The following is a 115,343-nucleotide window of genomic DNA, read 5'->3' as shown; positions in this document are numbered from 1 at the left end:
GAAGATCTCCCACTCGTTGCCGAAGCCCCACGACCCGATGCGCTTGCCCTCGAAGTCGGCGACCGACTCGATGCCGTCGCCCTTCCACGAGACCTGCAGGGTGCCGGACTCCTGGAAGACCTGCGCGATGTCGGTCAGCTCGACCCCCGATGCCTCGAGGGTGCCGAGCACCTTGGGGACCCACGCGATCGCGAAGTCGGCGTCTCCGGCGACAAGAGCGTCTTGCGGCACGATGTCGCCGCCGGACGGCACGATCTCGACCTCGTCGAAACCCTCCTCCTCGAAGTAGCCCTGATCGAGGGCGACGTAGTAGCCCGCGAACTGCGCCTGAGGCAGCCACTGAAGCTGCAGCGTGATCGAGGAGAGCGGCTCGAAGTCCTCGCCGCCGCCGTCGGAGGTGTCGGGATCAGCCGATCCGGAGCATCCTGCGAGCGCGAGGGCCGCAACGGTGGCGACGGAGGCCGCGGCCAGGCCGCGTCTGGTGCTGTGTCTCATTGGCGTTCCTTTCGTGTGGTGCGTCGGGTACTGCGAGTGCCGGTCAGACCGGCCGCCGCCTCGTCGCCAGCCGCTCGAGCAGCGAGGTCGCGAGGAAGAACACGAGGCCGATCAGGATGCCGCCCACCACGTACGCCCAGGCGAGCGCGGCGCGGCCGGACTTGGCGTAGGTCGCGATCGCGGTGCCGATCCCGTCGGCGGGACCGCCGAAGTACTCTGCGACGAGCGCGGCGATGACGGCGAGCGAGCTGGCGATGCGCAGGCCCGTGAGCAGGTGGGGGAGCGCGGTCGGCATCGTCAGGATGCGGAAGGTCTGCATGCTGGACGCGCCGGATGCCCGCATCAGGTCGCGATGCACCGGCCGGGTCTGGCGCAGCCCCCGCAGCACGTTGACGAACACCGGGATGAACGCGGCGATGGTGGCGACCGCCTGCCGGCCGAACTGGCTCGATGCGCCGAACATCGTGTTGAGGATGGGGGTGATCGCCACGATCGGGATCACCGCCAGCGCTGAGATCAGGGGAGCCAGCATCCCGTCGATCGGCCGGGCGGCCGCAGCGAGTCCGGCGAACAGCACCGCCAGGATCGAGCCGGCGACGAGCCCGACGAGCGCGTTGGTCGCCGTGATCGCCATGTCCTCGGCGATGATCGGCCACCGCAGCACGAATTCCTCGGCGATCGCGACAGGGCTGGGCAGCATGCGGGGAGCGGTGCCGAGCACGTCGACCCAGAAGATCCACGCCGCGATGATCAGCACGCCGACCACGACCGGGGCGACGAAGCGCAGCCAGCCGGGCAGCTCCTTCTCGGCGCCGGCCGGCGGCGCGCTGCCGGCCGCGCCGGGCGGCGGCAGGATCGTCGTGACGGAGTCGGTCATCTCTCGTTCGCCCTCTCGATGCGCGTGCCGTGGAGGGCTTCGCGGACGGCGGTCACCCGGTCGAAGTACTCGGGCGACTCGCGCAGCGCGTCGTCGCGCGCATCGGGAAGACCGGTGACGATCACGTCGGTGATGCGACCGGGGCGCGGGCTCATCACCACGACCCGGTCCGAGAGGAACACCGCCTCGGGGATCGAGTGCGTGACGAACACGACGGCCGCGCCCGTCTCGGCGGCGATGCGGGTCAGCTCGGACTGCAGGTACTCTCGGGTCATCTCATCCAGCGCGCCGAACGGCTCGTCCATCAGCAGCAGCCGGGGGCGGGCAGCGAGCGCCCGGGCGATCGCGACGCGCTGCTGCATGCCTCCCGACAGCTGATCGGGATAGCGATCGATGAAGTCGGTCAGGCCGACGAGTTCGGCAAGCTCCGCGACGCGGGCGGTGCGCGCGGCCTTGCCCGTGCCGTGCAGCTCGAGCGGCAGGCCGATGTTCGCGGCGACCGTGCGCCAGGGGAGCAGGCCCGCCTGCTGGAACGCGATGCCGTAGTCCTGGTCGATGCGGGCGCGCTTGGCGGGCTTTCCGAAGATCTCGAGTGTGCCGGTCGTCGCCGGGTCGAGGTCGGCGATGAGGCGCAGCAGCGTCGACTTGCCGCAGCCCGAGGGCCCGATGAGCGACACGAATTCTCCGGCGGCCACCTCGAGTTCGACATCGGTGAGCGCGACGACCTCGCCGGTGTTCGTGGGGAAGACTTTCCCGACTCCGGATGCGTGGACGGCAAGGTCCGTCATGCGGCGGCCTCTCCTCTGCGGTAGTTGGCGAGACCGAGGCCGATGAGAGCGACGGAGCCTGCGGCGATGAGCCCGAGGGCGATCGAGCCGAACGTGGGACCCCACGGTGCGGCGGGGTCGCTCGACGCCTGGCCGGCGAGCTGGATGAGCATGCGGCCGATTCCGCCGCGCATGCCGATCGAGACTTCGGCGACCACGGCGCCGAGGACCGCATTCGCCGCGGCCAGTCGCAGCGCGGGCAGCAGATGCGGCACGGCGGCCGGCAGGCGCAGTCGCAGCAGCGTCGGCCAGTAGCCCGCCGCGTAGCTGTGCATGAGGTCGAGGTGGATGCGGTCGGGTGACGCCAGCCCGCGCAGGACTCCGATGGCGACCGGGAAGAACGCGAGATAGGAGGCGATGACGGCGACGGACAGCCACTGCGGCCACGTGCCGCCGCCGCGGTCGATCTGGTTGCCGATCGCGTTGACGACCGGTGCGAACGCGATGAGCGGCACGATCTGACTCACCACGATCCAGGGGAGCAGGCCCCACTCGACCAGGCGCCATCGCTGCATCGCGAGGCCCAGCAACGCTCCGACCGCGACGCCGATGAGCCAGCCGACGGCCGCGATGCCGAGGGTGACGAGTGCGGCGCTCGCGACCGCGACCCACAGCGGCGGGGTGCTGCCGCCGCTCGTGGGCTCGAACAGACGCGCCACCATGTCCCAGATGTGCGGCATGGCCCGGTCGTGCGTGCGGGGAAGGATCATGACGCCCGACCCGGACTCGCCCGCGACCGCGCCGATGACGAAGCCCTCGGCGGGGCCGAGGAACTTGTACAGCTCCCAGAGCACCAGCACCGCGAGCACGCCGATCGCACCCCAGCCTGCCGCGATCCAGCCTCGCAGCTCGCTCTGTCGCCGCGCCGACCAGCGCGCGGGCCTCATGTCCGCCCCGTCATCTGCATGCCGTCATGTCTTGGCCGCCACGTGGGCCGAGAGCGCCGGGATCACCGTCTCGCCGTAGACCCGCATCGTCTCTTCCTTGTTGTCGTGCTGGAGGTAGCCGGCGAACTGCGTCACCCCGAGCGCACGGAGCTGTTCGAGCTTCGCGATGTGCTCGTCGGCGGTGCCGAGGATGCAGAAGCGGTCGACGATCTCGTCGGGCACGAAGTCGACGTGGTCGTTGTCGGATTTGCCGTGCGTGTTGTAGTCGTATCCCGTGCGCCCGGCGATGTACTCCGTGAGCGCGTCGGGGACCGGACCGTGCACCCCGTACTTCGCGACGATGTCGGCGACGTGGTTTCCCACCATCCCGCCGAACCAGCGGCACTGCTCGCGCATGTGCTCCCAGTCGTCCCCGATGTACATCGGGGCGGCGACGCAGAACGCGATCGATTCGGGGTCGCGTCCGGCCGCCGCCGCGGCATCCTTCACCGTCTTGATCATCCACGCGGCGATGTCGACGTCGGCGAGCTGCAGGATGAAGCCGTCGCCCACCTCGCCGGTGAGCTTCAGGGCGAGCGGACCGTATGCGGCCACCCACACCTCGAGTTCGGAGCCGCGACTCCACGGGAACTGCAGCGTCGCGCCCTTGTACTCGACGGGGCGCGAGTTCGCGAGCTCGCGGATGACGTGGATCGACTCGCGCAGCTCGCCCATCGAGACCGGCTTGCCGTTGGTGACCCGCACCGCCGAGTCGCCGCGGCCGATGCCGCAGATCGTGCGGTTGCCGTACATCTCGTTGAGGGTGGCGAAGACGGATGCCGTGACCGTCCAGTCCCGTGTCGCGGGGTTGGTGACGAACGGCCCGACGGTGATGCGCTTGGTCTCGGCCAGGATCGCCGAGTGGATGACGTAGGGCTCCTGCCAGAGCAGGTGCGAGTCGAAGGTCCACACGTGGCTGAAGCCGTGCGCCTCGGCGAGCTTCGCGAGCTGCACGGTGCGCGCCGCCGGTGGATTGGTCTGGAGGACGACTCCGAAGTCCATGATCTGATCCCTTTCGGTCCTGAGCCTGTCGAAGGGTCAGATGAGGTACTGCGAGAGGCCGCGCTTGAGGTAGTGGCCGTCGCCCTTGGAGCCGAGGTACTTCCCCCCGTCGACGACGACCTTGCCCCGCGAGATCACGGTGTCGACGTGCCCGTCGATCTCGTACCCCTCCCAGGCGGAGTGATCCATGTTCATGTGGTGCGTCGCCGCCGAGATGCTGGTGTGACCGTGCGGGTCGTAGACGACGACGTCGCCGTCGGCGCCGGGCTGGATCACGCCCTTGCGGCCGTAGAGGCCGAACATCCGCGCCGGGGTGGTCGAGGTGAGCTCCACCCACCGCTCGAGGGTGATCTTGCCCGTCACGACGCCCTGGTACATGAGGTCCATGCGGTGCTCGACCGAGCCGATGCCGTTCGGAATGGCTCGGAAGTCGTCGAGGCCGAGGTCCTTCTGCCCCTTCATGCAGAACGGGCAGTGGTCGGTCGAGACCATCTGGATGTCGTTGGTGCGAAGCGCCTGCCACATGTGGTGCTGATGGCCGTCCTTCGAGCTGCGCAACGGCGTCGAGCACACCCACTTGGCGCCCTCGAACTGGCCCCACTCCTCGCTGAATCCGCCGAGCTGCTCCTCGAGCGACAGGTAGAGGTACTGCGGGCACGTCTCGCCGAAGACGTTCCAGCCCTGGTCGCGCGCCCAGGCGATCTGGTCCACCGCCTGCTTGGCGCTCACGTGCACCGTGTACAGCGGTGCGCCGGTGAGGTTGGCGAGCATGATCGCGCGATGCGTCGCCTCCTCCTCCATCTGCCAGGCGCGCGCGATGCCGTGGTAGTACGGCGCCTTCTTGCCGGCCTCGGCGAGCTGCGCGGCGAGCACGTCGATCGCGGGCCCGTTCTCGGCGTGCATCATCGTGAGCAGGCCGGTCTCGGCCGACACCTGCATGGCCTTCAGCACCTGCGCGTCGTCGGAGTAGAAGACGCCCGGGTAGGCCATGAAGAGCTTGAAGCTGGAGATCCCCTCGTCGAGGAGTCCCCGCATCGCGGCGAGCGAGTCGTCATCGACGCCGCCGACGATCTGGTGGAAGCCGTAGTCGATCGCGCAGTTGCCGCGCGCCTTCTCGTGCCAGGCGGCGAGGCCATCCTGCACGCGCTCGCCGTACCGCTGCACGGCGAAGTCGATGATCGAGGTCGTGCCGCCCCAGGCGGCGGCGCGGGTTCCGGTCTCGAACGTGTCGGACGCACTGGTGCCCCCGAAGGGCAGCTCCATGTGGGTGTGCGCGTCGATGCCGCCCGGGATGACGTACTTGCCGGTGGCGTCGATGACGGTATCGACGGATGCCGCGACATCCGTCCCGAGAAGCTCGGAGCCCGGCGCCAGCACGGCGACGATCCGCTCGCCGTCGATGAGGACGTCCGCGTCGCCGCGGCCGGTCGCCGAGACGACGGTGCCGCCCGTGATCAGTGTGGTGCTCATGGCAGGGCGATCTCCCGGTAGGTGTCGGGGCGACGGTCGCGGTAGAACTGCCAGTCGTCGCGCATCTGCTGGACCATGTCCATGTCGAGGTCGCGCACGAGCAGTTCCTCGTGTTCGCCCGATCCGCGTTCGCCGACGAAGTTGCCGCGCGGATCGATCACGTTGCTGGTGCCGTAGAAGTTCACCGCTTCGTCGCCGTACTCGTTGTCCTCGCGCCCGACGCGGTTGGGCTGGAGCACGAAATAGCCATTGGCGACGGCGGCCGCCGGGCCCTCGACCTCCCAGAGCCGGTTGGAGAGCCCGGGCTTGGTCGCGTTCGGGTTGAACACGATGTGCGCACCGTTCAGGCCGTACTCGCGCCATCCCTCGGGGAAGTGCCGGTCGTAGCAGATGTACATCCCGACCTTGCCGACGGCGGAGTCGAAGACGGGATAGCCGAGGTTGCCCGGGCGGAAGTAGAACTTCTCCCAGAACTTCTCCACGTGGGGGATGTGGTTCTTGCGGTACTTGCCGAGCACCGTGCCATCGGCATCCACCAGCACCGCGGTGTTGTAGTAGACGCCGGTCTGATCCTCTTCGTAGATCGGCAGCACCATGACGATGCCGAGCTCCTTCGCGACCGACCGGAACCGCTGCACGATCGGGCCGTCCGCGGGCTCCGCATAGCGGTAGTACTTCTTGTCCTGCGTGATCCCGAAGTAGGGCCCGTAGAAGAGCTCCTGGAAGCACATCACCTGCGCCCCGTCCGCTGCGGCATCTCGTGCGAAGCCCTCGTGCTTGTCGAGCATCGAGGCCTTGTCTCCCGTCCAGGTCGTCTGCGAGATCGCTGCGCGTACGGTCGTCATCGTGTCTCCATCCATCTGTCGGATCGTCCCTCGGGCGGGACCGACGGGGTGGGATCGAAGGAGCAGCCCCGCTCCCTGATCCTGTCGATACGACGTTTCCCGTCGGTTTCGGCCTGTGACGCGACAGTAAAGCCTGGCGACGGTGCGGGGCAATGGCCGCTCCCGCACGCCGGAGGGCAGAGGCGGCGAATACACCGCAGGACGGATGCCGCAGCGCAGGGTTACATCGCAGGACGGATGCCGCCTTCCGCGGTCTCGCGTACCGTGAAACGGTGTTCCGCCGGCTCAGACTCCACCAGATCGTCATCGACGTGGTGCTCGCCGGCGCGTTCTTCCTCGTCGCCGCCCCCGTCGAGCTGATCACGATCGCGGGCACGACATCCGAGGCGGCGGTCGGCGTTTCGGGTACACAGCTCGCCTCCGTCGTCATCGTGGTGCTGTTCAGCGGCGCGCTCGCGGTGCGCCGGCTCTCGCCCGCGCTGGCGCTCGGGCTCGCCTGGGCGGCGGCGCTGCTGCAGGTCGGGCTCGGCAGGCCGCCGAGTCTTGCCGACGTCGCGATCTTCGCCGTGCTGTACGCCACCGCCGCCTACGGCTCGGCGCGGGTCTACTGGGCCGGGTTCGGCTCGGCGCTGGGGGGTGCGCTCGTCATCACGGTCTACCTCATGGCCGGTCCGGTGTTCGCCGGCGGCGGGCTCTCGTGGCAGACCCTTCCTCTCGCGCTCGTCATGCTCGTCGCCGCGGTGTTCGCGCTCGGGCTGTCGTGGACGGTCGGCGCTCTCGTGCGCAGCGCGGTTCGGGCGAGGGAGAACCGCGCGGCCCAGGAGCGCGCCGAATCCGAGGCGGCGGCCGAGCAGGAGCGGGTGCGGATCGCGCGGGACATGCACGATGTCGTGGCGCACTCGCTCGCGGTCGTGATCGCGCAGGCCGACGGCGCGCGCTATGCGCTGGCAGCCGCGCAGACCGCAGGCCCGGCGTCCCCCGCCGATCCCGCGCTCGCCGCGACGGCGCTCGGGACGATCTCGACCACGGCGCGTTCGGCGCTCGCCGACGTGCGTCTGCTGCTGACGCAGTTGCGCCATAGTCAGGCTGCCGGTCCGCAGCCGACGATCGCCGATCTCGAAGGGCTGTACGCGCAGGTGCGCGCCGCCGGTGTGCAGCTGCGGGTCGACGTCGACCCGGTGCCGCCGGGCGAGCCGCCGGCAGCCGTGCAGCTCGCCGTCTACCGGATCCTCCAGGAGGCCCTCACCAACGCCCTGCGCCACGGCGAGGCGGGCCGCCCGGTCGATGTGCGCCTGTCGTGGCACCCCGACCGCGTCGACGTGTCGGTGCGCAACCCGCTCCCCGTCGCTGGCCCGCGGCACCCTGCGGGCGCGGTACAGCCCGAGCCGCGCATCACCACGGGTGAGCAGAGCGGGCAGTCGCAGGGCGGGCATCCGCAGGGCGGGGCCCCGCAGAGGGGGCACGGGCTCATCGGGATGCGCGAGCGCGCGCAGCTCGTCGGCGGCCGGCTCGAGGCGGGCGCCGAGCCGGACGCCGGCACCGGCGGCTCGTTCATCGTCCGGGCCACCCTCCCCATCGGAGGCCTGCGGTGACGGCTGAGCGGAGAGAATCGGTCAGAGCGTCGAGCATTCAGGAGAGACGACGATGAACAGAGCTGTGCGGCCCCATGGCGCGGCGTTCTTCCTGAATCCTCGAAACCGATCGGAGGAGACCCCGTGATCCGCGTCGCGCTCGTCGACGACCAGGCGCTGTTTCGCGCCGGCATCCGCATGCTCGTCGACTCGCAGCCCGATCTCGAGGTCGTGGCCGAGGCATCCGATGGTCTCGAGGCGCTCGCCGTCGTGCGCGCGACCCGGCCCGACGTGGTGCTCATGGACATCCGCATGCCCGTCATGGACGGCCTCGCCGCGACCGCGGAGCTGCTCACCGATGCCCAGCCGCCGCGCATCGTGATGCTCACCACCTTCGATCTCGACGAAGCCGCCGCCCGCGCGATCCGGCAGGGCGCCAGCGGATTCCTGCTCAAGGACGCCGACCCCGAGTTCCTGCTCGCCGCGATCCGCACCGTGCACGCGGGGTCGGCCGTGATCGCGGCATCCGCCACCCGTGAGCTGTTCGAGAGATTCGCGGATGCCGCGCCTCGGCCCGTCCCGCCGGCCTACGACGCTCTGACCGAGCGCGAGCGGGAGATCTTCGCGCTCGCCGCGCGGGGGCTCTCCAACGCCGAGATCGCAGCGCGCGAGTTCCTGTCGGAGGCGACGGTGAAGACGCACATCAGCCGCATTCTCGCGAAGCTGGGCCTGCGCGACCGCGTGCAGCTCGTCGTCTTCGCCTTCGAGCATGGGCTGGCGTAGGCGCCGTTCGCATCGAACCAGGGGATTCTGCTCGAACCCGAGGACGATGCCCCAGGGTTCGGCGAGAATCCCCGGTCTCACCAGGCGACGTGCGCCGCGGTGGCGCGCGCGGCGCTCAGCCGCCTTCGAGCGCAGCGCGGTGGCGGGCGTACGTGCGTCGTCCGACGAACCGCCATGCCAGCCGTGCCGGGGCGGGCATGTGCTTGTGGAGCCACTCGTCTCCGCCATCGGGCTGCGAGGCCAGGATCTCGCCCAGCTGCTGCCAGGTCTGCCCCTTCGGGATCGAGCGGCGCCCGTGCTCGGCGTACCACTTCACCTCGGCCTCGGTGATCGTGTACTCCATCACCGGGACGATGTTCGTCTCCTCGTCGGGCAGATGCACCGCGATCGCCGCGTTCACCCCGTCGAGCGCGGCCAGGACGGGTGCGGCATCCGTCGCCTTCGCCGTCGCCCGCCAGGCGGGCAGTGCGAGATCCAAGGCGGTCAGGTGCACGAGCAGCTCGGCGTGCTGGGCCTTCATCCGCGCGACATGCTCCCCGCACGACGGCGCACGCTCGTCGAGAGCATCCCACAGTCGCTCGTCCTCGCCCTCGTGGTGGGCGTGGAGTCCGAGCGACATCGTCTCGAGCTGCGTCGCGACGGCATGGGCGTGCGGGATGTCGCCTTCGGCCACCAGCCGGACGAGCAGCGGACCCTCACCGAAACCGCGCCGGAAGAGGCGATGGATCTCGACCATCCCGCTCGCATCGCAGGTCTTCGGACCCGACCGCGGCGGCTCGCCGCTCGAGGGCAGGGGCGTGGCGGACATGGCGACTCCTCGTCTTCGTGGGTCTGTCGAGACGATAGTCCCGCCGGGCTCCGGCCGGAAGGGATCATCCTCGCGATGTAGACGGATGCCTCTCCCGGCCGACGCGGACAGGACGGGCCGATCCATAGCGTCGATGGCATGGAGATCTCATCGACCGACTTGGGCCTCGCCGCCCGGGTGCAGCAGCTCACCAAGACCTACGGAACCGGGGAGAGCACGGTGCGGGCGCTCGATGGCGTCAGCGTCGGCATCCGCCGTGGCGAGTTCACCGCGATCATGGGGCCGTCGGGGTCGGGCAAGTCCACGCTCATGCACATCATGGCGGGCCTCGACGCGCCGACGGGCGGGCGGGCGTGGATCGGCGACACCGACATCACGGAACTGTCCGACCTCGAGCTCACGATCCTGCGTCGCCGACGCGTGGGCTTCGTGTTCCAGGCCTTCAATCTGGTGCCCACCCTCGACGCGATCGGCAACATCCTGCTCCCGTTCGACCTCGACGGCCGCCGTCCGTCCGCACTGGAGCGTTCGCGCATCGACGGGCTCGTCGACACCCTCGGACTGGCGTCGCGCATCGGTCACCGGCCCCACCAGCTGTCGGGCGGGCAGCAGCAGCGCGTCGCGATCGCGCGCGCCCTCGCCACCGCTCCCGATCTCGTGTTCGCCGACGAGCCCACGGGCAATCTCGATTCGCGCAGCGGGCGCGAGGTGCTGGGTCTTCTCGCGGCGGCCAGCCGCGACCACGGTCAGTCCATCGCCATGGTCACGCACGACCCCGTCGCCGCCTCTCACGCCGACCGCGTGCTCTTCCTCGGTGACGGACGGATCGTCGCCGACAAGCCCCGGCAGAGTCCCGAGGAGATCTCGGCGTACATGCTCGCCTCCGAGCTGGGCGCGGGCGGACCGGGCGCCTCCGAGCCGGGTGCCTCCGAGCCGGCAGGCGCCGTGGTGGGAGCGACCTCATGAGCGCCGAGCCATCGACGACACGAACGGCCTCGCCGCAGCAGGGCTCCCGGATCGCTGCCCCGCGGCACGGTGCGGGCGGCGGAGCCGTGGACCGACAGCTCGCCGCGGGGGAGCGCCGCCCCGACTCGGCTGTCGCCGCGGGAGTGCAGCGCGTGCCCTCGCGACGTGCGTGGCTCCGGGAGCGCGGGATGGGGGCGAGCATCCTCGTGGCGGCGATCTCGAGCGCCTTCGGCGCGCTGCTGCTGAGCGCCACCGGCTTCATCGCGGCGCTGCTGCGTGCGGATCCGTACATCGGCGAGAGCGAGCTGCTCGCCGCGGTGCTCGCGATCATGAGCTTCCTGCTGGTCGGCGTGGCCGTATACGTCGCCTCGATCGTCACGGCGAACACCTTCGCCACCGTAGTGGCCGGGCGTACTCGGCGCATCGCGCTCCTGCGGCTGATCGGCGCCTCGGCGCGGTCGCAGCGCGCCGAGATCGCGCGCCAGGGCCTCATCGTCGGAGTGATCGGAGCGGTGCTGGGACTCGTCGCCGGAACCCTCGCGGCCGGAGCAGGCGTCGCGCTCGCCGCGCAGCTGCTCGGAATCGAGGGCGTGGAGTACGCCGTCGTCCAGCCGGTGCTCCTGGTGCCGGCCGCGGTCGTCGCGCTCACCACGTGGGCCGCGGCCTGGGCGGGCTCTCGGCGCGTGCTGACGGTCACACCGCTGCAGGCGCTCGGCGGCTCGGTCGAAGCGCCCCACGACGCCTTCTCCCGGCGCGGCGTGCGCAACGGGGGTGCGATCGCGCTCTTCGCCACCGGCGGAGCGCTGCTCGCGGGTGGGATCGGCCTCGGACTCGTGTCGCCCCTGGGCGTGATCGTCGCGTTCTTCGGCGGCATCCTGTCGTTCACCGGGCTGGCGCTCGGCGCGACACTGGTCATGCCGCCGGTGCTGCGGCTCGTCGGGCGGATGTTCGGCCGCTCGGCGACGGCGCGCCTGGCCGCCGAGAACGCCCTGCGCTATCCCGAGCGATCCAGTCGCATGGCGATCGGAGTGGTGATGGGCGTCACCCTGGTGACGATGTTCGCCGTGGCGCTCGAGACGGTGAAAGCCGTCTTCGCGGCCTCGGCCGACGGCCCGCTGCCGGCGGACCTGACGACCCTGATGGACACCTTCGCCGGAATCATGATGGGTCTCGTGGCGGTGTCTGCGGTGATCGCCGCCGTCGGCCTCGTGAACCTGCTCACGATCGGCGTGGTGCAGCGGCGTCGCGAGCTGGGGCTGCTGCGCGCGCTCGGCGTCTCGACCGGCCAGGTGCGGCGCATGGTGCTGCTCGAGGCGGCGCACATCACGATCACCGCGACCGTGACCGGGCTCGTGCTCGGCGTCGTCTACGGCTGGGCGGGGGCGCAGTCGCTGCTCGGAGCCGTGCCCGTGCCGCCGGCGTTCTCGGCGCCGACCCTCGTCGCACCGGCCGTGCCGTGGGTCCCGGTGGCGATCATCGTGGTGGCGACGGCGGTGCTGACCCTGATCGCGGCCGTGGTGCCGACCCGCCTCGCGACGCGCGTCGCACCGGTCGAGGCGCTCGCCGACTGACAGACGAGCGGATGCCGCCGCGCAGGCTTCGCGCGGCGGCATCCGCTCGTCGTGGTGGGCGTGGACGGCCCGACCGGTGGCGGGTTCCGCGAGGGAGGTGCAGGCTGAAGGCATGCAGATCGAGATCGTGGAGCACGAGCCCCCCTATCGCGTCGGCGTCATCATCGGGAGCCTGTCGCGCGAGTCCATCAACCGGCGTCTGGCGACGGCGCTGGAGCGCGTCGCACCGCCCGAGTTCGAGTTCTTCGAGATCTCGTACGCCGACCTGCCGCTGTACGACCGCGACCTCGACGCGGACTACCCGCAGACGGCCCTCGACTTCAAGGCGGCGGTGCGCTCGGCCGACGCGGTGCTGTTCGTCACGCCCGAGTACAACCGCTCGATCCCGGGTGCTCTGAAGAACGCGATCGACTGGGGCAGCCGTCCGTGGGGCCAGAACGCGTGGTCCGACAAGCCGACGGCCGTCATCGGCGCCTCACCCGGTCAGATCGGGACGGCGGTCGGCCAGCAGTCGCTGCGCGCGACCCTGAGCTTCCTCAACGCGCGGCAGATGACGACGCCCGAGGCCTACATCCACTTCACGCCGGGACTGATCGAGGCCGACGGCGAGGTCACGGTCCCGGCGACCGAGGGGTTCCTGCGGACCTTCATGGCGAAGTTCCTGGAGTACACCGCGCGCGTGCTCACCGTCATCCCCCGGCCGTGACGCGCGGCTCCGTGCGCACGAGGCGGATCTCACGCGCGTCGCCGAGCTGTTCGTCGACCTTCGTGGTGCCGTCGGCCACGAAGCCGTTGCGCTCGTAGAACGCGCGGGCGCGCGGGTTGTCCTCGAGCATCCACAGCGACGCCGGCCCGTCGCCCACTGAGGCGCTGAGCAGCAGCTGCCCCGCGCCCGTGCCGTGATGCGCCTGCACGACGTTGATCGCGTACAACTCGGCATCGGTCGGTCTGTCGGCATCGCGGGAGTCGCCCGCCCAGGCGAAGCCGATGACGACACCGGCCCGCTCGGCGACCCAGATCGTCTGCGGACCCAGCGCACTCTCACCCGCGATCAGGCGCCGCAGCGCCGCCGCCCGCTCTGCGACCGGGCGCCCTTTCACGATCGGGGCGGGCAGTTTGTCCGTATACGTCTCGCGCCAGACCTGCACATGCACCCGCGCGATCGCGGGAGCGTCGTCGACCGTCGCGATCCGGACGACCACGTCACTCATCGGGCGTGGAGGGAGTGACGTCGGTGGTGGGCTCGAGTGGCTTCGACCCGGACCTCCTCGATCGGGTCGCGCTTAGTCCGGGGGTAGCGGGCTCGGATGTCGTCGACCCCGTTGCGCTCGGCTCGGGGGTGGCCCGCTCGGGGGTGGCCGGCTCGGAGACGGCGGGCTCGGGTTCGGTGGGCTCGGGGTCGTGCGCCCAGGTCGGGGCGAGCGCTCGGATGCGCGCGCCACGCCACTGCCACATGCCCCACAGCACGGGCCAGAGTGCCAGGGCGGTGGGGCCGCCGATCACGAGCCGGTCGCGCCACAGCGTCTTGCCCGGCTCGCCCGGCGCGGCGGAGATCGCCATCTGGTGATCCCACACGTCGAGGCTGGCGAGCGGACCGGTCAGCGGAATGCCGCTGTCGCGGAAGATCCGCACCCCGCCCGCGGATTCGTCCAGGTGGCGCTCGCTCATGTGGATGAGCTGGCGCCCCATGGGCACGACGCCCAGTGCCGACAGCTGCACGGGCACGTCGTCGCCCGGACTCCACGCCGTCGGCAGCCCGTTCGGCACGAGGGGCTCGAGGTCGAGGAGCGGTCCATACAGCTCGGCGACCGCGCGCGGGGAGTGCACTGCGCGCCACGCGGCGTCCGGGTCGCAGTCGATCACGAGCTTCAGCAGGATCCGCATGCTCCAGTGTTGCACCGGCATCCGTTCCTGACCGGCCACTTCATGTGCTCTCACCGAACGCACACGTCCGGCGCGTTCGCGAGGTGTGCGCTCGGCGAGAGCACATGAAGTGAACTGGGGAGTTCGCCTGGAGGAGCGCGCCACGGCGGAGATAGACGACGGATGCCGCGACGTACGCTGGAGCGATGCCCGAGAGCCCGTTCGACCAGCGGCGATATCAGGTCCGCCACGAGTGGGGTGCGTCGGGGCTGGCAGCTCTCGCGCCCGCCGAGATCGTCGTCGTCGTCGACGTGCTGCGCTTCTCGACGACCGTGACCGACGCCCTCGAAGCGAACAGCGAGGCGCCGCGAGGGGATGGCGTCGAGGGCGGAGCCAGGGTCGGAGCCGCCGCGGGTGTGCCTCTCGATGCCTCCGCGCATGCGGTGTCGCTGAACGGCGCCGCCGTCGCCGCCGCGGCCGCCTCGACCGGAGGGGTCGTCATGCTCGGCTGCCTGCGCAACGCGTCGGCGGTGGCGCGCGCCGTGCTCGCCGAGCAGGAGCGTAGAGGTGCACGCACGAGCGTCGCGATCATCGCCGCGGGCGAGCTCACGGGGAGCGCGGTTCGACAGGCTCGGGGATCGGATGGCGTGGCGCTCCGATTCGCCGTCGAGGATCACCTCGGGGCGGGCGCGATCATCGACGCACTCGGTGCCCTGGGCATCGACCACACCTCGCCCGAGGCTGCCGCCGCGGGCGAGGCGTTCCGCGGGCTCCGCGGCGCTCTGCGGCACCTGCTCACCGCGAGCGGGTCGGGTCAGGAGCTGCTCGACCGAGGCATGCGCGACGAGGTGCTCGCCGCTGCCGAGGTGGATGCGGCATCCATCGTCCCGGTCCTGCGCGACGGAGTCTTCGTCGCGTACTGAGCGGGCTGCTACCGCGGGGTCAGTGCCGCCAGACGGGCGGCGGGAGTGATCTCGCGACGCGTCCAGACGAAGGCGTGGCGCTCGTCGAATCGGGGCGCGCACTTCGCACACGACGTGGGGCGGGTGGCCTTGCGATGACGGTAGGCGATGTGCCCGGCGGGGCACACTCCGATCCAAGGAGCGAGCTCTGTGGCGGTCTCGCCGTGGTGGGTGGTGCCGCCGACGTAGCCGAGCTCGCGCGCGACGGCCTTCCACTTCGGGCCGTGACCTGCGCCGGCGCCGGCGAGCGCGTGGGCCACTTCGTGCAGGAGAGTCTGATGGTTCGTGTCGTCGTCGTACCGCGCCGTGAGGTAGCGCGACAGGCTGATGCGCTTGTGCGTGTAGTCGCACAGCCCCGCGCGGCGCTTCGCGTTGTCGAACGCGAACGTCCACGAGGGGTCGAGGTGGGCGGCGATGAGGGCATCGGCCCAGTGCCGCACGCGGTGAAGTTCCGACATGATGGTGAGACTAGAACGTATCTACGACACTGGCGGCAAGAACGCGGGCGAGTCCTCTCCGCAGCCGATCGAATCGCCGCGTCGCGCCCCGTTCAACTCGCTACGGTCCCTGCGCCCACTCCAGACGCCGCGAGCGCGTCGTCCCGAGCCTCGGGGTGCGGGGGCCCAGCCGCGGCTCGGCGCCGGTCTGCGGCGTCGATGGCCAGCAGTGTCGACTCGAGCTGCTCATCGGTCGCGCCGGATTCCTGGCGCAGGAACAGGGCGCGCTTGAAGTCGCGACGGGCGCCCTCGAAATCGCCGTCGTCGAAGTTGACCTTGCCGCGGTGCTGGTAGGCGAATGCCGCGATGCCGGCCCATCCCTGACCCTCGGCCTCTTCGGCGCAGGTGGTGAGCTCCTGATCGGCGGCAGCGTACGCGCCGCGCGCCTGCAGGATCGTGGCGTGGAGGATGCGCGCACGCAGCAGATCCCGGCGGGTGCCGGCCATGCGGGCGACCCTCACGGACTGCTCCGAGATGCCGATCGCATCGTCGGGGCGCTCCAGCACCTTCAACAGCCAGACTCGCTCCAGCAGGGCCGGGAGGCTCCGCTGATCGCCGATCTCTTCGAGGCGCTCGCGGCACTGTCGGGCGTCGACCTGCTCGCGCAGTGTGTCGGGGTCGTACCCGCGGATATAGCTCACTGTTGACTCCCTTCGCCCGCGCTGCCCGGGACCGCTCATCCAGTGTGCCCCGCCGCGAATGGGGGTGCGGCGTGCCACGCCGGTCGTGACGCACGCGCCGGGCGCGCCGGCATCCGTCAGCGATCGAACACGGATGCCGAGGGCTTGGGCGAGGCCGTCGCATCGGCGTCGGTGGCGACCCTCGTGCCGCGGATGAACTCGACGACTTCGCGCCCCTCGGCGACCTTCGCAGGATGAGGACCGGCGGCCATGAGCCGGGGCAGCCACTCGGTCGGAAGGGGTGCCCGCGATGCGGCGATCACGAGGTTGCCGAAGCGGCGGCCCTTGAGGGTCTGCACCTCGGCGAGCACGATGACGTGCTCGAGCACCGCCGACACGGTCGCGACTTCGCGCCGGGCGAACGCCAGGCCGGCGCCGTCGGCGACATTTACCAGGAGCACGCCGTCCGGCGCGAGGAACCGCGCCGCCTCGGTGAAGAACTCGACGGTGGTCAGGTGCGCGGGCGTCTGGGCGCCCGAGTAGACGTCCGACACGACGAGGTCCGCGGCGCCGACGAGCCCGGCCGGCAGGCGTCCGAGTCCTTCGCGGGCGTCGCCGATCCTGACCCGGATCGTCGCGCCGCGGGGCAGGGGGAGGTTCTCCCGCACGAGGTCCCACAGCGCGGGCTCGAGCTCGACGACCTGCTGGCGCGAACCCGGCCGGGTCGCCTCGACGTAGCGCGGGATGGTCAGGGCGCCGGCGCCGAGGTGGATCGCGGTCAAGGGCTGGCGCGGCATCCGGAGCCGGTCGATCACCGCGCCCATGCGGGCGATGTATTCGAAGTGGAGGTGGGTGGGATCGTCCAGATCCACGTGCGACTGGGGGGTGCCGTCGACGTCCAGCTCCCAGCCGCCGCCGAAGCTCGAAGGGACGATCCGCGCGAGCGTCCCGTCCGACAGACGGGCGGTGGGCACCGGTGTCTCGCCCCGTGTCCGCGCCATGGCTCAACGCTATCGGCACCGGGGCATCCGGCGAGGCCGGGTTGACACTTCTGCCCCCGCATCAGCGCCGGCGTCGCGCAGATCGCTGAGCAATCGGCATCCGGACGGGTCGAAACACAATCGAGACACAGGTGTAACCGTCGGTGCGGCCCTGCGCCGGTAGCGTCAAGGCATCACACCCCGCTGAGGGCTGAGCGCACCTGGCTCCACGATGACGTGCAGCAAGGCCCACACGATATGGAAGGTGCACAGCACATGCTCCACATTTCGAAGAGGCGCTGGCTCACCGGCGCCGCGGCGATCGCCGTCGGGGCGCTCGTTCTCACCGCCTGTGCCAGTCAGCGCGACGAAGGCGGCGGCACCGAGGCGCCGAGCGACGTCGACACGACGTTCGTGTTCGGCGCGTCCGGAGACCCGGCCAGCCTCGACCCCGCCTTCGCGAGCGACGGCGAGACGTTCCGGGTCGCACGCCAGATGTTCGAGGGCCTGGTCGGCACCGTGCCCGGCACCGCCGACCCCGCGCCCCTCCTCGCGTCGAGCTGGGAGCAGCCGGACGACACCACCTACGTGTTCACGCTCGAAGAAGGCGTCACGTTCCACGACGGCACCGACTTCAACGCCGAGGCCGTCTGCTTCAACTTCGACCGGCAGAACGCGTTCACCGGCGTCGCCGCCTCGCAGAGCATGGCGTACTACTGGGGCGTCATCATGCGCGGCTTCGGCGACGAGTCGATCTACGACTCCTGCACCGCCGACAGCGACTACCAGGCCACCATCACGCTCAAGCAGCCGTTCGCGGGATTCATCCCCGCCCTCTCGCTGCCGTCCTTCTCGATCCAGAGCCCGACAGCCCTCGAGGAGTACGGCGCCGACGACATCGGCGGAACCGAAGAGGCTCCCGTGCAGAGCGAGTACGGCCAGGAGCACCCCACCGGCACCGGCCCGTTCGTGTTCGACTCGATCTCTCCCGGTGAGCAGACGATCCTCACGGCCAACCCCGACTACTGGGGCGAGCAGGGTGTCGTGGAAGAGATCATCTTCCGCGTCATCGGCGACACGACGGCCCGCCGTCAGGCGCTGGAGGCCGGCAGCATCGACGGCTACGACCTCGTCGCACCCGCCGACCTGACCTCGCTCGAAGACGCCGGCTTCTCGCTGGTCAACCGTGCGCCGTTCAACGTCCTGTACCTGGGCATGAACCAGGCCGCACCCGGGCTGTCCGACATCAAGGTGCGTCAGGCGATCGCGCACGCGATCGACAAGGACGCGCTCATCGCGCAGATCCTGCCCGAGGGCACGGAGGCGGCGACGCAGTTCATGCCCGACACCGTCATCGGCTGGAACGACGGCGTCACCGAGTACGACTACGACCCCGACGCCGCCAAGGCGCTTCTGGCCGAAGCCGGCTACACCGACGCGAACCCGCTGACGATCACCTTCAACTACCCGGTGAACATCTCGCGGCCGTACATGCCGAACCCCGAGCAGATCTTCACGAACCTCGCCAGTCAGCTGGAGGCCGTCGGAATCGTGCTCAACCCGGTCACGAACGAGTGGGTCGAGTACCTGGACCTCATCCAGGGCGGCGCGGATCACGGCATCCACCTGCTGGGCTGGACGGGCGACTACAACGACCCCGACAACTTCGTCGGCACGTTCTTCGGACTGCCGACGAACGAGTGGGGCTTCGACAACACCGAGCTCTTCGACGCATTGAGCGCCGCGCGCGGCCTCGCCACCGAAGAGGAGCAGACCGCGGCGTACGAGGCGGTGAACGAGCAGATCATGGAGTTCCTGCCCGGCGTGCCGCTGGCGCACCCGGTCCCGACGCTCGCGTTCGACTCGCGCGTCACGTTCTACCCGGCAAGCCCCGTGCAGGACGAGGTCTACAACATGGTCGAGCTCAGCGAGTGACACGCTGAATCGACGGATGCCTCGGCCTGGCGCGACCCGCCGGGCCGAGGCATCCGCCCCCGCTCGTATGCCGTGCGGCACCCGCCGCGCCCGTGTCCCGGAGATCTCGTGCTAAGCACCATCGGCAGACGCCTTCTGCTGCTCGTCCCCACCCTGTTCGGGTTGACCCTGCTGCTGTTCTTCTGGGTGCGGGCGCTGCCCGGCGGGCCCGCCGTGGCCCTGCTCGGAGAGCGGGCGACGCCCGAGCGGGTGGCCGAGATCAACGAGCTGTACGGGTTCAACGAACCGCTGGTCGCGCAGTACTTCACCTGGCTCGGCCAGTTGCTGCAGGGCAACTTCGGCGTCTCGATCCAGACGCAGCGGCCTGTGACCGAGGAGTTCGTGCGGCGCTTTCCCGCCACCCTCGAGCTGACGATGTTCGCGATCATCCTCGCGGTCGGCCTGGGTGTCGCGATCGGGTACTGGGCGGCGCGGCGGCATGGCCGGGCCGGGGATCACTTCGCGGTGTTCGCGAGCCTCATCGGGATCACGATCCCGGTGTTCTTCCTGGGCGTCATCCTCAAATGGATCTTCGCCGTCCAGCTGGGCTGGCTCCCGTCCGACGGGCGGCAGGACCCTCGCCTGGACGCCACGCACTACACGAATTTCTATATCTTCGACGGGATCATCACGGGGGAGTGGGATGCCGCGTGGGACGCCTTCCTGCACCTCATCCTCCCCGGAATCGCGCTGGCGACCATCCCCCTCGCGATCATCACGAGAATCACCCGGGCATCGGTGCTCGAGGTGCAGAACTCGGACTTCGTGCGCACCGGCATGGCCAAGGGAATCTCTCGCGGCACGATCCGCGGGCGCTTCATCCTGCGCAACTCGCTGCTGCCGGTCGTCACGACGATCGGCCTGCAATTCGGGCTGCTGCTGTCGGGAGCGATCCTCACCGAGTCCGTGTTCGCGTATCCCGGGATCGGATCCTTCCTCTCGCGGGCGATCTTCACCCGCGACTACCCGGTCCTCCAGGGATTCATCCTCTTCATCGCCGTCATCTACGCGCTCATCAACCTCGCGGTGGACGTGTCCTACAGCTTCATCGACCCGAGAGTGCGGGTGCAGTGATGGTGCGCACACGGCTGATCAGCGAACCGATCGGAGGTGCGGCATGACGTCCGCAATGCTTCCCCCCGCCCCGAGCGGCGGACCCGTCGACGACACCTCCGTCGACGACAAGGAGCTCCTGGCGGCGAAGACACGCGGCGGAGGTTTCTGGCGCGACGTCTTCCGGCGGCTGCGCCGCAACTCCAGCGCGTGGGTCGGCGCCGTCATCATCGCGATCTTCGTGCTCGTCGCCGTCTTCGCGCCGTGGCTCGCGCCCTACGGTCCCGAAGAGCTTCCGGGCCAGCAGTACATCACCCCCGGGCACATCCCGGGTCCCGGCGAGATCCCCGGGTTCCCGCTGGGGCTGGACCGCTTCGGCGGCGACATGCTCTCCAAGCTCATCTGGGGCGCCCGTGCGTCGCTCTTGATCGGCATCGTCTCGACGCTCCTGGGGCTCATCGGAGGCATGATCCTCGGGCTCGTCGCTGCGACGTTCGGCGGCTGGGTCGACACCCTCATCATGCGCTTCGTCGACATCCTGCTGTCGGTGCCGTCGCTTCTGCTCGCGGTGTCGATCGCCGCGCTCATGGGGCAGACCCCGCTTGCGATCATGATCGCCATCGGCGCCGCACAGGTGCCGATCTTCGCGCGTCTGCTGCGCGCCTCGATGCTGCAGCAGCGCTCCAGCGACTACGTGCTCTCGGCGGCGACCCTCGGCCTCGGGCGCGGGCGCATCACGATGACCCATGTGTTGCCGAACGCGGTCGGCCCGGTCATCGTGCAGGCCACGCTCACCCTCGCCACCGCCGTCATCGAGGCGGCGGGCCTGTCGTACCTCGGTCTCGGCGGCGGTGTCCCGCAGACAGCCGAATGGGGCCGCATGCTCACCTACGCGCAGCTCGAGCTGGCGGTCAACCCCTGGATCGCGATCCTGCCCGGCATCTGCATCACGGTCACGGCGCTCGGCTTCACGCTCCTCGGCGAAGCCCTGCGCGAAGCCATGGATCCGCGTACTCGCGCGCGCTGACGCGTCCGGGCGGGCGGGCGGGCGGGCGCGTCAGACCGCGATGTCGAGCTCGTTGCCGGGGATCGACGCGAGCAGGCGCCGCGTGTACGGATCACGCGGGTTGGTGAATATCTCTTCGGAGGATGCCGCCTCGACGAGTTGCCCGTCCTTCATGACGCACACGTAGTCGCTGATGAGGCGGACCACCGCGAGGTCGTGCGAGATGAACAGATAGCTCAGGCCGTACTCGCGCTGCAGGTCGCCGAGCAGGCGCAGGATCTGGTCCTGCACGAGCACGTCGAGGGCCGAGACCGGCTCATCGCAGACGATGAGGTCCGGAGACAGCGCGAGAGCGCGGGCGATCGCGATGCGCTGGCGCTGACCGCCCGACAGCTCCGACGGATAGCGGCGCAGCATCGACTGCGGCAGCGCGACGTCGTCGAGCAGCTGCCGCACCCGCACCGCGCGCTCCTTCGCCGATCCGCGCTTGTAGAACTCCAACGGCTCGGAGATGATCCGCTCGATCGAGAACATCGGGTTCAGCGATGAGTACGGGTCCTGGAAGATCGGCTGCACGCGCTGGCGGAACGACTTGAGCTCGCGCCCCTTGAGCGTCGCGACATCGTGGCCGTCGAAGCGGATCGAACCCGCCGTCGGGTCGATGACCTTGAGCATCATCCGGGCGGTCGTGGTCTTGCCCGAGCCCGACTCGCCGACGATGGCGACGGTCTCGCCGCGCGGGATCGAGAACGACACGTCGTTCACGGCGGCGAAGTCCTCCTTGCTGCCGCGCACCTTGTAGATCTTGGTGAGCCCCTCGACCTCGACGATGTAGTCGGGGGCGGATGCCGCGGCCCGCGGTTCGCGGGGCGTCGTCTGCGCAGCGGGGGCCGGCCCTGTGGCTCGCGCTGCGTCGGCCGATGACGCATCCGTGGACGGGACGTGTGCGGACGCGAGTGCTGATGCCGGGGCATCCGTCAGCGTCTCGACCGCCGCGGCATCCGTCACCGTCTCGACAGCCGGGGCATTCGTCGTCTCGGTCGCCGCGGCATGCGTCGTCTCGACCGCGGCATCCGCCGTCGTCTCGACCGGCGCGATGTCGGGGCGGGGGATGCCGGGGACCGTGGTGCGGAAGACCTCCGGGCGCAGCCGCACCGCCGCGACCGACGGGGCCGCACGCACGAGCGCCTGGGTATAGGGCTGCTGGGGGTCTTCGAGGATCTGGCGGGCCGGGCCCTGCTCGACGATGCGTCCGCGGTTCATGACCACCACGCGCGCGGCGCGCTCGGCGGCCAGACCCAGGTCGTGCGTGATCAGCATGACGGCCGTGCCACGCTCGCCCGTCATGCGCTCGAGCTGGTCGAGGATCGTCTTCTGCACCGTCACGTCGAGGGCGCTCGTCGGCTCGTCGGCGATGAGCAGCTTCGGGTCGCACGCCAGGCCGATGGCGATGAGCGCGCGCTGGCGCATGCCTCCCGAGAACTCGTGCGGGTACTGCTTGGCGCGCTCTTCGGCGTTCGGCAGACCGGCAGCGGCGAGGGTCTCGACGACCTTTCGGTCGACGTCGCGACGCGTCGCGAGGCCGTGGGCGAGCAGGGTCTCGGCGATCTGGGTGCCGATCTTGGCGACGGGGTTGAGGTTCGACATCGGATCCTGCGGCACGAGGCCGATGGACCGGCCGCGGATCGGACGCATGATGCTCTCGGGAGCGCCGACGAGATCCTGCCCTTCGAGCATGATGCTGCCCTGGGTGACCTTGCCGTTGCCCGGCAGCAGGCCGATGACCGCCATCGCCGTGGTCGACTTGCCCGAGCCCGATTCGCCGACGATCGCGAGCGTCTCGCCCGCGGACAGGTCGAGGTCGATGCCCTCGACGGCGTGCACGGGGCCGTCGATCGTCTGGAACTCGACGGCGACGTCGCGCACCTGGAGCAGCGGCGCTCCGGCCGCGAGACGTTCGGTGGTTCGGGCCATTCCCCCATCCTGCCCGGCGCGTGTGGTTCGCGCACTGGTCCGCGGTGAGCCTTTACTCATCCGTAACGCGCGGTGCGCCGCCGCGGCGCGGGCGGGCCCGGCAGAACTCCACGGAGTCAGCGCCCGACGCCCGGGTTGCGCAGCTGTCCGGGGCTGTGCATTGCGGATCCGTGGAGTTCTGCCGACTCGCTCGCCGAGAGCCGCAGTACCGTGGAAGCCATGGCGGCGATCGACCTCAACGCGGACCTCGGCGAGACCGTCGACGGCGTTCCCACGGCCGACGACGAGGCCCTGTTCGCCGTCATCTCGAGCGCGAACGTCGCCTGTGGCGGGCACGCGGGAGACGCCGCCTCGATGCGCGAGGCCGTGCTCCGTGCCGAACGCTTCTCGGTGGCGGTGGGGGCGCACCCCTCCTATCCGGATCGTGCGAACTTCGGTCGCGTGGCGGTGTCGATGGACCCGGCCGGTCTCCAGGCCGCGGTGACCGAGCAGCTGGCCGCCCTCGTGGCCGCCGGCGCCGACCTCCGCTACGTCAAGCCTCACGGCGCGCTCTATCACGCGGTGACGACGGACCCCCGGCAGGCGGATGCCGTCGCCCGCGCCGTCGCCGGCCATGCGGCGAGCCTCGGCAGGCCGTTGCCGATGCTCGGCCTGGGCGGTGCGATGGCGGCGGCGGCGGCATCTGTCGGGCTTCCGTTCGTGCGCGAGGCGTTCCTGGACCGCGGCTATCTGCCGGACGGCGGCCTCGTGCCGCGCGGTCGGCCCGGTGCCCTGCTCGATGACCCCGACCAGGTCGCGGCGCGCGCCGTCCGACTCGCCCTGACCGGCGAGGTCGAGGCGATCGACGGGTCGATCGTGGGCGCGGGCCCACGCACGTCGATCGGAGCGTCGGGTGTCGGGGGCGCCGCCGCGTCGCTGTGCCTGCACGGCGATTCTCCCGCGGCGGTGGCCATGGCCCGCGCCGTGCGCGCCGCGCTGGATCGGGCAGGCGTCGAGGTGCGGGCGCCATGGTGAGTGCGCGGCTGCTGCCGATGGGGGAGCGCGCGTTCCTCGTCGAGGTCGCCTCGCTTCGGGAAGTGCTGGCGGTGCATGCGGCGCTGGCGGAATCCCGCCCTACAGGAGTCGTCGACCTGGTTCCTGCCGCGCGGACGGTGCTCGTGCGGATCGACCTGCGCGTGCTCGACGCCAGCGCGGCGCGAGCATGGGCGCGCGCCGGCGCAGAGAGCGCCGGCACACACCGGAGCGAGTCCGCCGAATCACCGGTCGCGGACCTCGAGATCGTCTACGACGGGGCCGACCTGGAAGAGACGGCGGCGCTGCTGGGAGTGAGCGCCGACGAGCTGATCCGCCGACACTCGGACGCGGCGTGGGTGGTGGCGTTCACCGGCTTCGCGCCCGGCTTCGGATACCTCGTCAGCGAAGGCTGGCCCTTCGACGTGCCGCGGCTCGCCACCCCGCGCACGAGGGTTCCGGTCGGTGCGGTGGGCCTTGCGGGCGCCTTCAGTGGCGCGTATCCGCGGGAGACCCCCGGCGGGTGGCGACTGATCGGCACGACTCGCGCACCTCTTTTCGATCCGGATGCCGCGTCCCCCGCTCTCCTCGCGCCGGGCACCCGGGTGCGCTTCCGAGCGGTGGCGCGCGGCACGGCCTCGGTGCCGGATGCCGCACCGACTCGTGCTCTGACGAGGGCTGGGGATCCCGTGCCCGACGGGCGTGCGCCGGGCGGATCAGGGGTCCCGGGTGCGCGGGCGCAGGTGCCGGATGCCGCGGCAACTCGTGCGCCGACGACGGCAGGTGATTCTGCGCCCGACGGGCCCGTGTCGGGCGGATCAGGTGTTCCGGGTGCGCGGGCGCAGGTGCCGGCTGCCGCGGCCACGTCGCCGGGCCGCGGCATCCGGATCGTCGAGACCGGGCTGCTGGCGACGGTGCAGGATCTCGGCCGGGCGGGGGCGGCATCCGTCGGCGTCGCTGTCTCGGGAGCACTCGACCGCACCGCGCTGCGGACCGCCAACAGGCTCCTCGGAAACCCCGAAGGCGCCGCGGCGATCGAGGTCACGATGGGTGGCCTGCGCGCCGTCGCCGAGCGCGACCTGTGGGTCGCGGTGACCGGAGCCTGGGGGACGATCCGGCTCGCGGGTCGCGCGGTCGATCCGTACCAGGCGCACGAGTGGCCCGCGGGCACGGAGCTGCACGTGGACTGGTTCACCCACGGGGCGCGCGCGTATGTCGCGGTGCGCGGCGGTCTCGACGCCCGCAGCGCGCTCGGCTCGCGCTCGACGGATCTGCTCGCCGGCCTCGGTCCGGCGGCGCTGCGGGCCGCCGACACGGTGGGCGTGCGTACCGACGAGATCGCGCCGATCCCGGTCGCACCGCCGTCGCCGTGGGGCGCTCCTCACGATGACGAGCTCGTGCTCGAACTCGCCCCCGGCCCTCGCGCGGACTGGTTCGCTCCCGCCACGGTCGCGCAGCTGTTCGATGCGGTGTGGACGGTCTCGAACAGTGCCGATCGCGTCGGCGTCCGCCTCGAGGGCCCCGAGCTGCGGCGCACGCGCGAGGGCGAGTTGCCGAGCGAGGGCATGGTGCCGGGCGCGCTGCAGGTCCCGCCGAGCGGGCGGCCCACCATCCTCCTGGCGGACGGCCCGGTCACGGGCGGCTACCCGGTGATCGCGGTGATGACGGATGCCGGCCTCGACCTGATCGCGCAGGCGCGGCCCGGCACGCGCATCCGTTTCCGGCACGCGCGTCCGCGCGGTTGAGCCCTGCTCACTCGGCGCCGCCCTCCTCCAGCAGATCGGCCGTCGCGCGAAGGATCGAAACGATCGCGGCGGTGCGCTTCTCGGCGGGAGTCGGCTCGCGCACGGCGGCGGACGCCGCGGGCGGAGGCTGCGTGCCGTCGGCCACCACGACCGGCGACAGCAGCGCGAGCCCTGCGCGGGCCTCGTCCGCGGTCAGCAGCGGCGTCTGGTCGTACCGACCGTCGATCGCAGCGACCACGGCCTTCACGAAGTCGCGATTGCTCAGTCCGGGACTCGCCGCGAAGACGCCGAGCGCGGCGGACGTGAAGACGCCGTGCCCGTTGGTCTCGAGGGCCACCTCGTCGGGCTGACAGGCGGCGATCAGCACCTCGCGGCGAGCAGCGTCCGGCCGCACCCGTGTGGTGTTGATGCTCCGGCCCGCCTCGACCTGCACCACCTTGCGGTGCGCCGCACCGCGGAGGTCATCTGAGATCGGAGCCGAGCGTGCGGCCCGGTAGGCGGCGATCGCGTCCGCGTCCAGGGGCGCGAGACGGCGCTTCGTGCCCGCCGGAACCGGCACCTTCTCGAGATCGGGGCGCGAGAGGCCCCGGCTCGCGGTACCGGAATGGCAGGAGTCGAAGATCAGCGTGACCGAGACGCCTTCGGGGATCAGATCCCAGATGACGGCGAGGTCGTCGTCGACGATGAGGCTCCCCTCGCGGAAGTCGACCGGGCACAGTGCTTCGTCGGACGGCCCGAGGTCGTCGGTCTCGTCGCCGTCGAGGTCGGGGACGAAGGTGCCGTGGCCGGCGAATTGGATCGCGAGGATGTCGCCGGGGGTCGAGCCGGTGACGAGGTCGATCATCGCGCGGAGCATCGCCTCACGGGTCGCCTCGCCGTCACGAAGCGATCGCACCTCGAACCCGTTCGCGCCGAGCGCCGCCTCCCACGCGTCCGCATCGGCGACGCAGCCGCCCAGCGGATCCTGCGGGTACCCGTCGATGCCGATGCACAGGGCGCGTCGCCGGAGCGTGACGGCGCGGGACGCGGGTGTCGATGGCACCGGCGCCGGTGGCGGTGCGATCTCGCGAGCCTTCCTGGGGAAATCGACCACGTCGTCGCGCTGGGTGACGCGGCGGGCGAGGCTCTCCATCGTGGGCGGGTCGTTGTCGAAGTCGCCGTGCGACTTCGACAGGGTGGCGCGTCGGTCGTCCCACACTTTCGGGCCGAGCACCAGCCGCTCGGGCTTCTCACCCAGATAGCGCATCGACTTGCCCGAGGCGGTGAGGAATCTCGCCATGCCGGCGATCGCGGCATCCTGCTCCGGCTCGAAGGATCGTGACACCAGATACAGCAACGACTTGCGGTAGAGCGTCGCGGTGTGGTCCTTCAGCTCGGTCTCGTCGTTCATCGTGAAGATCGACAGTTCGCCGATCTGGTTGCTCTCGGCGAGCGGGAGCAGCGTGTCTTCGAAGGTGTCGAGGCGCACCGCGGGTGCCAGGAGCGTCACCGTGTCGATGCGTTCGACCGGGTCGTCGCCGTCGAACAGGCGGGGGACGAAGTGGGAGTGGAAGATCGAGCCGGCGCTGTGGCCGGCGGCATGGAGCGAGATCGCACCGGGGTTCGCGGCGACGAAGGCTCGCAGCTCCTGCGCGAGAAGCGCCGCGCCCCCGCCGTCGACGGAGGCGGCCGCGGCGTCCAGCTTCATGTCCTCCCAGACGCTCCGCCCGCCGATCACCCGGGCGATGGCCTCGATCGCGCCATCGGTCAGGTCGGTGAAGCCGCGCTCGCCGGGGGCCTTGCCGCGGATCACGTCCGACAGCGAGGTCAGCAGTCCGCTCTCCCACACCATGTGGATCGGGTAGACGCCGTTCTTCTTCCACCAGTCGACCTGATGGTGGGCGGTCTCGAATCCGGCGTCCTTGCTCACCAGGCCGCCGTGCGCCCAGATGAGGACGGGAACGGTCCGGCCGCCCTGTGCGTCGACGAACGCCTGCAGGTCCTCGGTGACGATGCGCCGGACGTCGTCGGGCGTGGTCACGAACTCGTCGATCCTCGCCGGCCGGGCCTTCGGCGTGTCGGAGAGCCGTCCGTCTCGGGTGTGGACGATGTGTCCTCGCAGAGCGGCGAGCTGTTTCGCCGAGGGTGCGAAACCCGAGCGAGTCGTGGTGGTGTCGGGCATGGCGTGGTCCTCTCGAGATCACTGTCGAACGAGACGTGCGCGCGGATCGGCGAACACGGTGAAGGCCAGTGCGTTCAGGTCGCCCGCCCGGTGCGCGGCGCGGCGTGCGGCGAGCGTGGCGTCGCCCAGCGTCGCGCCGTCGCGGAACGCCTCGCGGTAGAAGGCCCGGACGAAGGCGGATGCGGCGTCGTCCTGCACGGCCCAGCTGCAGCCGATGAACACGCCGACTCCTCCGCGCAGGAACACCTCGGCGAATCCGCCGAGCCCGGTCGATCCCGAGCGCAGGCGCCCGACATCGCAGGCGCTGAGGAACACGAACGGCGTCGACCTCGCCTTCGACGGGTCGTCGAGCTCGGGCAGGTCCCGCCGCGCGTCGACGTCGCGATACGACGCCGAGCCGTCGTCCTGCGCCTCGATGAACTGGGCGAAGGCGATCTCCTGACCGCTCGGCTCACCCTCGCGCCACCGCCCGTGGCCCGCGAAGTGGACGAGGTCGACGCCCTCGGTGAGCAGCGCGCTGAGCTCCGCCGGCGTCGCGGCGGTGCGCCCGTCCTCGCCCAGTTCGGTGCGCAGCGCCTTGACCTCTTCCTGCGTCCGTGCGAGCTGGAGCCCGGGGTCGGCGTACTCGGGGGCCACGGCGACGACGCGCGCCGTCCGCACGGGCACTTCGATCGGGCGAGCCGTGTCGTAGACCCAGCGGGTGAGGCCCTTGTCGCCGAGGAAGTGGGTGTGCGAGTCCCCCGGCTGCCCTTCCGGGGGGACGAGGTGGACGATCTCCCAGGGGATGTCGACTTCGCCGGAGCTCTGGACCACCAGGCGCGACAGCCGCTGCCGGCGACGCCACAGCAGTGCTCCGACATCGCCGCCGAGAAGGCGCTCGGCGATGCGCGAGCCGACGTCGCGCAGGGCGCTGCGGGCATCGGCGACGGATGCGGCATCGCGGCGATTGCCGAGATCGCGACGGATCCGCGCGACATCGCTGTAGACGTCGTCGATGAACCGGGCCTTCTCGATCTCGACGATGTGCGTCGCCGTCCTGTCGCCGACGGTGGCGGTGATCCGCAGGTGCGACTTCCGCCGCGCGTAGGCCTCTTCGATCGAGATGGTCGGCAGCGACGCGAGTTCACGGGGGGCCGCGACGAGGGACGCCTCGGCGGTGAGCGGCTCATCCGCCCGCAGCTGCCCGTCTCCGTCGTCGTCGGGATCGACGATCGACGCGCTCAGTTTGATGGTGGCGAGCGGCGTCGCGACCGGCGGCTGGGTCACCGCGACCGAGACGTGGCCGCGGCCTTCGTCGGCGGGGATGATCCGGAACGGCACGTCGAGCGGCGGCGCGCCCGGCGCGGGCAGCCGCACATCGACCGCGGGATCCTGACCCGGGGCGAACTCCATGCCTCGCAGACTCACCGCGATCCGGATGTCGCGCCCCGCGTCGACCGGGACGACCGCCTTGCCGACGGCCATGCCCTGCGCGGCGAGCAGCTTCTCGCGTGAGAGGCGCACGAAGAGCACGAACTCGGCCTCGCGCCGCACCCGCGCCGGCATCTCCGCGAGGACGTTCGCCACCGCGGGCTCGGCGGGCGCAGCCGGCGGGGCAGGCGCGGGCGGCCCGGCCGGAACGGGCATCGCAGGCTCACCGCCCTCGCCCGCCCCCGCGTCATCAGCCGCCATCGCGTCCTCGCCCGCCATCGCCTCGTCGAGGTCGAACGCGGGTGCCTCGGCGGCAGGAGGGGGAAGGGGGATCGCCTCGAGCATTCCGTCGCTGTCGATCGCGACCACGTCGTCCACCATCTGGACCTCGCGGCCGCCGCCCATGCCCATGCCGCCCTGCCCGACCCGGTGCTCCAGCCACGCGATGCCGGTCTCGAACTCGCTCGAGACCACCGTCAGATGCAGCGTCGCTCCGGCGGGAACGGCGATCCGGGCGGTGAATGTACCGTCGTCCCGCTCGAGGTGCACCAGCTCGCCCGCCATGGCGCGCATCACGATCGCCGCGTAGTGGAACTCGTCGCTCCCGCGCACCCGCACGGTCGCGACGGTGTCCTCCCGGGCTCTCACCACGACATCCGCCAGCATTCGGATGCCGAACTCATTCGTCTCCGAATCCGGCGGTGCCGGATCGATCCGCACCTCGAGGTCCGCGCCGTCGACCTCGACGACGGCGCGCGGCAGGCTCGACCCACGAGTCATCTCGACCCCCTCGCACCGGTGTCCGACCACCGGATGGACCCATCGCCACGTGAACCCGAGGAGCGCGGTTCGTGCACAGCATATGAGCGCGCCCCTCACCCCACCAGAGCCCGCGAGGCGGCGATTGATACGAGCGGATGCCGCGGCGCCCCGGAACCCGCCCCGCTGTCACCAGCCCCGCAGCGCCTCGGCCACGGCCTCGTGCTCGGATTCGGGGAGTGCGAGCAGCACGGCCTCCGCCACCGTCAGCTCGGCCCCGGCCGCTTCGCCCGCGGCGACGCTCGCGGGATCCCGCCCACGCAGGATGTCGAGGTAGGGCGTGTGGACGGTGAACGCTTCGACGTCGAAGATGCCGATGCGCCGGCGGATCACCCCGGCCGATACCGCCAGAGCTGCCGCCCGCCACGCTTCACCGTGCGCCGCGGCGACCGCGCACACGCCCTCCAGGCCGTACGCGATGCCCTCTTCGTAGTGCAGACGCACCGACAGCAGGAGCGTCCGCAGGAACTCGTGCTCGGCCGCCTCGAACCTGCCGAGCTGGAAGTTCAGCCGCGAGCGCAGGTTTCCGGCCACCGACGTCGTGAACAGGTCGCCGCCGGCCTCGGCGACGCTGGTCGCGCGGTCGAAGTGCGCAAGGGCATCCGCCGTCGAGCCCCGCACCCACGCCAGCCTGCCCAGCGACACCTCGGTGATCGCCTCGGCCCAGTGGTTGCCGTGCTCGCGCAGCCTCACGACCGCTTCCCTGAGTTCGGCCTCCGCCTTGTCGGCGTCCGGATCCGACAGCTGCACGCGCGCCGTCGCGCGCGCGGCGAGCGCCATGGCCGCGGCATCCGCATCGCCGCTCTCGGTGAACAGCCGCACGCATTCGCCCAGCCCCGCCACGACCTGCTCGCTGGGACGCTGCCACATCTCGCCCCACAGCGCGAAGAACCAGGCGATCGCGCGCGTATGCTGCGAGATCGGCTGCTCGTGCTGCTTCTCGAGCAGCTCGAGCATCCACAGGCGCACCTCGGCGAAGAAGCCGGAGATCCACCAGTAGATCAGCAGGCTCCAGGCGAAGTCGCCGGCGTCGTCGAGGCGGTTCGTGTAGACGAGGTGGCGCACCGCGGCGCGCAGATTGGGCAGTTCCAACCCGAGGTGGGCGACGGCGTCGGCCTGCCCCGGGCCGCCGAGGTCGGGAGCGATGCGCTGGACGAGATCGCGGTAGTAGTCCGCGTGCGCCACCCGCACCCGTGCCGCGTCGCCGCGGGCCTTGAGGCGTCCGATCGAGTACTCGCGAACGATCGCGAGCAGCGAGAAGACCCGGCGTCCGCCCATCTCGAACTGCTTCACCAGCGAACCGTCCACGAGTGCGGCGAGGGCATCGATGGTCTGGCCGTCCCACGAGCGCCCGTGGCCGAGCGCCTCCACCGCGTCGAGGGTGAAGCGGGTGGCGAACACGCCCAGATCCTCCAGCAGATCGCGCTGCGAATCCGGCAGCAGGCTCACGCTCCAATCGATCGTCGCGCGCATCGTGCGGTGCCGCTCGGGAAGGTCGCGCACCGCTGCGGTGAGCAGCGGGAGACTCTGCCCGAGACGCTGTGCGATCCCCGCGGGAGTCAGGATCCGCACCTTCGCGGCGGCGAGCTCGATCGCCAGCGGCAGTCCCTCCAGCGTCCGGCAGATGTCGGCCAGGTCGTTCGCGTTGTCGCCGGTGACGTCGAAACGCGGATCGATCGCCTGCGCCCGATCGACGAACAGCGCGACCGCCGCGGAGCGGGTGGTGCGATCCAGGCTCGCCGGCGCGTTGTCGGGCGGAGTCGAGAGCGTGGGCACCTCGTAGACGCGTTCGCCGCGGATGCGCAGCACGATGCGGCTGGTGACGAGGAACGTCGCCGTCGGCGCGACGGTGTACAGCCGGACGAGCACGGGCGCGGCATCCACGATCTGCTCGAAGTTGTCGAGGACGACCAGCACCCGGCGGCCCGCGAGGGCGTGCGCGATGCGTTCTTCGAGTGCGGCTTCGCCGTTGTCGCGGATGCCGAGGTGATACGCGATCGTCGGAAGCAGCAGTCCGTGCTCGAGCACGCCTTCGAGCAGGACGAAGTACACGCCGTCGGGAAAGAGGTCCTCGCAGGCGAATGCCGTCTCGATCGCGAGGCGGCTCTTGCCGATGCCGCCGGGACCGATGAGGCTCACCACGCGGTCGGTGCCGCGGGCGAGCAGGTTCCGCACGGCTTCGATGTCGCGGTCGCGGCCGATGGTGGTCGTGTAGGGCACGGGGATGCGGCCGACCAGCGATGCGGCGCTCTCTTCGGCATCGCCGTCGATCCGTGATTCGTCGAAGCGCTCGGCGAGCAGCGTCGCGAGATCTCCGGCGACCTGATCCTGCAGGTCGTCGGCCGTCTCGAAGTGCAGGTACGCCGCGGTGTCGTCGGATTGGATGCGCGCGATGAGGTCGGCGAGGCGCTCATCGCGCTGCTCGGTGGACTTGATGTAGATGAGCTTCGGCATGGTCGCGGGGGCGAGGTTGTACTCGTCCTCGAGCCCCGAGACCTCCTCGTCGGGAGCGACCCAGCCGTAGCTCGCCCCGTAGATGCCGACGAACACGTCGCTCTGTGCGAGATACGACCGGTAGAGCTCTCGCGGGGGATGCGGCCGGGCCCCCAATTCGAACATCACTGGCGCCAGCCGGAGGCGTTCGATGGCGGCCTTCACCGCCGCGCGCTCCACGGCGAGCTCTCGCAGCGTGGAGCTCACGAACACCCGTATCCGCTGATCGGGGGTGCGGATGACGCTGCGGTGCATATGAGGCGTCACCATGCCGCCACCGCCTCCTCGAGGTCGGCGTCGGGCAGTGCGAGCCGGACCGCCTGCGACAGGCTCAGCTCGACGCCCGCGCGCTCGCCCTCGGCGACACCGTCGGGGTCGGTCTCCCGCAAAGCGGCGAGCGGCTCGAGGTACACCGCGAACCCCTCGACGTCGAACAGGCCGGTGGTCTCGCGGATGGTCGCGGCGACCGCGGCGAGGGCGCCGGCCCGCCACGCCTCGCCGCGGACGGCGGCGATGGCGCAGATCCCCTCGATGCCGTACGCGGCGCCCTCCACGAAGTGCAGACGCGTGGACAGGCGCAGCGTCAGGAGGAATTCCCGCTCGGACGCGTCGAGGTCGCCCATGGCGAAGTACACCCGGGCGCGGTTGTTCCCCGCCACGACTCGCGTGAACGGGTCCTGGCAGGCGTCTGCGATCTCGATCGAGCGGTCGAAGTGGGCGAGGGCCTCGGCGATGTCGCGCCGCACCACGCCGAGCAGGCCGAGCGCGACCTCGGCGAGCGCCTCGCCCCAGCCGTCGCCGAGGGCGTGGAGCCGCTCGGTGGCGTCGTCGAGCTCCGTCCTGGCCAGCGCCGGATCGAGGTCGGGGAACTGCAGCCGCGTCGAGGCGCGTGCGGCCAGCGTCATCGCGGCGGCCTGCTCGTCGCCGCTGATCGTGAACAGCCGCACGCACTCGCCGAGCCCGGCGACCACCTGATCGCTCGGGCGCTGCCACATCTCGGCCCACAGCGGGAAGAAGGTGGCGATGGCGAGGGTGCGCTCAGTGATCGCCCCCTCCTTCGCCCGCAGCTCGAGCATCCACAGGCTGACGTCGGCGAAGTATCCCGAGATCCACCAGTACGCCAGCAGCGTCCAGGCGAAGTCGCCCGCGTCGTCGAGTCGATCCGTGAGGACGAGGTGACGGGCGGCGGCACGCAGGTTCGGCACTTCGAGACCGAGTTCGGCGACCGCATCCACCTGCGCTGCGCCGCGCAGCCGGGGGGAGACGCGGCGGACGAGTCCGAGGTAGTAGTCGGCGTGTGCGATCCGCATCGCATCCGCCTCGCCTCGGGCCTCCAGCGCGTCGATCGCGTATTCGCGCACGATGGCCAGGAGGGAGAACACGGAGCGTCCCGCCGAGTCGATCCGCTGCACCAGGGATGCGTCGATCAGCGCGGCGAGCGTCTCGATCGCGTCGTCGCCCCACGACCGTCCGCTCCCGACGGACTCGACCGCCTCGAGGGTGAACCTCGCCGCGAAGACTCCGAGATCCTGCAGCATGTCGCGCTGTACATCGGTCAGGAGTCCGACGCTCCAGTCGATGGTCGCCCCCATCGTGCGATGGCGATCGGGGAGGTCGCGGGCGGCGCTCGACAGCAGCGGCAGGCTCCGCTCCAGCCGCTGGGCGATGTCATGCGGCGACAGGAGCCGGATCTTCGCCGCCGCGAGTTCGATCGCCAGCGGAAGGCCGTCCAGGCGCCGGCAGATGTCGATGACGTCGCGCGCGTTGTCGGCGGTGAGCGCGAAGCCCGGCTGCGCAGCCTCCGCGCGCTCGGCGAACAGCACGCACGCGGCGGAGGCGAGCGCCTGGGCGAGGGTGATCGGCGCATCGGTCTCGGGCGTCTGCAGCGACTCGACGTCGAACACCTGCTCGCCGCGGATGCGCAGGACGCTCCGGCTGGTCACCAGGAAGCACGCCCGCGGGGCCAGGGTGTACAGCCGCACCAGGACGGGGGCCTCGTCGATGATCTGCTCGAAGTTGTCGAGGACGATGAGCACGTGCCGGTCGCCGAGCGCCTGCGCGATGCGCTCCTCGAGCGCGGCCGCGCCGGTGTCGCGGATGCCGAGCACGTACGCGATCGTCGGCAGCAGCAGTCCCGGTTCGAGCACGCCCTCGAGCGGAACGAAGAAGGTGCCGTCGGGGAACAGGTCGGCATCCGCGTGGGCTGCCTCGATCGCCAGCCGGCTCTTGCCGATGCCGCCCGGCCCGATCAGGCTCACGACGCGGTGGATGCCGCCGGCCAGCAGCGCGCGGATCTCGGCGAGCTCGCCCTCGCGGCCGATCGTCTCGGTATAGGGCGCGGGGATGCGCGCGGCGAGCGACGGCTCGGCGGTGAGGAGCGAGTCCTCGCCGCGCGACTGATCGAACCGCTCGGCGAGGAGCGTCGCGAGGTCGCCGGTGATCCGCTCCTCGAGCTCGTCGGCGGTCTCGAAGTGCAGGTAGGCCGCGGTGTCGTCTGCCTGGATGCGGGCGATCAGCTGCGACAGTCGCTCGTCGCGCCGCTCGGACGTCTTGATGTAGATCAGCTTCGGCATCGACGCCGGGGCGAGGTCGTACTCGTCCTCGAGACCCGACACGTCCTCACCCGGAGCGACCCAGCCGTAGCTCTCGGCGTAGATCCCGACGAACACGTCGCTCTGATCGAGGTAGGAGCGGTAGAGCTCGCGGGGCGGGTGAGGCCGCGCGCCCAGCTCGAACATGACGGGGGCGAGCCGCATCCGCTCGATGGCAGCGCGAGCAGCGCGACGCTCCCCAGCGAGCTCGCGCAAAGTGGAACTCACGAACACCCGGATCCGCTGGTCGGGAGTGCGGATCACGGGGTGTCGTACCCCAGTCATGTGCACATAATGGCCCTCTGGACGTGTTCTCGCCATGCTTTGGCTCGATGAGACCGCGCAATCGCGGCCTTATACCGCAGCCCACGGAACATTTCAAGAATCCGGCTGGACAGATCGCCACCTCCCCCGTATAGTAGGTAGTTGCGCTCTTGGATTCCCCCTGCCCTCATATGGTGGTCGGCTGTGCCCTGCGCCCCCCGCTTCTCCGAGCTCGGAGAATGCGAGGTGTGTCGCGCGGGCTTTGGGGACGATCGAGCACTCCACCTGATAACAAGGAAACGAGCCCCACACGGGCCCACGGAGGTAATCCCCTTGGCTGCTGCGCGCAACGCATCCACCACCACCCCCAAGAACGGACGCGGAGCATCCCGCCTCTCGTTCGCCAAGATCTCCGACACGCTGACGGTCCCTGACCTTCTCGCGTTGCAGACCGAGTCCTTCGACTGGCTCGTCGGCAACGAGGCGTGGAAGACTCGCGTCTCCGACGCGAAGGCCGTCGGTCGCACCGACGTGCCCGAGATCAGCGGACTCGAGGAGATCTTCGAGGAGATCTCGCCGATCGAGGACCTGAGCGAGACCATGCAGCTCTCGTTCACGAACCCGTACCTCGAGCCCGAGAAGTACTCCATCGAGGAGTGCAAGGAGCGCGGCAAGACGTACGCCGCCCCGCTCTACGTCGAGGCCGAGTTCATGAACCACCAGACCGGTGAGATCAAGACTCAGACCGTCTTCATGGGCGACTTCCCGCTGCAGACGCAGCGAGGCACGTTCATCATCAACGGCACCGAGCGTGTCGTGGTGTCGCAGCTCGTCCGCTCGCCCGGCGTGTACTTCGACCGCACCCCCGACAAGACGTCCGACAAGGACATCGTCTCGGCGCGCGTCATCCCCAGCCGCGGCGCATGGCTCGAGTTCGAGATCGACAAGCGCGACCAGGTCGGCGTCCGCATCGACCGCAAGCGCAAGCAGTCGGTCACCGTCTTCCTCAAGGCCCTCGGCCTGACCACCGAAGACATCATGAACGAGTTCGCCGGCTTCGACTCGATCGAAGAGACGCTCTCGAAGGACACGATCCTCTCCAAGGAGGACGCCCTCCGCGACATCTACCGCAAGCTCCGTCCGGGCGAGCAGGTCGCCGCCGAGGCCGCCCGCGCGCTGCTGGACAACTTCTACTTCAACTCGAAGCGCTACGACCTCGCCAAGGTCGGTCGCTACAAGATCAACCAGAAGCTCGGCCTCGACAAGCCGCTGAGCGACTCGGTGCTCACGGTCGACGACATCGTGGCGACGATCAAGTACCTGGTGCGCCTGCACCGCGGCGACGTGGTCTTCGACGGCATCCGCGGCGGCAAGCCCGCCGAGATCCGCCTCGACATCGACGACATCGACAACTTCGGCAACCGTCGCATCCGCGCCGTCGGCGAGCTCATCCAGAACCAGGTCCGCACCGGTCTGTCGCGCATGGAGCGCGTCGTCCGCGAGCGCATGACCACGCAGGACATCGAGGCGATCACGCCGCAGACCCTGATCAACGTGCGTCCCGTCGTCGCCGCGATCAAGGAGTTCTTCGGAACGTCGCAGCTGTCGCAGTTCATGGACCAGAACAACCCGCTCGCGGGTCTGACCCACAAGCGCCGCCTCTCGGCGCTCGGCCCCGGTGGTCTGTCACGTGAGCGCGCAGGCGTCGAGGTCCGTGACGTCCACCCCTCGCACTACGGCCGCATGTGCCCGATCGAGACCCCGGAAGGCCCGAACATCGGCCTGATCGGCTCGCTCGCGTCGTTCGCGCGCATCAACGCGTTCGGCTTCATCGAGACGCCGTACCGCAAGGTCGTCACCGGCCGGGTCACCGACCAGATCGACTACCTCACGGCATCCGAGGAGAGCGACTACATCGTCGCCCAGGCCGGTGCCCCGCTGAAGGCCGACGGCCAGTTCGCGCAGGAGCGCGTCCTCGCCCGTCGCGGCCAGGGTGGCGAGGTCGACCTGTTCCACGCCGACGAGATCGGCTACATGGATGTCTCGCCGCGCCAGATGGTGTCGGTCGCGACCTCGCTCATCCCGTTCCTCGAGCACGACGACGCGAACCGCGCCCTCATGGGTGCGAACATGCAGCGTCAGGCTGTCCCGCTGCTGCGCAGCGAGTCGCCCGTGGTCGGCACCGGCATGGAGGGCTTCGCGGCCATCGACGCCGGTGACGTGGTCACCGCCCAGAAGGCCGGTGTCGTCGTCGAGGTGTCCGCGGACGTCGTGACCGTGCAGCTGGACGAGGGCGGCACGCAGGACTACTTCCTGCGCAAGTTCGACCGCTCCAACCAGGGCACGAGCTACAACCAGCGCGTCGTCGTCTCGGCGGGGGAGCGCATCGAGGCCGGCGAGGTCATCGCCGACGGCCCCGCGACGGAGAACGGCGAGCTCGCGCTCGGCAAGAACCTCCTCGTGGCGTTCATGACGTGGGAAGGTCACAACTTCGAGGACGCGATCATCCTCAGCCAGGACCTCGTGAAGGACGACACCCTCTCCTCGATCCACATCGAGGAGTACGAGGTCGACGCCCGTGACACGAAGCTCGGCAAGGAGGAGATCACGCGCGATCTCCCGAACGTGAGCCCCGACCTGCTGAAGGACCTGGACGAGCGCGGCATCATCCGCATCGGCGCCGAGGTCCGTCCCGGCGACATCCTCGTCGGCAAGGTCACGCCCAAGGGCGAGACCGAGCTGTCGGCCGAGGAGCGCCTGCTCCGCGCGATCTTCAACGAGAAGAGCCGCGAGGTCCGCGACACGTCGCTGAAGGTCCCCCACGGTGAGCAGGGCACGATCATCGCGGTCAAGGAGTTCAACGCCGAGGACGGCGACGACGAGCTCGGCTCGGGCGTCAACCGCCGCGTCGTGGTCTACATCGCCCAGAAGCGCAAGATCACCGAGGGCGACAAGCTCGCCGGCCGCCACGGCAACAAGGGCGTCATCGCGAAGATCCTCCCCGTCGAAGACATGCCGTTCCTCGCGGACGGCACGCCGGTCCAGGTCATCCTGAACCCGCTCGGCATCCCCGGTCGAATGAACTTCGGCCAGGTGCTCGAGCTTCACCTCGGCTGGATCGCACAGCAGGGCTGGAAGGTCGAGGGCACCCCGAAGTGGGCCACGAACCTTCCCAAGGAAGCCTTCGAGGCCCCCGCCGGCACGAAGGTCGCGACCCCGGTGTTCGACGGTGCCGCCGAGGAGGAGATCGCGGGTCTGCTCGACTCGACCAACCTCACTCGTGACGGCGAGCGCCTCATCGGCTCCGAGGGCAAGACGCTGCTGTTCGACGGTCGCTCCGGCGAGCCGTTCCCGGCACCGATCTCGGTCGGCTACATGTACATCCTGAAGCTGCACCACCTCGTGGACGACAAGATCCACGCGCGCTCGACGGGCCCGTACTCGATGATCACCCAGCAGCCGCTCGGTGGTAAGGCGCAGTTCGGCGGTCAGCGCTTCGGTGAGATGGAGGTGTGGGCCCTCGAGGCCTACGGCGCCGCGTACGCGCTGCAGGAGCTCCTCACGATCAAGTCCGACGACATCCTCGGCCGCGTCAAGGTCTACGAGGCGATCGTCAAGGGCGAGAACATCCAGGAGCCCGGCATCCCCGAGTCGTTCAAGGTGCTCATGAAGGAGATGCAGTCGCTCTGCCTGAACGTCGAGGTCCTCTCGGCAGACGGCACCCCGGTCAACCTCCGCGACACCGATGACGATGCATTCCGCGCCGCGGAAGAGCTCGGCATCAACATCTCCAGCCGCTTCGAGTCCTCGTCCATCGACGAGATCTGACCCGGCCAGGCAACGAACAGAATTCCGACACAGGAGAACCAGTGCTCGAATCAACCACTTTCGATCAGCTTCGAATCGGCCTGGCCACCGCTGACGACATCCGTCGTTGGTCGTATGGCGAGGTCAAGAAGCCTGAGACCATCAACTACCGCACCCTCAAGCCCGAGAAGGACGGTCTGTTCGGCGAGCAGATCTTCGGACCCTCGCGCGACTGGGAGTGCGCGTGCGGCAAGTACAAGCGCGTCCGCTTCAAGGGCATCGTCTGCGAGCGCTGCGGCGTCGAGGTCACCAAGTCCTCGGTCCGCCGCGAGCGCATGGGCCACATCGAGCTCGCCGCGCCCGTCACGCACATCTGGTACTTCAAGGGCGTCCCGTCGCGCCTCGGATACCTGCTCGACATGGCGCCGAAGGACCTCGAGAAGGTCATCTACTTCGCCGCGTACATGGTCATCTCCGTCGACACCGATGCTCGCCACCGCGACCTCGCGACGCAGGAGAGCAACATCCGTCTCGAGCTGAAGACGCTCGCCGACCGTCGCGATGCGAAGGTCGCCGCCCGCCTGCAGAAGCTGGAGGAGGAGCTCGCCGCGCTCGAGGAGGAAGGCGCCAAGGCCGACCAGAAGAAGAAGGTCAAGGACGCCGCCGAGAAGGAGATGGCGCTCATCCGCAAGCAGGCGGACGACCAGGTCATCCGCCTGGAGAAGGTGTGGGAGGACTTCCGCACCCTCGACGTCGGTCAGCTCAAGGGTGAAGACGAGATCTTCCACGAGCTCCAGGACCGCTTCGGTCAGTACTTCGAGGCCCACATGGGCGCCGAGTCGATCAAGCGCCGCCTGCTGGCGTTCGACCTGGCCGCCGAGGCCGAGAACCTGCACCTGCAGATCTCGGAGGGCAAGGGCCAGCGCAAGATCCGTGCGATCAAGCGCCTGAAGGTCGTCAACTCGTTCCTGCAGACCGGCATGAGCCCGGCCTCGATGGTGCTCGACGTCGTTCCGGTGATCCCGCCGGAGCTTCGCCCGATGGTGCAGCTGGACGGTGGCCGCTTCGCGACCTCCGACCTCAACGACCTCTACCGTCGCGTGATCAACCGCAACAACCGTCTTCGTCGTCTGATCGACCTCGGTGCTCCCGAGATCATCGTCAACAACGAGAAGCGGATGCTGCAGGAGGCCGTCGACGCGCTGTTCGACAACGGTCGCCGCGGTCGCCCCGTCACCGGTACCGGCAACCGCGCCCTGAAGTCCCTGAGCGACATGCTCAAGGGAAAGCAGGGACGCTTCCGCCAGAACCTGCTCGGCAAGCGCGTGGACTACTCGGGCCGTTCGGTCATCATCGTGGGCCCGCAGCTCAAGCTCCACCAGTGCGGTCTGCCCAAGCAGATGGCGCTCGAGCTGTTCAAGCCGTTCGTGATCAAGCGCCTCATCGACCTCGGTCACTCGCAGAACATCAAGGCCGCCAAGCGTGCCGTCGAGCGCACGCGCCCCGAGGTCTGGGACGTGCTCGAAGAGATCATCCGCGAGCGTCCGGTGCTGCTCAACCGCGCGCCCACGCTTCACCGTCTGGGTATCCAGGCGTTCGAGCCGCAGCTCGTCGAGGGCAAGGCCATCCAGCTCCACCCGCTCGTCTGCGCCGCCTTCAACGCGGACTTCGACGGTGACCAGATGGCCGTGCACCTGCCGCTGTCGGTCGAGGCTCAGGCCGAGGCGCGCATCCTGATGCTCGCGTCGAACAACATCCTGAAGCCGTCGGACGGCCGTCCGGTGACCCTGCCTTCGCAGGACATGATCATCGGCCTGCACCACCTGACCACGGTCAAGGTCGGCGCATCGGGCGAGGGTCGCGTGTTCGGCTCGGTCGGCGAGGCGATCCTCGCGAAGGACGAGGGCACCCTCGACCTGCAGGCCAAGGTCCGCATCCGCGTTCCGGGTCTGACCTTCCTCGAGGGCGAAGCGCCCGAGGGCTACGAGCGTCACGGTCTCGTGGACTCGTCGCTCGGCCAGGCGATCTTCAACGACACGCTCCCCAAGGGCTACCCGTTCGTTCGCGAGCAGGCCGACAAGGGCAAGCTGTCGCAGATCGTCAACAAGCTCGCCGAGGAGTACCCGAAGGTGGAGGTCGCAGCTTCGCTGGACCGCATCAAGGACGCCGGCTTCTACTGGGCCACCCGTTCGGGTGTCACGGTGGCGCTGAGCGACATCCTCACGCCCCCGAACAAGGGCGAGATCGTCGCGGGCTACGAGAAGCAGGCCGCGAAGGTCCAGGCGCAGTTCGAGAAGGGTCTCACCACCGACGCCGAGCGTCGCCAGGAGCTCATCAAGATCTGGACCGAGGCGACCGACGAGGTCCAGAAGGCGATGCGCGACAACTTCCCCGAGGACAACACCATCAACCGCATGGTGTCGTCGGGTGCTCGTGGTAACTGGCTGCAGATCCGCAACATCGCGGGTATGCGAGGCCTGGTGAACAACCCCAAGGGTGAGATCATCCCGCGTCCGATCATCTCCTCGTACCGCGAGGGTCTGTCGGTGGCGGAGTACTTCATCGCGACGCACGGTGCCCGCAAGGGTCTGGCCGACACGGCCCTCCGTACGGCCGACTCGGGTTACCTCACGCGTCGTCTCGTGGATGTCTCGCAGGATGTCATCATCCGCGAGGAGGACTGCTCGACGAACAAGGGCCTCGAGTTCACGATCGCCGCTCCCGGCGCCGACGGCGTGCTGGTGCGCGACGCGAACGTCGAGAACTCGGTGTTCGCCCGTACCCTCGCGGCGGATGTCGTCGACGAGAAGGGCGAGGTCCTCGCCTCGGCCGGCGACGACGTGGGCGACGTGCTCATCGACAAGCTCGTCGACCTGGGTGTCGAGACGATCAAGGTCCGCTCGGTGCTGACCTGCGAGTCGGCCGTCGGTGTCTGCGCGAAGTGCTACGGCCGTTCGCTCGCGACCGGCAAGATCGTCGACATCGGCGAGGCCGTCGGCATCATCGCGGCGCAGTCGATCGGTGAGCCCGGCACGCAGCTGACCATGCGTACCTTCCACACCGGTGGTTCCGCGTCGGCAGACGACATCACGCAGGGTCTTCCCCGCGTGCAGGAGCTGTTCGAGGCCCGCACCCCCAAGGGTGCGTCGCCGATCGCCGAGGCCGATGGCCGCATCACGATCGACGAGACCGACAAGGCCAAGAAGGTCATCCTCACGCCCGACAACGGCGACGAGCCGCACGTCTACCCCGTCCTGAAGCGCGCGACGCTGCTGGTCGAGGACGGCCAGCGCGTCACGGTCGGCCAGCCGATCCTGGTGGGAACGCTCGACCCCAAGGAGGTCATGCGTGTCATGGGTGCCCGCGAGGTGCAGAAGTACCTCGTGAACGGCGTCCAGGGCGTGTACCGCTCGCAGGGCGTGCCGATCCACGACAAGCACATCGAGGTCATCGTCCGTCAGATGCTGCGCAAGGTCACCGTGGTCGACCACGGCGAGACGACGCTGCTTCCGGGTGAGCTGGTGGACTTCAAGCGCTACCAGAACATGAACCGTGCGGCCGTCGCCGAGGGCAAGCGCCCGGCATCGGGTCGTCCGGAGCTGATGGGTATCACGAAGGCGTCGCTCGCGACGGAGTCGTGGCTGTCGGCCGCGTCGTTCCAGGAGACGACGCGCGTGCTCACCCAGGCGGCGATGGAGGGCAAGAGCGACCCGCTCATGGGCCTCAAGGAGAACGTCATCATCGGAAAGCTCATCCCCGCCGGAACCGGACTCGCGAAGTACCGCGATGTCGTGGTCGAGGCGACGGAAGAGGCCAAGAGCGAGCGGTACCCCAACCGCATCTTCGCCTCGGACGGCGCGTACACCGACGCCGACCTGAGCTACGTCGATTTCGACAGCTTCTCGACCGACGGATTCACGACCGATTACAACTAGACGCGACTCGGGTCGATGCGAGCGCTAGCGAGCGTTGACGCGAGGCGGGTCTAGATCGAGTAGCGAGGAACGAGCGTATCGAGATCTCGCAGGCTCTCGTCCGATAGCTCGGACGCACACGAAGGGCTCCGGTTCCGCCGGGGCCCTTCGTCGTGCTGCGCGTCGCGCAGTGGCATCCGGTCGTCGCGGTTTACCGTTGGATCGGAGGTGGGGGCCATGGCACGCGTCGGCGGTCGCAACTCGTGGATCGCCGTGCCCGCAGGCCTCGTGTGCGCGGCGATCGTGGGGGCGCTGGTGTGGCTGTCTCTGCCGATGATCCCGGTCACTGTCGCGTGGCTCGGCGACTCGCTGCGTCGATCGACCGAACCCCAGCCGGCCGTCGCCCCCAGCGAGACGCCCGCACAGCTGGCGATCGCGGGCGGGGCGATCGACTGCCGCACGCTGTACCCGGACGAGCTGTGGAACGAGCTCGTCTGGAACCGGGCCGCCTTGCTGAATCAGACGGTGACGGCTCCGGTCACCGAGGTGACCTCGCTCACCGATGCCCTGGCTCCCGAGGTGCTGGTGACGTGCCAGTGGCGGCTGGAGACCGGCGGCAGCATCGTCACGACGCTGTCGCGTGTGGGTGACGACGCTGTGGGCATCGCCGACGCGGCACTGCGCGGGCAGGGATTCGCATGCGAGTCGAACGACGCGCAGGTCGTGTGCACGCGGACGCAGGGCAGCGTCGTCGAGGAGCACAGCTTCCGCGACGGGATGTGGCTCGCGAGCGTCGAGACCGAGTGGCACCCCGACGGCTACGGCGCGCGCCTCGACAGGAATGTCTACGGCTGATCAGCCGTAGACGCTCTCGACGATCGCGGCCGTGAACCCGGACGGTGCCGGGTGGGAGTCGCGGTGTCGATGAGGATGTCATCGCGCCAGAAGACGGTGCAGGTGTGGAGCGGGCCGGGGGAGGATCGCCCGCGGTTCTCTGCGCGTGCGCCCGAGAATCGCTCGGCATGCCTCCGTCACAGGCGCCGATGCGGGGGTTACCCTCGCACTGTGGGGATCTGGCCCCGCGTGAGGAGTGCCCGCGATGAGTGACCCCCAGTCGACCTACGGCGAACCCGTCGAAGAGCCCGGTGACGTCGACGACGTGGTCGGGCGCGCTCAGGAAGGCCTTGCCGAGGCCGAGGCCGCCGGTCGCGAGGCCGTCGCCGATGCCGACGCCGAGTCGACCGAGAGTGCCGCCGCAGACCAGCCCGCCACCCCCGCAGAGCAGGAACCGATCGTCGTGAGCGAGACCCCCGCCCCGAGCGCTGCCCAGACAGACGCTCCCGCCGAGGCGGCCGTCGCGGCACCCGCGGCTGAGCCGGATCCGTGGGACTCGCCCGAGGCCTCGTCGCTCGACTACCAGAGTGCCGCCGCCGACACCGCGGTGTACACCTCGGCCGCTGACGAGGCGCCGACCGTGGTCGTCGCCCCCGTCGTCACCCCGAGCGAGCCGGTCATCGACCCCGCAACCGCGGGTGTCGTCGCTGCGACCGCCTACGCGCCGCAGCCCATCTTCGTCCAGGCTCCCGAGGCTCCGCATCCGCGCGGCAACCGTGCCGCCGTCGGCGCGATCGGCCTGCTCGCAGCACTGTCGTTCGCCGTCCTGTACCTCGGCGCGTGGCTCGGATTCGGTGCGCTGGCCGGCGACGTCACCGGCGAGAACGTCGGCTCGACGGCCCTCACAGCTCTCAGCACGTGGTCGCTGTGGGTCCCGGTGGTCGTGTTCTTCATCGCGTTCTGGCTGCTCGGCGCCATCATCAACCGCGGACGCTGGGGCGCCTGGGTGATCTTCGGCCTTCTGGTCGGCGTCGCCGCATACGGCGGGCACATCCTCGGCGCTCTCTTCCAGGCCCCGTTCTGGACGCTGACCGCCAGCGAAGGCGCGACGCTGGTCGAGGCGGAGCTGCTCGCCCCGCTCGCGATCGCGGCGTTCGTCATCGCGCGCGAGCTCACGATCTGGTTCGGCGCCTGGGCCGCCGCGCGCGGAAAGCGCGTGACCGAGCTCAACGTCGAGGCGCAGCGCGAGTACGAGCGCACCCTCGAGGCCGGGCCGCAGCTCGTCCGTCCGTAGATGTCCTCGGCGCCGGGGCGCAATGGCGGACAGGTCCGCCCTCTCACGGCGCTCGCCTTCGCGACGATGGGATTCGTCGCCCTGGCCATCTTCGGTCTCGGCATGACGAGTCTCGTGACAGGCCAGGATGTCATCGCGACGCCGGGCCTGGGTCAGACGCCCGGCATCACGGGGATGGTCCTGGCCACACTCGCCTTCGCGGCCGGTCTCTGGGCGGCGATCGGCGGAGGCGGCGGAGGCACGGCTGTGCCCGGGTCCGGCCCTGCCGACGCGGATGCCGCGAGCACGCGGCATCCGTCGTTCTGGGGAGCCGCGTGGACGACCGTGGCCTGCTTCCTGGCCTACATCGGCGGAGTGTGGCTGGCCGCCCTCGTGACGGGTTCCGACCTGGCCGTCGCCACGGCGATCGCCGGCCGGCTCGCCACATCGTGGTTCGGGCTGGTCATCGCCGGCGCCGCGTTCGTCTGCGCGTGGTCGGGCATCGCCCTCGTCCGCACCCGGGCGCATCGCCCGCGGTGGCCGTGGGAGGACGAGTACGACGAGTAGCCGACGTCGTCCGGAGGGTTCGATCCGCAGAAATCCGGGCGGAATCGGATGCCGGGTACTACCGTGGAGCACGTGGAGCGTTCGCTCGAGACGCAGGTGAGCCAGGCGGTGGACGCCTGGCTGGTCTGGTTGCCCCGGTGGGAGCCGGCGACCCACCGCGGGCGCATCGCTCCCTGCCGCCGTTGTTTCGGGTCACCGGTGCTGTCTGCGGCCGGTCTCGGCGCCGACGTGCCGCATGGCGTGCAGCACGGGCTGTCCACGCGCATCAAGACGATCGTCGACCGCGCGGTGGCCGCGTACACGGCACTGAACCTTCCCATGCTGCAGGCCGAGCTCGACCAGCAGGCTGCACGCAACGGCACGCGGCCGTACCGCCCCGCTGAGGGACTCGACCCCGAGTTCGAGGGGCTGCCGCTGGATCCCGACCCCGTGCCGGGCGCGCCGTTCCTGTTCACCATCGCCGGGCTCGAACAGGAAGCCGACGCCGTCGTTCCGGCGCTTCCTCCGCTGAGCGACGAGGCGAAGGCGGCTCTGCGTCAAGAGGTCGGCCTCGCCGACGACTACGCGAACATGGTGGGGCGCGAGGTGTGCACGATCCTGCTGCACCACCGCCTGCGCATCCAGGCAGCGATCGCGGAGTTCGTCGAACCGCAGATCGAGGCGATGCTCGCCGATCTGACGAGCTTCCTCGACGCCCCGTTCGACCCGCACGATCCGCGCGACGGCTGACGCCGGCGAGCGTTGTCCACACCGCTCCGGGTCTGGTCCCAGATTCCGAGGCGGCTTTGTTAGCATGGCCGGGTTTGCTGCATCGTCGGCATCCGTCGTTCTCGGGGTATCGGCACGCAGGAGGTGCGGTGGCTACACGGCTTCCCTCGGCGCCCCCCATCCTTCCCGGGCTCGCCTACATCCGTCCGCTCGGGTCGGGCGGCTTCGCCGATGTCTTCCTCTACGAGCAGGACATGCCTCGTCGCAACGTGGCGGTGAAGGTCATGCCGAGCGACGTGCGCGACCCCGAGCTGCGCCGCATGTTCAACGCCGAGGCCGATGTCCTCGCCCACCTCTCCGCCCACCCGTCGATCGTGACGGTGTATCAGGCGAGCATCTCGGCCGACGGTCGCCCCTACATCGTCATGGAGTACTGCCCCGGGTCGCTCGCGCAGCGCTACCGGGTCGAGCGCATCCCGGTCGAAGAGGTGCTCGTGATCGGCGTGCGCATGGCGAGCGCGCTGGAGTCCGCACACCGTGCCGGACTGGTGCACCGCGACGTCAAGCCGAGCAACATCCTCATCACCACCTTCGGCACGCCGGTGCTCGCCGACTTCGGCATCTCGTCGTCCCTGCAGCGAAAGTCCGCCGACGAGGTCCTCGCGATGTCGATCCCGTGGAGTGCTCCCGAGGTGATCGCCGAACAGACGGCGGGCACCGTCACCAGCGAGGTGTGGAGTCTCGGCGCGACGGTGTACTCGCTGCTGGCCGGGCACAGCCCGTTCGAGCGCCGCGAGCGCGGGCAGAACACGAAGGATCTGCTGCGACAGCGGATCGCGCGCGCGAGCTACGTCGAGATCCCCCGCACCGATGTGCCCGCGTCCCTGCAGCGGGTGCTGGCCACCGCCATGAGTCGCGATCCCGGACGACGGCAGCCGTCGGCCCGCGCCTTCGCCGAGGCGCTGCACGCGGTGCAGGTCGAACTGGGCCGCTCTCCCACGCCGCTCGAGATCCCCGAGGCGGACTGGGCGCCGGCATCCGTCCCGGTCGACTTCGCGGACTCGGCCCTGCGCGGACCCGGGCGTTCGCACGTCGAGCGCCCCACGTCTCGCAAGCTGCGTGCGGGCGCGGGCGTCGCCTCTCTCGCGCGTGACGAGGACACCGAGTTCTCGGCTCCCGCCCGGTCGCGGCAGAGCGTTCTGCCCTGGGCCGTCGGCATCGGCGCCGGCATGGTGCTGGGCGTCGGCGCGGTGGTCGCCGCCCTGCTGATCATGGGGGCGCTCTGATGCGTCGCCGGACGCTCGCCGGACTGGTCGCAGCGGGAGCCGCCGTCGCGGTGGTGATCGGCGCGAGCGTCGTCTGGCCCGGCCTCGACGCGCAGGAGACCCCCGAGGTCGACACCTCGGTGTGGGCACTGCAGACCGGTGAGGGGCGCCGCTATGCGCGTATCAACACGTCGGTCGGAGAGCTCGACACGGTGCGCAGCATCAGCAACCCCGATCAGGTGGTGCAGACGGGTGACGCCGCCTATCTGTTCAGCGACAGCTACTCCAAGCTGACCCGCATCGACGAGACGATGCCCGCCGACATCGACGAGGAGGCCCTGCAGAGTTCCGCCTCGACGCCTCCGGGAACGACCGACGTCGTCACCGCGGGCGACTTCGTGGCCTATCTGACCGACTCGGGCGCCGTGTTCGCGGGCCTGCTGTCGGCCGGATCCGCCGCACAGCTCGACCCGTTCGCCACGGACGACGAGGACGCCCCGCAGTACGCGGCCGATGCGATCGCCCTCGACGACCGCGGAGTGCTCTTCGCGTACTCGCGCGCCGACGGGTCGGTGCTGCGCTACGACATCCGCCAGTCCTCGGTGCGCGCCCGCGATGCGCTCGACACCCAGACGATCGCGTCGCCCGCGATCACCGCGGCGGGCGACACCTGGGCGGTCGTCGACACCGAGGACGGCGACGTGTGGCTGCGAGGAGCGGATGCCGCGGCCTCGGCCCCGACGACGGGAACCGTGGTGGTGGGCCGGCCCGACGCCACGGGCACCGACATCTTCCTCGCCGACGACACCTCGCTCGTGCGCGTGCCGTCCGACGGGTCCGAGATGGATGTAGAGGTCGGCGCGGGCAACGGGACCGTGCTGGGCACCCCGGCCCAGCCGATCCCCCACGACGGCGAGACCTTCGCCGCGTGGCTGCCGCAGGGCGATGCCGACGGGCTGCTGTGGCGATCGGGCGGCGAGACCGTGGCCCTCGACTACGCCGCAGGGACGATGCCCGATCAGCTGCGACCGGTCTTCGTCGCGAGCGACTCCGCCGTGATCCTGAACGAGACCCGGTCGGGGTGGGCCTGGTCGGTGCCCGACGGCGCACTCATCGCCTCGAGTCAGGACTGGTCTCTCGACGACCGCACCGACCCCGACGCCGTCCCCAGCGAGGAGCAGCTGCAGGTCGTGCTCGACCCGAAGCCTCCGATCGCCGAGCCCGACGCCTTCGGCGTGCGCGCCGGAAGCCTCGTGACTCTGCCGGTGCTGATGAACGACCACGATCCCAACGAGGATGTGCTCGCGATCGATCCGACGTCGGTCACCGGTCTCGATCCCGGATTCGGGACCGTGACGATCACCGACGACGGACAGCGGTTCGCGGTACGCGTCGAGCCGGGCGCGAGCGGGTCGGCATCCTTCTCCTATGCGGTCGCCGACGGCACCACCGCGAACGGGCTGCTGTCGGAGCCGACCACCGTCACGCTCACCGTGGCGCCCCCCTCCGTCGAGACCGCACCCGAGTGGTGCGGTGTGGAACGCTGCCTCGTGGAATGGCCCCAGCCCGAGGTCGCCCGCGGCGGCACCGTGACGGTGCCCGTCCTGCCCGGCTGGGTCGATCCCGACGGCGACCCGCTGCTGCTGCTGTCCGTGCAGAACGTGACGGGCCCCGGCACCGTGGCGGCCACACCCGGCGGCGAGGTGGTGTACCAGCACAGCGACAGCGGTGATGGCGGGGAGCAGCTCATCGAACTGGCGGTCACGGTCGCCGATACCCAGGGCCAGACCGCGGTCAAGTCCCTCATCGTCAAGGTGTCGCCCCAGCCGCAGATCCAGGCGCAGTCCTTCGCCGTGGTCGACACCGTCGGGTCGGGGATCACGGTCGACGTCGCCGACCATGTCACCGGCACTGCCGGCGCCGTGTCGCTCGACTCCGTTCGGGTGCTCGACGACGCGACGGCGACGGCGACGGCCGCGGGCGGATCGACGTCGTTCGACTTCACCGCGAAGGATCCGGGTACGTTCCGCGTCGACTTCACCGTGACGGACGGGGTGAGCGAGGCCACCGGCACCGCGCGCATCACACTCCTCGCTGCGGACGCGCCGGCGCAGCTGGCGACCTCACCGGTCGTGGCATTCGTGCATCCCCAGGAAGACGCCACGCTCGAGGTGTTCGACGCGGTGTCGAATCCGACCAGGCGCGTGCTGCTGCTCAGCGACGTCGTCGCCCGGGCGGATGCCGGCGCGTCGCTGTCGGTGGACGCGGTCGGTCAGAACCATCTCCGGGTGTCGGGGACGACCGCGAGCGGAGCGGCCGGCCGCCTCGGCACGGTGTCGTACGTCGTGAGCGACGGCTCCGAGGATGCCGGGGCGCGGGTCGTGGGCGAAGCCACCGTGTATCTGCTCCCGCCCGCCCCCGAGCTCGCACCGATCGCGGTCGACGACACCGTCGTCGTGCGCGCCGGCGCGCAGATCGACATCCCTGTGCTCGAGAACGACATCTCGCCCGCCGGCGGGCGCCCCACCCTCAACCCGGCCTCGGTGACGTCCTCGTCCGGGGCGGCGCTCGCCTTCGCGTCGGACGACGTGCTGCGATACCTCGCCCCCGGCGAGCCGGGGGAGTACGGGATCGAGTACTCGGTGTTCACGACAGGTGCGCCCGCCCTCGCCGACACTGCGACGGTGCGCGTGCGCGTCATCGACGACGCCGCCAACCGCGCGCCTACCGCCGACACGCTCGAAGGGCGCGTGCTGAGCGGGCAGTCCTCCCTCATCGAGTTCGACGGGTCCGGCATGGACCCCGACGGCGACGTCGTCACGCTCGACCGCATCGTGGCGCAGCCCGAGCGCGGTTCGGCGACGATCTCGGCCGACGGCGCCTCGATCCTCTACACCAGCGTCCCCGGCGACAGCGGGCAGGCGTCGTTCCGCTACCGGGTGATCGACGCGTTCGGCGAGACCGCCGAGGGCACGGTGCGCGTGGGCGTGCTCGACGGCCAGGCGAATCCCAGCCCGGTGACCTTCACCGACTATGTGCAGGTGCAGGCAGGAGAGGGCAACACCATCCGGGTGAGTCCGCTCTCCAACGACCTCGATCCGACGATGGGCACTCTCCAGCTCACCGACATACGCCCCGATGCCCCGACAGCCCTCTTGGACGGCAGTGAGAACCCCGACTACGCGCGCCTCGACGCGCGCATCCAGACGGTCGACGACGCCACGGTCGTGATCGAGGCGGGTGACGAGCCCGCAACGATGTCGTTCCTGTACGACGTCGAGTCGACGTCGGGCAACACGGGTCGCGGCCTGATCGTCGTCAGGGTGGTGCGTGAGACGGTGCCGGACTACCCGGTGGTCGCCGACACGATCCTCACGGTCGAGTCGCGCGACGAGTTCCCCCGCGGCGTCGACGTGCTCGCCGACAAGGCGATCTGGTCGGGCGGTGAGGTGTCGGATCTCGAGGTCTCGCTGTGGGGCGACGCCGACGGGGTGTCGGTCGACGGCACGCGGCTGCGCGGTGCCCTTCCGGCCACGACCCGGCTCATCCCGTTCGCGGTCACGGGCGAAGGAACGTCGGGTGAGGTCACGACCTACGCGTTCCTCAAGGTGCCCGGCGACGACGATCTCGCGCTCACGATCCGGGCGGGCACGGCTGCGCCCGATGTCCAGGAGCTCGAGTCGACGACGTTCGACATGGCTGAGCTGGTCGCCCGGCCGCGCGGCAGCCGGATCGAGGTCGGCACCGAGGTGCGCGTCTCGGGCGCCCGCGCCGACGCGGTCTGCGCGGTCGAATCCGGATCCACGGTGCGTTACGAGGCCGGTGCCGGCGCGCCGTGGGCGGATGCCTGCCAGGTGCCGGTGCGTCTGGTGGGTCAGGACGACTGGACGTATCTGTCGGTGCCGATCGTCGTGCATCCGCTCGACCCGCAGCCGGAGCTCCGGCCCGGTTCCGTCACGGTGGGACCGGGCGAGACGGCGACGTTCGATCTGCGCAATATGACCACGTGGCAGCTGCGCGAGGACTGGGACGGCATCGTCTACGACCTCCAGCACAGCGGCACCGCGTTCGAGGTGACGCAGGAGGGCTCCCTCCTCACGGTGACGGGCGCCGACCGGGCGGTCCCCGGGGCCGAAGAGGCTGCGATCGTCTCGGTCACGAGCCACCCTGCGGTCGCCTCCGCCCGTCTCATCCTGCGTGTCGGCGCCGCGCCGTCGACGCTTCCGCAGGGCGGATCCACCGCGCAGCAGTGTTCTCAGGCCGCCGGCTCCTCGTGCATGATCCAGGTCATCGGCGCGAAGGGAGAGGTCAACCCGCTGCCGCGCACCCCGCTCGAGGTGGTCGGGGTTCGCACCGCCGGTGCGTGCGTCGGGGTGAGCTTCCAGGTCGCGTCGGCGACGTCGGTGACTGCGTCGTGGACGCAGGACGCCCCGGGGGCGACGTGCAGCGCGACGTTCTCGGTGCGCGACGCGCAGGGCCGTATGACGAACTCCGAGCGCGACGGACGGGTGCTGCTGGATCTGCTCGGCTTCCCGAAGGCTCCGTCGAGCGTGGTGCAGGCGTCCTATGCGGACGGCACGGTGACCCTGCGCGTCGACCCCGGAGAGGCACGCCTGGCGTACCCGGCACTCGCCGGCTTCGTCATCCGCTCCGCAGGCCAGGAGGTCGCGCGCTGCACCGCCGTCGGCGTGTGCCCCCCGATCACGGCGCCCAACGGCGAGCAGCGCACCTATGAAGCCTGGGCCGTCAACGGTGTCGGCGAGTCGAAGGCGAGCGTCCGCACGGTCGCGTGGGCGTACGACACGCCCCCGGCCCCGAGGAGCATCACCGCCCGCCCGGTGGTCACCTCCGGCGAGGGCGGCGTGGTCTCGCTGGTGCTCGACGGCATCGAGCCCGGCGAGACGGGCAGCTTCGAGATCTCGAGCCCCGACGGGGAGCTCGCCCGCGTACCGATCGGCCGCAACGACACCCGCATCGTCGTGCCCTCGTACCGCGTGGGCACCAACACCGCGGCCATCGTCACGGTGACGCCCTACTCCCGCTTCGAGCTTCCTCCGGGCCTGGGCGGCAGTGCGGCGGGTGCGGCGACCACGGTGCAGACGAACGGCGTCGGCGCACCGCTGTCGCCTCAGCTCGCGCTGAGCGCCGCCTCGGACGGCGAAAGCACGGTCACAGTGACCGGCCGGGCCACCGCGACCCTCAACGGCGACGGTTCGACGCTGCGCTACGGCATCGTGCGCGAAGGGCAGAGCTGCACGACGTCGGTCGACGGGGCGGTCGCGACGTTCCCGGGCCTCGCCGACGGCAACGAGTACACCTTCACGCTGTGCGTCGAGTCGTGGTGGGGCGACCAGCGATTCGGACGTGCCGAGACCACCGCGTCGGTGCGGGCGCAGCAGTCGGGGCGCGCGCCGCGCGGATGGACCTTCGCCGTCGACGCGGCGCCGGATGTCTCGGCGCAGAGCGCGCAATGGGTGATCCGGGCCCAGCCGACATCGACCGAGCGCATCCCCAACCGCAACTACGCCGAGATCCAGGGCGGCCCGCCGTCGAGCGTCTTCGGGCGTGACCCGGGTATCCAGGTGCGCTACGTGCACGAGTGGTGGGGGCCGTCGACGCCGTGGGCGACGGCGGTGCCAGCGAGCGGCAGCGCGCCCTATCAGGTGCAGGCCAATTGGAGCGTGACGTCGTGCGTCGGCGGCGGCACGCTCGCCACGGCATGGGACTCCTCCAACGCCTCGAGCGGCGCGAAGGCGGCCGTCACGTTCGGCAACGCAGGCCTGCGCTACTACGACGAGTCGGGCGCCGTGCTGCCGCACGAAGCCGCCACCTGGACCGTCCCGGTCGGCGCGGCCTACGTCGAAGGCATCGCCGTCTCGGTGAACTGGGATGCCCAGGGCTGGGGCCTGACGCCTGCGAGCACCACGTTCGCGGCGGAGTGCGACCCGAATCGGCCGCCGGTGCCGCCGGACCCGCCCGATCCCACGCCGACGCCGTGAGCATCGGCATCCGCTCGCCCTTCTCCACGCACCACCGCACGCCAGAGGACACCACATGACCATCACCCAGCCGCAGGCCGACTGGTTCGCGCAGACGTTCGCACAGATCGCCGACAACGTCGAGCGCGCGGTGCTGGGAAAGCGCCACGTCGTCGAGCTCGTGCTCACCGCGATGATGAGCGACGGCCACGTACTCCTCGAGGATGTGCCGGGAACGGGCAAGACCTCGCTCGCGCGCGCCATGGGGCAGTCGGTGCAGGGAACGAACACCCGTATCCAGTTCACGCCCGACCTGCTGCCGAGCGACATCACCGGACTGAGCGTCTACGACCAGAAGGAGGGCGTGTTCGAGTTCCATGCGGGCCCGATCTTCGCGAACATCGTGCTCGCCGACGAGATCAACCGGGCGAGCCCGAAGACGCAGTCGGCGCTGCTCGAGGTCATGGAGGAGGGGCGCGTCACCATCGACGGCGTCTCGCGCCCCGTCGGTGTGCCGTTCCTCGTGCTCGCCACCCAGAATCCCGTCGAGCAGGCGGGCACCTACCGGCTTCCCGAGGCGCAGCTGGACCGCTTCATGATGCGCGCCTCGCTCGGCTACCCCGACCACGCCGCCACCGTGCGGATCCTCGACGGCGCCGCCGTCTCGACCGACGAGCTCACGCCGATCATCACGCCCCAGGCGCTGGTGGGCATGGCGGATCTCGCGGCGCAGGTCTACGTCGACTCGCTCGTGCTCGATTACATCGCCCGGCTCGTCGACGCCACGCGCACCGCCGACGAGGTGCGGCTGGGCGTCAGCATCCGCGGGGCGCTCGCCTTGACGCGCGCCGCGCGCACCCGGGCCGCGTCGCAGGCGCGGACCTATGCGACACCCGACGATGTGAAGTCGCTCGCCGTTCCGGTGCTCTCGCACCGCCTGATCCTGCACCCCGAGGCCGAGTTCGACGGGGTCACGCAAGAGACCGTGATCGGCCAGGTCCTGCTCGACATCGCACCACCCAGCAGGCGCGAGGCCGTATGAGCACAGCCGAACGGCAGCGCGACTCCTTCAGCACGGCCGAGGCGCGCCTCACACGCACCGTCCACTCCACCGAGCCCGAGGGGCGAACGCACGTCACGTCGACGAGCGTCACTTCGTCGAGCCGCGGCCGCGCACTGGTGCGCGCCGTCGTGTGGTGGGCGGGGGCGTGGCGGGCAGCCGGCTCAGCGGTCCGCGCGGCGGTGCAGTGGGCTGCGCGCACGGTCCGCCCGGCGGGCGCGCTGGTCGCCGTCGCCGCCACGGCGGGGCTGGTGCTCGGGCTCGTGTTCGGCTGGGTCGAGTGGATGGTCGCGGGCGCGGCATCCATCGTCCTGCTCCTCGCGTCCGTTCCGTTCCTATTCGGCGCGCGGTCGTACGAGGTGGACCTGTCGCTCTCGCACGGGCGCGTCGTCGCCGGCGACGGCATCGACGGCGAGATCGTGGTGCGCAACGACGGGCACCGCATCGCGCTGCCGGGACGCCTCGACGTACCCGTCGGCGGCGGTCTCGTCGAGTTCGGCGTGCCGCTGCTGCGCCCGGGGCACAGCATCGCGCAGCCCCTCGACATCCCGGGCCTGCGCCGCGGAATCGTTACGGTCGGTCCGGTGACGACGGTCCGCAGCGACCCGATCGGGCTCCTGCGTCGCGAGCACGCGTTCGAGGACGTCCACGACGTGTTCGTCCACCCCCGCACCACGTCGCTGCCGTCCACCAGCGCGGGGCTCATCCGCGATCTCGAGGGCAGCCCCACGCGGCGCCTGGTCGACGCCGACATGTCGTTCCACGCCATCCGCGAGTACGCACCCGGAGACTCGCAGCGCCAGATCCACTGGCGTTCCACGGCCAAGACCGGGCGCCTCATGGTGCGCCAGTACGAGGAGTCCCGCCGCTCGCGCATGGCCGTGATCCTCGCGGTGGCAGAGGCCGAGTTCGCCGATCCCGACGAGTTCGAACTGGCTGTGTCGTGTGCGGCGTCGCTGGGGCTTCGCGCCGTCCACGACGCTCGCGACGTCGCCATCGTGACGGGCTCTGAGATCCCGCGCGTCGTGCGCGGGCGTCTGCGTGCGATCCGCCACATCCCGGCCGAGTCGCCCCGGACCATGCTCGACGGGTTCAGTGCGGTCGATCGGCTCGAGAGCACGATGCCCGTGGGCGAGGTGTGCCGTCTGGCCGCCGAGTCGGGCGACGGGCTGTCGATCGCGTTCGTGGTGGTGGGTTCGCGTGTCTCGCTGACGCGTCTGCAGCAGGCCGCGCTCGCGTTCCCCGTCGACACCGTGGTCGTCGGCGTGATCTGCGACGAGCGCGCGCACCCGCGCATGCAGCAGCTGTCGAGCATGACCGTGCTCACCGTCGGCACGGTCGACGACCTCTCGGGCCTCCTGCTGCGGGGGGCGACGTCATGAGCGTGAATCGGGATGCCTCCCGCGGCGGCCTGCACGCGGGGCGCGTCGTGCCGCGCATCGCCGTGGGGGCGGCCTTCGCCGCCGTGATCGTGCTGATCGCTGCGGTGGCGGCGTGGCCGATCTATCAGGCGGGCAGCTTCGTCCTTCTCGTGGTGGCCGGAGCGCTCGTCGGTGCCGGTATCGCCGTCGCGGTGTGGCTCCGCCGCGGGAGCGGCTGGCTGGTGGCCGCACTCCTCGCGGCGGCGATCCTCGTGCTGGGCGTTCCCCTCGCCGTGCCGTCTCGGCTGGGCGGACCCGCCGAGATCGTGCGGGGCCTGGGCGAGCTCGCCAGCGGTCTCGTGCTCGGCTGGAAGGACCTCGTGACGGTCGAGCTGGCCGTCGGTTCGTACCGCAACCTGCTCGTGCCCGCGCTCGTGATCTTCCTGGTCGGCACGTGCGTGATGCTGCTGCTGGCGTGGCGCGAAGACCGCGCGGCGTACGGCGCGGTGCCGGTGGCGCTCGCGATGGTCTCCTTCGGGCTGTTCTTCGGACGCACGACCGTGAGCGCCCCGCTCCGGCTCGGCCCCCTCGCCTTCTACGCGCCGGTCGAGACGGCCATCGGGGTCGCGGCGCTCGTCGCGTGCCTGCTGTGGCTCGCATGGCGCACGCACGATGAGCGCATCCGCGCGCTGCAGCGCGCCGCCGCCTCCAGCGGGGTGCGCATCTCGCGGCGCCCGTCGCGGGTCGATCGCCGGCGGACCCTGCTGGGCGGCGGGATCCTGGTCGGCGCACTCGTGATCGCCGTCGCGGTGGTGCCCTTCGCTGCGCGGGGCAGCGAGCGCGAGGTGCTGCGCTCGGCGATCGGCCCCGACGTCGACCTGTCGGCCGAGGTCAGCCCGCTCGCGCAGTACCGCGCGCTGTTCTCGAACGAGCGCGCCGACGACGTGCTGTTCACCGTCGAGCCGTCCGGGGGAGAACTGCCCGAGCGGGTGCGCCTCGCCACGCTCGACGCCTACGACGGCGAGGTGTTCCGCACCGGTGGTGCCGGCGCGGTGGATGCCGGCCGCTTCGTGCGGGTGCCGTCGACCCTCGACGCGGGCGACGGTGCACCGGTCGCGGCGCGTATCGCGATCGACGGGCTCGACGGAGTCTGGATGCCGACCGCCGGCCGCCTCGAGGCGGTCGAGTTCGGCGGGGGCCGTGCCGCGTCGCTCGCCGACCGCTTCTACTACAACGCCGCGGCGGCCGCGGGCGTCCAGACCGCGGGCGGGGGACTCGAGCAAGGCGATGCGTACGTCGTGCGGGGCGTCGAGCCCGAGACGGCCGACCTGGCCGAGGTGCAGGCTCCCGGCGGGCTGTCCGCGGAGGTGCCGGTGCCGGAGACTCTGCGCACCTGGGTGGACGAGCATGTGGTGGGAAGCGACGGACCGGCCCTCGCCGGCCTGGTGGAGCTCTTGCGGGACCGCGGGTATCTGAGCCACGGACTGGTCGAGGGCGATGTCGCGCCGGTGTGGACGACCGCGCTGTCGGATTACGCGTTCCAGCCCAGCGCGTCCGGCCACTCTCTCGCGCGCATCGACACCATGTTCGCGCGGCTCCTCGAGCGGGAGTCCGATCCTCGGGCCGCGGCATCCGGCAACTACGTCGCGGCGGTCGGCGACGACGAGCAGTTCGCGACCGCGGTGGCCCTCATCGCGGGGCAACTGGGGTTTCCCGCGCGCGTCGTCGTGGGCGCCCGGCTCACGCCCGAGCCGGGTCTCGCGGGGTGCGGTGCGGGCGTCTGCCGCGCCCAGGATCTCGCGGCGTGGACCGAGGTGCAGTCCGCGGACGGCGAGTGGATCGCCGTCGACGTGACCCCGCAGTACGCGCAGTCGCCGAGCCTGGACGTCACAGAGCAGCGCGATCCCGAGAACGTGACCGAGGTGCGTCCCGACTCGGTAGAGGAGGTCGTGCCGCCCGATCCTGCGCAGGAGGATTCCGCGTCGGACCCGGCTGCGGACGACGACGCCGGCACCGACCTGGCGTGGCTGTGGCCGGTGCTGCGCGCCTCGGGCGTCGTGCTGCTGCTCCTGCTGCTCGCGTTCGGGCCGTTCGCGATCATCCTCGGCGCGAAGGCCGCCCGACGGCGCTCGCGCCGATTGACGGGGACACCGGCGGCGCGGGTCGCCGGCGGATGGGACGAGTACGTCGATGCGGCGGTGGATGCCGGGCACGACGCCCCGCGCCGACTCACCCGCTCCGAGCTCGCCGGCGCGTTCGCGGGCCCCGTCGGTGCGGACCTCGCACGCAGCGCCGACCGGGCGGTGTTCTCGCACGCGCTGCTGGCCGCAGAGGACGCACAGGACTACTGGAACGCCGTCGACGATGAGCGCCGACGGCTGCGACGGGAGCGTGGAGTCTGGCGCGGACTGCTCGCGACCGTATCGTTGAGATCGTTGCTTCGACCGCTGGCGCCCGAAACGGGTGCCCAATCGCGATTCGCCGAGAGGGGGAGAGGACGCACCCGACCGGTGCGTCCGATGCCATGACCGCCACCGATGCCTCTGCCGCCGTCTTCGGGACGCTGTTCAGCCTCCTGCTCACAGCCGGTTTCTACATCTGGGTCTCGCTCGCCCTCGCCGCGGTTTTCCGCAAGTCCGGCGTCGAGCCGTGGAAGGCGTGGATCCCGATCTTCAACACGATCGTCCTCCTGCAGCTCGCGGGGCTGTCGCCGTGGCTGATCCTGCTGGCTCTGATCCCGATCCTCGGACAGCTCGCGTTCCTCGTGGTCTTCGCGATCGCGATCTACCGGCTGAGCGTGGCCTTCGGATTCGGCGCGGGCATGACCGTTCTCGGCATCCTGGTCGTCCCCGTGTGGGCGTCGATCATCGGCTGGGGGAGCGCCCGCTGGGTCGGAAATGAAGCGGATGCCGGTGTCCGGCGCACTCCGGATCCTTCGGCCTGGCCGACGCCGCTGATGCCCTCGCCGGCCCTGCTCTCGAGTGAGGACTCCTCCGCGTTCGGCTCGTGGGCGACGCCCGGGTACGCGAGCGCGGCCCAGGCGACGTTCGGCCCAGCGCCTTCCACGCCGGCGTACGCGACGCCGGATGCGGCGGTGCCACCCCTGCCCGAGGCACCGGCTGCCGCGCTCCCGCCGATTCCGCCCGTTCCGCCCGCCCCGGCCGCGCCCGCGCCCGTCGCTTCTGCTGTTTCGCCCCCGCCCGGTGGCTGGACGCCTCCGCCCCTCCCGGCCGAACCTTCGTCAGCACGAGCTGCAGGTGCCACGGTGGAAGGCGCCTTCGATGTCGACGAGACGCGCGACGCCGCGTCGTTCGCCGCTCTCGCGGATGCGTCGCGTCCGAAGGAGAACGTGGCCCCCGACGTGTGGGAGGGCGGTGCGATCGAGATCACCGACCTCACCGGCGAGGTGACCGGCGCCGTCTCCGGTGCTCCCGCACCGATCTCCGCGGTGCCGTCCCTGCAGCCGCCGGTGACCCCGGTGTCGGCGGACGGTCCCCTTCGTGGACGCACCCCGTACACGCCCGAGGCGGACATCGCCGACACCGGGGTCAGTGCGACGCCCCCGGTCACCCGTGTTCCCGCTCCCGGCAGCGCGCCAGGCGACGAGCGCGACCCGTGGGTGCCCGCACGCACGCCGATGAGCGATCCGGACGCGTTCCCCGAGGCGTCGGCGGAGGTCTCGGCGGTCGCCGGTGCGCCCGACGCCGGAGCGCCTCGTTCCGCGCGGTCCTCGGTGTCGGCCTTCCACGCCAGGCCCGAGATCCCCGACGACGTCATCGACGAGACCGTCATCGCCCGTCGCCGGCGCACCGACTGGTCGCTCGTTCCGCCCACGGGCGACCCCGTTCCGCTCTCCGCCGAGACGGTGATCCTCGGACGCCGTCCGGCAGCGGATCCCGCTCACCCCGGCGCCCAGCTCATCTCCATCCAGGACGGCACCGTCTCCAAGACCCACGCCCGGCTGCAGCTGCGCGACGATCGCTGGTACGTGACCGATCTGGACTCCACCAACGGCGTGTTCTTCGCGACGCTGATGGGTACCGAGGTCGAGGCGACGCCGGGCGTCGAGGTCGAGGCCGGCGATCGATTCCTGCTGGGCGACGCCGAGATCCGGCTCCAGCGGAGCGAGGCGTGACGGACGAGGCCGACGACCGCACCGAACCGGCACGCAGGCGGATGTCGTCGCCTCCGCCCGCCGACGACGTCGAGGACGACACCGTGCTGTCGTCGCGCCGATCGCCGGAAGATGACACGATGCTGTCGCGGCGGGGTGTGACCGCGGATGCCGACCCGCTGCAGGACCGGACGGTACGCGTGGAGCGCACGCGTCGAAACCCGCCGTCGCGTGTCGCGGAGGCGGGGCCATCCGAGCCGATCGACGACGCGGTGGCGCACGATGAGACGCAGTTGCGCACGGTTCGATCCGGGTCCGCCGCCACCACGGATACCGAGCCGATCGGCGTGGTGCGCGAGGCCTACGTTCCCGAGCCTGCCGTCCTCGCCGACCGGCGCGCTCCGCGCGAACCCCCGCCGATCGCGCAGCGCGCGACGACGCCATCGCCCCCCTCAGCCGACCCGCACGATTCCTCGAGCTCCCACGACGCCGTGACCCGCTCGCGGCGGGCCCGCGCCCGCCGGCGGCTCGCGATCCTGGTGACGGTCGGCGCCGTCCTGGTGGTCGCCGCCGTCGCCGCGCTGACTGTTCTGCTCCTGACCTGATCTCCGAGGACGACGATGACCCACCTCGCCACCGCCCCGCCATCCCTGGACGTCGATGCGACCGACTCCGATCCCGCGCTCGTCGCGGCCTTGGGAGTCGTTTCTGCGAGTACGGGCTTCCGCTCGCTCGCCTTCGCGATCGACGCGACGATCTGGGTCGTGCTCGCGGCGCCGGCCGTCTTCGGCGCCGTCATGCTCGCGCTCGGCGACACGTCGTTCGTGCCGGTCCTGCTCATCGGGATCGGCCTCGTCCTTCCCGCGCTCTTCGGACTGCTGCAGCTCATCGCCCACGGACGGCGAGGGGTGACCGTGGGCAAGGCGGCCATGCGTCTGAGGTCGGTTCGAGAATCCGATCTCGGAGCGCCGGGGTTCTGGCATGTCGTGCTCCGCGTGCTCGTTCTCTGGCTGAGCGGTATCGTCCCGCTGATCGGACCCGCGCTGATGTTCCTGTCGGGGCTGTGGGATCCGCAGCAGCGCGGTCGCAGCATCCTGGACCGCGTCGGCGGCTGCTGGGTGATCGACGCACGGGCGGGCCTTGACCCCTTCGACGCCAAGGCGATGCGTCACGCGCGCCGAGAGCTGCGTGGCCGGCCCGATCAGAGCGAGAACCTGCCGGCGATGAAGACGGGCGCTGACGCCGAATCGAGCATGCGGATCCCCGACTCGCGCTCGCGCGCCGGTGTCGTCGGACCGGGCAGCACCGGAGCCAAGTGGCCGACCATCGCCGGTGCGGGTCCCCTCGAGGTGATCGCGGGCGTGCCCCTCGCCGGGCCGCCGTCGTCGGCGAGCGAGGCCCCGATAGGGACCGTCGGAGCACCTGTCGCGCCTGAGGCTACCCCGGCCCCGGCCCCGGTGCCTCACGCGGCTCCCGCACCCGCAGCGCCGCCCGTCCAGTCGGCACCGCTCGCACCTGCCGCCCCGCCCGTCCAGACGGCCCCGCCCGCGCAGACGCCGCCGCCCGCGGTGGGATCCCCGCCACAGGGCGGCAGGCGCCGGTCGCAGGCCACTCTCCGCTTCGACGACGGCTCGGTGCTCCGCGCCCCGGCGTTCGGCCTCATCGGCCGCGATCCCGCACCGGGCGCGGGCGAGCAGGTGGACGCACTGGTGCGACTGGAAGACCCGCAGCGCCTGCTCTCCAAGACGCACGCCGCATTCGGCCAGGATGCCGAGGGCGTCTGGGTGATCGACCGCGGATCGCGAAACGGTACCCAGCTGACCTCTCCCGGCGGCGACGTCGTGACGATCCCCGCCGGAGAACGCACCCGCGTGCCGCTCGGATGGGTGGTCCATGTGGGAGGCAGGACATTCGAACTCGTCGCGAGAGGTGCTGATTCGTGAAGCTCAAGCTGAGCCTCAGGCGGGGAGTCGGGGCATCCGCCGACGTGCTGGTCACGGCGGATTCCACCGCGACCGTGCAGGACGTCGCGCGCGCCCTCGCGGAGGGCGACGCGCTCGCCGCTCCCGGCGCCGTGAACGCGAGCGACGACCCCACACTGCTGGTCGCCTCGCCCGCCGGGCGCCCGGTGCAGCTCGACCCCTCGATGCCCATCGCAGACGCGCCGATCGGCTCCGGCTTCGACGCCTCGGTGGTTCCCGCGGGGCCCGGTCGTGCTGTCGGCGGCGCGGATGCCGCGGCCGTGATGCGCATCCTCAGCGGCCCGGGCGCCGGAACCACCGTGTCGCTCAGCGCCGGGTCGAGCGTCATCGGCCGCGTCGCCCCGGCCCAGGTCGTGCTCGAGGACCCACTGGTGTCCAAGCGCCACGCGCGCGTGGACATCGATCAGGGCATCGAACTCGTCGACCTCAACTCGGCCAACGGCCTCATCGTCGACGGCGGACTCGTGCAGCGCGTGCGCGTGGTGCCGGGCCAGAAGATCACCATCGGCGCCACCGAGGTCTCCTTCACGCTCGTGCCGCGCACTCACATGGACGACTCGCAGGTGCTCGAACGCGGCGGCGCGCTGCTGTTCAACCGGTCGCCCCGGGTCGAGGATCGCTATGCGGGCCAGGAGTTCAAGCATCCGATCATCCCCAACGAGGCGGACCCCCGCATCTTCCCGTGGCCGATGATCATGGCGCCGGTGCTGCTCGGACTCGCGATGTTCGCGATGACGCAGCGCCCCACCTCGCTGCTCATCGTGGTGATGGCGCCGCTGATGATGCTCGGCAACTTCGTCGGGCAGCGCACCCAGCAGGGCAAGAAGCTGCAGCTCGAGATCTCGACCTTCGAGACCCAGCTGGACGAGCTCGAAGACACCCTCGGTCACGAAGAGGAGGTCGAGCGTGCCCGTCGGCGCGCCGAGGCCCCCGCGACCGCGACCGTGTACGAGAACGCGATGTCGCTCGGGCCGCTGCTGTGGACGCGGCGACCGGAGCACTGGAACTTCCTGGGGCTGCGCCTCGGCGTCGGCACGGGTGAGAGCCGCAACACCGTGCAGGAGCCCACCGACCAGCGCGGCATCGCGCTGTACGCGCAGCAGGTGCGTCGCCTGCGCGAGCGCTTCTCGCACGTCGACGATGTGCCGGTGATCGAGCTGCTGCCCTCTGCGGGCGCGATCGGCATCGCCGGTCCGCGCGAGCTCGCCGCCGACGTCGTGCGCGGCCTCGGCGTGCAGCTGTTCGGCCTCCACGCCCCGAACGAGGTCGTGACCGCGGCCATCGTCGATCCGGGATGGACCGGCGACATCGAGTGGATGAAGTGGCTTCCCCACACCACCAGCCCGCGGTCTCCGTTCGCCGAGATGGCGCTCGCCGACAGCCAGTCGGCCGGAACCGCGCTGCTCAACGGGCTGGAGGAGGCCATCCTCGAGCGTCTCAGCGGCACGGCCACGCGCCGCGGTCCGCTGTCGGCCAAGGACTCGTCGATGACGCTGGGAAAGCACGTGGGCGACGGCGTGGGCGGTGCCTCGTCGGATGTCGGCGACGTCTCGCTCGTGCTGTTCGTCACCCACGATGCGCCGGTCGACCGCGCGCGTCTCACCCAGGTGATCGAGCGGGGCCCGGATGCCGGTGTGTACACGGTGTTCGTGGCGCCCACGGTCGAATCCCTCCCCGCGTCGTGCCGCACGTTCATCGACGTCTCGGACGGACTCGATCTGGCCTCGGTGGGCTGGGTGCGCGCCGGACACCGCGCCGAGACGGTGCGGATCGAGGGCGTCTCGCGGGAGTACGCCGAGATCTTCGCCAAGCGGCTGGCTCCGGTGGTCGATTCCAGCTCGGTCGCCGCCGATTCGTCCGACCTGCCCGCCAGCGTTCCGCTGCTGCGACTCATCGGCACCGACATGGCCGCCGACCCGCAGACGGCGATCGAGCGGTGGCGGCAGAACAACTCGATCATCGATCGGACGCGCGGCACCCGTCCGCGGCTGAAGCGCGCGGGCACTCTCAAGGCGTATGTCGGCCAGGGCAGCCCCGACGCGATGTCGCTGGATCTGCGCACGCAGGGCCCTCACGCCCTGGTGGGCGGTACGACCGGCTCGGGAAAGTCCGAGTTCCTCCAGGCATGGGTGCTCGGCATGGCGGCCGAGTACAGCCCCGACCGTGTGACGTTCCTGTTCGTGGACTACAAGGGCGGCTCGGCATTCGCCGACTGCGTCGAGCTGCCTCACACCGTCGGTCTCGTCACCGATCTGAGCCCGCACCTCGTGCGCCGGGCGCTCACAAGCCTGCGCGCAGAGCTGCACCACCGCGAGCACCTCTTCAACCGCAAGAAGGCCAAGGACCTTCTCGAGCTCGAGAAGCGTCAGGACCCCGAGACGCCCCCCGCGCTCGTGCTCGTGATCGACGAGTTCGCCGCGCTGGCGACCGAGGTGCCCGAGTTCGTGGACGGTGTGGTCGACATCGCCCAGCGAGGCCGCTCGCTCGGCATCCACCTGATCATGGCGACGCAGCGTCCCGCCGGAGTCATCAAGGACAACCTGCGCGCGAACACGAACCTGCGTGTGGCGCTGCGCATGGCAGATGCCGCGGACTCGAACGATGTCGTCGGCGACACCGTCGCGTCGACCTTCGACCCGTCGCTGCCGGGTCGTGGCATCGCCAAGACGGGGCCCGGACGCCTCGTGCCGTTCCAGTCCGGCTACGCGGGCGGCTGGACGGCAGAGGAGCCGGACCGCGCACAGGTGCGGGTGGCCGAACTGCGCTTCGGCTCGGTGACGCTGTGGGAGAGCGAGGGTGACAACGACTCCGACACGCACGATGAGGATCTCGGTCCGAACGATCAGAAGCGGCTCGTCGCCAACCTGGGCAACGCCGCGTCCGTCGCGCGCATCCCCGCTCCGCGGCGGCCGTGGCTCGATGACCTCCCGACGACGATCGACCTGCGCGACCTGCCCCTCGAGGGCGACGCGAGCATCCCGGTGGGACTTGCCGACATTCCGCAGCGCCAGCTGCAGGAGGCCGTGTTCTTCCGCCCCGACACCGACGGCCACATGCTGGTGTACGGGACGAGTGGTGCGGGCAAGAGCGCGGCGCTGCGCACGATCGGCATCGCGGCCGGCGCCCGGCCCGACCTCGGACGGGTCGCGGTGTACGGCATCGACTTCGGCACCGGGGCGCTGCGATCGCTCGAGACCATGCCGCACGTCGGCTCGGTGGTGCAGGGCGACGACGCCGAGCGTGTGCAGCGGCTGCTGCGCACGCTGCGGGGCATCCTGGACGATCGCGCGAAGCGCTACTCCGAAACCAATGCGGCGACTCTCACCGAGTACCGCCAGATCACGGGCGACACCGCCGAGCCCCGCATCATCGTGCTGCTGGACGGCTTCGGCGTGTTCAAGCAGGACTGGGAGACCGTGTCTGCGCGAGCGCCGTACTACGCCATCTTCATGCGGATGCTGGGCGAGGGGCGACCGTTGGGCGTGCACGTCGTGGCGACCGCCGACCGCTACGGAGCGGTGCCGACCGCCGTCAGCGCGAATGTCACGAAGCGCATCGTGCTGCGGATGTCGGACGAGGGCGCGTACTCGATCCTCGGCGTCGCGAAGGACGTGCTCAATGAGCGCAGCGCACCGGGCCGGGCGATCGTCGACGGCCTCGAGACGCAGGTGGCCGTCATCGGCGGCACCACCAACGTCGCCGAGCAGAATGCCGCGGCTGAGGCGTTCGCCGCGGCGTTGCGCGCCGCGGGCGCCATCGAGGCCAAGAACATCGGGTCGCTGCCGATCGAGCTGGCGCTGTCGGAGCTTCCCACGCGAGTGGGGGAGCTTCCCACGCTGGGAATCGGCGACGACACGCTGGGCCCCAAGGGCTTCGAGCCGATCGGCACGTTCGTCGTCGCGGGGCCGCCGCAGTCGGGCAAGACGACGGCGGTGCGCGGCATCGTCTCGTCGCTGGAGCGCTTCGATCCCGCTGTCGAGCTGTTCCACATCGGCGGCCGGCGCGCAGCCCTGCGCGACTTCCGTTCGTGGCGGCGTGCGGTCTCGGGCATCGAAGACGTGCGCGCGCTCGCGAAGGAGCTGAAAGACCTCGTCGCCGACGAGTCCGTCGGCAAGAGGATCGCGATCGTCGTGGAGAACATCGCCGAGTTCGGCGACACGGATGCCGAGCGCCCCCTCAAAGAGCTCTTCCAGGCGATAAACCGCAGCGATCACTTCCTCGTCGCCGACGGGGATGTCTCGCAGCTGAGCAGCGGGTACGGACTCGTGGGCGAACTGAAGGCGGGCCGCCACGGCATCGCGCTCCGGCCCGAGAGCTACGACGGCGACTCCCTCTTCAAGGTCCCGTTCCCGAAGGTGCAGCGCCACGAGTTCCCGGCCGGACGCGGATTGTTCGTCGAGAACGGTCAGCTCGTCACGGTTCAGCTGCCGCTCGGCGCGGAGTGATCCGCTCGTCCCCATGGGGATGGTTCCCCATGGGGGTGGGGTGGGGGTTCGGGTTAGCCTGTGGGCGGACCCGATCGGGTCCGTGGGTTTCGAAGGGATTGTGGATCATGGCGGATTTCAAGGCTTCTTATGGCGAGATGGAAGCGATGTCGGGCAAGCTCGACAGCGGTCGTGAGGAGATCGGCGATGTGCTGCGTCGCCTGAAGAGCGATGTGGACCGTCTTCTCGGTGACGACTTCAAGACGCAGCATGCGTCGGGCAAGTTCGGTGAGGGCTACCAGGAGCTGACCACCGGTCTGGAGAAGGCCATCGAGGGCATCTCCGACATGGGTGAGTCGCTGCGCAAGATGCAGCAGGCGATCAAGGACACCGACCAGGCACTCGCCGGCAACTGACACCACCTGATGGGACGGGGCGCTTCGGTGCCCCGTCCCACGGTCGCTGAGGAGAGACGATGACCGACGTCTATATCAAGGTCGATCACCTGAACAGGCTGAACGGATCGCTCAAGCAGATCCTGGTCGAGTTCGCCGACGCGGCGAGGAACACGGACGCCCTTCAGAACCTGATCGGCCGTCCCGACGGTCGCTCGGGTCTCCGCGACCGCACCCACGAGTTCGAGGGCGGCTGGGACGACCGTCGCAACGCGCTGATCGACAAACTCTCGAATCTGCAGGTCGCCGTCGAGGAGACGTGTACCGGCTGGCAGGAATTCGATCTCGAACTCTCCCGCAGCGTCGCCCTGGAGGAGTCGGCGGGCGACACCCTGCCGGCCCGATAGGACACGCGATGGCGATTCACACGAACAGACAGCACCGCGTCCACGTGATCGAGGGTGACGCCGACGGCATCATGGCCCGTGGCCGTGAGATCGAGAACCTCGGTCGGCAGATGATCGGCGCGGCCGGTGTCCTGGAAGCGATCAGTGAAGGCGCGACCGAGGAGAAGGGGCGCTCGATCGAACGCATCCGCGACGAGGTCGGTGAAGCCCACGCCGAACTCAAACTGGCGGGTGAGCGCTACAGGCCTACCGGCACGGCGATGAAGGAGTATGGGTCCTCGCTGGGTAACGTTCAGGCCGTGCTGAGGTCGCTCGTCACCGAGATCGAGACGGCGAAGGCGCGGCTCGACAGCAAGCGCGACGTCGCCGCCGACGCCGCTGAGGCGGCCGAGGCATCCGAGGTTTTCGACGCGAGCGATGATGCCGCACGCAGCCGCCACCAGGCCGACAACTGGCAGGCGCGGGATGCCGGCGACGCCGTGAACAACGCCGAAGCCCACCTCGACGGGCTCCTCGATGACTTCGACGCGCAATGGGACACGTGGGACGCCGCGTACGACCTCGCGCTCGGACGCATCAATGACGCAACGTCCGGCAACATCACCGACGACTGGACCGACGACCTGGCCGGCGTCGCCGAGGTGGTGGTCGACGTCCTCGCCGTCGTGGGCTTCGTCGTCGCAATCGCAGCCATCATCATCGGTGGCCCAATCCTGGCGCTGATCGGCGCCGTCATCGGGGTCATCGCCCTGCTCGCGACGGCTTTCCTCTACTTCAAGGGCCGGGCGGGTCTCGATCAGCTGCTGTGGTCCATCGTCGGCGTGCTCCCCTTCGGCAAGCTGGGGATGCTCTTCAAGTCCGGTCAGCGACTGCAGTCGCTGAAGTTCCTCGGTGGGCCGATCTTCGAGATCGCCGAGCAGGTCGGCACTCTGCGGTCTGCACGAGGACTCGTCAGCGGGATCGCCTCAGGCACGAGCAACGGGCTCGGAAGCGCCGCGCGGTCCGGCCTCGCCTCGCGGGTCGCCGATACGTTCGCGGGCATCCGCTGGGGCGACATCGGCTCGCGCTCGACGGCGGTCAACAACCTGCTGCGCGGAAGCAACGGCGGTTGGGGTGCGAACATCCTCGCTGATCTCGGCAACTACACGGCTCACCACCAGGGCGCCATCCGCACCGTCTCCGGCTCGGGTGGGCTGGTCGACAGCCTGTCCGACCTGCCGAACATCGGACAGCAGATCTTCAACGCGGGCGATATGGGTCTGAAGACGTACTCGGCCGCGAACGATGCATGGGGTGTGGCGTACGAGGCATTCACCGGGTCATCCGAGGATGCGTGGCGCGCTCATCTCGCCGGGTAACGTGGTCGGACGATGCACACCACACCCGACGGCGTCCCGCCGTTCCGACTGATCCTGCCCGACGGGTGGGAGGAGCTTCCCGCAGATCGCTCCGGCACCGACGCGCTGATCCGCCGCAGCTCCGCCGTGCTTCGCGCGCAGCATCGTCCTGATCTCGATGCGCAGCTTCGCACGATGCTCGAGGTCGCCTATCGCAAGATGAAGCAGGGGCGCGCGTTCGCGGTATACGTGCAGACGTCCGCCGAGCAGATGCCGTTGCCGATGTCGATCACGGCGTCCGTCGTCTCGGGTCAGCTCGGGGGGACTCTCGATCGCCAGGTCGCGGGGCTGATCCGCGACCGGGGCGCGGGGTTCCTCCGCGACGACCGGACGATCATCAGATGGGAGACTCCGGCCGACGTGAAAGCCGGGGCGGAGGCGGGACGCGCCCAGGTGGTCGACTATCTGATCCCGATTCCGGGAAGCCGGCGCCGAGATGCGCTCCAGTTCACAACGGTGATCCCCGTGCCGGCAAACGATGTCACCGAGGTCGTCTCGGCGCTCGTGGACCTCAGCGACCTCATGGTCAGCACCTTCACATGGAAGCCCGCCGAGGTCTGATGCATTACCGGGTCGATTACGACGAGGACGTCTGGGTGCGGGTGCCCGTCGCCGACGACGGGTCCTGGCCCGACGAGGTCGTCGCGCGCTACGAGCGTCGACTCGGACCGCTCGAAGGCGCGCTCGCCGATCGGGTGCGCGCCTTCGCTGAGGTGTGTGGTGCAGCCCGCACCGATGACACGCACGAGCTGTTCCTGTTCTGCCCCCTTGCGATGACACCGGTCGTCGGGCTGCTCGCGCTGCGGGTGGTTCAGGTCGACGAGCCGACCGACCTCGACCGTGCCGTCGCCCACGACCCGACCGCGATGATCGCGCCGACCGTCGACTCGATCGTCAGCCCCATGTGGGGCGAAGGACGCCGTGCCGCCGTCGTGACCGCCTCATCCGCCGAGGGCGCGGCCGCCGGTCGCTTCAACTACGCGTTCGAGCGGCAGGGCACGGTGCTCCTCGCGACCGCCATCGCCGACCGCGTCACGTACGCCACCGCGATGCTGCCGTTCGCAGACCGACTGGTCTCGAGCGTCGGCCTGGAGGAATGATGACCCTCGCACATGATCGAGCCGTCGAACGGGCGTCGACGATGCCGCTGACGGCTGACCGGACTCCGCGGCAGGTCGCCCGTGAGGTGCAGGATGCCGCCCTGCACGCGATCGACCAGCGCACGGCGCAGCGGATCACCCGTGTCGACCGCGACTTCGACCTCTTCACCGCGACGATCGAGCGCGAGCTCGTCGCGGCTCGCGCGTCCGCGCCCCGGCAGCGGCGGATCACGCCGCTGCCCGACATGATCGGCATGTTCGCGGCCGGATTCGGCGCGATCTCGGCCCTCGGTGCGGGCCGGGTCGCCCCGTCCACCCCGATCAGTGAGCTGCCGATCGTCGGACCCACCGTTCTGATCTGCGCGCTGATCGCGGTCGTCGCGATGGTTGTCGGGGCGCTCGTCGCACGGCGAGAGGGCGCCGCTTCGTCCGCGCGAGCGGTGATGCTGTGGCTCGTCGGCATCTGGTCGGCGGTGGCCTCGATCGCCATGATCGTACGATTCGCGACCGAGGGCGTCACGGCCGTGGCCGTCGCAGGACTGGTCGCGACGGTCGTCGCCCTGATCGGTGCCATCATCCTCGCGATCCCCGCCCAGCGTCTTGCGGGCGCCGGCGCCCCGGTCGGGCTTGAGGCTCGACCGAAGGCGGGTGCGCGCGAGCGGAACGAGCTGCTGAGCGCCGGCGAGACCGCTCAGGACCGGGCTCACGACGAGCTCGCGGTGCTGGATGAGTCTGCTCGCTCCGACTTCGACGAGGCGTATGAGGCGGCTGTGGCCGCGGTCCTCCGCCGCGGCATCCTGCCGTCGCCGTCGGCCAAACGGCTGCGCGCGCTCGGCTGGGCCGCCGCTCGGTATGACATCCCTGGGTCTGGACCGCGAGCCTGACCGAGCGCCCTGACCCCCTCTGGACGCCGACGACGCGGTTACTCTGCCCATGACCGCCCATCCGCGGGATCCGCGCGCAGGCCGCAGTTCAGGCCGAGTAGACGCGCAGCACCGTGGTCGAGGGCTCCGCCCATGGGGATTGTTCCCCATGGGGGTGGGGTGGGGGTTCGGGTTAGCCTGTGGGCGGGCCTGATCGGGCCCGTGGTTTTCGAGAGGATCGTGACATGGCGGATTTCAAGGCTTCTTATGGCGAGATGGAGGCCATGTCGGGCAAGCTCGACAGCGGTCGTGAGGAGATCGGCGATGTGCTGCGTCGTCTGAAGAGCGATGTGGACCGTCTTCTCGGTGACGACTTCAAGACGCAGCACGCGTCGGGCAAGTTCGGTGAGGGCTACCAGGAGCTGACCACGGGTCTGGAGAAGGCCATCGAGGGCATCTCCGACATGGGTGAGTCGCTGCGCAAGATGCAGCAGGCGATCAAGGACACCGACCAGGCACTCGCCGGCAACTGACTGATTCGGCCGAGTGGATGCCGCGGGCCCCGGCCCGCGGCATCCACTCGCTAGCCTGAGGGGCACAGCCATGGCAGACGATGTCGATGTCGACCTCGACGATCTCGATCTGGTCGTCGCACGATTGAAGTCGTTCCAGACCGAGTTCGAGTCGCTGGGTGACAGCACCCGCGGCGTGTCCGGAGCTGCGGGAGCGCCACAGGGGCGCGCCGGGCTGCGCGACAAGCTGACCGATTTCGAGTCCGGGTGGGACGGCAATCGCGAAGTCCTCTCAGAAGACCTCGATACCGTGTATCAGCACCTCAAAGAGATCGCGGACGGACTCCGTCGGACCGATGCAGAGCTGGCGAAGGACCACTGATGGGGATCACATCACCGCGGTACGGGTTCGAGCTCGTCCGCATGGCGGGGGATGCCGACACACTGGAATCCGCCGGACGCGAGTACCAGCGCATGGGCAGTCGGATGACCTGGACGGCCGATGAGCTGAGCAAGCTCGCTAACGCCACGAAGTACAAGTCCAAGGCGGTCGACACCGCCCGGGAGTCCGCCGGAGAGCTGTCGGGCGAGCTGAAGAAGGCTGCGGAGCGATACTCCGGCACCGGACCGGTGCTGGTCGAGTACTCGATCGGGCTGCGGGATGCGCAGCGGGTGGTGAACCCGCTCGTCGAGCCCATCCTGGTCGCCTTCGATCGCCACGCGTCAGCCGTGAGCGACCGCGAGGACGCGGAGTGGGCCGCCGGCGACACGCTCAATGCGATGTCGTGGAGTCCTGACACCACCCAGGGCGATGTCGACACGGCTGAGCAGGACGCGTCCGACGCGCGAGCGACTGAGCGGGCGCGCGCGGCCGAGCTGGAGGATCTGTGGGAGTCGTTCGAGAGCGGCTGCTCGACGTGGCTCGACGCATACAACAGAGCCGTCCATGACCTGCAGGAGGCGTACGACGCGAGCGGGATCAGCGACAACCCGTGGGAGGACTTCTTCGACGGTCTGGCCGGCGTCCTCACCGTCATCGGTACGATCGCCGTGATCATCGCGATCGTCGCAACCGGACCGATCGCACTCATCGCGCTGGCCGTCGCGACGGTCGCTGCCCTCGCGACGCTGGTGATCCACGTCAGCATGATGGCGGCAGGGTCGCATCGGGTAAACGGCTGGGACATCGCGTTCGACCTCGTCGCGCTCGTCCCGTTCGGCGGAGGGGTTGTGAAGGCGTTGAAGGGCGGAACGCGGTTCTTCCCGGCACTCATCTCGGCTGCCGGTGGCAGCACGGCGACCCGGAGCGTGCTCAACGTCGGCCGCAATGCGGTCGAGGACGGACTGCGCACGATCGCCGGCGCCGGCGGGGTGAACGGCGGTCAGGCGGCGCGTGCGGCGAATGCCGGCGGGATCGCGGACCGCTTCCTGTCGGAGAGTACCGGGAGCTGGGGGCGTGGGGCGTGGAACGCGATCCGCTCCGGCGGCGCAAAGCTCGACGGTACGCTGCTGTCGATGTCGGAACGCGTTGGCTCGGCGTGGCCCACGAGCGGCAGCGCACGGATCGTGGCGACCCGCTGGGCGCAGGAGGCCGGCACGGCCGGGTGGCTGCAGGGTGTCAACGTCTTCAACTTCAGCTATGGGCTCGAGCAGAGCGTGAGCGCCATCGCGTCGCCGTTCGGCATCGACATTCCGACGCTGTCGGATCTTCCCGGGCTCGACAACCCGCTCGCGAGGCCGCTCTGAGATGGCAACGATGAAAGAATCCGTCTTCGCCGAGCTGGAGGCGAACCGTGGCACCCTCGCCTCCCTCCGCCGTTCCCGTGCCATCGTCGAGGGTTCGCGGCTGGCGCTGTGCGTCGCGGTTCCGCGGATGGCGGTGGGGCTGTCGGCGGCGGAGCACCGCCGCGACGAGCTGCGAGCGGCTGATGGTCCGACGGGCGCGGCGTTCGAGAGTGGACGAGAGGCGGCGATCCTCGTCGGCCTGCTGTTCGCGATCATCGCGCCCGCTCTCGTGTTCCCGTCGCCGCGCACCGGGCGTCCTGCGCTCGACGTCGGCCAGGGGGCACTCTGGGTGGGGCTAGTGGCGATCGTCGGCATCGCGCTGCTCGCGTCGCAGGAGTCGTATCGCCCGCGCTCCAAGTACCTCGGCGTGCAGACCAGGGGCGATGCGCGCCGCGTGTATCTCACGCTGGCCATCATCTGGCTGATCGTGCTGGTGTACATGATCGCGAGTTGGGAGGACGCGCTGTCGGACGGCATCCTGCCCTACATCGGTGTCGCCCTTTTCGCCCTCGCGCTCGGCGGCATGATCGTGCTGTGGCTGCGCGCGCGCCGGACCGATCGCACCTCGGCGCCGTCTGCCACAGCGATCGCGACCGATCCCGTGGACGACTGGTGGGCCAATGCCGCCTCCCGGATGTCCGGGCGTGAGGCCACCCTCGCCGAGCAGTCGTATGCTGCGGCGTTGGACGGCATGGAGCGGCTCGCCATCACCCGTCCTGCCGACACGCGTCGGCTGCAGCGCCGTAGCCCGGTGCTTGTCTGGGCAGGAGATTCCGGGTGAACGAGGTCAACGTGGACTACGACCCCGACACCTGGATCAGGGTGCCGCTCGACTACGTCGACACCCGGTGGCACGACGCGCACGCATGGGCCGAGTGGCTGGCAGACACCGCGACCGCCGGTCGTCCGACGGCGTCGGCGATGCGCGCCGAGATCCGTGATAACGCGCTGTCGATCGCGCTTCATCCTGCGGCCCACGTGTGGGGTCGCTTCTGGTTCTTCCCGATCGATGGCGATCCTTCGGGTTTCGTCGATGTCTTCGTCCAGCTGCGGGTCGCCGACGGCACGCTCGCCGAGGAGCTGCTCCCCGAGCTCGAACCGGTCGCGCTCATGCCGGTGGTCGACGCACTCGTCGTCGAGGGGTTCGCCAGTGCGGTTCGCCGGCGCACCCTCGTCATGGTCCCGCGAGACGACGCGGACCCCGTTGCGATGCCGCAGGTGGAATGGCTGGGGATCGGCGAGCGATGGGTGTGCTACGCGGTGACGCAGGACATCACCCCGGAGCGTTCCAACCAGCGCGAGCCGCACATCGACTTCCTGTTCCATTCTTTCGGTGCGGCCGCTCTCGACGCGTCCTGGGAGGCGGGAGGCGATGGCCATCTCACTCCGTGACGAACTCGCCGGCACCGGCCCGACCCCGACGCCGTTCCGGATCCTTTGCCCGCCCGGCTGGCGCAGGGTCGCGCCCGAAGCGCTGAGCACCGAGCTGACCGAGGTCGCCGCAGAGCGGCTGAAGAGCCTCGGAAGGCCCGACCTGCTCCTTCAGCTGCGATCGCTGGCGGCGATGCAGCACCGCTCGATGCTGCGGGCGAACGTCCTCGAGGCGTATCTGCCCCCGCTCGTCGATGGCAACGCGATACCGGCGGTGCTCACGGTCTCGTCCTTCGTGCTGCCCGCAGGAGCCGACTGGGGTGGTGCGCTCAACCGCCTCGCGAAGGGGGCTCCCATCGCGATCGCGGACTTCGCCGAGACGGCGATGTGGGTGTGGACACGTGAGGAGCGCTTCGAGGACGCCGAACAACCCGTCGTGCACTCTCGCGCGCGCCATTTCGTCGTTCCGGTGCCCGAAGGCGAGCGCCCGACGCGCGCGCTCCATTTCGTCTTCACCGTGCTCGACCCGGGTTCCCAGTCGGAGCGGGATGCAGATGCCGCCACCGACGCGTCGCTCACCGAACTCCTGCTGGACGCCGCCGATCTGATCCTCAGCACGATGCGCTGGCTGCCGCCGAAGGCGTGACCTGCGTCGCGGATCGGGAGCCGCCAGGAGTGCCGAGCCACCGGCATCCACCTCCGCGTTTGCCCGGCCCCCGAAACCCACGTGTCATGGATCGGGTGTGCGACCTTGCACCGTCCGCCGCGCCTCGGCGCGGCGGATCGCGCGGAGCCTCACATCTCAGGGATTGGCCGCTGAGCGGCGCAACGCGGTCGAGGACGGGCTTCGCACGATCGCGGGCGCGGGCGCGATCGGCGGCGGGCAGGCGGCGGGCAGGCGGCGCGCGCGACGCGGGCCACGGGTCTCGCCGACGACTTCCTCCGCAACAGCATCGGCGGGTGGGGCAGCCAGGCGTGGAACGCCATCCGGTCGGGTGGGTCGCAGCTCGACGGCCAGGCGCTGTCGATGTCGGAGCGGATCTTCTCGGCGTGGCCGACGAGCGGCGCCCCCAGGATCGCCGCCCTCAACTGGGTGACGGATGTCGCCTCGCCGGGAAATGTCATCCAAGGCTTCGACGTGTTCAACCTCGGTTACGGCAGCGAGCAGTCCGCCAGTGTCGGTGTGGGCTGGGCCGGGGGCGAGCTCCCCACGCTGTCCGACCTTCCGTTCCTCGATTTCAACCCGCTCGCGCGGTAGAAGGTGACCATGGCTGATCTGGAATCGACCGTCCGTGCCGAGATCGATCGGCGGTCGACCGAGCTCGCAGGTGTGAAGCGGCTGGACGCTGTGGTGGAGGCCTCGCGCCAGGCGCTCCTCGCCGCGGTGCCGCGGATGACGGCCAGTCTCGATTCGGCGACGGCGAATCGGGCTGAGCTCCCTCTTCGTCCTGCCGGTCCGCGCCGGGGTCACACCACGCTGGTGGTTCTCGTGGCGATCTTCGGAGCTCTCGTGCCTGCGATGGTGTTGCCGTCGCCGCGCAACGGTCGGCCGGCGCTGGACGTCGATCAGGGAGCGATCTGGGTCGGCGTCTGGGCCGTCGCGGCCTTCGTCTGCAGCGTCGTGATCAGTCGCGATCAACTCGCGTCGAAGTATCTGAATCCGCGGGGTCGTGGGTCCCGACTTTTCAGCGCCTTCGCGGTCATCTGGGCGTTGACGCTCGTCTACATCCTCTTCAACTGGGACGACGTGGATCGTTACGAACCGCTCGTGCCGATCATCGGCATGGTCATGCTGGTGTTGTCCATCGTCGGCGTGCTCGTGCTGTGGGTCCGCGCCCGGCGGGTCGAACGCGAGTACTGGGCGGGAGTCGCCGACGCCGGTGGAGTGGATCCCGCAGTATGGGTGGATCCGGTGGCCGAGTGGTGGGCGAACGTCGCCCGCCAACTGAGTCCCGCAGAGCGCGGCGCGGGCGACAAGTCGTACGAGCTGACGCTGACGGTCCTCGAGGAGCGCGGGATCATCCGCGCGCAGGATGCCCGGCGCCTCCGGCGCAAGAATCCGCCGGTCGTGTGGGCAGGAGACGCCTCGTGAACCAGGTGAGCGTCGAGTACGACGCGGATCTCTGGATCCGCGTTCCGCTCGACTACGTCGATACCCGGTGGGCGGACGCCGCGCAGTGGGCGGAGTGGATCGCCGGCGAAGCGACGCGAGGCCGTCCGGACGCCGAGACAATCGCCCCGGTCGTTCGCAGCGAGGCCGACGCCGAGCCCGCCGCGATGCCGCGCATCGAGTGGCTCGGCGTGGCGCGCGACTGGGTCTGCTACGTCGCTACCAACGACCACGATCCGGCGGCAGTCAATGCGCGCGTGATCGACGCCGACGTGCTGTTCGCGGCGGTAGGTGAAGCCGCGCGCGCGTCGCGCCATCGGACGAAGCGGACGCGCCATCCGCGGCAGTCCGCACCGAGCTGCTGCTCGAGACCGGGGACGTCATCCTCAGTACCCTGCGCTGGCAGCTTCCCGCCTCCTGACAGAGGCCCCGGCATCCGCTCGTTTGGCGGACTTGGCAATCCCACGTATCATTGATCGGGTGTGCGCTCTTGCGCGCCGTCAGCCGCGCCTCGGCGCTGCGGATGGCGCGGAGCACCACATCTCAGGGATCGGCCTGCGAACAGGTCGCCCCCACGGCATATCCACCACAGAACGCGCGGCACCATCATGCCTCGCCGGTGGGTGAATGTGAGCCCGCCGCGTCACGAATCGCAAGATCCGGACGCTGCGGGTGAGAACACGAACGCTGTCACCGTGCAGCACTGTGCGGAGCAAGACCGGACCGCGCAGCACAACAAGGAGAGAACGTGCCAACCATTCAGCAGTTGGTTCGCAAGGGTCGCTCGCCCAAGGTCACCAAGACCAAGGCGCCCGCACTCAAGTCGAACCCCCAGCAGGCGGGCGTGTGCACCCGCGTGTACACGACCACCCCCAAGAAGCCCAACTCGGCGATGCGCAAGGTCGCCCGTGTCAAGCTCCGCAACGGCTCCGAGGTCACCGCCTACATCCCCGGCGAGGGCCACAACCTGCAGGAGCACTCCCTCGTCCTCGTCCGAGGCGGTCGTGTGAAAGACCTCCCCGGTGTCCGCTACAAGATCGTCCGCGGTGCGCTCGACACCCAGGCCGTCAAGAACCGTAAGCAGGCTCGCAGCCGCTACGGTGCAAAGAAGGGCTGAGTCAGATGCCTCGTAAAGGTCCCGTCACCAAGCGCCCCGTCGTCAACGACCCGGTATACGGTGCTCCGATCGTCAGCCAGCTGGTGAACAAGATCCTCGTGGACGGCAAGAAGTCCATCGCCGAGTCGATCGTCTACACCGCCCTCAAGGGTGTTGAGGCCAAGAACGGCGGGCAGGATGCCGTCGCGACGCTCAAGAAGGCGCTCGACAACGTCCGCCCGACCCTCGAGGTCAAGAGCCGCCGCGTCGGTGGCTCGACCTACCAGGTGCCGATCGAGGTCAAGCCTCACCGCGCCAACACGCTCGCGCTCCGCTGGCTCGTGAGCTACGCGAAGGGTCGTCGTGAGAAGACGATGACCGAGCGTCTCCAGAACGAGATCCTGGATGCCTCGAACGGCCTGGGTGCCGCGGTCAAGCGCCGCGAAGACACCCACAAGATGGCCGAGTCGAACCGCGCCTTCGCGCACTACCGCTGGTAACAGCTCTTCCGCCGCTCCCGTGCACCCCACGGGAGCGGCGGACCCGCGACATCCGTCACCACACGTAAGGAAACCCCGTGGCACAAGACGTGCTCACCGACCTCAACAAGGTCCGCAACATCGGCATCATGGCGCACATCGATGCCGGCAAGACGACGACGACCGAGCGCATCCTGTTCTACACGGGAACCAACCACAAGATCGGCGAGACGCACGACGGCGCGTCGACCACCGACTGGATGGAGCAGGAGCAGGAGCGTGGCATCACGATCACCTCTGCTGCTGTGACGTGCTTCTGGGACAAGAACCAGATCAACATCATCGACACCCCCGGCCACGTCGACTTCACGGTCGAGGTCGAGCGTTCGCTTCGCGTCCTCGACGGCGCCGTTGCCGTCTTCGACGGCAAGGAGGGCGTCGAGCCCCAGTCCGAGACGGTGTGGCGTCAGGCCGACAAGTACGACGTCCCGCGCATCTGCTTCGTCAACAAGATGGACAAGCTCGGCGCCGACTTCTACTTCACGGTCGACACGATCATCAACAAGCTCAAGGCCAAGCCGCTGGTCATCCAGCTGCCGATCGGCGTCGAGAACGACTTCGTCGGTGTCGTCGACCTGGTCGAGATGCGCGCGCTGGTCTGGGCGGGCGACTCCAAGGGTGATGTCACCATGGGCGCCAAGTACGACGTGCAGGAGATCCCGGCCGACATGGCCGACGTCGTCACCAAGTACCGCGAGCTGCTCCTCGAGACCGTGGCCGAGTCCGACGAGGTGCTTCTCGAGAAGCACTTCAGCGGTGAGGGCCTCACGGTCGCCGAGATCAAGGGCGCCATCCGCAAGATGACCGTCAACAGCGAGCTTTACCCCGTGCTGTGCGGTTCGGCGTTCAAGAACCGCGGCGTGCAGCCGATGCTCGACGCGGTCATCGACTACCTGCCTTCGCCGCTGGACGTGCCCGCCATCGAGGCGCACGACCCGAAGAACGAAGAGACGATCATCGAGCGTCACGCCGACCGCGAGGAGCCCTTCACGGCCCTGGCGTTCAAGATCGTGACGCACCCCTTCTTCGGTCGTCTCACCTACATCCGCGTGTACTCCGGTCACCTCGACTCCGGTGCGCAGATCGTCAACTCGACGAAGTCCAAGAAGGAACGCATCGGGAAGATCTTCCAGATGTATGCCAACAAGGAGAACCCGGTGCCCTCGGTCACCGCGGGTCACATCTACGCGGTCATCGGCCTCAAGGACACGACTACGGGCGACACGCTCTGCGATTCGCAGCACCAGGTCGTGCTCGAGTCGATGACGTTCCCCGAGCCGGTCATCGAGGTCGCGATCGAGCCCAAGACGAAGGCCGACCAGGAGAAGCTGGGTCTCGCGATCCAGAAGCTCGCCGAGGAGGACCCGACGTTCCGCGTCGAGCAGAACTCCGACACCGGTCAGACCGTCATCAAGGGCATGGGCGAGCTTCACCTCGACATCCTGGTCGACCGCATGAAGCGCGAGTTCAAGGTCGAGGCCAACGTCGGAAAGCCGCAGGTCGCGTACCGCGAGACGATCAAGAAGGCCGTCGAGCGTCACGACTACACGCACAAGAAGCAGACCGGTGGTTCGGGTCAGTTCGCGAAGATCCAGTTCGCGATCGAGCCCCTCGAGGTCACAGCCGACAAGACGTACGAGTTCGAGAACAAGGTCACCGGTGGCCGTATCCCGCGCGAGTACATCGCTCCGGTCGACCAGGGCTTCCAGGACGCCATGAACGTCGGCGTGCTCGCCGGCTACCCCATGGTGGGCGTGAAGGCGATCCTCATGGATGGCGCATCGCACGACGTCGACTCGTCCGAGATGGCGTTCAAGATCGCCGGCTCCATGGGCTTCAAAGAGGCTGTCCGCAAGGCCAACCCCGTCATCCTCGAGCCGCTCATGTCGGTCGAGGTGCGTACTCCCGAGGAGTACATGGGCGACGTCATCGGCGACCTGAACTCGCGTCGTGGGCAGATCCAGTCGATGGAAGACGCTCAGGGTGTCAAGGTCGTGCGGGCTCTCGTGCCGCTGTCCGAGATGTTCGGCTACATCGGCGACCTGCGCTCGAAGACCTCCGGCCGCGCCGTCTACTCCATGGAGTTCGACAGCTACGCAGAGGTCCCGCGTGCCGTCATGGACGAGATCGTCCAGAAGACCAAGGGCGAATAACCCTTTCGGATGCCGGGGCCCAGGCCCCGGCATCCGCTCACAACTTCACACAGATTCAATCGAAATCTCTCTACTAAGCTAGAGAAATCCCCGTAGAGATCCGGCGCACACCAGCGTCCGGAAACCTCTACACGAACGTCCTGAGGAGGACCCAGTGGCTAAGGCCAAGTTCGAGCGCACCAAGCCGCACGTGAACATCGGAACGATCGGTCACGTCGACCACGGCAAGACCACGCTCACCGCAGCGATCTCGAAGGTGCTCGCCGACAAGTACCCGTCGGCCACCAACGTGCAGCGTGACTTCGCGTCGATCGACTCCGCTCCCGAAGAGCGTCAGCGCGGCATCACGATCAACATCTCGCACGTCGAGTACGAGACCCCGAAGCGTCACTACGCGCACGTCGATGCGCCGGGCCACGCCGACTACATCAAGAACATGATCACCGGTGCCGCTCAGATGGACGGCGCGATCCTCGTGGTCGCCGCCACCGACGGCCCGATGGCTCAGACCCGTGAGCACGTTCTGCTCGCCAAGCAGGTCGGCGTGCCGTACCTGCTCGTCGCGCTGAACAAGAGCGACATGGTCGACGACGAGGAGATCCTGGAGCTCGTCGAGCTCGAGGTTCGCGAGCTGCTCTCGAGCCAGGACTTCGATGGCGACAACGCCCCCGTCGTTCGCGTCTCGGGCCTCAAGGCGCTCGAGGGCGACGCCGAGTGGGTCGAGAAGATCGTCGAGCTCATGGAAGCCGTCGACGAGTCGATCCCCGACCCGGTGCGTGACAAGGACAAGCCGTTCCTCATGCCCATCGAGGACGTCTTCACCATCACCGGCCGTGGCACGGTCGTGACGGGTCGCGCCGAGCGCGGTACCCTCGCGATCAACTCCGAGGTCGAGATCGTCGGCATCCGCCCGACGCAGAAGACCATCGTCACGGGTATCGAGATGTTCCACAAGCAGCTCGACGAGGCATGGGCCGGCGAGAACTGTGGTCTGCTCCTGCGCGGCACCAAGCGTGACGACGTCGAGCGCGGCCAGGTCGTCGTGAAGCCCGGTTCGGTCACCCCGCACACCAACTTCGAGGGCACGGCGTACATCCTGTCCAAGGAAGAGGGCGGCCGTCACAACCCGTTCTTCACGAACTACCGCCCGCAGTTCTACTTCCGCACCACCGACGTCACCGGCGTCATCACGCTGCCCGAGGGCACCGAGATGGTCATGCCCGGCGACACCACCGACATGGCAGTCGAGCTGATCCAGCCGATCGCCATGGAAGAGGGCCTCGGCTACGCGATCCGTGAGGGTGGCCGCACCGTCGGCGCCGGCACGGTCACGAAGATCCTGAAGTAATCTTCGACTAGCTGTTTCGGAGGGGGTCGGGCATCCGCCCGGCCCCCTCTGCTTTTCTTATGAGCACAATCTGGGGTGTGTGGTGAATGGCGTGTCGGGGACGCAGCCGGGCATCGTGCCGAATGCTCTCCGCACGGGGACACGCAAGAAGTATGGCGGCCTATCAGCTCCCGTAGATAGGTCGCGATCGACTGTTCATGATGCCCGTCAAGAAGGCTCCCTCTAGATGGCTCGCGGCATGTTTTCGGCGCTCGACGGCCGGCCGTCGGCGACTCGCGCCACGTGGGTCGATTTGATGCGGGGCACGGCGATCGTGCTCGTCGTGGTCTTTCACGTGGTGACGGTGACAGAGGCGTACTCCGGTCACACGTTCACCCGGCTGACCGGATTCCTGGAGACGGTGCAGGGGCTTCGGATGCCTCTGCTCTTCTTCCTGTCGGGACTACTCGTTCCTCGATCCCTGCGTAAGGGGTCAGCCAGATACATCAATGGCAAGGTGCGTCTGATCGCGTACCCGTACGTGATCTGGTCACTGATCATGGTGGCGCTACTCGCAATTGGCGGGTACTTCCTGGCCTGGGATGTCTCACCGCTCACGAGCCTTCTTCGGATCGTCTACGACCCGATCGAGCATCTGTGGTTCCTCGCATACCTCTTCCTCTTCTACGTCATTGCGCTCCTCGTCTCCAAGACCCACGCGTTCGTTCCGGTTGCTTGCTCGCTGGTCCTTTACGCGATACCAATGGATGGGCAGTGGGAGGTCTTCTGGCGCTTCGCGGTGTTCTTCTTCGTCGGCGTACTCGCCGGGAGGATTCCCGCCGCGATGGATCGTATGAGCGGTTCCTTCGCTCTCAATGTGCTCGCCGTCGTCTCTGTGGGCGTTCTCACGGCGCTTCCGGTGCTCGGCGTTCCGGTCAGACTTCCGGCCGCCCCGTGGAATGTGGTTGTGGCGTTCTGGTTCTTCGTCGGATTGGCCGGACTAGTCAGAATGTGCCAGCGGGCGCCAATACTGGCGCCGCTCGCGTACGTCGGCCGGCAATCCATCGTGTTCTATCTAGCTCACTGGCCCATCGTCCTGTTCTCGGTCAGAATGCTCGCGGACGGCACAGGCATGTCCGCGTGGTCGATAGTGACGACGTCGCTCGCCGTCACCGCGGCCGGCACGACCGCGTTGGCATTCGCATCGGAGCGAGTGCCCGCGGTGCGCCTGCTATTCGAATGGCCCCCGCGCGGTACGCCAGCGAGCCGGCCGGAGCGTGTCGAGACAGCTGTCGCGGAAGGCCGGCCCACAGGCCAGCGCGCGAACAATGACCAGGCTTCTCCAGGAGGGGACTCATGACGGAACACTGCGACAGACCGCGCAGCGCGAGAGCCAACGTCATTGTCGTTATGTATAACAGCGAGTCGACTCTGCCCGCGCTATTCGACGGCATGGTGGCGAATCGAGCTGGTATCGCATCGGTGACTCTTGTCGACAATGCAAGCGCAGATGAGTCTGCGGAGACCGCTCGGAAGCTCTTGGCGGAATCGGGGCTTCGGGGTCGTGTCCTGCGCGCGGCGAATACGGGGTTCGCGGGTGGGCATTGGGAGGCGCGGGATAGCTTCGATGACCCGACGCTCCCGACGCTCTGCCTCAACCCGGACGTACAGCTCGACGCTGACGCCCTTCTGGACATGATCGAAGTACTCCAAGGATTGGGAGAAGAAGCCGGCATCGTGACGTCGACGCTCGTTTCGACGGAGGGCATCGAGGATTCCGCGTCGCGACGTCGCTTGCCGACAGTGACGACGGGTGCCCTCTATTCGATCCTGGGGAAGTTGGTCCCTTCGAAGTTCCGATACAACCAGATCGAGTCGACCGCCGGGGGAGAGCTCGTCGCGGGGCACGCGATCACACGTGTGGAGGCGACGACTGGTGCACTCATGCTGGTCGCGCCGCAGCTACAGAATGTCGAAGAAGGCATCTTCGACCGCGACTACTTCATGTACGGAGAGGATCTTCAGCTCTGCCTCCGCGCTCAGCGTTCGAACCGAGCGGTTGCGATCGTCGAGCGGCGCCCGTCGATTCATGTCAAAGGAGTCTCAAGCGGATTCCCGCGCTCGTGGAAAAGCAACCGCGCGTTTCACGACGCGATGTACATCTACTACCGCAAGAATCTCTCGATCTCGCCGATCGATCGCGCGCTCGTCTGGAGTGCGGTGTGGGCACGTCTCCTGATCAGTTCCAGTGTTGCGGCGACCGCCCGGGCGCGCGCAAAGCGGGCACGATGACGGACTCTCGGGGCCAGATCGGCCTGACGGCGACTGTGATCGTCGCGGCGGCGCTTCCCTTCCTTCTGACGCCATGGAAGGCGCAAGCTCTGGGCCCCAGCGGGCGAGGAGAGGTGGGATACTTCGGCGCGGCGTTCACCATCATCCTCGCGTGTGCCGCGCTGGGGGTGAGGTACGCGTACTACGAGGTGCGGTCCGAACGAGGCATGCGTGTGCATCTGAAGGCACCGCGGATGGTCGCGCTCGCTTACGGAACCGCGGGGCTGGCAACCATCGGCTTTGTCGCAGTCGGCGCACGATCGATGTCCGTGGCTGTGATCGTCGGCTTGCTCATAGCCTGGGCCATCTCCCCGGTCCAGCTCCTCACCCAGACCGAACTCGCAGAGGCCCAGTCCGCCCTGAAACGGAAGCGAGTTGCCGCCCTGTCGTCGACTCCCGCATTGTTCGAGTCGGTGGCGACGCTGATCCTTCTCGTCGTCAAGCAGATGACCGTCACGGCATCGATCGCCGTCACAACCGTCTCAGAGGTTCTCAGAGGGCTTGTCGGTGCATCGTTTCGACGCCGAGATCGCGATCGCACCGTACCCGCTCTCGATGTCACGCGTAGAATACTCGTGCTCTCGCCGGTCGGACTTCTTCCGATCCTCGTCGCGAACGCAGACACGATCGTCTTCGCTTGGTTCGTGCCTACAGCCGTCCTCGGCGAGTACTCAGTGGCCAAGCTTGCCATCAACGTGATGTTGCTCGTGGCGCTCACCATTGAGGGCACTGTCGTGCGTGCGGGGCGACGTGTCGTCGCTGGCGTGGTTGCAGGGCTGACTATATGCGCGGCGGTCGGAGCACTGTTGGGCTACGCGCTCACGCCATTGCTCTTCGGGGCCGGTTTTGATGCGACACGTTATGCCTTCATTGTGACGTCTGTGGCGGGCTTGCTCGGCGCCTTGTTCACGCTCGTCGCTGCTCGGCAGAGCTGGAATGGACGCAATCGAGCAGTCAATGTAGCGTCGGTGATTGCGGTCGTATTGATCGTGTCGATGTCGCTCATTTTGGGCGTCCAGTGGCCAGGGGCGCCCGCATGGGCACTCGGGATACCCGCGATCGTCAGTTATGGGTCCGCCACCCTGATCGCGGTGGTTGCCGGGCGCAAGGGGAGATGACTTTGACCACGATTGTGAGCCGCCTCGTAAATCGGGTGCGACCGGTTGCGCAAAGCGATGGCATGGCCAACGTGTCACCGGCCGCTCTCCTCGGCTGGTACGCGCGTAAGGGAGTCTTTCCAGCCATTCGGGGATTGTGGTACGGGCTCAGGTTCAAGAGAGCACGGTTTCCGCTGTTCGTAGGGCGCGGTGTGAGCGTGCAGTACGCCCGATGCATCGAAGTCGGTAGAGGCTTCTATCTCGGCGACCGGTCGCGCGTGCTCGCCCTGTCGCTCGACGGGATTCGGATCGGGGATCGTGTGACGATCCGGGAGAACGCGTGGATTCAATGCGCGTCAAGTCCGTACAACCCGGGCCAAAGCCTATCGATCGGCGAAGGCACGTATATCGGGCCCTACAGCGTCATCGGAGTCGGAGGTCCGATCGAGATCGGACCACGGTGCCAATTCGGCGCTGGCGTAACTCTGATTGCGGAGAATCACGATGTGACAGAAGCTGGCGTGAGTGCAAGTGAAGTCACGCGGCGCGGAATCTCGATCGGCTCTGGGACGTGGATCGGTCACCGCGCGACAGTGCTGGACGGGGTGACCCTCGGGTCGAATTGCGTGGTAGGCGCTGGCGCTGTGGTCACCAAGAGCTTCCCGGACGGTTCCACACTGGTCGGAGTTCCCGCGCGACGAATCGACCGAGGCGCGACTGATGGCGTCTGACGCTCCCACAGATCGCTCTTCGTCACGCCGGTCCCGGTGGCGTGACTGGCTTTCGATCGACATCGCAGTACTTCTCGCCGTTGCATGGCTCCTGATCGGGCCGAGGGTCGAGCTGATTCCGTTCGCCTCCTCCTCAATCCGCCTCGAGGATGTCATCTTCGTCGCGCTCGCCATCTTCGTCGCGGTCTCCGGCTGGCGGCGAATCCGCGACACTCTGGGCACCGGAATGCTGATCGCCACTGCAGGAGTGCTGGCCGTCGGTCTGATCAGTGCGACTCTCGGAGTCATCAGCGGCCGTGTCGAGATCGCGCCGAGCCTGCTCTACGCATTGCGGCCTCTCGAGTACTGGATCGTTCTGCCGGCCGTCTTGCTCGGACTTCGAACCGTTGCCGGTCGCACCCGCCGAATCGTGCTGATGCTCGGCGCCGTCACCGTGCTTCAGACTTCGGTCGGCATGCTTCAGATCGCGGGAATTCCGATCGGGTTCTCCAAATTCACGTACGAGCGGGCGGCGGGTTTGACCGCTGGCCCATACGAGCTCGGTGCAATCTGCGCGATGCTCGCCTGCTTCTGGCTCTTCCGACGCCAGTATGTGCTCGCGGTGGTGGCACTCGCAGGATTGGTTGCTTCTCAATCGCGGGTATCGATTGTCGCGGTCGCGTTCGGTCTGGTGGTGCTTCTGCTCGGAGTTCGAAAGGCAGTCGCGCGGACACTGTCCGGGCTCTGGCGCAATCATCGCGCCACGGTGCTTCTGGTCGGTGGCGGGCTCCTGGTGGTTTCGGTGGCGACCGTGACCTGGTTTGGGGCACCGGTGGTCGATCGGCTCGCAGGGACGAGCATCTTTGCGGCCTGGGAAGATGCGCAACGCTTCTCGCAGTCCATTCCGCCGCCTGCGACGGCGGAGGACTTTGGCCGCGTCGCTTATGGGCAGATCGACGTCGTACTTCAGGGTGCGCTCATCGACGACGTCAGCAACGTCGTTCGATTCTTCAGGTGGCAGCTGCTGATCGCAGCGATCGCGGCTTCGCCTCTCGCTGTGTTCTTCGGGTTGGGTCCCTCCTTCGCAGGCCCGTCCGTCGATGGGTCCTTCCTCCGGATCGTCGTCGAATTCGGTCTTGCAGGCCTGGCCGCCTGGGGATACTGGCTCTATCGCTCGGTCCAGGGCGCGCGTGTGTGGATTTTGGCGGTCCTCACGACTCTGCTCATCGGGTCGGCGGTCATCGACTTGCTTTTCGCCCTCAGGCCGATGGTGCTGTTCTGGTTCCTCGTCGCGGTCGCCTGGCTCGATGCGCCGAGTCGTCGGCGGTCGGACCTCGAAGGGTCGGACGCATGATCACTGTCGATGTCGTGGTGCGATCAGACGCGAACGTCAAGTTCGGCGGCGATGTCGAGCAGGTCCAGCAGTATGAACGGCACCTCGCTGGCCGCGTGGACCTTCGGGTCGTCCCGTTCCATCCGGCGATGGAGTTGCGCGATAACGCCCTGATTCATTACGTCAACGTGGACAGGCCGTTCGACTTTCTCCGCACGATGCAGCTCGCCGGCGCACGGCCGACCATCGTCTCGCCGATTCACCACTCGTTGATCCGGGTGAGGCGGATGCGAGGCGCAGAACGCGGACGCGGGGTGAGGTCAGCGGTCGATCGCATCATGCCGGAAGCGGCTCGTGAGTGGATGGCGACCGCCGTCCGAACTCAACGTGCCTCCCAGACGGCAAACGAGCGGCGGACATCTGTCGATAACGCTCTCAAGACGTCGACTCTCGTACCTGGACTCTGGCGTCGAGTCGGTGATGCGCTCGACAGAAGCGGTCACGTGGCCCTTCTCGCTCCAGGGGAGGGCACCGACCTCACCGTTGACACCGGTTGGTCGGGTAAGAACGCGGTTCTGGTCCCAAATGGGAAACCGGATCGCCCAGATCACGCTGATCTCGTTGCTTGGGCCAATCGCGAGATTCCGATCATCGCGGTCGGCAGAATCGAGCCCCGGAAGCGTTCGCTCGAGTTGGCCCGCGAGGCTCACGATCACAGGACGTCGGTCGTCTTTGTCGGCTCCTTGGGTGATCCTGATTCGACGTATGGCCGGCAGTTCACCGAGCTCACCCGAACGTCGCCTTTTGCGGACTATCGAGGCCCCGTTGATCACGCAACCGCGTTGGAATTGATCGCCCATTCGCGCACACTTGTAAACGCATCATGGGTGGAAGTGCAGAGCCTCGTGGATCTCGAGGCGGCGCATCTGGGAACTCGCGTGGTGTCGGTGCCCAATGGCAACTCGCGGGACTGGCTTCCGGCACACGTCTCATACACCGGTGGCTTCGCTCTGCGTTCGCTACTCGAACTTGCCGCGCGCGAGAGCACCTCCGATACCGGTCCCGGCGTCCCTGACTATGCCTGGGATTGGGCCCGGTCAGCGAGTGCACTACTTGAGCTCTACTCCACCCAGTACTGAGTGATCGACCCGATGGGTTACCCTAGCCGGGGGAATCCGCTTTCTGAGCCATCGCTACAGAAGGCGTGAAAAGAGCTTGGTTGGGGAGAAGTGGAACTGAAGGCGGGTAGGCCCGGTCTCGTGGACGAGTTGACTGGACCCGAGACGCGTTCCCTGCACCGGCAGCCGATCCGAGTCAGCGGAGGTATCCGAGACCGCCGGAACGATTGGCCGCGACGGTACGCGAGTCGCTTGTTTTACACCGACGTGGCAGTAATCGCGCTCACATTCGCGGTCTACTCGGTGGTGGCTCTCGATGAGATCTCGGAGCCGGTGTCTTGGCCGGGCGGATTCGTTCTCCCATATTGGGGTCTGCTCGTCTTCGTCGCCGTCTTCTGGTTGCTCGGACTCGACGTCATCGATACACGCGATCGCCACATCGTGGGTCATGGGATCACCGAGTACAGACGTCTCGTCAACGCCACGCTCGCGGTGTTCGCGCTTCTTGTGGCCATTGCGTTCTTCGCGAGGATGGATGTTGCGCGGTCGCTTTTCATCGTCGCGCTGCCAGTCGGCTTGATTCTCCTGGTCACGTCGAGATGGCTCTGGCGTCAGTGGCTGCGCCGCCACCAACGACAGGGCAAGTACGTCTACCGGGCGATCGTCCTCGGTGAACCCGCCAAGGTGGCGCACATCATCGGACAGATTCAGCGCACACCCGACTCGGGATACATCATCGTCGGAGCGCTCACACCTTCGCAGGACCATCAGTCGCTTGCAGGGGTCCCCGTCGTCGGTGGACTCACCTCCGCCAGTGCCGCTGTGGAGTCACTGAGCGCTGACACGATGATCGTCTCGTCCGCCGATGCCCTCGACCCGAAGGCGATGCGTCGTATCGGTTGGGAGATGGCCGACCGCGATGTGGACTGGGTCGTCGCCCCTGCGCTCACCGACGTAGCAGGTCCGAGGATTCATGCCCGACCCGTCGCCGGGTTGCCGCTCGTGCACGTGGAGTTCCCCGTGCTCGAGGGCTACAAGCGGTTCGCCAAACGGACGTTCGACATCATCGGCGCGACACTGCTTATCGCAGTGTTCTCGCCGATCATGCTCGTCACGGCGATCGCCATCAGAGTCGACGGCCCTGGGCCGATCTTCTATCAGCAGACGCGCATCGGGCGCCGTGGACGTGAGTTCGGCATGCGAAAGTTCCGCTCGATGATCGCGAACGCCGACGACCAGCTCGCGAGTCTGCTCGATGTGCAGGGCACGACCGACCAGCCGCTCTTCAAGGTCACGGACGACCCGCGTATCACGAGGGTCGGTCGCTTCCTGCGCAAGCACTCGATCGACGAGATCCCGCAGCTGTTCAATGTCTTCCTTGGGGAGATGAGCCTCGTGGGGCCACGGCCGCAGCGGGCGGCCGAAGTGGCCCTCTATGATGACGACGCGCACCGCCGGCTGCTCGTCAAGCCCGGAATGAGTGGGCTGTGGCAGGTGAGCGGCCGTTCGAAGCTCTCGTGGGACGACGCGATTCGTCTCGATCTCTATTACGTCGAGAACTGGTCGTTCACTCAAGACATCCAGATCCTCTTCCGCACGATCCGGGCGGTCATCGCGCCGGGGGAGTCAGCCCACTGAGCGCGTCTCACGGCGCTGTCACAGGCCCGCCCCGATAGCATCCACTGGTGTCCCGAAAGCCTCCCCCCGGGCGCTACCGTCAAGGTCGCGCCGGCAACCACGCCCCGGCGCCGCAGCGCCGACGCCGTTGGCCGTGGGTGCTTCTCGGCACTTTCGTCGTCCTGGGCGCAGTGGGCGCGGTAGGCGGCGTCTTCGCCCTGCAGGCGCTCGAAGTGCGCGACGACCTGCTTGCCGCAAAGGAGAAGCTCGGCTCCCTCACCGACGCCTACAAAGCCGGCGACACAGCGCAATTGCAGGCAGTGGGCACCGAGGTTCTCGAACTCACCACCCAAGCCGATGCCACGGTGCAGGGTCCCTTGTGGGACGCAGCATCCGCTCTTCCCGTCGTCGGTGCGAACGTCGCCGCTGTAAAGCTCGCAACCGAGGCGACCCACCTCATCGTGCGCGATGCCCTGCCGCCCGGAATCGAGCTGCTCGGCATGATGTCGCCCGACCAGCTCAAAGTCGAAGGGGGCGGTATCAATCTCGCGCCCTTGCAGCAGGCGCAACAGACGCTGCCACAGATCAAGACTGTGCTCGCTCAGGCGCAAGGGAAGGTCACCGGGATCGACCGAGCCGCGCTCCTGCCGATCGTCGACGATGCTGTCGGGCAGCTCATCGACGTCGTCGGCCAGGCCGGCCCACTGCTCGAGACCGCGGAGCAGTATCTGCCAGTTGCGTTGCAACTCGCTGGATCGGAGGGTCCGCGCCGCTACATCGTCCTCTTCCAGAACAATGCCGAGATCCGCGCGACCGGCGGCAACGGTGCGACATCGACCGTGATCGAGATCGACAACGGTCGAGTGACCAAGCTTGAAGACGAGCAGGTCGCCGAGTTCCTCATCGACGGCATCACCGGCCGCGCCGATCAGGACTTGCCCGACGCGACGCGTGCGATGTTCGAACGCGACATCACAAGCAACACCATGAACTACCCCCGCCTCGCCGACTTCCCGACCACCGCTCAGATGTACAGCACGCTCTGGCAGCAGTCGATGGGAAGTGACATCGACGGGGTGATATCGCTCGACCCGGTGGTGCTCTCCTACATGCTGGCGGCGACCGGGCCGATCCCGCTCGATGACGGCTCACAGCTCACCTCCGAGAACGCTGTTCAGCTGCTCTTGAGTGAGACCTACGAGAGGTTCGGCCTGGACGGCCTTGCCGCCGACGCGTACTTCGCGGACGTGTCGGGTCGTGTGTTCGACACTGTCTCGTCCGGAGCGTGGGACCCGATGACCATGATCACTCAGGTGCAGCGCGGAGTCGCGGAGCAGCGCATCTACGCCTGGTTCGCGCGACCGGCCGAGCAGGCGATGGTGGCCGAGCAGAACATCGACGGTGCGCTCGCGACCGACACCGCCGCATCGACCCAGGTCGGCGTCTTCCTCAACGATGCGTCGTATTCGAAGCTCGAGTACTACCTCTCGACCGCGACGTCGGTCACGTGCGACGCCCAGGCGCGCACCATCACCACGACGCTGTCGATGACCAACTCGATCCCGGGCTCGGATTTGAGCGGCTACACATTGGCGTGGCGCAACGCCAGTCTCGGGCTGCCGCGCACGACGATGATCCTCGATGTCTTCTCGTACGCGCTTCCGGGCGGAACGATCACGAGCGATCCCGAGAGCGGCGACTTCGCGAAGTGGACCCGAACAGGAGCAGAGGTCGGGCGCGAGGGGAAGAGCGTGACGATGCTGGTCCCCATGGGCGAGACCAAGACCGTGTCGTTCACGAGCACGATCCCCGAAGGGGAGCTCGGCCCGCTCGAGGTACGGTATTCCCCGACGGTCACCCAGACGCCTGTCACGATCGATGCCAGCTGCGAGGGGCTGTTCGGGTGAGCATCGACCGACTGCCGAGCACCAGCGGTCCACGACACGCATTGATCGCGGCATTGGCAGTCGGATACGGGGCCTTCCTCGCGTTCGTCGTGTTCTGGCCGAGCCCGATCGACAAGCCGGTCGAGGGCATCCTCGACCGTGCGATAGCCGAGATGCACGAGCGCGGGGTTCCCGCGTTCGTCGATTACTCCTTCATCGAGTCCGCGGCGAACGTGCTCCTCTTCGTTCCCGTGGGCCTGTTGTTCGGACTCATCGTGCCCTTGAAGTGGTGGCCCGTCGCGCTGCTGCTCGGACCGGCGCTGTCAGGCGTGATCGAACTCGCGCAGCGGTACCTGCTCGATGAGCGGGTCTCGACGATCAACGACGTCATCGCCAACTCCATCGGCGCGACCATCGGAGTGTTCGCCGCGGTCCTGCTGCGCGCTGTCGTCAAGGCCCGCGACGACAAGGTCATCGAACGCCACGACGTCATGCAGGCGGCATCTTCGCGCTGAGTGCGGTCTTTTGCCACGGCATCCGCCCCGACAGAATGGCAGATGACGTCTCGTCCGGGGCGGATGAAGGAGTGCGCGATGGCGGGTTTCGACGATCTGGTCAACCAAGGCAAAGAGCTCTACGAGCAGAACAAGGACAAGGTCTCGGAGTTCTTGAAGTCTGAGCAGGCGGAAGACATCAGCGACAAGGTGCTCGACGGAGCGGCCGACCTTGCGAAGAAGGTCGTCCCCGAGGAGCACCACGACAAGGTCGATGGCGTTCGGGGCAGTGTCGACGGTGCAGTCGGTCACGAATAGCTCGCACTGAGTGCGAGATCATGAGAGCGGCCCGGGGGACCCGGGTCGCTCTCATCGCGTCGCGCGCAGCGATCGCGGATTCCGCGGGCGGCACGTCGAATGTAAAACGTATGTCACAGCCGACATCCGAATCCTGCGGCGTGGGGTCGTCATGCTAGCGTGGGGCACGGCATCGCGAGGGTTCGGGACCTTCGCTCCGCGTTTGCGGCGTCACCTGGGGATCACTGACTCCTAGGCGGGCATGCCAGTCATTGGGGACGGGAAGAATTCGTCATGCGTGGATTCCGTAAGACTGGGGACTCGGGGATCGGCGTGCTTCGATCTCGCCGGGAGCTGGCGCGACACGAAGCGCGACGCCGTCGGTGGTTCGCGGGCGGCCTCGCCAGTGTTCTCGTCGCCGCGCTTGCGCTCGGCGGCATCTCCGCCGCGGTCGCGGCGACCACGGATCCGTCTCAGGCTCCGGCCGTCGCCAGCGCGACGCCGACGCCGGACGTGAGCGCACCTGCGACCGAACCGGCGCCCGACGGAACGATCCCGGATGCCGCTGCGGCCGCAACGGATGCGGCCACCGCAGCCCCCGAGGCGAGCGAGCCCGGCGAGCCGACGGAGCAGTCCGCCGACGCGAGCCAGGAGCCTGCCGCCCCGGTCGCCGAGTCTGACGATGCAGATCAGGGCGACGCGAGCGCCAGCGCGAGGCTCGCCGCACCGCCCGTCGAGGATGCGGTCCCGGCTGAACCGGTGACGCTCCGCATCAAGAAGCTCAGCCAGCGTGCTTCGGACGGCACCGTCGGCACGCTTGCCGGAGCGAGCTTCTACGCGGTGGCCGGTGCGCGTGCGGCTCAGCCGAGCATCGACGCGACATCGCCCTACACCTGCACGACCGACGCTACGGGCTACTGCGATATCGCGGTGCCCGCTCTCACCGGCGGCTCCGGTGCGACGCTGCACGGCTACTGGATCATCGAAGGCACCGCGCCGGCAGGCTGGTCGCGGCTGACCCAGGTGGCGACAGGGCAGCACACCGACCCGAAGACCGCCAGCCCGTACATGTTCTTCACCGGTCCGGTGTCCGACGGCGTCGTCGAGGTCACCGCCGAGACGGCGGCGTACGCCGATGCGGCGGCGAACAGGTTCACGCTCAAGACGAAGCAGGATGGCGTCGCCGACGTCCGGAGCAACCCCGCCTTCCCTGAGTCGTGCGGGCTCAGCATCGCTCTCGTCTTCGACACCTCGCGGTCGATCGATCACATCAAGATGGCTCAGATGAAGGCGGCGGCGGCGGACTTCGTCGGCGTTGACGGCCTCGGCGGAACGGCATCGTCTGTCGCCCTGTACGGATTCGGCACGACCGCGTACAAGCTTCTCGACTCGACGTCGCTGCAGTCCGAAGCGGGCCAGGACACGGTGGCTCAGGTCATCGATGAAGGTCTCGGAACCAGCGGCTCCGGATTCACGAACTGGGACGACGCGTTCCGCGAGGTCGCGTTCAACGCCGAGAACGAGCGGTATGACCTCGTCCTGTTCCTCAGCGACGGAGACCCGACGACCTACGGCACCGACGGTGCGTCCAACGTCGACACGAATGTCGGATTCCGCAACGTCGAGGAGGGTGTGTTCTCCGCGAACGCGCTGAAGGACCAGGTCGGCCCGGCAGGAGACCGCACGAAGGTCGCCGCTATCGGCATCGGGGCCACGCCGAACTCCTACCTCAACCTCATCGCGGTCTCGGGACCGGTCGAGGACGAGGACTACTACCTCACCGACTTCCCCGGACTCGCATCGAAGCTGCACGAGATCGCCACGCGCAACTGCGGTGGCACCCTCACGGTCATCAAGCAGACCGTCGATGAAGAGGGCGTCGTGATCGACGAGTCGGCCGATGGCTGGTCCTTCACGGGATCGACCGAGGGCGACTGGATCGTCGGACCCGACGGGATGACGAACGAGTTGACGCTCGAGACCGGAGCGCTCACCGAAGGTTCGGTGAACTTCCCGCTCGACTTCACGGGCACCGCTCAGCCTCGCGCCGTCACGGTGGCCGAGGTGCAGCAGGAGGGCTGGACCGCCGAGTCCGTCACCTGCGTGAACGCCACCGTCGAGGGCGACGCAGAATCCTTCACGGTCGACGTGCCGGCCAACGGCATCGTCTCGTGCACGGTCGTCAACAAGTCGAGCGGCGGCGGGGGCGGCGGTGACGTCGGCATCGAGAAGGAAGCCGTCATCGGCGATGTTCCGGTCACCGCGCCCCTCGAGGCCGGCGAGTCCTTCGACTACCTGCTCACCGTCACCAACCACGGCTCGTCGATCGCGACCGACGTGGCCGTGACCGATCCGGTTCCCGCACGCCTCCAGGTCACCGGGATCACGCTGCCGGAGGGCTGGACCAACGACTACGCCCCCGCGTTCGTCGGCGAGGGCAATGGTGTCGCCCTCAGCACGCCCACGATGGCTCCGGGAGAGTCCGTGGAGATCCGGATCTCGGTCGTGGTGGCACCCGCCGCAGTTCCGCCGGTGACGCTCATCGGCGAGGACGACCCCGCCCCGACCCCGCCGGCACTCCCTGAGAGCACGCTGCTCAACGAGGCGTGCGTATCGGCGACGGTCGACACGAACCCCGACAACGATTGCGCCGAGGCCACCGTCACGACGAAGGACATCTCCGCCGTCGTGTACACCCGCTGTGTCAACGACGCCCCGCTCCTGGGCTGGACGATCGTCAAGTCGGCTTCGCTGGTGGGACAGCCGGTGGAGTTCCTCTGGGTGCCGAACAACTCCGACGTGACGCCGGAGACGACGCCCGCCCAGGTTGCCATCACGCAGCCGGGAGGCACGACGAGCTGGAGCGATGAGATCGACTGGCCGGGCACGGCGTTCACGCCGTCGGGCATCTCGATCGACTACCCGGGCTGGCGTGCGATCGTGGCCGCTGACATCGTGCCGGGATCGACCCCGACCGCGTACTACCTGCCGGGAACCGACGTCGTGATGACGCCGGAAGAGCAGTCGGAGTACGTGTTCAACGGTCTGATCCTCGACCCGAGCGAGCTCGACTTCGCCTGGCGCGGCAACACCGACATCACCTTCACGGTGAACCCGGAACTCACGTTCTCGGCGTCCTACCCCGCCGCGACCGAGACCTGCTCCGCAGCACGCCACTCGGACGTGCAGATCGAGAAGACCGCCAGCGTCGAGAAGACGGCGCCCGGCAAGTCGTTCACCTACACCCTCGCGGTCGAGAACGTGAGCGATGACGCGGCTGCCGAAAGCGTCGTGGTGACGGATGCGATCCCCGCCGACCTCAAGATCACAAATGTGACGTGGCCCGGCAAGGGCGACGCCGCGGTGTTCCCGAACTGGGACTCGTGCGCGGTGACGGGTCAGAACAGCTCCGGCTACGGCGGCACGCTCGAGTGCGTGCTCTTCGGTCCGCTGCAGCCGGCCGGCTCCGACAACGGGGGAGCGTCGGCAGCCCCGACCATCACCCTGGCGGCGACGGTGTACTCGGCATCCACGGCCAGCGTCCTGACCAACGTGGCCGTCGTCGATTACCACACCTTCGGGGATCCGACTGACCCCGGGCGTGACTCGGACGATGCCACGGTGCTGCTGTCGGCGCTTCCCGCCACGGGTGGAGAGCCCGCACCGCTCCTCGCGATCCTGGGACTTCTGGCCCTGCTGGCCGGCGCCTCGACCCTGGTCGTGATCCGCCGACGCCGTGCCGAGAGCAAGCCCACACTGCTGTAACGCGCTCGCACGTCGATGAACGATCGAGCCCCTCGCATCCCGGTGCGAGGGGCTCGATCGCGTCTTCGCGGTGCGCGATCCGGCGGATGCTGCACTCCCGCAGCATCCGAATGCTGAGAAGCGGCCGAGATACTCGTCGCGCGACACGCCCGAGTTTGCGACACGCCCGGGCTGCACGTAGACTAGTGAGGTTCCACATTCCGGCGCCCCTCTTGGGTGCGCACCGGATCACTGCCAGGGCAGTGCATAGGTGGCTCGCTCCTCACCGGGGCGGGCAGGGTCCTAGGCCGCGGGCAGCAGAACCACCACATCTCGAATCCTTCCACTGCGGAGCTCTGCTCAGCGTGCGGAAGGAAGCGGATGCCGGGAGCGGCGCTTCGGCGCGGCATCCGGATTGACAGAAGAACAGCGGTGCAGCAACGCACTGCGCAAGCAGTGCAGAAGTGCTACGGCGCCCTGCGCCAGAGTGCGTCCAATGCCCCCGGCACCCCGGGCCGGTAAGACGCGTAAAGAGAGTGAGCAGACAAATGGCGGGACAGAAGATCCGCATTCGCCTGAAGTCGTATGACCACGAGGTCATCGACTCGTCGGCACGGAAGATCGTCGACACCGTGACCCGTGCGGGCGCGACCGTCGTGGGCCCCGTGCCCCTTCCGACCGAGAAGAACGTGATCGCCGTGATCCGTTCGCCCCACAAGTACAAGGACAGCCGCGAGCACTTCGAGATGCGCACCCACAAGCGTCTGATCGACATCATCGACCCGACGCCCAAGGCTGTCGATTCGCTGATGCGCCTCGACCTGCCTGCCGATGTCAACATCGAGATCAAGCTCTGAGGCTCGACATGGCTGACATCAACAACAAGGTTTCCAAGGGCCTGCTGGGTACCAAGCTCGGCATGACCCAGGTTTGGGACGAGAACGGCAAGCTCGTTCCCGTCACCGTCATCGAGATCGCGCCGAACGTGGTCACCCAGGTTCGCACGCCGGAGAAGGACGGCTACAACGCCGTCCAGATCGCCTACGGCCAGATCGACCCCCGCAAGGTGAACCAGCCGCTCACGGCCCACTTCGAGGCCGCTGGCGTGACCCCGCGTCGTCACCTCACCGAGGTTCGTACCGCGGACGCCGCTGACTACTCGCTCGGCCAGGAGCTGACGGTAGACGGCACGTTCGAGGCCGGCCAGCTGGTCGACGTCGTCGGCACCAGCAAGGGCAAGGGCACCGCCGGTGTCATGAAGCGTCACAACTTCAAGGGCGTCTCCGCTTCGCACGGTGCGCACCGCAACCACCGCAAGCCCGGCTCGATCGGCGCATCGTCGACCCCGAGCCGCGTCTTCAAGGGCATGCGCATGGCCGGCCGTATGGGTGGCGAGCGCGTGACCGTTCTCAACCTCAAGGTGCACGCCGTCGACACCGAGAAGGGTCTGCTGCTCGTCAAGGGCGCCGTCCCCGGTGCACGTGGCCGCATCGTCTACGTCCGCAACGCAGTGAAGGGTGCCTGAACTCATGGCTGACTCGACTCTCGCGCTCGACGTTCTGAAGGCAGACGGCAAGAAGGCAGGCTCCGTGGAGCTGCCCGCCGCCATCTTCGACGTCAAGACGAACATCCCGCTCATCCACCAGGTCGTCGTCGCGCAGCGCGCGGCGGCTCGCCAGGGCACCCACTCGACCAAGCGTCGCGGTGAGGTCTCAGGCGCCGGCCGCAAGCCCTTCAAGCAGAAGGGCACGGGTAACGCCCGTCAGGGCTCGATCCGCGCGCCGCACATGACCGGTGGTGGCATCGTCCACGGCCCGAAGCCGCGTGACTACTCGCAGCGCACGCCCAAGAAGATGATCGCCGCAGCGCTCCTCGGTGCGCTCAGCGACCGTGCTCGTGGCTCGCGCCTGCACATCGTCGACTCGTTCGCGATCGAGGGCTCGCCCTCGACGAAGGCCGCTGCTGCGGTTCTCGCCGCGCTCGCGCCGACGAAGAACGTGCTGGTCATCATCACCCGTGACGACGACCTCAGCGCGCTGAGCCTGCGCAACCTCGCGTACGTGCACGTGCTGTATTCCGACCAGCTGAACGCTTACGACGTGATCGTCTCCGACGACATCGTCTTCACCAAGGCCGCCTACGACGCATTCATCGCGTCGAAGAGCGCAGCCACCGAGGAGGTCTCGGCATGAGCACCGCGAACATCGCTGTGAACAAGGACCCGCGCGACATCATCCTGAAGCCGGTCGTTTCGGAGAAGAGCTACGGGCTCATCGACGAGGGCAAGTACACGTTCCTCGTGGACCCCCGCGCTTCGAAGTCCGAGATCAAGCTCGCGATCGAGAAGATCTTCGGCGTCAAGGTGGCCGCGGTCAACACGCTCAACCGTGTCGGCAAGGCTCGCCGCACCCGCTTCGGCACCGGCAAGCGCAAGGACACCAAGCGCGCCATCGTGACCCTGAAGTCGGGCACCATCGACATCTTCACGGCAGTCGGCTGACGGTCGGGATAGAGGACTAGAGAACATGGCTATTCGCAAGTACAAGCCCACGACCCCGGGTCGCCGCGGCTCGTCGGTGGCCGACTTCGCCGAGATCACCCGATCGACGCCCGAGAAGTCGCTCCTCCGCCCGCTCAGCAAGACCGGTGGTCGCAACAACCAGGGCCGCATCACGACCCGTCACATCGGTGGTGGCCACAAGCGCCAGTACCGCGTCATCGACTTCCGTCGCAATGACAAGGACGGCGTGAACGCCAAGGTCGCTCACATCGAGTACGACCCCAACCGCACCGCGCGCATCGCGCTCCTGCACTACTTCGACGGCGAGAAGCGCTACATCATCGCGCCGAACAAGCTGCAGCAGGGCGACGTCGTCGAGTCGGGTGCCGGCGCCGACATCAAGCCCGGCAACAACCTGCCGCTGCGCAACATCCCCACCGGTACCGTGATCCACGCCATCGAGCTCCGCCCCGGCGGCGGCGCGAAGCTGGCACGTTCGGCTGGTGTGTCGGTTCGCCTCGTGGCGAAGGACGGCGCATACGCGCAGCTGCGTCTGCCCTCGGGCGAGATCCGCAACGTCGACGCGCGCTGCCGCGCGACCATCGGCGAGGTCGGCAACGCCGAGCAGTCGAACATCAACTGGGGCAAGGCCGGCCGCAACCGCTGGAAGGGCATCCGCCCGACCGTCCGCGGTGTCGCGATGAACCCGGTCGATCACCCGCACGGTGGTGGCGAGGGCAAGACGTCCGGTGGTCGTCACCCGGTTTCGCCGTGGGGTAAGGCCGAAGGCCGCACCCGGCACGCGAACAAGGAAAGTGACAAGTACATCGTCCGTCGTCGCAACGCCGGCAAGAAGCGCAAGTAGGAGTAGAGGAAGATGCCTCGCAGCCTTAAGAAGGGCCCCTTCGTCGACGAGCACCTGCTTCGCAAGGTCGTCGTCCAGAACGAAGCCGGTTCCAAGAACGTCATCAAGACCTGGTCACGTCGTTCGATGATCGTGCCGGCCATGCTCGGCCACACGATCGCCGTCCACGACGGACGCAAGCACATCCCTGTGTTCGTGTCCGAGACCATGGTCGGCCACAAACTGGGCGAATTCGCGCCCACCCGCACCTTCCGCGGCCACGTGAAGGACGACAAGAAGGGCCGTCGCCGCTGACGCGGGGACGCGAGAGGAGAGAGAAATGGTGGAGTCCATCGCACGCGTGCGACACATCCGCGTGACCCCTCAGAAGGCTCGTCGTGTCGTCGCGCTCATCAAGGGCAAGCAGGCCGAACAGGCCCTCGCCATCCTGAAGTTCGCACCGCAGGGTGCGAGCGAGCCGATCTACAAGCTCGTCGCCGCCGCGATCGCGAACGCTCGCGTGAAGGCTGACAAGGACGGCGAGTTCCTGGACGAGCAGGACCTGTACGTGGCCAACGCGTACGTCGACGAGGGCACGACGCTCAAGCGTTTCCGCCCCCGCGCACAGGGTCGCGCGTTCCAGATCAAGAAGCGCACGAGCCACATCACGGTCGTGCTCTCGACGCCCGAGGTCGCTGAGTCGGCCCCGGCTTCCCAGACCAAGAAGGCGAGCAAGTAATGGGCCAGAAGGTAAACCCGTACGGCTTCCGCCTCGGAATCACCACCGACCACGTGTCGCGTTGGTTCTCGGACTCGACGAAGCCCGGACAGCGCTACGCCGACTACGTGGCCGAGGACATCAAGATCCGCAACCTGCTGAAGACGCAGCTCGACCGCGCCGGTGTCAGCAACATCGAGATCGAGCGCACCCGTGACCGCGTCCGCGTCGACATTCACACCGCCCGTCCGGGCATCGTGATCGGTCGCCGTGGCGCCGAGGCCGAGCGCATCCGCGGCGACCTCGAGAAGCTCTCGGGCAAGCAGATCCAGCTGAACATCCTCGAGGTCAAGAACCCCGAGGCCGACGCTCAGCTCGTCGCGCAGGGCATCGCCGAGCAGCTCACTGCTCGCGTGGCGTTCCGTCGTGCGATGCGCAAGGGTCTGCAGGGCGCACAGCGCGCCGGCGCCAAGGGCGTCCGCATCCAGGTCTCCGGCCGCCTCGGCGGCGCCGAGATGAGCCGTTCGGAGTTCTACCGCGAGGGTCGTGTGCCGCTGCACACGCTGCGCGCGAACATCGACTACGGCTTCTACGAGGCGAAGACCACCTTCGGCCGCATCGGCGTGAAGGTCTGGATCTACAAGGGCGACCTCACCAACAAGGAGCTCGCTCGCGAGCAGGCCAACGCGCCGAAGGCACCCCGCGGTCGTGACGACCGTGGCGGCGACCGTCGTCGTGGCCCTCGCAACGAGGCCCCCGTCGCAGAAGGAGCGTCTGCCTGATGCTTATTCCCCGCAAGGTCAAGTACCGCAAGCAGCACCACCCCGGCCGTTCCGGTCAGGCCACCGGTGGCACCAAGGTGTCGTTCGGTGAGTTCGGAATCCAGGCCATCACGCCCGCTTACGTGACGAACCGTCAGATCGAGTCCGCTCGTATCGCGATGACCCGTCACATCAAGCGTGGCGGCAAGGTGTGGATCAACATCTATCCCGACCGTCCGCTCACGAAGAAGCCGGCCGAAACCCGCATGGGTTCCGGTAAGGGTTCGCCGGAGTGGTGGGTCGCGAACGTCAAGCCGGGTCGCGTCCTCTTCGAGGTCGCCGGCGTCAACGAGGAACTTGCTCGTGAGGCCCTGACCCGTGCCATTCACAAGCTGCCTCTCAAGGCACGCATCATCAAGCGCGAGGAGGGCGACGCGTAATGGCGATCGGCACCAAGACGCTCGCTCCCAGCGAGCTCGATACGTTCGAAGACCAGCGCCTCGTCGAGGAGCTGCGCAAGGCCAAGGAAGAGCTGTTCAACCTGCGCTTCCAGTCGGCCACCGGCCAGCTCGAGAGCCACGGCCGCATCCGTGCGGTCAAGCGCGACATCGCGCGGCTCTACACCGTGATCCGTGAGCGCGAGCTCGGCATCCGTGCCACTCCCGCGCCGCTGGAGACCGCGACGAAGGCGAAGAAGACGAAGGCCAAGAAGGCGGATGCCGCTGACGAGGCCGTGAAGGAAGAGGCCGAGTGATGGCTGAGACCACCGAGAAGAAGGCCCCCGCGAAGAAGGCCAAGGCCGTAGAGGCCGAGGCCGTCGTCGAGCAGGCCGCCGGACACGAGTCGTCGGCGCACGATGTGCGCGACGTCGACGCCCGTGGCTACCGCAAGGCCCGTCGTGGCTATGTGGTCAGCGACAAGATGGACAAGACGATCGTCGTGGAGGTCGAGGACCGCGTCAAGCACCCTCTCTACGGCAAGGTCATCCGTCGGACGTCGAAGGTCAAGGCGCACGATGAAGGCAACACCGCCGGCATCGGCGACCTCGTCCTCATCAACGAGACCCGCCCGCTGAGCGCCACCAAGCGCTGGCGCCTGGTCGAGATCCTCGAGAAGGCCAAGTAAGCCTCGGGCTTGCTTGGAACCCAAGGAGTAACAAGTGATTCAGAACGAATCCCGCATCAAGGTCGCCGACAACACCGGCGCCAAGGAGCTGCTCACCATCCGTGTGCTCGGTGGTTCGGCCCGGCGTTACGCCGGTGTCGGCGACATCATCGTGGCGACGGTCAAGGACGCGATCCCCGGCGGCAACGTGAAGAAGGGCGACGTCGTCAAGGCGGTCGTCGTCCGCACTGTCAAGTCGACCCGTCGTCCCGACGGCTCATACATCAAGTTCGACGAGAACGCCGCCGTGATCCTGAAGAGCGACGGGGAGCCCCGCGGCACCCGCATCTTCGGTCCGGTCGGTCGCGAGCTTCGTGACAAGAAGTTCATGAAGATCGTCTCGCTCGCCCCGGAGGTCATTTGATCATGGCGAACATCAAGAAGGGCGACCTGGTTCAGGTCCTCAACGGTAAGAAGCAGGCCAACGGCGGAGACCGCGGCAAGCAGGGCAAGGTCCTCGAGATCCTGACCGAGCAGAACCGCGTCATCGTCGAAGGCGTGAACTTCGTCACCAAGCACAACCGCGTGGGCCAGTCCCAGCGCGGTACCAAGACGGGCGGCATCGAGACGATGGAAGCCCCGATCCACATCTCCAACGTCGCGCTCGTCGACCCCTCGACCAAGAAGCCGACCCGTGTCGGCCACCGTGTCGAGGAGCAGACGAAGGACGGCGTCAAGCGCACCGTCCGCGTGCGCTACGCGAAGAAGTCAGGCAAGGACCTCTGATATGAGCAGCGCCACTGCCGTGGAGGCTGGCAAGATCCAGCCCCGCCTGAAGCAGAAGTACAACACCGAGATTAAGAAGGCTCTGCAGGAGGAGTTCGGCTACCCGAACGTCATGCAGATCCCCGGTCTGGTGAAGGTCGTGGTGAACACCGGTGTCGGTGAGGCAGCTCGCGACAGCAAGGTGATCGATGGTGCGGTCGACGACCTGACCAAGATCACCGGTCAGAAGCCGATCGTCACCAAGGCGCGCAAGTCCATCGCACAGTTCAAGCTGCGCGAGGGACAGGCCATCGGCGCGCACGTCACCCTTCGCGGTGACCGTGCGTGGGAGTTCATCGACCGTCTGGTGAACCTCTCGCTGCCCCGCATCCGCGACTTCCGCGGCCTGTCGGGCAAGCAGTTCGACGGCACCGGCAACTACACGTTCGGTCTCCAGGAGCAGTCCGTGTTCCACGAGATCAACCAGGACAAGATCGACCGCGTCCGCGGCTTCGACATCACGATCGTGACGTCGGCGAAGTCGGATGACGAGGGCCGCGCACTCCTGCGCCACCTCGGCTTCCCGTTCCGCACCGAGGACCAGCAGGCCTGATGCTTCGACAGGCTCAGCGACCATCCGGTCTCTGAGCCTGTCGACCCGGCCCCGAGCTCGTCGAGGGGCCGACAACTGAATATCGAGTCTCATAGAAGGTCGACTGTCGTGTAACGGCAGGCGAAACCTCGTGAACAAAGGGAATAACACATGACAATGACAGACCCGGTCGCAGATATGCTGACCCGTCTGCGCAACGCGAACTCGGCGCACCACGACTCCGTCGCACTGCCGAGCTCGAAGCTCAAGACGCACATCGCCGAGATCCTCAAGCGCGAGGGCTACATCGCTTCGTGGGAGGTCAGCGACGCACGCGTCGGCCAGACTCTCACGCTCGAGCTGAAGTACGGCCCGAACCGCGAGCGGTCGATCGCCGGCATCAAGCGCGTCTCCAAGCCCGGCCTTCGCGTGTACGCGAAGTCGACCGAGATCCCCCGCGTGCTCGGTGGCCTCGGTGTCGCGATCCTGTCCACCTCCTCCGGTCTCCTCACGGACCGTCAGGCCGAGCAGAAGGGCGTGGGTGGGGAAGTCCTCGCCTACGTGTGGTGATCTGATATGTCGCGTATTGGACGTCTCCCGATCGACATCCCTGCCGGTGTGACCATCACGGTCGACGGTCAGGATGTCGCGGTCAAGGGCCCGAAGGGCGAGCTCGCGCTCACCGTCGCGCGCCCCATCGAGGTCAAGATCGAAGAGGGCCAGGTGCTCGTCAGCCGTCCCGACGACGAGCGCGAATCACGCTCGCTGCATGGTCTCACCCGCACGCTCATCAACAACAACATCATCGGTGTCACCCAGGGCTACAGCAAGGGCCTCGAGGTCGTCGGCACCGGATACCGCGTCGCGCAGAAGGGCGGCTCGATCGAGTTCGCCCTCGGCTTCTCGCACCCCGTGCTCATCGAGCCTCCCGCCGGCATCACCCTGACGGTCGAGGGCAACAACAAGGTCACCGTGAGCGGCATCGACAAGCAGGCCGTCGGCGAGGCGGCTGCGAACATCCGCAAGATCCGCAAGCCTGAGCCCTATAAGGGCAAGGGTGTGCGGTACGCCGGCGAGGTCGTTCGTCGCAAGGCCGGAAAGAGTGGTAAGTAACCATGGCTGTCAAGACAAAGACTCAGGCGCGTACGCGCCGTCATCTCCGCCTTCGCAAGAAGGTCGTCGGCACCCCCGAGCGTCCGCGCCTGGTCGTGACCCGTTCGGCACGTCACGTTTTCGTGCAGCTCGTCGACGACAGCCAGGGCCACACCGTGGCCTCGGCATCCACTCTCGAGAACGACCTGCGTGCGTTCGACGGTGACAAGACCGCCAAGGCCCGCAAGGTCGGCGAGCTGGTCGCCGAGCGCGCCAAGGCCGCCGGCGTCTCGGATGTGGTGTTCGACCGTGGCGGCAATCGCTACGCAGGCCGTGTCGCGGCGATCGCCGACGGCGCCCGCGAGGGAGGTCTGAACCTGTGAGCGAAATCAAGGAGAGCAACGTGACCGAGCAGGCTGCTGCTGCCGAGGCTCCGGCCGACGCCGCTGCCACCACTGCGCCCGCCGAGCGTGAGCGCGAGCCGCGTCGCGGCGGTCGCGAGCGCAACCCCAACCGTGGCGAGCGGGGCGGTCGCGACCGCAACGAGAGCCAGTTCCTCGAGCGTGTGGTCACGATCAACCGCGTGTCGAAGGTCGTCAAGGGTGGTCGTCGCTTCAGCTTCACCGCGCTCGTCGTCGTCGGCGACGGCAACGGTGTCGTGGGTGTCGGATACGGCAAGGCCCGCGAGGTGCCCCTGGCGATCTCGAAGGGTGTCGAAGAGGCCAAGCGCAACTTCTTCCGCGTTCCCCGCGTCGGCTCGACCATCCCGCACCCGGTGCAGGGTGAGGCCGCTGCCGGTGTGGTGCTGCTGCGCCCCGCCGCTGCCGGTACCGGTGTCATCGCCGGTGGTCCGGTGCGCGCCGTGCTCGAGTGCGCCGGGATCCACGACGTGCTGTCGAAGTCGCTCGGTTCGTCGAACACGATCAACATCGTCCACGCGACGGTGGCGGCCCTGAAGCAGCTCGAGGAGCCCCGTGCGGTCGCCGCACGTCGTGGCCTCGAGTTCGACCAGGTTGCCCCCGCCCGTCTCGTCCGTGCCGAGGCAGAAGCCGCGGCCGCTGCGAAGGCAGGTGTCTGATGGCTGCGCGTCTCAAGGTGACGCAGGTCAAGTCCAAGGTGAGCGAGAAGCAGAACCAGCGTGACACGCTGCGTTCGCTCGGTCTGAAGCGGATCGGCGACTCCGTCGTCCGTCCGGACGACGCGCAGACGCGCGGTTACGTCAAGACCGTCGCCCACCTCGTGAAGGTTGAGGAGATCGACTGATGGCTGAGAAGGCCGAGAAGAACGACGCCGTCGAGGCGGAGGCCCCTAAGAAGGCTCCTGCCAAGAAGGCTGCGCCCAAGGCTGCCGCCGAGAAGGCTGCTGCGCCGAAGGCCGCCAAGGCCGACGCTGCTGCGGACAAGGCCGAGAAGGCCCCCGCCGCGAAGAAGGCTCCCGCCAAGAAGGCTCCGGCCAAGGCGGATGCCCCTGTGTCGCGTCCCGGTGTGCTGAAGGTCCACCACCTGCGTCCGGTCCCCGGCGCCAACACCCCGAAGACGCGTGTCGGTCGTGGTGAAGGCTCGAAGGGCAAGACGGCCGGTCGTGGCACCAAGGGTCAGAAGGCCCGCTACCAGGTGAAGGCCGGCTTCGAGGGTGGGCAGATGCCGCTGCACATGCGCACCCCGAAGCTCCGCGGCTTCAAGAACCCCTTCCGCGTCGAGTACCAGGTCGTGAACCTGGAAAAGCTCGCGGAGCTGTACCCGGCCGGTGGCGACGTCACCGTCGGCGACCTGGTCGCCAAGGGTGCGGTGCGCAAGAACGAGAAGGTCAAGGTGCTGGGCACCGGCGACATCTCGGTGAAGCTCACTGTTGCGGTCGACAAGGTCTCGGGTTCCGCCGAGCAGAAGATCGTCGCAGCGGGCGGCACCGTCAAGTAGTACACACACAGTGGGGGTCGGAGCTTGCTCCGGCCCCCACTGGGTTACCCTGGACGTCGGCACGTCGCCGTGCGTACCGGCATCCCTTCTGGAGGAATCCTCTTGTTCAGCGCCATCGCGCGGGTCTTCCGCACTCCCGACCTTCGGCGGAAGATCGCATTCACCCTGGCGATCATCGCCTTGTACCGGTTCGGTGCCCACGTGCCCGCACCGTTCGTCGACTTCCCGAACGTGCAGGAGTGTCTCCGACAGTCCGCCGGCACTGAGGGCCTGCTGTCGCTCGTCAACCTCTTCTCCGGCGGTGCGCTGCTGCAGCTGTCGATCTTCGCGCTCGGCGTCATGCCGTACATCACCGCGACGATCATCGTCCAGCTCCTGCGCGTCGTCATCCCGCACTTCGAGACCCTCTACAAAGAGGGTCAGTCGGGCCAGGCGCGTCTCACCCAGTACACGCGCTACCTCACGATCGCACTTGCACTGCTGCAGTCGACGACTCTCGTGACGGTGGCCCGCAGCGGTCAGCTCTTCGGCTCCACGGGCATCTCCGAGTGCGAGCAGCTCCTCACGAACGACGTGTGGTGGGCGCAGCTCCTCATGATCATCACGATGACCGCCGGCACCGGCCTCATCATGTGGTTCGCCGAGCTCGTGACCGAGCGCGGCATCGGCAACGGAATGTCGCTCCTGATCTTCACGTCCATCGCCGCGGCCTTCCCCGCATCGATGTGGGCGATCTGGCAGTCGCGCGGCTTCGAGGTGTTCCTGCTCGTGCTGGCGGTGGGCATCGTCGTGGTCGCCTTGGTGGTGTACGTCGAGCAATCCCAGCGACGCATCCCGGTGCAGTACGCCAAGCGCATGGTGGGCCGTCGCACGTACGGCGGGACGAACACGTACATCCCGATCAAGGTCAACATGGCCGGCGTCGTGCCCGTCATCTTCGCCTCCTCGCTGCTGTACATCCCCGCGCTCATCGCGCAGTTCAACATGCAGCCGAACGCCGAGAACGAGGTCCCCGCCTGGGTTCAGTGGATCCAGACGTACTTCACGAACGGTGACAGCCCCATCTACATGGCGGTGTACTTCCTGCTGATCGTCGGTTTCACCTACTTCTACGTCGCGATCACCTTCAACCCCGTCGAGGTCGCCGACAACATGAAGAAGTACGGCGGGTTCATCCCGGGCATCCGTGCCGGACGCCCGACCGCCGAGTACCTGGACTACGTGCTCACGCGCATCACGCTTCCCGGCTCGCTGTACCTGGGTCTCATCGCCCTGCTCCCGCTCATCGCGCTCGCCACGGTCGGCGCCAACCAGAACTTCCCGTTCGGTGGCGCCTCGATCCTGATCATCGTCGGCGTCGGCCTCGAGACGGTGAAGCAGATCGACGCCCAGCTGCAGCAGCGCCACTACGAAGGGCTCCTTCGATGACCGCGACTCGTCTGCTGATCGTCGGGCCGCAAGGCTCGGGCAAAGGCACCCAAGGGGTGCGCATCGCCGCGACCTTCGGAGTCCTGGCCGTATCGACCGGCGATGTGTTCCGGGCCGCGGTCGCGGCCGGCACACCGCTGGGCGAGCAGGTGAAGGCGATCATCGAAGCGGGCGACCTGGTGTCGGACGAGCTGACAAGTGCGGTCGTGCGCGACCGCCTGTCGCAGCCGGATGCCGCGGAGGGCTTCCTCCTCGACGGGTACCCCCGCAACGTGGCACAGGTCATGCATCTGGACGAGTTCCTCGACGGGCGCGACGAGTCGATCGACGCGGTCATCGAACTCGACGTTCCGCGTGACGAGAGCATCTCGCGGCTGTCGCTGCGTGCAGCCGAGCAGGGCCGCACCGATGACACCGAAGAGGTCATCGCGAATCGTCTTGCGATCTACGAGCGCGAGACCGCTCCGATCCTCGACGTGTACCGCACCCGCGGTGTGGTGGACCGGATCGACGGTATCGGCACGCTGGACGAGATCACCGACCGCATCATCGCGGCGCTCGAGGCGCGCGGCCTGGTCCGCGCCGCCGCCGTCTGACCCGTGTCACTGCGCCGCTCGATCTACAAGACCCCCGCTCAGATGCGGGCGATGGTCGAACCCGGCCTCATCACCGCCGCGGCGCTCGACGCGGTGCGCGCGCTCGTCGCACCGGGTGTCACGACCGGTGAGCTGGATGCCGCGGCATCCGCTCTCATCACCGCCCGCGGCGCGAAGTCGAACTTCCAGATGGTGCGCGGGTACCGCCACACCATCTGCACCTCGGTGAACGAGCAGGTGGTGCACGGCATCCCCGGCGGCCACGTGCTGGCCCCCGGCGACATCCTGTCGGTCGACGCAGGCGCGGAGTTCAAAGGCTGGAACGGCGACTCGGCCTTCACCGTGGTGCTTCCCGACGAGACGCGGCCGGATGTCGTGGCCGGGCGGCAGAAACTGTCCGAGGTGACAGAGGGGTCGCTCTGGGCCGGCATCGCCGCCCTCGCCACCGCGAAGCACATCGCCGAGATCGGCGCAGCGATCCAGGACCACATCGAGGCGAACTCGCCCGCCAACGCTCCGTACGGGATTCTCCGCGAGTACGTGGGACACGGAATCGGCCGCAAGATGCACGAGTCGCCGTCTGTGTTCAACTACCGCGTCTCCGACCCGGGGCCCGAAGTGCGTCCCGGACTCGTGCTCGCGATCGAGCCCATGGTCGTCATCGGCGATCAGGCCACGTTCGTCGAAGACGACGGCTGGACGGTCTCGACTCTGGACGGTTCAGCCGGCTCTCACTGGGAACATAGCGTCGCAGTGCATGATGACGGAATCTGGGTGCTCACAGCGCCCGACGGCGGTGCCGCAGGCTTGAAGCCCTTCGGCGTGACGCCTCGCGAGATCGCCTGAGGAGGCTCGACATGGCACAGGGTGCGCGCAAGGTCAACTGGTTCGCGGTCTGGGTGAGCGTCGCGGTCGTGATCGCGCTCGTCCTCGTCACGATCCTCGTGGTCACGCTCAACAACTCGGCCGAGGACCCGGAGCCGGGGGAGACCCCGACGGCGGCGAACATCGAGACCGACACCGGCGCGATCATCGTGGGTGAAGGCGAGAACCGTCTCGACACGTACATCGACTTCATGTGCCCCATCTGCAACTCGTTCGAGCAGGCGTACGGTGCCGAGATCGAGGGCCTCGTGGACGACGGCTCCATCACGCTCGGCATCCACCCGATCTCCATCCTGGACCGCCAGTCGCAGGGCACCGAGTACTCGACGCGTGCCGCGAACGCGATGTACTGCGTCGCGTCGGTCGACGGTGACGCGGCGCTGCCTTTCCTGCAGGCGATGTTCGCGAATCAGCCTGACGAGGGATCGACCGGCCTCACCGACGAGCAGATCCTCGAGATCGCCGCCGGAGTCGGCGTCACCGGGATCGATACGTGCGTCGCCGACGGCACCTACTCGAGCTTCGTCACCGCCATGACCGAGAACACGCCCATCCAGCCCGGATCGTCGGGCATCGGCACTCCGACCATCGCGGTCAACGGCGAGGTCATCGCGAACTCGACGCTTCCCGAGCCCGGCCAGCTGGCAACGCTCTTCGAGTGACCGGACGGATGCCGCGGCCTCGCGGCATCCGTCTCGCCCGCGGTGTCCGTTGCCTCGCGGCATCCGTCTAGCCCGCGGTGTCCGTTGCCTCGCGGCATCCGTCTCGCCCGCGGTGTCCGTTGCCTCGCGGTCGTTGCTCCCTCGGGATTCCTGCCGGGGATACACCGTAAACGCGCCGAGACATCACGTCGAAGATGGTGGCTCGTCGCGTTTACGGTGTTTCCCCTCGGGGAATGAGCGGGAATTGCTCCGCATCGTGCTCAGGAGGAACGTGCGCGGTGCGCCGATCCGCGGGACGCGAAGGCGCTCGAGTTCCCGCACCACGGGCGCGACGGCCATCGCAGCTGCCATGTCCCACCTGCCGAAGGCGTCGCACTGCCGTCGAAGGCGGTCCTCGCGCTTCTTCTCGCGGATGACCCGCCGCACCGTCTCCTCGCGCGTCTCGGCCCGGTACTTCTCGTACCCGTCGGACTCGGCGATCGCTCGCACGCTCTGCCATGCGTAGTCGGGACGGTCGGTGAATCCCTCGGCGTGGAACTCGCGCTGCAGCTCTGGCGGCTCGAAGCCCGACCAGATGATCACACTACGGCCGACGCTTTCCCCGGGCGACTCCGAGCGTGCGTCGACCGTGGCGAGAAGCAGGAACAGCAACGTGCGGCCGCGGGGGTTCGCCTGTCGTTCGGCGACGCGCTCGAGACCATCGAGTGTCGCGCTCCCTCCCTGCACGGGCGAGATCGCCGCGTCGCCGACGGCGAGACCGAAGGGCGCGGGCAGCACGCGCATGAGGGAGACCGCGGTGTCGCTGGCGGAGGTCATCGTGAGGCCGCCGAGGGTCACGGTGTCGGGTGCGTCTGTGCGAGTGTGCACGAAGACATCGCCGAAGCGACGGGACTTGGTGCGGCCCAGTTCGAACACGTGGATGTCTCTCGGCTCGCCGAACAGCGGCAGACCCAGCAGTGACGCGGCGGACTCGTATGCGAACAGTGCGCCGGGATTCACGAGCGCGTAGGCGTGCACCCGCGCCAGGTACCGCTCCCACGGCTTGAGGCGGTCCCATGCGGCACGCGGAGCGTAGGTGCCAGCACGGACGCGATGGTGAAGACCACCGGCACGCAGCGTCGGCGCGCCGGCGACGGCGTCGCGCACGCGGTACAGCTCGACGGGCGCGGCGCGGGCGGTGCGCGCAAGCGACTCGGACATATCGCGATACTCGTGGCTGCGGCATCAGAGTCGGTCGTTCCGGCCGCTCTCCGGGGACAACTCCGGCCCCCGCCCCCGTGCCCGCCGCCTGGGGAGGAGGGGGATACACCGCAAACACGACGAGACACCACCGATGCCGTGCTGTCTCGTCGCGTTTGCGGTGTATCCCCAGAAGAAGGCGAGCGGATGCCGAAAGCCGGCGTCGCTGGGCGTCTGCTGGGGGCCTGCGACACAGGTTTGCCGCGGCATCCGATATCACGTATGCTTGATCTTTGGTGCGTTGCGCCTTCATTGGCGTGTCGCCGCACCGAATCCCATCCACCGCAGATCGACCGGTCTGCACAACTGTAAGCGAGCGTATGGCGAAGAAAGACGGTGTCATCGAGATCGAGGGCGTCATTTCCGAGGCTCTGCCCAACGCGATGTTCCGCGTTGAGCTCTCCAATGGACACAAGGTGCTCGCCACGATCTCCGGAAAGATGCGGCAGAACTACATCCGCATCATCCCCGAGGACCGTGTGGTCGTGGAGCTCAGCCCCTACGACCTGACCCGCGGACGCATCGTCTACCGCTACCGCTAGACCGGTCGAGAAGTAACACCCCAGGCTCGGTACCTGCGCACGTCGAAGGACGCGCCTGCCCGGTGAAGACAGCGAAGAGAAGAAATCATGAAGGTCAAGCCCTCCGTCAAGCCCATCTGCGACCACTGCAAGGTCATCCGTCGCCACGGTCGCGTCATGGTCATCTGCAAGAGCAACCCGCGTCACAAGCAGCGCCAGGGCTGACGCTTCGACGGGCGCCGCGACCATCGGTTGCTGGGCCCGTCGAATCGCACAACTGAACACAACAACACAGGCAGGATCAGAACCTCTTCAGAGGGGACACCTCGGGCGGAGGCCCGGGCACCGATCCTGCTCCACACCTCCACTCACTCCAGGAGAGTCGCATGGCACGTCTTGCCGGCGTCGACATCCCGCGCGATAAGCGCGTGGTGATCGCCCTTACCTACATCTACGGCGTTGGCCGTACCCGCTCGAACGAGATCCTCACCGCGACGGAGATCGACGAGAACATCCGCGTCAAGGACCTCACCGACGAGCAGCTCGTCGCGCTCCGTGACTACATCGAGGGCAACTACAAGGTGGAGGGTGACCTTCGCCGCGAGGTGACCGCCGACATCCGCCGCAAGGTCGAGATCGGCTCGTACGAGGGTCTGCGTCACCGCCGCGGCCTGCCGGTGCGCGGCCAGCGCACGAAGACGAACGCGCGTACCCGCAAGGGCCCCAAGCGCACCGTCGCCGGCAAGAAGAAGGCGCGCTAGGCCTCCGCCGGCGCCCCAGGATTTTAGGGAGAACGCAACATGGCACAGGCCAAGAGCGCCGCGCGCAAGCCGCGCCGCAAGGAGAAGAAGAACATCGCGCTGGGCCATGCCCACATCAAGTCGACGTTCAACAACACGATCGTCTCGATCACCGACCCCTCGGGCGCTGTCATCAGCTGGGCCTCGTCGGGTGGCGTGGGCTTCAAGGGCTCGCGCAAGTCGACCCCCTATGCCGCAGGCATGGCGGCGGAGTCGGCTGCGCGTCAGGCTCAGGAGCACGGCGTCAAGAAGGTCGACGTCTTCGTGAAGGGCCCGGGCTCGGGCCGCGAGACCGCGATCCGCTCGCTGACGGCCGCCGGCCTCGAGGTGGGGTCCATCCAGGACGTCACCCCCCAGGCTCACAACGGCTGCCGTCCCCCGAAGCGTCGCCGCGTCTGACTTCCCGCCCTTCGGCAGGCTCGGGGACTGATCCCCGAGCCTGCTGAAGAGCAACCTCACACTTGTCGGATGCCTCTTCTCGAGGCATCCCGGTCAAAACTCAACACCTCACCCACCGCACGTGTCATATAGCGGGCACGTGATCGAAAGGAACACATAGTGCTCATTGCACAGCGTCCCACTCTGACCGAGGAGAAGGTCGGGGAGTTCCGCAGCCGCTTCGTCATCGAGCCGCTCGAGCCCGGCTTCGGTTACACCATCGGCAACGCGCTGCGTCGCAGCCTCCTCTCGTCAATCCCCGGCGCAGCCGTGACGTCGATCCGCATCGACGGCGTCCTCCACGAGTTCAGCACCATCCCGGGTGTGAAGGAGGATGTCACCGAGATCATCCTCAACATCAAGCAGCTGGTCGTCTCCAGCGAGCGCGACGAGCCCATCACCGCGTACCTGCGCAAGACCGGCGCCGGTGAGGTCACCGCTGCCGACATCTCCGCTCCCGCGGGTGTCGAGGTGCACAACCCCGAGCTCGTCATCGCGACCCTGAACGACACCGCCAAGTTCGAGCTCGAGCTCACCATCGAGCGCGGCCGCGGCTACGTCTCCGCGACGCAGAACCGCAACGAGTACGCCGAGGCCGGTCAGATCCCGATCGACTCGATCTACTCGCCGGTCCTGAAGGTCAGCTACCGCGTCGAGGCCACCCGCGCCGGTGAGCGCACCGACTTCGACAAGCTCGTCCTGGACGTCGAGTCGAAGTCCTCGATCGCCCCCCGCGACGCCGTCGCGTCGGCCGGTCGCACGCTGACCGAGCTCTTCGGCCTGGCCCGTGAGCTCAACGTCGAGGCCGAGGGCATCGAGATCGGCCCCGCGCCGGTCGAGACCGTCCTCTCCAACGAGCTGTCGATGCCCATCGAGGACCTCGACCTTTCGGTGCGCTCGTACAACTGCCTCAAGCGCGAGGGCATCAACACGGTGTCCGAGCTCGTCGCCCTCTCGGAGACGCAGCTCATGAACATCCGCAATTTCGGTCAGAAGTCGGTCGACGAGGTGCGCGACAAGCTCGTCTCGCTCGGCCTGTCGCTGAAGGACTCGGTCCCCGGGTTCGACGGCGCGCACTTCTACGGCGGCTACGACGACGAGACCGTGTGATCGGATGCATTCGTCGGGGCGCTCGCACTGAGCGTGCGCAACGATCCGAAGCATCCCTTCCCCACGTACGACCTTCATCCTGGAGTAATTGAGACATGCCCAAGCCCACGAAGGGTCCCCGCCTCGGAGGCGGCCCCGCACACGAGCGCCTGCTGCTTGCGAACCTCGCCGCGGCCCTGTTCACCCACAAGTCGATCAAGACGACCGAGACCAAGGCCAAGCGCCTGCGTCCGCTCGCCGAGCGACTCATCACGTTCGCCAAGCGCGGCGACCTGCACGCGCGTCGTCGCGTGCTGTCCGTCATCGGTGACAAGAGCGTTGTGCACGAGCTCTTCGCCGAGATCGCGCCGCTCGTCGCCGACCGTGAGGGCGGCTACACCCGCATCACCAAGGTCGGCAACCGCAAGGGCGACAACGCCCCCATGGCCGTCATCGAGCTCGTTCTCGAGCCCGTGAACCCGAAGCCGAAGTCGGCGAAGAAGGCCGCCGCTGCTGCGGCTGCTGCCCCGGCCGCCGAGGAGGCTCCGGTCGAGGAGGCTCCGGCCGAGGACGCCGGCGCCGAGTCGCAGGAAGAGGGCGCTGCCGCTGAGGCTGTCGCCGAGGAGGCCGTCGTGGCCCCCGCCGAGGAGAAGTCCGAGTAGTCGGATCCGCCGGGCTTCACCGCCCGGCAGGACGGACGCTCGCGCCCGTCCACCCATTGCACCGCGAGACCCGCGGCCCCTTCGGGGGTCGCGGGTCTCGTTGCGTCTGCGGAGTGAGCGGGCGCGGACGACCGCGGGCGAGCGCGGGCGAGCGCGGGCGGGCGCGGGCGGGCGCGGGCGAGCGCGGGCGGGCGCGGG

At 68.7% G+C, this 115,343-nt stretch carries 105 protein-coding genes (1 of these 105 running past the window's edge); 86 read left to right on the top strand and 19 right to left on the bottom strand.

Annotated features, from left to right (window positions below; translation table 11 throughout):
- The 7 genes in view from KEC57_RS15830 to KEC57_RS15800 are tightly spaced (at most 43 nt apart) and all read right to left on the bottom strand, a layout consistent with a single transcriptional unit that may run on beyond the window.
- Positions 1-495: the beginning of an ABC transporter substrate-binding protein gene (locus KEC57_RS15830; protein WP_229385655.1), read on the bottom strand. Its footprint begins 681 nt before the window's first position; 495 of the gene's 1,176 nt are visible here — the first part of the coding sequence; it begins with the start codon at positions 493-495; its stop codon lies off the left edge, out of view.
- Positions 496-538: 43 nt separating this feature from the next.
- On the bottom strand, positions 539-1,372 hold the full coding sequence (locus tag KEC57_RS15825; protein ID WP_229385654.1) for an ABC transporter permease: 834 nt from the start codon (positions 1,370-1,372) through the stop codon (positions 539-541).
- Positions 1,369-2,160, bottom strand: coding sequence for an ABC transporter ATP-binding protein (locus KEC57_RS15820; protein WP_229385653.1), 792 nt, complete (start codon positions 2,158-2,160; stop codon positions 1,369-1,371). Before KEC57_RS15820 ends, KEC57_RS15825 begins: the two co-directional genes overlap by 4 nt.
- Entirely contained in the window at positions 2,157-3,086 is a 930-nt protein-coding gene (locus KEC57_RS15815; protein ID WP_229385652.1) for an ABC transporter permease, read from the bottom strand. The genes KEC57_RS15820 and KEC57_RS15815 overlap by 4 nt, the downstream gene beginning before the upstream one ends.
- Before the next feature lie 24 nt (positions 3,087-3,110).
- Positions 3,111-4,127, bottom strand: a complete 1,017-nt coding sequence (locus KEC57_RS15810) for a TIGR03842 family LLM class F420-dependent oxidoreductase (protein WP_229385651.1) — start codon at positions 4,125-4,127, stop codon at positions 3,111-3,113.
- 36 nt (positions 4,128-4,163) lie between these two features.
- Positions 4,164-5,597, bottom strand: a complete 1,434-nt coding sequence (gene hydA, locus KEC57_RS15805) for a dihydropyrimidinase (protein ID WP_229385650.1) — start codon at positions 5,595-5,597, stop codon at positions 4,164-4,166.
- Positions 5,594-6,442: a nitrilase-related carbon-nitrogen hydrolase gene (locus KEC57_RS15800; RefSeq protein ID WP_229385649.1), complete on the bottom strand. Its 849-nt coding sequence runs from the start codon at positions 6,440-6,442 to the stop codon at positions 5,594-5,596. Before KEC57_RS15800 ends, hydA begins: the two co-directional genes overlap by 4 nt.
- A gap of 272 nt (positions 6,443-6,714) precedes the next feature.
- Here KEC57_RS15800 and KEC57_RS15795 point away from each other — a divergent pair, with 272 nt between their 5' ends.
- Together KEC57_RS15795 and KEC57_RS15790 are read left to right on the top strand one after the other, a co-directional pair.
- Entirely contained in the window at positions 6,715-8,034 is a 1,320-nt protein-coding gene (locus KEC57_RS15795; RefSeq protein WP_229385648.1) for a sensor histidine kinase, read from the top strand.
- Positions 8,035-8,157: 123 nt separating this feature from the next.
- Positions 8,158-8,796 carry a response regulator gene (locus tag KEC57_RS15790; protein WP_308187611.1) on the top strand — a complete coding sequence of 213 codons (639 nt, stop codon included), beginning with the start codon at positions 8,158-8,160 and terminating at the stop codon, positions 8,794-8,796.
- A 115-nt stretch (positions 8,797-8,911) separates the two neighbouring features.
- Here the strand turns inward: KEC57_RS15790 and KEC57_RS15785 are convergent, their stop codons facing one another.
- Positions 8,912-9,604, bottom strand: a complete 693-nt coding sequence (locus KEC57_RS15785; protein WP_229385647.1) for a hemerythrin domain-containing protein — start codon at positions 9,602-9,604, stop codon at positions 8,912-8,914.
- Positions 9,605-9,742: 138 nt separating this feature from the next.
- Here KEC57_RS15785 and KEC57_RS15780 point away from each other — a divergent pair, with 138 nt between their 5' ends.
- From KEC57_RS15780 to KEC57_RS15770, 3 genes are all read left to right on the top strand, one after another.
- Positions 9,743-10,570, top strand: a complete 828-nt coding sequence (locus tag KEC57_RS15780; protein WP_229385646.1) for an ABC transporter ATP-binding protein — start codon at positions 9,743-9,745, stop codon at positions 10,568-10,570.
- Positions 10,571-10,758: 188 nt separating this feature from the next.
- The gene (locus KEC57_RS15775) at positions 10,759-12,141 is read left to right on the top strand and encodes an ABC transporter permease (protein WP_229385754.1); all 1,383 of its coding nucleotides are present in this window, start codon (positions 10,759-10,761) and stop codon (positions 12,139-12,141) included.
- A 112-nt stretch (positions 12,142-12,253) separates the two neighbouring features.
- Entirely contained in the window at positions 12,254-12,847 is a 594-nt protein-coding gene (locus tag KEC57_RS15770; RefSeq protein WP_229385645.1) for an NADPH-dependent FMN reductase, read from the top strand.
- On the opposite strand, the gene KEC57_RS15765 is transcribed toward KEC57_RS15770, so the two are convergent.
- Complete coding sequence (locus KEC57_RS15765) at positions 12,831-13,343, bottom strand: GNAT family N-acetyltransferase (RefSeq protein WP_229385644.1); 513 nt, start codon at positions 13,341-13,343, stop codon at positions 12,831-12,833. The genes KEC57_RS15770 and KEC57_RS15765 overlap by 17 nt on opposite strands.
- Before the next feature lies 1 nt (position 13,344).
- On the bottom strand, positions 13,345-14,046 hold the full coding sequence (locus KEC57_RS15760; protein WP_229385643.1) for a hypothetical protein: 702 nt from the start codon (positions 14,044-14,046) through the stop codon (positions 13,345-13,347).
- Between the two features lie 164 nt (positions 14,047-14,210).
- Here KEC57_RS15760 and KEC57_RS15755 point away from each other — a divergent pair, with 164 nt between their 5' ends.
- Positions 14,211-14,927, top strand: a complete 717-nt coding sequence (locus KEC57_RS15755) for a 2-phosphosulfolactate phosphatase (protein ID WP_229385642.1) — start codon at positions 14,211-14,213, stop codon at positions 14,925-14,927.
- Positions 14,928-14,935: 8 nt separating this feature from the next.
- Here the strand turns inward: KEC57_RS15755 and KEC57_RS15750 are convergent, their stop codons facing one another.
- The 3 genes from KEC57_RS15750 to KEC57_RS15740 form a co-directional block, all read right to left on the bottom strand.
- Positions 14,936-15,424, bottom strand: a complete 489-nt coding sequence (locus tag KEC57_RS15750; protein ID WP_229385641.1) for a SprT-like domain-containing protein — start codon at positions 15,422-15,424, stop codon at positions 14,936-14,938.
- 92 nt (positions 15,425-15,516) lie between these two features.
- Positions 15,517-16,104 carry a hypothetical protein gene (locus KEC57_RS15745; protein ID WP_229385640.1) on the bottom strand — a complete coding sequence of 196 codons (588 nt, stop codon included), beginning with the start codon at positions 16,102-16,104 and terminating at the stop codon, positions 15,517-15,519.
- A 116-nt stretch (positions 16,105-16,220) separates the two neighbouring features.
- Complete coding sequence (locus KEC57_RS15740; RefSeq protein ID WP_229385639.1) at positions 16,221-17,084, bottom strand: spermidine synthase; 864 nt, start codon at positions 17,082-17,084, stop codon at positions 16,221-16,223.
- Positions 17,085-17,339: 255 nt separating this feature from the next.
- On the opposite strand from KEC57_RS15740, the gene KEC57_RS15735 reads away from it, so the two are divergent.
- From KEC57_RS15735 to KEC57_RS15725, 3 genes are all read left to right on the top strand, one after another.
- The gene (locus KEC57_RS15735; protein ID WP_229385638.1) at positions 17,340-18,998 is read left to right on the top strand and encodes an ABC transporter substrate-binding protein; all 1,659 of its coding nucleotides are present in this window, start codon (positions 17,340-17,342) and stop codon (positions 18,996-18,998) included.
- Positions 18,999-19,106: 108 nt separating this feature from the next.
- Positions 19,107-20,111: an ABC transporter permease gene (locus KEC57_RS15730; RefSeq protein ID WP_229385637.1), complete on the top strand. Its 1,005-nt coding sequence runs from the start codon at positions 19,107-19,109 to the stop codon at positions 20,109-20,111.
- A 43-nt stretch (positions 20,112-20,154) separates the two neighbouring features.
- Positions 20,155-21,117 carry an ABC transporter permease gene (locus tag KEC57_RS15725; RefSeq protein WP_229385636.1) on the top strand — a complete coding sequence of 321 codons (963 nt, stop codon included), beginning with the start codon at positions 20,155-20,157 and terminating at the stop codon, positions 21,115-21,117.
- Positions 21,118-21,147: 30 nt separating this feature from the next.
- On the opposite strand, the gene KEC57_RS15720 is transcribed toward KEC57_RS15725, so the two are convergent.
- The gene (locus tag KEC57_RS15720) at positions 21,148-23,070 is read right to left on the bottom strand and encodes a dipeptide ABC transporter ATP-binding protein (RefSeq protein WP_229385635.1); all 1,923 of its coding nucleotides are present in this window, start codon (positions 23,068-23,070) and stop codon (positions 21,148-21,150) included.
- Positions 23,071-23,289: 219 nt separating this feature from the next.
- Between KEC57_RS15720 and KEC57_RS15715 the strand changes: the two genes are divergently transcribed.
- Both KEC57_RS15715 and KEC57_RS19005 read left to right on the top strand, forming a co-directional pair.
- Positions 23,290-24,084 (top strand): 5-oxoprolinase subunit PxpA, encoded by a 795-nt coding sequence (locus KEC57_RS15715; RefSeq protein WP_229385634.1) that lies wholly within the window; start codon positions 23,290-23,292, stop codon positions 24,082-24,084.
- Positions 24,078-25,826, top strand: coding sequence for a 5-oxoprolinase subunit B/C family protein (locus KEC57_RS19005; RefSeq protein ID WP_267492715.1), 1,749 nt, complete (start codon positions 24,078-24,080; stop codon positions 25,824-25,826). Before KEC57_RS15715 ends, KEC57_RS19005 begins: the two co-directional genes overlap by 7 nt.
- Positions 25,827-25,833: 7 nt before the next feature.
- Here the strand turns inward: KEC57_RS19005 and KEC57_RS15700 are convergent, their stop codons facing one another.
- From KEC57_RS15700 to KEC57_RS15685, 4 genes are all read right to left on the bottom strand, one after another.
- The gene (locus tag KEC57_RS15700) at positions 25,834-27,987 is read right to left on the bottom strand and encodes a caspase family protein (protein WP_229385632.1); all 2,154 of its coding nucleotides are present in this window, start codon (positions 27,985-27,987) and stop codon (positions 25,834-25,836) included.
- Between the two features lie 18 nt (positions 27,988-28,005).
- On the bottom strand, positions 28,006-30,177 hold the full coding sequence (locus tag KEC57_RS15695) for a DUF7363 domain-containing protein (protein ID WP_229385631.1): 2,172 nt from the start codon (positions 30,175-30,177) through the stop codon (positions 28,006-28,008).
- A 168-nt stretch (positions 30,178-30,345) separates the two neighbouring features.
- A complete protein-coding gene (locus KEC57_RS15690) occupies positions 30,346-32,979 on the bottom strand; it encodes a DUF4062 domain-containing protein (RefSeq protein WP_229385630.1) in 2,634 nt (877 codons plus the stop codon).
- Positions 32,973-35,585, bottom strand: a complete 2,613-nt coding sequence (locus KEC57_RS15685) for a DUF4062 domain-containing protein (RefSeq protein WP_229385629.1) — start codon at positions 35,583-35,585, stop codon at positions 32,973-32,975. The genes KEC57_RS15690 and KEC57_RS15685 overlap by 7 nt, the downstream gene beginning before the upstream one ends.
- 312 nt (positions 35,586-35,897) lie before the next feature.
- Between KEC57_RS15685 and rpoB the strand changes: the two genes are divergently transcribed.
- The 69 genes from rpoB to KEC57_RS15345 all read left to right on the top strand — a co-directional run bounded on the left by rpoB (position 35,898) and on the right by KEC57_RS15345 (position 110,396).
- Positions 35,898-39,392 (top strand): DNA-directed RNA polymerase subunit beta, encoded by a 3,495-nt coding sequence (gene rpoB / locus KEC57_RS15680; RefSeq protein ID WP_229385628.1) that lies wholly within the window; start codon positions 35,898-35,900, stop codon positions 39,390-39,392.
- A gap of 41 nt (positions 39,393-39,433) precedes the next feature.
- Positions 39,434-43,306 (top strand): DNA-directed RNA polymerase subunit beta', encoded by a 3,873-nt coding sequence (gene rpoC, locus KEC57_RS15675; protein ID WP_229385627.1) that lies wholly within the window; start codon positions 39,434-39,436, stop codon positions 43,304-43,306.
- A 216-nt stretch (positions 43,307-43,522) separates the two neighbouring features.
- Positions 43,523-44,140 (top strand): hypothetical protein, encoded by a 618-nt coding sequence (locus tag KEC57_RS15670; protein WP_229385626.1) that lies wholly within the window; start codon positions 43,523-43,525, stop codon positions 44,138-44,140.
- Between the two features lie 244 nt (positions 44,141-44,384).
- Entirely contained in the window at positions 44,385-45,413 is a 1,029-nt protein-coding gene (locus KEC57_RS15665; RefSeq protein WP_229385625.1) for an ABC transporter, read from the top strand.
- Positions 45,414-45,959, top strand: a complete 546-nt coding sequence (locus KEC57_RS15660; protein ID WP_229385624.1) for a DUF6121 family protein — start codon at positions 45,414-45,416, stop codon at positions 45,957-45,959.
- Positions 45,960-46,031: 72 nt separating this feature from the next.
- Positions 46,032-46,688, top strand: coding sequence for a spermidine/putrescine ABC transporter substrate-binding protein (locus KEC57_RS15655; RefSeq protein ID WP_229385623.1), 657 nt, complete (start codon positions 46,032-46,034; stop codon positions 46,686-46,688).
- A 128-nt stretch (positions 46,689-46,816) separates the two neighbouring features.
- Positions 46,817-47,953, top strand: a complete 1,137-nt coding sequence (locus tag KEC57_RS15650; protein ID WP_229385622.1) for a serine/threonine-protein kinase — start codon at positions 46,817-46,819, stop codon at positions 47,951-47,953.
- A complete protein-coding gene (locus tag KEC57_RS15645) occupies positions 47,953-53,931 on the top strand; it encodes an Ig-like domain-containing protein (RefSeq protein WP_229385621.1) in 5,979 nt (1,992 codons plus the stop codon). Before KEC57_RS15650 ends, KEC57_RS15645 begins: the two co-directional genes overlap by 1 nt.
- A 55-nt stretch (positions 53,932-53,986) precedes the next feature.
- Entirely contained in the window at positions 53,987-54,952 is a 966-nt protein-coding gene (locus tag KEC57_RS15640; protein ID WP_229385620.1) for an AAA family ATPase, read from the top strand.
- A complete protein-coding gene (locus KEC57_RS15635; RefSeq protein ID WP_229385619.1) occupies positions 54,949-56,352 on the top strand; it encodes a DUF58 domain-containing protein in 1,404 nt (467 codons plus the stop codon). The genes KEC57_RS15640 and KEC57_RS15635 overlap by 4 nt, the downstream gene beginning before the upstream one ends.
- Entirely contained in the window at positions 56,349-58,859 is a 2,511-nt protein-coding gene (locus tag KEC57_RS15630) for a transglutaminase TgpA family protein (RefSeq protein ID WP_229385618.1), read from the top strand. The genes KEC57_RS15635 and KEC57_RS15630 overlap by 4 nt, the downstream gene beginning before the upstream one ends.
- Positions 58,856-60,466 (top strand): DUF5684 domain-containing protein, encoded by a 1,611-nt coding sequence (locus tag KEC57_RS15625; protein WP_229385617.1) that lies wholly within the window; start codon positions 58,856-58,858, stop codon positions 60,464-60,466. Before KEC57_RS15630 ends, KEC57_RS15625 begins: the two co-directional genes overlap by 4 nt.
- Positions 60,463-61,050 carry a hypothetical protein gene (locus KEC57_RS15620; protein ID WP_229385616.1) on the top strand — a complete coding sequence of 196 codons (588 nt, stop codon included), beginning with the start codon at positions 60,463-60,465 and terminating at the stop codon, positions 61,048-61,050. Before KEC57_RS15625 ends, KEC57_RS15620 begins: the two co-directional genes overlap by 4 nt.
- A 15-nt stretch (positions 61,051-61,065) precedes the next feature.
- Complete coding sequence (locus tag KEC57_RS15615; protein ID WP_229385615.1) at positions 61,066-62,388, top strand: RDD family protein; 1,323 nt, start codon at positions 61,066-61,068, stop codon at positions 62,386-62,388.
- Complete coding sequence (locus KEC57_RS15610; RefSeq protein WP_229385614.1) at positions 62,385-66,872, top strand: type VII secretion EssC family protein; 4,488 nt, start codon at positions 62,385-62,387, stop codon at positions 66,870-66,872. The genes KEC57_RS15615 and KEC57_RS15610 overlap by 4 nt, the downstream gene beginning before the upstream one ends.
- Before the next feature lie 107 nt (positions 66,873-66,979).
- Positions 66,980-67,267 carry a WXG100 family type VII secretion target gene (locus KEC57_RS15605; protein ID WP_229383556.1) on the top strand — a complete coding sequence of 96 codons (288 nt, stop codon included), beginning with the start codon at positions 66,980-66,982 and terminating at the stop codon, positions 67,265-67,267.
- A 59-nt stretch (positions 67,268-67,326) separates the two neighbouring features.
- Positions 67,327-67,653: a hypothetical protein gene (locus tag KEC57_RS15600; protein WP_229385613.1), complete on the top strand. Its 327-nt coding sequence runs from the start codon at positions 67,327-67,329 to the stop codon at positions 67,651-67,653.
- Positions 67,654-67,661: 8 nt separating this feature from the next.
- Entirely contained in the window at positions 67,662-69,011 is a 1,350-nt protein-coding gene (locus KEC57_RS15595) for a hypothetical protein (RefSeq protein WP_229385612.1), read from the top strand.
- Positions 69,012-69,023: 12 nt separating this feature from the next.
- The gene (locus KEC57_RS15590) at positions 69,024-69,611 is read left to right on the top strand and encodes a hypothetical protein (RefSeq protein WP_229385611.1); all 588 of its coding nucleotides are present in this window, start codon (positions 69,024-69,026) and stop codon (positions 69,609-69,611) included.
- Positions 69,590-70,150, top strand: coding sequence for a hypothetical protein (locus KEC57_RS15585; protein WP_229385610.1), 561 nt, complete (start codon positions 69,590-69,592; stop codon positions 70,148-70,150). Before KEC57_RS15590 ends, KEC57_RS15585 begins: the two co-directional genes overlap by 22 nt.
- The gene (locus KEC57_RS15580; RefSeq protein ID WP_229385609.1) at positions 70,150-71,034 is read left to right on the top strand and encodes a hypothetical protein; all 885 of its coding nucleotides are present in this window, start codon (positions 70,150-70,152) and stop codon (positions 71,032-71,034) included. The genes KEC57_RS15585 and KEC57_RS15580 overlap by 1 nt, the downstream gene beginning before the upstream one ends.
- Before the next feature lie 224 nt (positions 71,035-71,258).
- Positions 71,259-71,546 (top strand): WXG100 family type VII secretion target, encoded by a 288-nt coding sequence (locus KEC57_RS15575; protein WP_229383556.1) that lies wholly within the window; start codon positions 71,259-71,261, stop codon positions 71,544-71,546.
- A gap of 70 nt (positions 71,547-71,616) precedes the next feature.
- Positions 71,617-71,907 (top strand): hypothetical protein, encoded by a 291-nt coding sequence (locus KEC57_RS15570; protein WP_229385608.1) that lies wholly within the window; start codon positions 71,617-71,619, stop codon positions 71,905-71,907.
- Complete coding sequence (locus tag KEC57_RS15565; RefSeq protein WP_229385607.1) at positions 71,907-73,271, top strand: hypothetical protein; 1,365 nt, start codon at positions 71,907-71,909, stop codon at positions 73,269-73,271. Before KEC57_RS15570 ends, KEC57_RS15565 begins: the two co-directional genes overlap by 1 nt.
- A 10-nt stretch (positions 73,272-73,281) precedes the next feature.
- Positions 73,282-74,091, top strand: a complete 810-nt coding sequence (locus KEC57_RS15560) for a hypothetical protein (protein WP_229385606.1) — start codon at positions 73,282-73,284, stop codon at positions 74,089-74,091.
- Positions 74,088-74,702 carry a hypothetical protein gene (locus KEC57_RS15555; RefSeq protein ID WP_229385605.1) on the top strand — a complete coding sequence of 205 codons (615 nt, stop codon included), beginning with the start codon at positions 74,088-74,090 and terminating at the stop codon, positions 74,700-74,702. The genes KEC57_RS15560 and KEC57_RS15555 overlap by 4 nt, the downstream gene beginning before the upstream one ends.
- Complete coding sequence (locus tag KEC57_RS15550) at positions 74,683-75,327, top strand: hypothetical protein (RefSeq protein ID WP_229385604.1); 645 nt, start codon at positions 74,683-74,685, stop codon at positions 75,325-75,327. The genes KEC57_RS15555 and KEC57_RS15550 overlap by 20 nt, the downstream gene beginning before the upstream one ends.
- A 381-nt stretch (positions 75,328-75,708) precedes the next feature.
- On the top strand, positions 75,709-75,939 hold the full coding sequence (locus KEC57_RS15545) for a hypothetical protein (protein WP_229385603.1): 231 nt from the start codon (positions 75,709-75,711) through the stop codon (positions 75,937-75,939).
- Between the two features lie 9 nt (positions 75,940-75,948).
- Positions 75,949-76,773, top strand: a complete 825-nt coding sequence (locus KEC57_RS15540; protein WP_229385602.1) for a hypothetical protein — start codon at positions 75,949-75,951, stop codon at positions 76,771-76,773.
- Positions 76,770-77,267 carry a hypothetical protein gene (locus KEC57_RS15535; RefSeq protein WP_229385601.1) on the top strand — a complete coding sequence of 166 codons (498 nt, stop codon included), beginning with the start codon at positions 76,770-76,772 and terminating at the stop codon, positions 77,265-77,267. The genes KEC57_RS15540 and KEC57_RS15535 overlap by 4 nt, the downstream gene beginning before the upstream one ends.
- Positions 77,268-77,539: 272 nt before the next feature.
- Positions 77,540-77,908: a 30S ribosomal protein S12 gene (gene rpsL / locus KEC57_RS15530; protein WP_056223944.1), complete on the top strand. Its 369-nt coding sequence runs from the start codon at positions 77,540-77,542 to the stop codon at positions 77,906-77,908.
- A gap of 5 nt (positions 77,909-77,913) precedes the next feature.
- Complete coding sequence (gene rpsG / locus KEC57_RS15525) at positions 77,914-78,387, top strand: 30S ribosomal protein S7 (protein ID WP_229385600.1); 474 nt, start codon at positions 77,914-77,916, stop codon at positions 78,385-78,387.
- Between the two features lie 77 nt (positions 78,388-78,464).
- Positions 78,465-80,579: an elongation factor G gene (gene fusA / locus KEC57_RS15520; protein ID WP_229385599.1), complete on the top strand. Its 2,115-nt coding sequence runs from the start codon at positions 78,465-78,467 to the stop codon at positions 80,577-80,579.
- 154 nt (positions 80,580-80,733) lie between these two features.
- Entirely contained in the window at positions 80,734-81,927 is a 1,194-nt protein-coding gene (tuf, locus tag KEC57_RS15515; RefSeq protein ID WP_229385598.1) for an elongation factor Tu, read from the top strand.
- Between the two features lie 238 nt (positions 81,928-82,165).
- Positions 82,166-83,266 carry an acyltransferase family protein gene (locus tag KEC57_RS15510; protein WP_229385597.1) on the top strand — a complete coding sequence of 367 codons (1,101 nt, stop codon included), beginning with the start codon at positions 82,166-82,168 and terminating at the stop codon, positions 83,264-83,266.
- Positions 83,263-84,198 (top strand): glycosyltransferase, encoded by a 936-nt coding sequence (locus KEC57_RS15505; RefSeq protein WP_229385596.1) that lies wholly within the window; start codon positions 83,263-83,265, stop codon positions 84,196-84,198. Before KEC57_RS15510 ends, KEC57_RS15505 begins: the two co-directional genes overlap by 4 nt.
- Positions 84,195-85,355 carry an MATE family efflux transporter gene (locus KEC57_RS15500; protein WP_229385595.1) on the top strand — a complete coding sequence of 387 codons (1,161 nt, stop codon included), beginning with the start codon at positions 84,195-84,197 and terminating at the stop codon, positions 85,353-85,355. Before KEC57_RS15505 ends, KEC57_RS15500 begins: the two co-directional genes overlap by 4 nt.
- The gene (locus KEC57_RS19190; RefSeq protein WP_372457075.1) at positions 85,274-86,065 is read left to right on the top strand and encodes an acyltransferase; all 792 of its coding nucleotides are present in this window, start codon (positions 85,274-85,276) and stop codon (positions 86,063-86,065) included. Before KEC57_RS15500 ends, KEC57_RS19190 begins: the two co-directional genes overlap by 82 nt.
- Positions 86,055-87,398, top strand: coding sequence for an O-antigen ligase family protein (locus tag KEC57_RS15495; RefSeq protein ID WP_229385594.1), 1,344 nt, complete (start codon positions 86,055-86,057; stop codon positions 87,396-87,398). The genes KEC57_RS19190 and KEC57_RS15495 overlap by 11 nt, the downstream gene beginning before the upstream one ends.
- On the top strand, positions 87,395-88,516 hold the full coding sequence (locus KEC57_RS15490; protein WP_229385593.1) for a glycosyltransferase family protein: 1,122 nt from the start codon (positions 87,395-87,397) through the stop codon (positions 88,514-88,516). The genes KEC57_RS15495 and KEC57_RS15490 overlap by 4 nt, the downstream gene beginning before the upstream one ends.
- A gap of 246 nt (positions 88,517-88,762) precedes the next feature.
- The gene (locus KEC57_RS15485; protein WP_229385592.1) at positions 88,763-90,133 is read left to right on the top strand and encodes a sugar transferase; all 1,371 of its coding nucleotides are present in this window, start codon (positions 88,763-88,765) and stop codon (positions 90,131-90,133) included.
- Positions 90,134-90,180: 47 nt separating this feature from the next.
- Positions 90,181-92,019 (top strand): DUF4012 domain-containing protein, encoded by a 1,839-nt coding sequence (locus KEC57_RS15480; RefSeq protein ID WP_229385591.1) that lies wholly within the window; start codon positions 90,181-90,183, stop codon positions 92,017-92,019.
- The gene (locus KEC57_RS15475; protein ID WP_229385590.1) at positions 92,016-92,513 is read left to right on the top strand and encodes a VanZ family protein; all 498 of its coding nucleotides are present in this window, start codon (positions 92,016-92,018) and stop codon (positions 92,511-92,513) included. Before KEC57_RS15480 ends, KEC57_RS15475 begins: the two co-directional genes overlap by 4 nt.
- A 78-nt stretch (positions 92,514-92,591) precedes the next feature.
- Positions 92,592-92,810: an Rv0909 family putative TA system antitoxin gene (locus KEC57_RS15470; RefSeq protein WP_229385589.1), complete on the top strand. Its 219-nt coding sequence runs from the start codon at positions 92,592-92,594 to the stop codon at positions 92,808-92,810.
- 312 nt (positions 92,811-93,122) lie between these two features.
- The gene (locus KEC57_RS15465) at positions 93,123-96,554 is read left to right on the top strand and encodes a VWA domain-containing protein (RefSeq protein ID WP_229385588.1); all 3,432 of its coding nucleotides are present in this window, start codon (positions 93,123-93,125) and stop codon (positions 96,552-96,554) included.
- A gap of 527 nt (positions 96,555-97,081) precedes the next feature.
- Entirely contained in the window at positions 97,082-97,390 is a 309-nt protein-coding gene (rpsJ, locus tag KEC57_RS15460; protein WP_018171443.1) for a 30S ribosomal protein S10, read from the top strand.
- 8 nt (positions 97,391-97,398) lie between these two features.
- Positions 97,399-98,058 carry a 50S ribosomal protein L3 gene (gene rplC / locus KEC57_RS15455; RefSeq protein WP_229385587.1) on the top strand — a complete coding sequence of 220 codons (660 nt, stop codon included), beginning with the start codon at positions 97,399-97,401 and terminating at the stop codon, positions 98,056-98,058.
- A 4-nt stretch (positions 98,059-98,062) separates the two neighbouring features.
- Entirely contained in the window at positions 98,063-98,725 is a 663-nt protein-coding gene (gene rplD / locus KEC57_RS15450; protein ID WP_229385586.1) for a 50S ribosomal protein L4, read from the top strand.
- A complete protein-coding gene (rplW, locus tag KEC57_RS15445; protein WP_229385585.1) occupies positions 98,722-99,033 on the top strand; it encodes a 50S ribosomal protein L23 in 312 nt (103 codons plus the stop codon). Before rplD ends, rplW begins: the two co-directional genes overlap by 4 nt.
- A gap of 25 nt (positions 99,034-99,058) precedes the next feature.
- Positions 99,059-99,898 carry a 50S ribosomal protein L2 gene (rplB, locus tag KEC57_RS15440; protein WP_229385584.1) on the top strand — a complete coding sequence of 280 codons (840 nt, stop codon included), beginning with the start codon at positions 99,059-99,061 and terminating at the stop codon, positions 99,896-99,898.
- A 12-nt stretch (positions 99,899-99,910) separates the two neighbouring features.
- Positions 99,911-100,192 (top strand): 30S ribosomal protein S19, encoded by a 282-nt coding sequence (rpsS, locus tag KEC57_RS15435; RefSeq protein WP_141929808.1) that lies wholly within the window; start codon positions 99,911-99,913, stop codon positions 100,190-100,192.
- Between the two features lie 25 nt (positions 100,193-100,217).
- Complete coding sequence (gene rplV, locus KEC57_RS15430; RefSeq protein WP_229385583.1) at positions 100,218-100,616, top strand: 50S ribosomal protein L22; 399 nt, start codon at positions 100,218-100,220, stop codon at positions 100,614-100,616.
- Positions 100,616-101,377 carry a 30S ribosomal protein S3 gene (gene rpsC, locus KEC57_RS15425; RefSeq protein WP_229385582.1) on the top strand — a complete coding sequence of 254 codons (762 nt, stop codon included), beginning with the start codon at positions 100,616-100,618 and terminating at the stop codon, positions 101,375-101,377. Before rplV ends, rpsC begins: the two co-directional genes overlap by 1 nt.
- The gene (gene rplP / locus KEC57_RS15420) at positions 101,377-101,796 is read left to right on the top strand and encodes a 50S ribosomal protein L16 (RefSeq protein ID WP_194582657.1); all 420 of its coding nucleotides are present in this window, start codon (positions 101,377-101,379) and stop codon (positions 101,794-101,796) included. The genes rpsC and rplP overlap by 1 nt, the downstream gene beginning before the upstream one ends.
- The gene (rpmC, locus tag KEC57_RS15415) at positions 101,796-102,110 is read left to right on the top strand and encodes a 50S ribosomal protein L29 (protein ID WP_045275475.1); all 315 of its coding nucleotides are present in this window, start codon (positions 101,796-101,798) and stop codon (positions 102,108-102,110) included. The genes rplP and rpmC overlap by 1 nt, the downstream gene beginning before the upstream one ends.
- Positions 102,110-102,481: a 30S ribosomal protein S17 gene (gene rpsQ, locus KEC57_RS15410; RefSeq protein ID WP_267492713.1), complete on the top strand. Its 372-nt coding sequence runs from the start codon at positions 102,110-102,112 to the stop codon at positions 102,479-102,481. Before rpmC ends, rpsQ begins: the two co-directional genes overlap by 1 nt.
- Before the next feature lie 34 nt (positions 102,482-102,515).
- Positions 102,516-102,884, top strand: coding sequence for a 50S ribosomal protein L14 (gene rplN, locus KEC57_RS15405; protein WP_229385581.1), 369 nt, complete (start codon positions 102,516-102,518; stop codon positions 102,882-102,884).
- 2 nt (positions 102,885-102,886) lie between these two features.
- On the top strand, positions 102,887-103,246 hold the full coding sequence (gene rplX / locus KEC57_RS15400) for a 50S ribosomal protein L24 (protein WP_229385580.1): 360 nt from the start codon (positions 102,887-102,889) through the stop codon (positions 103,244-103,246).
- A 1-nt stretch (position 103,247) separates the two neighbouring features.
- Complete coding sequence (gene rplE / locus KEC57_RS15395) at positions 103,248-103,838, top strand: 50S ribosomal protein L5 (RefSeq protein ID WP_229385579.1); 591 nt, start codon at positions 103,248-103,250, stop codon at positions 103,836-103,838.
- 150 nt (positions 103,839-103,988) lie between these two features.
- On the top strand, positions 103,989-104,387 hold the full coding sequence (gene rpsH / locus KEC57_RS15390; protein WP_229385578.1) for a 30S ribosomal protein S8: 399 nt from the start codon (positions 103,989-103,991) through the stop codon (positions 104,385-104,387).
- Positions 104,388-104,393: 6 nt separating this feature from the next.
- Positions 104,394-104,930, top strand: a complete 537-nt coding sequence (gene rplF / locus KEC57_RS15385) for a 50S ribosomal protein L6 (RefSeq protein WP_229385577.1) — start codon at positions 104,394-104,396, stop codon at positions 104,928-104,930.
- 2 nt (positions 104,931-104,932) lie between these two features.
- The gene (gene rplR, locus KEC57_RS15380) at positions 104,933-105,292 is read left to right on the top strand and encodes a 50S ribosomal protein L18 (RefSeq protein ID WP_229385576.1); all 360 of its coding nucleotides are present in this window, start codon (positions 104,933-104,935) and stop codon (positions 105,290-105,292) included.
- A 20-nt stretch (positions 105,293-105,312) separates the two neighbouring features.
- Entirely contained in the window at positions 105,313-105,987 is a 675-nt protein-coding gene (gene rpsE / locus KEC57_RS15375; RefSeq protein WP_372457073.1) for a 30S ribosomal protein S5, read from the top strand.
- Positions 105,987-106,172, top strand: a complete 186-nt coding sequence (rpmD, locus tag KEC57_RS15370) for a 50S ribosomal protein L30 (protein WP_023954062.1) — start codon at positions 105,987-105,989, stop codon at positions 106,170-106,172. The genes rpsE and rpmD overlap by 1 nt, the downstream gene beginning before the upstream one ends.
- Positions 106,172-106,825 (top strand): 50S ribosomal protein L15, encoded by a 654-nt coding sequence (gene rplO, locus KEC57_RS15365; RefSeq protein ID WP_229385575.1) that lies wholly within the window; start codon positions 106,172-106,174, stop codon positions 106,823-106,825. The genes rpmD and rplO overlap by 1 nt, the downstream gene beginning before the upstream one ends.
- Before the next feature lie 102 nt (positions 106,826-106,927).
- Positions 106,928-108,253, top strand: a complete 1,326-nt coding sequence (gene secY / locus KEC57_RS15360; RefSeq protein WP_229385574.1) for a preprotein translocase subunit SecY — start codon at positions 106,928-106,930, stop codon at positions 108,251-108,253.
- On the top strand, positions 108,250-108,849 hold the full coding sequence (locus tag KEC57_RS15355) for an adenylate kinase (protein ID WP_229385573.1): 600 nt from the start codon (positions 108,250-108,252) through the stop codon (positions 108,847-108,849). The genes secY and KEC57_RS15355 overlap by 4 nt, the downstream gene beginning before the upstream one ends.
- Positions 108,850-108,852: 3 nt before the next feature.
- Entirely contained in the window at positions 108,853-109,695 is an 843-nt protein-coding gene (gene map, locus KEC57_RS15350; RefSeq protein ID WP_229385572.1) for a type I methionyl aminopeptidase, read from the top strand.
- An 11-nt stretch (positions 109,696-109,706) separates the two neighbouring features.
- Complete coding sequence (locus KEC57_RS15345) at positions 109,707-110,396, top strand: DsbA family protein (RefSeq protein WP_229385571.1); 690 nt, start codon at positions 109,707-109,709, stop codon at positions 110,394-110,396.
- 183 nt (positions 110,397-110,579) lie between these two features.
- On the opposite strand, the gene KEC57_RS15340 is transcribed toward KEC57_RS15345, so the two are convergent.
- Positions 110,580-111,596, bottom strand: a complete 1,017-nt coding sequence (locus KEC57_RS15340) for a hypothetical protein (RefSeq protein WP_229385570.1) — start codon at positions 111,594-111,596, stop codon at positions 110,580-110,582.
- A gap of 359 nt (positions 111,597-111,955) precedes the next feature.
- On the opposite strand from KEC57_RS15340, the gene infA reads away from it, so the two are divergent.
- The 6 genes from infA to rplQ all read left to right on the top strand — a co-directional run bounded on the left by infA (position 111,956) and on the right by rplQ (position 115,145).
- Positions 111,956-112,177: a translation initiation factor IF-1 gene (gene infA / locus KEC57_RS15335; protein WP_017201569.1), complete on the top strand. Its 222-nt coding sequence runs from the start codon at positions 111,956-111,958 to the stop codon at positions 112,175-112,177.
- Between the two features lie 87 nt (positions 112,178-112,264).
- Complete coding sequence (gene rpmJ / locus KEC57_RS15330) at positions 112,265-112,381, top strand: 50S ribosomal protein L36 (RefSeq protein ID WP_017885303.1); 117 nt, start codon at positions 112,265-112,267, stop codon at positions 112,379-112,381.
- Between the two features lie 161 nt (positions 112,382-112,542).
- Positions 112,543-112,917 carry a 30S ribosomal protein S13 gene (gene rpsM / locus KEC57_RS15325; protein ID WP_229385569.1) on the top strand — a complete coding sequence of 125 codons (375 nt, stop codon included), beginning with the start codon at positions 112,543-112,545 and terminating at the stop codon, positions 112,915-112,917.
- A gap of 39 nt (positions 112,918-112,956) precedes the next feature.
- Positions 112,957-113,355, top strand: coding sequence for a 30S ribosomal protein S11 (gene rpsK, locus KEC57_RS15320; protein ID WP_023954078.1), 399 nt, complete (start codon positions 112,957-112,959; stop codon positions 113,353-113,355).
- A gap of 159 nt (positions 113,356-113,514) precedes the next feature.
- Positions 113,515-114,504: a DNA-directed RNA polymerase subunit alpha gene (locus KEC57_RS15315; protein ID WP_127819232.1), complete on the top strand. Its 990-nt coding sequence runs from the start codon at positions 113,515-113,517 to the stop codon at positions 114,502-114,504.
- A gap of 95 nt (positions 114,505-114,599) precedes the next feature.
- Positions 114,600-115,145, top strand: a complete 546-nt coding sequence (rplQ, locus tag KEC57_RS15310; protein WP_229385568.1) for a 50S ribosomal protein L17 — start codon at positions 114,600-114,602, stop codon at positions 115,143-115,145.
- Positions 115,146-115,343 lie beyond the last annotated feature (198 nt).

Source organism: Microbacterium allomyrinae (assembly GCF_020682705.1).
GTDB lineage: Bacteria > Actinomycetota > Actinomycetes > Actinomycetales > Microbacteriaceae > Microbacterium > Microbacterium allomyrinae.
The sequence above is the reverse complement of the archived record's forward strand: the minus strand, read 5'-3'. Positions and strand labels throughout refer to the sequence as shown.

Bases quoted from the DNA above. Each gene is read 5' to 3' on its own strand.
- KEC57_RS15545 (WP_229385603.1), top strand. From the start codon at position 75,709: ATGTCGGAGCGGATCTTCTCGGCGTGGCCGACGAGCGGCGCCCCCAGG.
- KEC57_RS15815 (WP_229385652.1), bottom strand. From the start codon at position 3,086: ATGAGGCCCGCGCGCTGGTCGGCGCGGCGACAGAGCGAGCTGCGAGGC.
- KEC57_RS15600 (WP_229385613.1), top strand. From the start codon at position 67,327: ATGACCGACGTCTATATCAAGGTCGATCACCTGAACAGGCTGAACGGA.
- rplV (WP_229385583.1), top strand. From the start codon at position 100,218: ATGGTGGAGTCCATCGCACGCGTGCGACACATCCGCGTGACCCCTCAG.
- rpsQ (WP_267492713.1), top strand. From the start codon at position 102,110: ATGGCTGAGACCACCGAGAAGAAGGCCCCCGCGAAGAAGGCCAAGGCC.
- KEC57_RS15630 (WP_229385618.1), top strand. From the start codon at position 56,349: ATGAGCGTGAATCGGGATGCCTCCCGCGGCGGCCTGCACGCGGGGCGC.
- KEC57_RS15770 (WP_229385645.1), top strand. From the start codon at position 12,254: ATGCAGATCGAGATCGTGGAGCACGAGCCCCCCTATCGCGTCGGCGTC.
- infA (WP_017201569.1), top strand. From the start codon at position 111,956: ATGGCGAAGAAAGACGGTGTCATCGAGATCGAGGGCGTCATTTCCGAG.
- KEC57_RS15665 (WP_229385625.1), top strand. From the start codon at position 44,385: ATGAGTGACCCCCAGTCGACCTACGGCGAACCCGTCGAAGAGCCCGGT.
- KEC57_RS15570 (WP_229385608.1), top strand. From the start codon at position 71,617: ATGGCAGACGATGTCGATGTCGACCTCGACGATCTCGATCTGGTCGTC.
- KEC57_RS15740 (WP_229385639.1), bottom strand. From the start codon at position 17,084: ATGGCGCGGACACGGGGCGAGACACCGGTGCCCACCGCCCGTCTGTCG.
- KEC57_RS15635 (WP_229385619.1), top strand. From the start codon at position 54,949: ATGAGCACAGCCGAACGGCAGCGCGACTCCTTCAGCACGGCCGAGGCG.
- KEC57_RS15580 (WP_229385609.1), top strand. From the start codon at position 70,150: ATGACCCTCGCACATGATCGAGCCGTCGAACGGGCGTCGACGATGCCG.
- KEC57_RS15755 (WP_229385642.1), top strand. From the start codon at position 14,211: ATGCCCGAGAGCCCGTTCGACCAGCGGCGATATCAGGTCCGCCACGAG.
- KEC57_RS15660 (WP_229385624.1), top strand. From the start codon at position 45,414: ATGTCCTCGGCGCCGGGGCGCAATGGCGGACAGGTCCGCCCTCTCACG.
- KEC57_RS15605 (WP_229383556.1), top strand. From the start codon at position 66,980: ATGGCGGATTTCAAGGCTTCTTATGGCGAGATGGAAGCGATGTCGGGC.
- rpsK (WP_023954078.1), top strand. From the start codon at position 112,957: ATGGCACAGGCCAAGAGCGCCGCGCGCAAGCCGCGCCGCAAGGAGAAG.
- rplR (WP_229385576.1), top strand. From the start codon at position 104,933: ATGGCTGTCAAGACAAAGACTCAGGCGCGTACGCGCCGTCATCTCCGC.
- KEC57_RS15735 (WP_229385638.1), top strand. From the start codon at position 17,340: ATGCTCCACATTTCGAAGAGGCGCTGGCTCACCGGCGCCGCGGCGATC.
- rpsJ (WP_018171443.1), top strand. From the start codon at position 97,082: ATGGCGGGACAGAAGATCCGCATTCGCCTGAAGTCGTATGACCACGAG.
- KEC57_RS15645 (WP_229385621.1), top strand. From the start codon at position 47,953: ATGCGTCGCCGGACGCTCGCCGGACTGGTCGCAGCGGGAGCCGCCGTC.
- KEC57_RS15565 (WP_229385607.1), top strand. From the start codon at position 71,907: ATGGGGATCACATCACCGCGGTACGGGTTCGAGCTCGTCCGCATGGCG.
- KEC57_RS15695 (WP_229385631.1), bottom strand. From the start codon at position 30,177: ATGACTCGTGGGTCGAGCCTGCCGCGCGCCGTCGTCGAGGTCGACGGC.
- KEC57_RS15575 (WP_229383556.1), top strand. From the start codon at position 71,259: ATGGCGGATTTCAAGGCTTCTTATGGCGAGATGGAGGCCATGTCGGGC.
- KEC57_RS15775 (WP_229385754.1), top strand. From the start codon at position 10,759: ATGGGGGCGAGCATCCTCGTGGCGGCGATCTCGAGCGCCTTCGGCGCG.
- rplC (WP_229385587.1), top strand. From the start codon at position 97,399: ATGGCTGACATCAACAACAAGGTTTCCAAGGGCCTGCTGGGTACCAAG.
- KEC57_RS15505 (WP_229385596.1), top strand. From the start codon at position 83,263: ATGACGGAACACTGCGACAGACCGCGCAGCGCGAGAGCCAACGTCATT.
- KEC57_RS15670 (WP_229385626.1), top strand. From the start codon at position 43,523: ATGGCACGCGTCGGCGGTCGCAACTCGTGGATCGCCGTGCCCGCAGGC.
- KEC57_RS15540 (WP_229385602.1), top strand. From the start codon at position 75,949: ATGGCTGATCTGGAATCGACCGTCCGTGCCGAGATCGATCGGCGGTCG.
- KEC57_RS19005 (WP_267492715.1), top strand. From the start codon at position 24,078: ATGGTGAGTGCGCGGCTGCTGCCGATGGGGGAGCGCGCGTTCCTCGTC.
- KEC57_RS15615 (WP_229385615.1), top strand. From the start codon at position 61,066: ATGACCCACCTCGCCACCGCCCCGCCATCCCTGGACGTCGATGCGACC.
- KEC57_RS15595 (WP_229385612.1), top strand. From the start codon at position 67,662: ATGGCGATTCACACGAACAGACAGCACCGCGTCCACGTGATCGAGGGT.
- KEC57_RS19190 (WP_372457075.1), top strand. From the start codon at position 85,274: ATGGGCACTCGGGATACCCGCGATCGTCAGTTATGGGTCCGCCACCCT.
- rpmC (WP_045275475.1), top strand. From the start codon at position 101,796: ATGGCGATCGGCACCAAGACGCTCGCTCCCAGCGAGCTCGATACGTTC.
- KEC57_RS15340 (WP_229385570.1), bottom strand. From the start codon at position 111,596: ATGTCCGAGTCGCTTGCGCGCACCGCCCGCGCCGCGCCCGTCGAGCTG.
- rplB (WP_229385584.1), top strand. From the start codon at position 99,059: ATGGCTATTCGCAAGTACAAGCCCACGACCCCGGGTCGCCGCGGCTCG.
- rplF (WP_229385577.1), top strand. From the start codon at position 104,394: ATGTCGCGTATTGGACGTCTCCCGATCGACATCCCTGCCGGTGTGACC.
- rpmJ (WP_017885303.1), top strand. From the start codon at position 112,265: ATGAAGGTCAAGCCCTCCGTCAAGCCCATCTGCGACCACTGCAAGGTC.
- KEC57_RS15700 (WP_229385632.1), bottom strand. From the start codon at position 27,987: ATGCCCGACACCACCACGACTCGCTCGGGTTTCGCACCCTCGGCGAAA.
- rplP (WP_194582657.1), top strand. From the start codon at position 101,377: ATGCTTATTCCCCGCAAGGTCAAGTACCGCAAGCAGCACCACCCCGGC.
- KEC57_RS15750 (WP_229385641.1), bottom strand. From the start codon at position 15,424: ATGTCGGAACTTCACCGCGTGCGGCACTGGGCCGATGCCCTCATCGCC.
- KEC57_RS15345 (WP_229385571.1), top strand. From the start codon at position 109,707: ATGGCACAGGGTGCGCGCAAGGTCAACTGGTTCGCGGTCTGGGTGAGC.
- KEC57_RS15560 (WP_229385606.1), top strand. From the start codon at position 73,282: ATGAAAGAATCCGTCTTCGCCGAGCTGGAGGCGAACCGTGGCACCCTC.
- KEC57_RS15500 (WP_229385595.1), top strand. From the start codon at position 84,195: ATGACGGACTCTCGGGGCCAGATCGGCCTGACGGCGACTGTGATCGTC.
- rplO (WP_229385575.1), top strand. From the start codon at position 106,172: ATGGCTGAGAAGGCCGAGAAGAACGACGCCGTCGAGGCGGAGGCCCCT.
- rpsC (WP_229385582.1), top strand. From the start codon at position 100,616: ATGGGCCAGAAGGTAAACCCGTACGGCTTCCGCCTCGGAATCACCACC.
- KEC57_RS15810 (WP_229385651.1), bottom strand. From the start codon at position 4,127: ATGGACTTCGGAGTCGTCCTCCAGACCAATCCACCGGCGGCGCGCACC.
- rplQ (WP_229385568.1), top strand. From the start codon at position 114,600: ATGCCCAAGCCCACGAAGGGTCCCCGCCTCGGAGGCGGCCCCGCACAC.
- KEC57_RS15640 (WP_229385620.1), top strand. From the start codon at position 53,987: ATGACCATCACCCAGCCGCAGGCCGACTGGTTCGCGCAGACGTTCGCA.
- KEC57_RS15490 (WP_229385593.1), top strand. From the start codon at position 87,395: ATGATCACTGTCGATGTCGTGGTGCGATCAGACGCGAACGTCAAGTTC.
- KEC57_RS15715 (WP_229385634.1), top strand. From the start codon at position 23,290: ATGGCGGCGATCGACCTCAACGCGGACCTCGGCGAGACCGTCGACGGC.
- rplD (WP_229385586.1), top strand. From the start codon at position 98,063: ATGGCTGACTCGACTCTCGCGCTCGACGTTCTGAAGGCAGACGGCAAG.
- rplX (WP_229385580.1), top strand. From the start codon at position 102,887: ATGGCGAACATCAAGAAGGGCGACCTGGTTCAGGTCCTCAACGGTAAG.
- KEC57_RS15825 (WP_229385654.1), bottom strand. From the start codon at position 1,372: ATGACCGACTCCGTCACGACGATCCTGCCGCCGCCCGGCGCGGCCGGC.
- KEC57_RS15720 (WP_229385635.1), bottom strand. From the start codon at position 23,070: ATGGCCCGAACCACCGAACGTCTCGCGGCCGGAGCGCCGCTGCTCCAG.
- KEC57_RS15800 (WP_229385649.1), bottom strand. From the start codon at position 6,442: ATGACGACCGTACGCGCAGCGATCTCGCAGACGACCTGGACGGGAGAC.
- KEC57_RS15355 (WP_229385573.1), top strand. From the start codon at position 108,250: ATGACCGCGACTCGTCTGCTGATCGTCGGGCCGCAAGGCTCGGGCAAA.
- KEC57_RS15510 (WP_229385597.1), top strand. From the start codon at position 82,166: ATGTTTTCGGCGCTCGACGGCCGGCCGTCGGCGACTCGCGCCACGTGG.
- KEC57_RS15820 (WP_229385653.1), bottom strand. From the start codon at position 2,160: ATGACGGACCTTGCCGTCCACGCATCCGGAGTCGGGAAAGTCTTCCCC.
- KEC57_RS15625 (WP_229385617.1), top strand. From the start codon at position 58,856: ATGACCGCCACCGATGCCTCTGCCGCCGTCTTCGGGACGCTGTTCAGC.
- KEC57_RS15470 (WP_229385589.1), top strand. From the start codon at position 92,592: ATGGCGGGTTTCGACGATCTGGTCAACCAAGGCAAAGAGCTCTACGAG.
- rpsM (WP_229385569.1), top strand. From the start codon at position 112,543: ATGGCACGTCTTGCCGGCGTCGACATCCCGCGCGATAAGCGCGTGGTG.
- KEC57_RS15725 (WP_229385636.1), top strand. From the start codon at position 20,155: ATGACGTCCGCAATGCTTCCCCCCGCCCCGAGCGGCGGACCCGTCGAC.
- KEC57_RS15780 (WP_229385646.1), top strand. From the start codon at position 9,743: ATGGAGATCTCATCGACCGACTTGGGCCTCGCCGCCCGGGTGCAGCAG.
- rpsG (WP_229385600.1), top strand. From the start codon at position 77,914: ATGCCTCGTAAAGGTCCCGTCACCAAGCGCCCCGTCGTCAACGACCCG.
- rpsS (WP_141929808.1), top strand. From the start codon at position 99,911: ATGCCTCGCAGCCTTAAGAAGGGCCCCTTCGTCGACGAGCACCTGCTT.
- rplE (WP_229385579.1), top strand. From the start codon at position 103,248: ATGAGCAGCGCCACTGCCGTGGAGGCTGGCAAGATCCAGCCCCGCCTG.
- KEC57_RS15685 (WP_229385629.1), bottom strand. From the start codon at position 35,585: ATGACTGGGGTACGACACCCCGTGATCCGCACTCCCGACCAGCGGATC.
- hydA (WP_229385650.1), bottom strand. From the start codon at position 5,597: ATGAGCACCACACTGATCACGGGCGGCACCGTCGTCTCGGCGACCGGC.
- KEC57_RS15785 (WP_229385647.1), bottom strand. From the start codon at position 9,604: ATGTCCGCCACGCCCCTGCCCTCGAGCGGCGAGCCGCCGCGGTCGGGT.
- KEC57_RS15495 (WP_229385594.1), top strand. From the start codon at position 86,055: ATGGCGTCTGACGCTCCCACAGATCGCTCTTCGTCACGCCGGTCCCGG.
- KEC57_RS15690 (WP_229385630.1), bottom strand. From the start codon at position 32,979: ATGGTGACGCCTCATATGCACCGCAGCGTCATCCGCACCCCCGATCAG.
- KEC57_RS15590 (WP_229385611.1), top strand. From the start codon at position 69,024: ATGCACACCACACCCGACGGCGTCCCGCCGTTCCGACTGATCCTGCCC.
- KEC57_RS15550 (WP_229385604.1), top strand. From the start codon at position 74,683: ATGGCCATCTCACTCCGTGACGAACTCGCCGGCACCGGCCCGACCCCG.
- KEC57_RS15760 (WP_229385643.1), bottom strand. From the start codon at position 14,046: ATGCCGGTGCAACACTGGAGCATGCGGATCCTGCTGAAGCTCGTGATC.
- rplW (WP_229385585.1), top strand. From the start codon at position 98,722: ATGAGCACCGCGAACATCGCTGTGAACAAGGACCCGCGCGACATCATC.
- rpmD (WP_023954062.1), top strand. From the start codon at position 105,987: ATGGCTGCGCGTCTCAAGGTGACGCAGGTCAAGTCCAAGGTGAGCGAG.
- rpsH (WP_229385578.1), top strand. From the start codon at position 103,989: ATGACAATGACAGACCCGGTCGCAGATATGCTGACCCGTCTGCGCAAC.
- KEC57_RS15585 (WP_229385610.1), top strand. From the start codon at position 69,590: ATGGAAGCCCGCCGAGGTCTGATGCATTACCGGGTCGATTACGACGAG.